Raw genomic sequence first — 114714 nt, 5'->3', positions numbered from 1 at the left:
GACCCGGCCCGCGGCACCGACGCGACGGCGGGGCACGCGCTGATGCTGGGCGGAACCGTGCTGGTGGAGCCATACGACACGCCGTGGGGCCGGATCGCGATCCTCGCCGATCCGGCGGGCGCGGTGTTCTCGATCATCGACCACTCGCGCACGAGCGAGGGCTGGGGCCGCGCCGAGGTGGACGACCCCTACGACGACTGAGCCGTCGCTGCCCGGGCGTGCGATAGGTTCGCCGCCGTGTTCGACGCCTGGCCACCCGTCCCGATCACGACCGAGCGACTCGTCCTCCGCGAGTCCGCGGCCCGGGCGGCGTTCATCGAGCTGTTCGCATCCCCGGAGGTCGGCGGCTCTCGGCCGCGCGACGAGCTGGAGCGCTCGGTGCCCGAAGTGCCCGGACGGCGCCCAGGGCTGTTGGTGGTCGAACTCGACGGCGCGATGATCGGGATGATCACCCTCGACCCGCGAGACGCGGACCGTCCGGGGCACGTGCGTCCGGAGGCCGGGGAGGCCGAGCTCGGCTACCTGTTCCTGCCGCGGGCGTGGGGCTGCGGGTACGGGGGTTCACCGAGGTGGAGCGCTACGAGGAGTACGGCGCCGAGCAGTGGTTCGGCGTGTGGTCCCGCTGACGGCGGTCAGTTCAGGAACGCCGACAGCAGCAGGAACGACACCACGGCGGAGGGCAGGAGCGAGTCGAGCCGGTCCATCAGCCCGCCGTGGCCCGGCAGCAGCGTGCCCATGTCCTTGATGCCGAGGTCCCGCTTCATCAGCGACTCGACCAGGTCGCCCAGGGTCGCGGTCAGCACGATCGCGACCCCGAACACCACGCCCTGCCAGACCTGCCCGTCGAGCAGCAGCGTCAGCGTCAGCGAACCCGCCACGACACCCGCGACGAGCGACCCGCTGAAGCCCTCCCACGTCTTCTTCGGGCTGATCGACGGCGCCATCGGGTGCTTGCCCTTGAGGACACCGGCGATGTAGCCGCCGGTGTCCGACGCGACGACGCCGATCAGGAACGCCAGCACGCGGCCGACGCCGTCGGACGGCGGGACGAGCATCGCCGCGAACGCGCCGAACAACGGCAGGTACGCGGCGGTGAACACGGACCCGCTGATGTCCCGCACGTAGCCAACCGGACCGCCGGGCAACCGCCAGAGCAGGCACGCCAGCACGGTGACCGCGAACGCGATCAGGGCGCCCTCGTACCCGAACGGCCAGGACAGCCACAGCATCGCCTGACCGCCGAGCAGCAGCGGGACCAGCGCGAGGCGGATGTTCGCAGCGCGCCGCAGCGCCTGGGCGAACTCGTACGTGCCGACGGCGATCGCCGCCGCGATGATCCCGATGAACAGGTACCGCACGGTGAGCAGCGACACGAGGATCGCCGCACCCAGTGCCAGCCCGACACCGATCGCCGCGGGGAGGTTGCGTCCGGCCCGCGACGTTTTCTTGGCCGGTTCAGCCGGCTCGGGAGAAGCCACCGGGGCCTTCTCGCGTTCTTCGCTCACCTGTGGCATTCAGACCTCGAGCAGCTCGGCTTCCTTGTGTTTGACGAGCTCGTCGACCTTCGCCACGTAGTTGTCGGTCAGGTGCTGCAGTTCCTTCTCCGCGCGCGCGACCTCGTCCTCACCGGCCTCGCCGTCCTTGGCGATGCGGTCGAGCTCTTCCTTGGACTTGCGGCGCACACCGCGGATGTGGACCTTGGCGTCCTCGCCCTTGGCCTTGACCATCTTCACCATCTCCTTGCGCCGCTCCTCGGTGAGCTGCGGGATGGTGATGCGGATGATCTGACCGTCGTTGGACGGGTTGACGCCCAGGTCGGACTCGCGGATGGCCTTCTCGATGGCGCCGAGCTGCCCCTGGTCGTAGGGCTTGACGATCACCATGCGGGCCTCGGGGATGTTGACGCCGGCCACCTGGTTCAGCGGCATCGTCGACCCGTACGCCTCCACCATGATGCGGGCGAACATGCCCGGGTTGGCCCGGCCGGTCCGCACCGACGACAGATCCTCCTTGGCGAAGGACACCGCTTTTTCCATCTTCTCCTCGGCGTCGAGGAGGGTCTCGTCGATCACGGCTACTCCCGTTGTGTGTGCTGTTGTTCCCGGTCCGTTCGGGGTCAGGCGCTGGGCCCGGCCCCGGAGGTGCTCACCAACGTGCCGATCCTCTCACCACGCACCGCCCTCGCGATGTTCCCCTCGGTGAGCAGGTTGAACACGATGATGGGCATGTTGTTGTCCATGCAGAGGCTGAAGGCGGTGGCGTCGGCGACCTTGAGCCCGCGCTCGAGCACCTCGCGGTGGCTGATCTCGTCGAACATCTTCGCGCTCGGGTCGCTCTTCGGGTCCGCGGTGAAGACCCCGTCGACGGCCTTGGCCATGAGCACGGCCTCGCAGCCGATCTCCAGCGAGCGCTGGGCGGCGGCGGTGTCGGTGGAGAAGTAGGGCATCCCGGTGCCCGCGCCGAAGATCACCACGCGGCCCTTTTCGAGGTGCCGCTCGGCTCGTCGCGGGATGTAGGGCTCGGCGACCTGGCCCATCGTGATGGCGGTCTGCACGCGCGTCGGGACGCCTTCCTTCTCCAGGAAGTCCTGCAGCGCCAGGGAGTTCATGACCGTGCCGAGCATGGCCATGTAGTCGGCGCGGTCGCGGTCCATGCCGCGCTGGGACAGCTCGGCGCCACGGAAGTAGTTGCCACCGCCGATGACGACGGCCATCTGCACGCCGGTGCGAACGACGTCCGCGATCTGCGCGGCCACGGAGTGGACGACGTCGGGGTCGAGGCCGAGCGCTCCCCCGCCGAACATCTCGCCACCCAGTTTCAGCAGCACCCGCCGGTAACCGCCGTCGGCTCGTTTCGCCTCGCCCATATCCGCCTCCGCCCGCTCGGGTGCTCTTGTGGAGCCTGCCTTCACGAGTGTGCCCCGTCCCCGTGATCACGGAGACGGGGCACCCTCACGTCACTGCCGTCGTGTTACGGCTGGCCGACCTCGAACCGGGCGAACCGGGTGACGGTCACGCCGGCCGCGTCGAGCAGCGCCTTGACGGTCTTCTTGTTGTCGAGGACCGACGGCTGCTCCAGCAGCACGGTGTCCTTGTAGAACGCGTTGACCTTGCCCTCGATGATCTTGGGCAGGGCCTGCTCGGGCTTGCCCTCGGCCCGGGCGGTCTCCTCGGCGATGCGGCGCTCGTTGTCGACCAGGTCGGCAGGCACCTCTTCGCGGGTCAGGTACTTCGGCTTGAGGGCCGCGATCTGCAGCGCCGCGTTGCGGGCCGCCTCGGCGGCGCCGTCGCCCTCGCCGTTGTACTCGACCAGCACGCCGACGGCCGGGGGCAGGTCGGTGCCACGGCGGTGCAGGTACGTCGCGACCTGGCCGTCGAAGGCCACCACGCGGCGCAGGACCAGCTTCTCGCCGATCTTGGCGGCCAGCTCCTGCACGGCGTCACCGACGGACTTGCCGCCCTCGAGCTCGGCCGCGGCCAGCTTCTCGACGTCGTCGGTCTTCAGGGTCTGCGCGACCTTGACGATCTTGTTGGCGAGTTCCTGGAACTGCTCGTTCTTGGCGACGAAGTCGGTCTCGGAGTTGATCTCGACCAGCACGCCGCCGTCGCCGGCGACGAGGCCCTCGGCGGTGGCGCGCTCGGCGCGCTTGCCGACGTCCTTGGCGCCCTTGATGCGCAGGAACTCAACGGCCTTGTCGAAGTCGCCGCCGCTCTCCTCGAGCGCCTTCTTGCAGTCCATCATGCCGGAGCCGGTGAGCTCGCGGAGACGCTTGACGTCCGCCGCGGTGTAGTTCGCCATCGTGCGGTGTCCGTTCCTCTCGGAAAGTTTGGGGGCCGCGCCGGTCCGGCGCGGCCGTGCCGGAAAGGTTCAGGAGGCGGTGGTCTGCTCGGCCGGGGCCTCGCTGTTCTTCAGCAGGTCCTGCTCCCACTCCGCGAGCGGCTCGTCGGACACGCCCGGCTCGGGCTTGTCCTGACCCTCGGCGGCGGCGGAGCCGTTGCGGCTGGAGCGGGCCATCAGGCCGGCGGCGGCGGCCTCGGCGACCACCTTGGTGAGCAGCGCGGCCGAGCGGATCGCGTCGTCATTGCCCGGGATCGGGTAGTCGACCTCGTCCGGGTCGCAGTTGGTGTCCAGGACCGCGACGACCGGGATGTTCAGCTTGCGCGCCTCGCCAACGGCGATGTGCTCCTTCTTGGTGTCCACGATCCAGACGGCGCTGGGCACCTTCTGCATGTCGCGGATACCGCCGAGGGTGCGCTCCAGCTTCTCCTTCTCGCGGGTCAGCGTCAGGATCTCGCGCTTGGTCAGCCCCTGGAAACCGCCGGTCTGCTCCTGGGCCTCGAGCTCCTTGAGACGCAGCAGCCGCTTGTGCACGGTCTGGAAGTTGGTCAGCATGCCGCCGAGCCAGCGCTGGTTGACGAAGGGCATGCCCACGCGCTGCGCCTCGCGGGCGATCGCCTCCTGGGCCTGCTTCTTCGTGCCGACGAACATGATGGTGCCGCCGTGCGCGACGGTCTCCTTGATGAACTCGTACGCACGGTCGATGTAGCTCAGCGTCTGCTGCAGGTCGATGATGTAGATGCCGTTGCGCTCGGTGAGGATGTAGCGCTTCATCTTCGGGTTCCAGCGGCGGGTCTGGTGCCCGAAGTGCACACCGGAATCGAGCAGCTGCTTCATGGTGACGACGGCCATGGCCGGATCCGCACCTCTTCTGTGTAGCGCGCGCCCCGCGGGACGCGCTGGTCGGTTTTGTCGCCGTCGGCCGGGTGGCCGGCGACCCTGGTGCAGTGCCGGTGCCCGGACCCCGTGGATGACTCCTCGGGGACCGCCGGGCGCCGTGGGTTCCGTGAGCGGGAACGTGCACGTACACGCGAAGTCGACCTGTCGCGACAGGCCGCGCGAACAGTGTACGCCCTGGCGGCGCGGGGTTCACCACGGGCGGCCTGGTGTTATCGGCTGCGCGGTCCCGGGTGCCGCCGACGGTTCGACCAGCGCCGGTTGTCCACAGGCGAGGCGGAGTTGTCCACAGATTCTATCGCCGCCCGTTCGTGGCGCCCGATGTGCGCCAGGCTGGGCCGATGATGGTGGTGCTTCGCCGGTTGCCCGGGTTCGTGCTGGTCAGTGCCGTGGTGTGGCTCCTGGTCCCGGCTGCACTGGAGGTGCCGTGGGGGCTGGACGCGGCAGGATCATCGGTAGTGGCGGCCAGACCACACGGATCGGCTACCGCGGGACCGGCAGCTGCCTCCGCAGCCCACTCAGCGCGGCCGCCGGCCGGGGCCGGCACATCCCTCAGACCGCCCACCGCAGATCCGGGGGCCGCAGCTACCCCACCGCCGGCGCGGGCCACACATGAGCCAGCGGCCACAGCCGACATGCCCCTCCGAACGGCCACCGCAGGACCAGTGGCCGCGGCAACCCCACCGCCGGTGCGGACCACACCAGAGCCAGCGGCCGCGGCCGTCGCACCCCTCACCCCGGCCACCGCAGGACCGGTGGCTGCAGCCAATTCGCCACACGCGCAAGCCACCACAGAACCAGCCGCTGCGGCCGTCACCAGCTCACCGCGCGGACCGGCAACGAAGCGGCCGGCGGCCGCCGCAGTCAGTTCCCGGCACGGGTCGGCAGCGAAGGGCCCGGCGCCCGTGGCGGGCGCAGCAATCGACCCGCCCGGGACTGGGCCGGCTGCTGTGGCTCGCGCGGTGGCGGGCGAGCTCGATCCCCGGTTCGGGTGGCCGTTGTCCCCGAAACCGGCGGTCGTCCGGCCGTTCCAGGCGCCGTCCGGGCCCTATGGGCCGGGCCACCGCGGCGTCGACCTGGCCGTGGCGCCCGGTCAGCAGGTCCTGGCCGCAGGGCCGGGCGTGGTGGTGTTCGCGGGGCTCGTCGCCGGGCGGCCGGTGGTCTCGATCGACCACGACGGCGGGCTGCGGACCACCTACGAGCCGGTCGTGCCGTCGGTCCCGGTCGGCACGCAGGTGTGGCGGGGACAGCCGGTCGGGGTCGTCGAGGCCGGGCATCCGGGTTGTCCGGTCGAGGCCTGCCTGCACTGGGGCGTCCGGCGGGGCGAGGAATACCTGAACCCGCTCCCCCTGGTCCAAACCGGCTTGGCGATCCGGCTCAAGCCGTGGACCGGCTAGACCCCGGCCTGCTCCGTGAGCCGAGCCCGCAGCCGGAGGACGGCGCGTGTGTGCAGCTGGCTGACCCGCGACTCGGTGACACCAAGGACGCGCCCGATCTCAGCGAGCGTCAGCCGTTCGAAGTAGTAGAGGCTGACCACGATCCGGTCGCGTTCCGTGAGCTGCGCGATGGCCTCGGCGAGCTGGCGGCGGTTGTCCCGGTCGACGAGCACGGCGACGGGGTCGATGGCGTCGTCGTCGGGGAGCGTGTCGACCAGCGAGCCGCTCTCCCGGCCTGCCGCCATGAGGTCCTCGAGCGCGACCACGCTGGTCAGCTGCAGCTGGCTGTAGAGGTCGCGCAGCTCGTCGAGGGTGATGCCCAGCTCGGCGGCGACCTCGGTGTCGGTCGGGGTGCGGCGCAACCTGCCGCCGAGGCGTTCGAGGGCGCGCTCCACCTCACGGGCGCGGCTGCGCACCACTCGGGGCACCCAGTCCTGCGAGCGCAGGTCGTCGAGGATCGCGCCGCGGATGCGCTGCATCGCGTAGGTCTCGAACCGCAGGCCACGCTCGGGTTCGAACTTCTCGATGGCGTCGATCAGGCCGAAGATGCCGGACTGGATCAGGTCGCTGACGTCGACGTGCGTGGGCAGCCCGGTGCCGACCCGCCCGGCGACGTACTTGACCAGCGGCGCGTAGTGCAGGACCAGGCGCTCGCGCAGCCGCTGCTCCGGACGTTCGCGGAACTCGCGCCACACGGCCTGGATCGCGGAGTCACCGTCCCCCGCGCTCCGGGCGGAGGACCCACCCGCTGGAGCGGTGCTGGTGACTGCCGTTTCACTGGCCAGCGGCTCGATGTCCGCAGCTGGGCGAGTGGCCCCAGACGCGTCCGCGCGGCCGGGCGTCCCTTCCGCGGCTTGGGAATCGCCGCTCGCGATGAGCCGGGCCCCGTCCGGTGCCTCGCCACCGGCCGCGAGCGCATCACCGCGAGCTCCGACGCCCGGGACGGGTGCGCCTGTGTGTTCGCTCCGAAGCCCACTGTCCGGTTCGGACCTGGGCTGCATCGGGTGTCCGGCCTGCTCGGGGGCAGGGCGGGCAGGGGTCGCTCGCAAATCGGCCGTCACACGGGAACCGTTCTCGGTAGCGGGCTCAGGTCGTTCTCCGGGCTCGTACGGGACGGGCGGTGTCAACGATCCTGCCTGCCGTCCTCCGAGGTCATCGGGATCGGGGGTGGGCTTGGTCATGGATCGCCTTCAACCGCTCGACGGTCACGTGGGTGTAGAGCTGTGTCGTGGCAAGCGTAGCGTGACCGAGTAGCTCCTGAACGCTGCGAAGGTCGGCACCGCCCTCCAGCAGGTGCGTCGCCGCGGTGTGCCGCAGGCCGTGCGGGCCCATGTCGGCCGCCGAGGGCACCGCGTCGAGAGCCTCGTGCACCACCCGCCGGACCGTTCTCGGGTCCAGCCGACCGCCTCGCACGCCGAGGAACAGCGCGGACGCGTGCGGCTTCGCCACCGCACCCGCCACCGCCGGCCGGCCGTGGTCCAGCCAGCCACGCAAGGCCCGGTCGGCCGGTGCGCCGAACGGGACCATGCGCTCCTTGCCGCCCTTGCCGAGGACCCGGACGAGCCTGCGCCCGAAGTCCACGTCGTCGACATCGAGCCCGCACAGCTCGGACACGCGCATACCCGTCGCGTAGAGCAACTCGAGGACAGCGAGATCACGCAAGGTGACCGGCTCCTGCTGCGCCGCGCCGCTGCCCGCGGCCGTCAGGACGTCCTCGGCCTCGTCCGGCCGCAGCACCGGCGGCAGGGTCCGGTGCACGCGTGGCGCGACCAGCTTCGCGCCCGGGTCGTGGTCGAGCGCGCCCTGGCGGCGGGCCCAGGCGGTGAAGGTCCGAGCCGAGGCCGCCCTCCGTGCCAGGGTGGTCCGGCCGGCTCCCCCGTTGCGCTGATCAGCGAGCCAGGCCCGCAGCGCTCCGATGTCCAGGCCCTCGAGCGCGGCGGCATCCGGCCGCGGCTCCTCACCGTGCAGGAACCCCAGCAGGGACACCACGTCCCCGACGTACGCGCGCACCGTGTGCGGGGACAACCCCCGCTCGAGCCCGAGGTGGCGTTCGTAGGCGTCGACCAGCTCGGCGGCGGCGCGCGGCAGGGCGTCCCGGAGGGCGTGCAGGTCCGTTTTGCGGCCCCGAGATTCCCGTGCGGACATGGTTGTTCACGCTGCGCGAAGGGACGCGCGCGGTCAAGCATCGCCACACCGGCGGCAGATGACGATCGCATCACCTCCTCGTCCTGCGACGCCAGCCGCTCTCGCAGCGCGCGGCGAACTCGTCGAGTTCGAGGGCGGGCAGCAGCGCCCGGACCCGGGCGACCGGCACCCCGGATTCGGTCGCGATCTGCTCGGCGGATTTGCCCTCGCGCCGGTCGAGCGCCTCGTGGACGCGCAGGGCGTCCGGGCCGAGACCGTCCGTCGGCCGTTTCGAGCGGACCTTCTCGGGCCTGGGCGTGCCCAGCCGCCCGACGGTTTCGATCACGTCGTCGACCGAGGCCACGAGCGTGGCGCCGGACTCGCGGATCAGTTCGTGACAGCCGATCGACAACGCGGAGGTGACCGGCCCTGGCACGGCCATCACCACCTTGCCGAGCGCTCCGGCTATGGTCGCGGTGTTGCGGGCGCCACTGCGCCGGCCTGCTTCCACGACGATCGTGCCCTCGCTGAGCGCCGCGATGAGGCGGTTGCGGACGAGGAACCGGTGGCGGGCCGGCGGTGTGCCCGGCGGGTACTCGCTGACGACGAGCCCACCGTGCTCGGCGATCTTGTCGAGCAGGACGACGTGCCCGGCGGGATACCCGGCGTCGAGACCACAGCCGAGCAACGCGACGGTGGTGCCGCCGACGAAGAGAGTCCCGCGGTGCGCCGCGCCATCGACCCCGTAGGCGGCGCCGGAGAAGACCGAGATGCCCTGGCCGGCCAGTGCGGCGGCGAAGTCGCCGGCGACGTGCTCGCCGTACCCGGTGGCGGCTCGCGCGCCGACGATCGCCACGGCCTGCTCGGTGACCTCGTCGAAGCGGACCTGGCCGCGCACCCACAACGCGAGCGGCGGGGCGACGCCCTGCACACCACGGCTGGCGGCGAGTTGAAGGGACAGGAGCGGCCAGCCGGGCCACTCGTCGTCCTCCGGGATGAGCAGCCGCATGCCGAGGCGAGCCCCCTCGTCGAGGTCGCGCTGAGCGTGGTCGTGCGTGCGGCGGGCCTCGGTCTCGTCGCGCACGCGGCTGGGACAGTTGCCGGCGCGAATCGCCTCGGCTGCCGCGACGGGCCCGTGCTGGGCGACGAAGTCGACCACGGCGGGGGCCGGCGGCTCGGCGACGCGAACCAGGTAGGAGCGGGCCAGGCGCACTGCGTCGAGCTTGTCGCTCACGGACTCGGGGGTTGTCATGCTGCCCTCCCCGCGTGGAGTGCCGGTGCGGGAGCGGGGCTGGGCGCCTTGGTGGGTGTGACATATGCCTTGGCCAGCGCCGAGGTGATGCGCTGTGTGAGGTTTGAGGGCTCATGTGGCCGTCCCGATGGGCCGGGGTGGAGCGAAGGTCGATGGCTCATGCGGCCCTCCGGTCTCGAAACTCCAGCGCGGCGGCGACGTGGTCGGCTTGGGGTTCGTCGACGTCGGCGAGGTCGGCCAGGGTCCAGGCGATCCGGAGGCACCTGTCGACGCCTCGGGCGGTCACCGTGCCGCGTTCCAAGCTTCGGTTCAGCAGTGCTGTCGTGGTGGGTGGCAGGGCGAACTCGCGGTGCAGGGCTGGGCCAGGGACCTCCGCATTGGTCTTCCAACCGTGCTCGCTCCAGCGGGCGGCGGCATGGTCGCGGGCAGCCAGGACGCGTTTGCGGACCACCTCCGTCGGCTCGGGCTCGCCGCTCTCGTGGCGGCCCATCGCCGTCATCGGGCGCAGCCGGACACGCAGGTCGACGCGGTCGAGCAACGGGCCGGACAACCTGCTGAGGTAGCGGCGGCGCTCCGTCGGCGAGCACGTGCAGTCGGTTTCGCGGGGTGGCGCGCACGGGCACGGGTTGGTGGCCATCACGAGCTGGAAGCGCGCCGGGTAGCAGACCGAACCGCGGGCGCGGGCGATGCTGACCTCGCCCTCCTCCAGGACCGTGCGCAGGGAGTCCAGGCGCTGCGATCCGAACTCCGCCGCTTCGTCCAAGAAGAGGACCCCCCGGTGGGCGCGGCTGATCAGCCCGGGTGTGGCGATGCCCGCGCCGCCACCGATGAGGGCGGCCTCGGACACCGAGTAGTGCGGCGCGACGAACGGCGGGACTTTGATCAGCGGAGCCTTGGCCGTCAGTTTGCCGTTGATCGAATGCACGGCGGTGACCTCGAGCGACTCCTCCGGCGAGAGCATCGGCAGAAGACCGGGCAGGCGCTTGGCGAGCATGGTCTTCCCGACGCCCGGTGGACCGGTGAGGAGGAGGTGGTGTGCGCCCGCGGCCGCCACTTCGAGCGCCCAGCGGGCCTCGGGCTGTCCGACCACGTCCGCGAGGTCCAGCCCCTTGGGCGGCTCGGTCTCGGTGGGTGGTTCAGGCCGAGCCAGGGCGTTTTCGCCTTCCAGCCAGGCCACGACGTCCCGCAGCCTGGCTGCGCCATAGACCTCAAGGCCGTCGACCAGGGCAGCCTCGAACAGCGTCTGGGACGGCACGATCGCGCGCTTGATGCCTTCCTCGCGGGCCGCGAGCAGACCGGGCAGGACACCGCGGACTTCGCGCACCCGGCCATCGAGCGCCAGCTCGCCCAGCAGGACCGTGCCGAGCAGCCGGGTGGCCGGGACCTTGCCCGCCGACGCGAGGATGGCGACCGCGATCGCGAGGTCGTAGCCCGACCCGAGCTTGGGCAGGTTCGCCGGGAACAGGCCGAGGGTGAGCTTGTCCTCCGGCCAGTGCTGGCCCGAGTTGCGGATGGCCGACCGGACCCTGTCCTTCGCTTCGCGCAGACCGGCGTCGGGCAGGCCGATCATCTTGACCCCGGGCAAACCACCGCCCAGGTCGGCCTCGACCTCGACCAAGCGGCCGTCGAGGCCGACGAGGGCCACCGACCACGCGCGTCCGAGCGGCATCAGAATGCTCCCGGGATGTGCCGGACGCGGGGTTCGCCGTCGCCGTCCGCGTAGACCGCGATGACATCGAAACGGACCCGGCACCAGCCGACGCGGTGGATGCTGAGCCACTGGCCGGCGAGGCGCCGGATACGGGCGATCTTGTCCTCGGTGACCGCCTCCGCGGGATCGCCGAAGCTCTCCCGGGTGCGGGTCTTGACCTCGCAGACAACGAGGGTGCGGCCGTCGGTGGCGATGAGGTCGAGCTCGCCCTGGCGGCAGCGCCAGTTCCTGGCCAGCACGACGAAGCCGAGCTTCTGCAGGTGGCGCGCGGCGATGTCCTCGCCCCGGCGGCCCAGTGTCAGGTGGCGGGCAGGTCTGGCCGCGGTGGTCATGGCTGGTCCCCCAAGGTCGGTGGTCGTTCACTGCCTTCGACGGTGCCATGACCTGCGGTTTCGCCGACAGAGCGAGTTGCCGGACCTGTGGACAAGTGGGGTGTTGTGGACAAGCTGCGGCGGTTGCGGCTCGGTGGGGCGGAAATGTCAGACCCGGGCGGTAAGCGCGGCGGGCGGGCGCGGGAGATGAGCTGGAGTTGGAGACGCGCGGGGCGGCGGGAGCCCCCAGGTGAAGGCGGGAAACGGCCGGGAGTCGGGTCGAGGTGGGAAACGGGCCGCGCAGGCCGGAGACCGGGACAAGGCGCGGGGCCGGAGCAGAGTCGAGAGGTGGGTGACGCCGGGGGGACGGCCGGTAGGTGGCGCCAGGGGCACCCGGTGGGGGTGGAGCCAGGGACGGACGGCCGGTGAGGTGCGTGGGTCAAAAAGAAAAGGGACGTCCCCGCTGGGGGGACGTCCCTCGTCGAGCTTGGGGTGTCAGCTGGAGAACGGGCCCTCTTCGGGGAGTCTCAGCTCTGGCTTTTCCAGCTCCTCCACGTTCACGTCCTTGAACGTGATCACGCGGACGTTCTTGACGAACCGGGCCGGACGGTACATGTCCCACACCCACGCGTCGGACATGCGAACCTCGAAGTAGACGTCTCCCCCGCTGTCCCTGACCTGCACGTCCACCGCGTTGGCCAGGTAGAACCGCCGCTCGGTCTCCACCACGTACGAGAACTGGCTGACGATGTCGCGGTACTCCCGGTACAGCGACAGCTCCATCTCGGTCTCGTACTTTTCGAGATCCTCTGCGCTCATGAAATCCGCGCCCCTCCTCGCGAGTTCGACCGTTCTCCGGCGGCGGAACTCCCATTCTGAACCACGGTGCCCTCCAGAGCACGTGCCGGAGCATCGGACTGCCCCAATGCAGCAGCGGTGAGCATGACCTTCCGCGGCGGTCGCACTCCGTGGGCGGCGGCCGCCGCTGCCACATTGGTGTACGACCACCGGTGTACCTCACACGGCCCGTGTTCGACGAGCGCCGCGCCGTGGTCCGCGGTCGTGTACCCCTTGTGCACATCGAATCCGTACATCGGATACTCCAGGTGCGTCTCGGCCATGATCCGGTCCCGCGTCACCTTGGCCAGCACCGACGCGGCCGCCACGCACGCGACCGCCCGGTCCCCCTTGATCACCGGCACGCTCGGCGCCGGCAGACCCGGCACCTTGAAACCGTCCGTCAGCACGTACCCAGGGCACTCCCGCAACCCCGCCACCGCCCGGCGCATGCCCTCGATGTTGGTGACATGGATGCCGAGCTGATCCACCTCTTCGGGTGAAATGACGACGATCGAATAGTCCAGGGCACGCACCAGGAGCCGCTCGTAGACGCGCTCCCTGGCCAGCGCGGTCAGCAGCTTCGAGTCGTTCAGCTCCGCCAGCCGCGCCGCGTCCCCCGGCCGGAGCACGCACGACGCGACCACCAGCGGACCAGCGCAGGCTCCGCGGCCCGCCTCGTCGACCCCGGCCACCGGGCCGAGGCCACGCCGGTCGAGCGCCGACTGCAGACCCCACGCCGTCTCACCCCGGACGATCGCCCTGGGCGGGCGGAAGGAGGCCAGAACCGCCGAAGACCTACCCAACCTGGTTACCGCTTTCGCTCGACCGCCTCGCGCACCTTCGAGCCCAGTCGCCGTCCACCCCACACCGCGGGCCACGCGGCGACGACCCCGAACCCGAGCGGAACGCCTTCCTGCCACGCCGGAGCGCTCATGCCGAGCGCGGCCGGCTGTGCGGCGGCCTGCGGATTGTGGTCGCTGACCCCGCCCCACCGGCTGGGTGGCAGCACGATGATGCGTGCCTTGCCGATGATGTTGTCCACCGGGACGGCACCGCGGACCCCGCCGCCGCCCTGGCAGCGCGAGTCGCACGAGTCGTTGCGGTTGTCGCCCATCACCCAGACGTAGCCGTCCGGCACCGTCACCGGGTCGAACGGCTCCTGCCGCTGGTTGTCTGGATTCTCCCAGTGGATGTAGGGCTCGTCCAGGGCCTTGCCGTCGACGACGACCCGGTTCTGGGAGTCACAGCACTGGACGGTCTGGCCACCGGTCGCGATGATCCGCTTGACGAAGTCGCGTTCGTCCGGTGGCGCCAGCCCGAACACCGAACCGATGTTCTGGAAGAACCGCACCACCGCGTTGCCCGACCGCTCGGTCGCGACCTCGTTCTCCACCCACGGCTCAGGCCCCTTGAACACCACGACGTCACCCGGTTCAGGGTCGGTGAAGTCGTAGGTGATCTTGTCGACGAGGACCTTGTCGCCGTAGCACCCGGTGCATCCGTGCAGCGTGGTCTCCATCGACCCCGAAGGAATTGTGTAGACCCGCGCCAGGAATTGCTGGAACACGAATGCCAGCGCCAGCGCGACCACGATCAGAATCGGAAGTTCGACCCAGAACGAGCGCTGCTTCTTGGGTTTACGGCGACGCCGTTTCCCATTTGCGCCGGCATCGGCACTGTCGTCCGGATCCGGGCGTTCGGGCTCGTCCTCAGCGGCGCTGGAGGGCACAGGTTCGACCACTTCGCCAGGCTATCGGAGAACGTCCGATCCCTCAGGACGCGGTCGGGGCCTCGCGGCGCTCCTTGATCTTGGCGGCCTTGCCGCGCAGCTCACGCAGGTAGTACAGCTTGGCGCGACGCACGTCACCGCGCTTGTGTACCTCGATCTTCGCGATGTTCGGGCTGTGCACCGGGAAAGTGCGCTCCACGCCGACACCGAACGAAACCTTGCGCACGGTGAAGGTCTCGCGAATACCGCCACCCTGGCGGCGGATCACGACGCCCTGGAAAACCTGAACACGCTCACGGTTTCCCTCGATGACGCGAACGTGCACCTTCAGCGTGTCACCCGGGCGGAAGTTCGGGATGTCGGAACGCAGCGACTGAGCGTCCAGGGCGTCCAGGGTGTTCATCGGGAGTCCGTCCTCGTCCTTCGTCTGTCTGGCAGTCATCCGAGCACGCGCACGCTCACTCACGGCAGGCGACCCGGGGGCTTGTGGCAGGCACGCACCACTGGCACGGCCAACCTGTCAAGTATTGCAGACGCGTCCCCGGCCGGATCACCCGGCCTGCCGCTGCTCGGACCGGACACGGTCGAGTACGGCGAGATCGCGCTGGTCCAGCGTACCTTCCGGCAACCGGTCGAGGAGATCGGGGCGGCGCAGGAGGGTGCGTTCGAGGGCCTGGTCGCGCCGCCAGCGGTCGATCAGCGCGTGGTTGCCCGACCTCAGCACCTCGGGCACGGACAGGTCACGCCACACCTCGGGGCGCGTGTAGCTGGGGCCTTCGAGGAGGCCGTCGGAGAAGGAGTCCTGCTCGGCCGACACGGGGTTGCCCAGCACGCCGGGCAGGAGCCGCACCGTGGCCTCGACCATGACGAGGACCGCGGCTTCGCCACCGACCAGCACGTAGTCGCCGATGGACACCTCATCGACCGGCATCCGGCGCGCGGCGTCGTCGATCACGCGCTGGTCGATGCCCTCGTAGCGGCCGCAGGCGAACACCAGGTGCTTTTCCCGGGCGTACGAGTGCGCCATTTCCTGCGTGAACGGGCGGCCCGCCGGCGTCGGCACGACCAGCCGGGTCTCCGGCCCGCACACCGCGTCCAGCGCGTCGCCCCAGACCTGGGGCTTCATGACCATGCCGGGACCACCGCCGTAGGGCGCATCGTCGACGGCGCGGTGCACGTCGTGCGTCCAGTCCCGCAGATCGTGCACCCCGACCTCGATCAGCCCGCGCTCGATGGCGCGGCCCAGCAACGCGGCCCGCAGCGGGTCCAGGTACTCGGGGAAGATGGTGACGACGTCGATCCGCACGGCGCGAGCGTAACCAGCCCGTCAGCCGGCGTCGTCGAGCAGGCCCTCGGGCGGATCGACCACGACACGGCCGCCCTTGACGTCCACCACGGGGACGATGGCCTGCACGAACGGCACGAGGACGGTGCGCCCGTCGCGGTCGAGCGCGAGCAGCTCGCCGTGCGGGGCGTGCACGACCTCGGTGACGGTGCCGATCACCTCGCCGTCGCTCAGCTCGGCACGCAGACCCTCGAGTTCGTGGTCGTAGAACTCGTCCGGGTCGTCCGATGGCGGTAGATCGGCGGTGTCGGCGAGCAGCAGGGCGCCGCGCAGGGCCTCGGCGGCCTCGCGCGTCACCACCTGCTCGAACGTGACCAGCAGCCGCCCGCTGTGGGGGCGGGCGGCTGCGACGGTCAGCGGGCGCGTGGTGCCGTCGCGGAAACGCGCGGTCACCGTCGCGCCGTCGCGGAAGCGTTCCTCGGGCGAGTCGGTCCGGATGTCCACGGCGAGTTCACCGCGCACACCGTGGGCCTTGGCGACCCGCCCGACGACGACGTCCACGGATGGGTCAGCGGTCGGTGTCGACGACGTCCACGCGGACGCCGCGGCCACCGATGCCGCCCATGACGGTGCGCAGCGCGGTCGCCGTCCGGCCGCCTCGGCCGATGACCTTGCCGAGGTCGTCCGGGTGGACGTGGACCTCGAGCGTGCGACCGCGGCGGGTGGTGATCAGGTCGACCCGGACGTCGTCCGGGTTGTCCACGATCCCGCGCACCAGGTGTTCGAGGGAGTCGGCGAGGAAGCTCACGCCTCGTCCTTCGCCGCCTCGTCGTCGGCCTTCTTGGCCGACTTCTTCTTCGGGGTGGTGGCCTCGTTGGCGGGCTCCTCACCGGCAGCCGCGAGGGCCGCGTTGAACAGCTCCTCCTTGGTCGGCTTCGGCGCGGCGGTCTTCAGCGTGCCCTCGGCGCCCGGCAGGCCCTTGAACTTCTGCCAGTCACCGGTGATCTCCAGGATGCGCTGCACCGGCTCGGTCGGCTGCGCGCCGACACCCAGCCAGTACTGGGCGCGCTCGGAGTCGACCTCGATGAAGCTCGGCTCGGACTTCGGGTGGTACTTGCCGATCGACTCGATCGCCTTGCCGTCCCGGCGGGTGCGGGCGTCCGCGACGATGATGCGGTAGTACGGCGCACGGATCTTGCCGAGGCGCTGGAGCTTGATCTTGACGGCCACGGTGTGTGGGTACTCCTTGGTTCTCTGCGTGCTCGCGGGTGTCGGGTCACGATCCGTGTGGGGACACCGGACGAGTACCCGAAGCTTTCGGTCGCCACGGCACGGTGAGAGGGCCCGGCCGTAGCAGGCAAGCGACTATTCTGCCAGACCCGTTCGCGTGGCCCGCAGGCGGCGTCTAGATCGCCATGACGCCCAGCGCCGTGAGCAGCATCGCCACGGCGGGCAGGAAGTTGTTCATCTGGTGGGCCACGATGCTGCCGAGCAGGCGGCCGGTGAACAGCCGGGCCAGGCCGATCGGGATGGCGATCACCAGCAGCAGCGTGGTGCGCAGCGGCTCCAGGTGGCTGGCCGCGAACACCGCGGTGGACAGCAGGAACGCCGCCAGCCGGGCCCACTTCTCCTGGCCCCAGTGCAACCGCTCGACCGCGCCCCACAGCAGGCCGCGGTAGATGACCTCCTCGCAGATCGGCCCGAGCAGCCACAGGTAGGCGAACATCACGATCGCGGCGCTCACCGACATCGGCTGTTCCTCGACCAGCGCGCTGATCGCCGACCCGGCGTTCGCCTCGCCGACCGCCTGGGTCCAGATGAACACGCTCACGGTGGTCAGGACGAGCCCGAAGGAGCCGAGTTTGAGGCCGAGCTTCACGTCGTCCCAGCGCCAGGACAACCGCAGGTCGGCCAGCGGGCCGTTGCCGCGCACCTTGGTGATCAGGATGGCGACCAGCGCGGCGAGGACGGTCGGGGCCATCGTGCCGATCAGCACGTCCCGCGCCGGCAGCGGCTGACCGGGCGGCGCCGGGCCGAGCAGGACGCTGACGAACGCGGCGGAGGCCAGCAGGACGGCCTCCACGACCAGGAACGCGCCGAACCCCCAGCGGTGCGGCGGCGCGGGCTCGGCGGTGGCCGGCAGATCAGGCGGATCGAGCTCGCCCGGATGTGCCGTCACGGCGCGCCTCCCTCTGATCCTCGCCCAGCACCTACCGAGCCTAGTCGCCATGGTCGTTCCGCTCAGGACCCGGTGAACAGCAGCAACGCGGGGGCGAGGTTGTTCGCCGCGTGCGCGACGAAGCTCGCTCCCACCCGGCCGGTGCGCCACCGGGCCGCGCCGATCACCAGCCCCTGCACGAGCAGCGCCAGCGTCCGGGTCGGCTCGCCGTGAAGGTAAGCGAAGACGACCGCGGTGAGCACGAGGATCACCCACTGCGGGACGCGGTGGTGCTCGAGCGCTCCCCACAGCGAGCCGCGCATCAGCAGCTCCTCGGCCATCGGGGTGGCGACCACGACGACGAGCGCGGCCAGCGCGAGCCACACGAACTCGTCCCGCCCGCCGTCCTCGGCGAGGTCGGTGAGCGGGCTGTCGGAGACGCGGTCGGTGCCGTAGATGCCCAGCAGCACCAGGTTCACCAGGTACCCGGCGAGCAGGGCGAGCGCACCGCAGGCCAGGCCCACCTTGACGTCGCGCAGCGTCGGGAGCCAGCCGAAGTCGCGCCGCGGCCCGCTCCCCCAGCGCCGCGACGCGACCAGCGGGGCGAGGCCGAGCAGGAGGCTGGGCACGAACGCGAGCAGCAGCACCGGACCGACGTCGAGCAGTTCCAGCGGGTCGACGCTCGCGTGCCCGGAACGCAGCGCCGTCATCACGACGGTCACCAGGTGGTACGCGCCGAGGCCGGCGAAGAACGCGGCGAAACCCCAGTGGGCGCCGAAGACCAGCCGGTTCCGCACGTCCCCGCCAACGCCCTGGCCCACCCTCGACGCGCTCATGGAGTTCAGGCTATGTGGCTCGGCGCGATCAATCGACCCCGGGGCGTGAGCGGTGTCACCGGATCCACACCGGCAGCAGGCCGACGGCGACCGGCACCACGGTGGCGAGCGCGGTCGGCAGTGCGGTCCCCGGACCGGGGGCGCTGGGGTGGGGACGGCGCCGGCGACAAGCTGGCCGCGACGCTCGGCGCCGGATCCCCGGCGCGGCCCACGGCGCGGCAGGCGGCGTGGCGGTGCGGCTGTTCGGGGGCGCGGGGCGACGCGGCGGCAGGCGACGTGGCGGGCGGCGGTGGGTCGGGCGGCGCGGCAGCGCGGGGCGGCGTGGCGGTGGGTCTCGGGCTGGGCCTGGGCGGTGGAGCGACGGGATGGCCGGCGCGGTGGGTGCGACAGGACGGTGGAGCGGCGCGGCGGGGGCGGCCGGGCGGCGCGGGGCGCAGCGGGGCGGCAGAGCCGCGGGTGCCGCAGGCCTGCGGCGGGGGCGGCGACTGAGGGTTGGTGCGCGGGGCGGGGGCGGTAAGCGCCGCGGCAAGGCGAGCGGCGCGGCAGGTAGCCCGGCAGATCGACAGCAGCCCGGCGGGCAGCAGCGGCGCGGCGGCCGGAGGCCATCCAGCGGCCGGAGCAGTCGCAGCAGGGTGGCGGGGCGGGCAGGGGCGGCCGGGCAGCGAGGCGGCCGCCCGCCGGCACAGCAGTGCGCCAGCGCAGCGAGCGGGTCACCGCCGCCGCAGTGGGACAGCTGGCGGCGCGGCGACACCTCGCACGAGCAGTTCACCCACCGCGAGGGCAGTATCGGCGAACCGTCAGCGGATGATCGCGCCGCCTAGCAGGATGTGTTTCGGGCCGCGTAGGACGGACAGGTCCTCGCGGGGGTCGGTGTCGTAGATCAGGAAATCCGCTGGGGCGCCTTCGGTGATGCTGGGGTGTCCGAGCCACTCCCGGGCCGCCCAGGAGCCCGCGGCCAGCGCCTGCTCCGCGGTCATCCCCGCGCGGTGCAGGGCTTCCAGCTCGTCCACGAGCCGTCCGTGCGCGATCATGCCTCCCGCGTCGCTGCCTGCGTAGACCGCCACGCCCGCGTCGAGCGCGTTTCCGACCAGCTCGCCGACCCTCGCGTGCAGCGCCCGCATGTGGGCGGCGTACACCGGGTACCTGCCGGCCGAGTCCGCGATGCCCGGGAAGTTCTCGATGTTGATCAGCGTCGGCACCAGCGCCGTCCCCCGGCGGGCCATCTCGGCCAGCAATGACGGGTCCAGGCCGGTGCCGTGCTCCAGGCAGTCGATGCCCGCGTTGATCAGCCCCGGCAACGCGTCCTCGCCAAAGACGTGCGCGGTCACGCGAGCCCCGGCCTCGTGGGCGACCTTGATCGCCTCGGCGAGCACGTCGTCCGGCCACAGCGGCGCCAGATCGCCCACCGACCGGTCGATCCAGTCACCCACCAGCTTGACCCAGCCGTCACCGTCCGCCGCCTGCTCGGCGACCGCCGCGGGCAGCTCGTCCGGGTGCGACAGGTCGATGCCCAGCCCGGGGATGTAGCGCTTGGGCAGCGCGAGGTGCCGCCCGGACCGGATGATCCGCGGCAGGTCCGCGCGCTCCTGCAACGGGCGGGTGTCGATCGGCTGGCCGCAGTCGCGGATCAGCAGCGTCCCCGCGTCCCGGTCGGCCAGCGCGTTCGCCGCCGCGCCGTCGAGGTCCGTCGGCCCGCCCGGCCCGATCGCCGGGTGGCAGTGGGCGTCCACCAGCCCCGGCACCAGGAAACCGTCCGCCACCAGGGTCCGCGCGCCCTCGACCGGGGAGAACGTGACCCGGCCGTCACTGATCCAGACGTCGCGCTGCTCACCGCCGGGCAGCACCACCCCGCGCAGGTGCATCTACTTGTTCTTCGGCAGCTTGAACTTGGACGGGTCGAAGCCGGGCACGTCGTTCATGCCGCCGCCCAGCTGGGACAGGTCGGGCATCCCACCGCCGGCGCCACCGGGCGGGAGCATCGGCATGCCGCCGGGGAACCCGCCGCGCACCTTGGGCTGCGTGGGGCCCTTGCCCTTCTTCCCCTTCTTGCCCTTCTTGCGCTTGGTCGCGCTGCCACCGCCGAAGCCGAAGCGGCCCGCCATCTGCTGCATCATCTTGCGGGCCTCGAAGAACCGGTTCACCAGGTCGTTGACCTCGCGGACCGTCACACCCGACCCCTGCGCGATGCGCTGACGACGCGAACCGTTGATCATCTTCGGATCGGCCCGCTCGGCCGGGGTCATGCCGCGGATGATCGCCTGCAGGCGGTCCAGGTGCTTGTCGTCGACCTGCGCGAGCTGGTCCTTCATCTGCCCCGCGCCGGGCAGCATGCCGAGCAGGTTGCCGATCGGGCCCATCTTGCGGACCGCGAGCATCTGCTCCAGGAAGTCCTCCAGCGTGAGCTGGCCGGTGCCCAGCTTCGCCGCGGCCTTCTCGGCCTGCTCCTGGTCGAAGGCCTGCTCGGCCTGCTCGATCAGGGTGAGCAGGTCGCCCATGCCGAGGATCCGGCTGGCCATCCGGTCCGGGTGGAAGGTGTCGAAATCCTCGAGCTTCTCACCGTTGGAGGCGAACAGGATCGGCTGGCCGGTGACCTGCCGGACGGACAGCGCCGCACCACCGCGGGCGTCACCGTCGAGCTTGGTCAGCACCACGCCGGTGAAGCCGACGCCGTCACGGAACGCCTCGGCCGTGGTGACCGCGTCCTGACCGATCATCGCGTCGACGACGAACAGGATCTCGTCCGGCTGGACCGCGTCGCGGATGTCCGCGGCCTGCTTCATCAGCTCCTCGTCGACGCCCAGCCGTCCGGCGGTGTCGACGATCACGATGTCGTGCTGCGCGTGCTTGGCCTCGTCGATGCCGCGGCGGGCGACGTCCACCGGGTCGCCGACGCCGTTGCCCGGCTCGGGCGCGAAGGTCTGCACCCCGGCGCGCTCGCCGACGACCTGCAGCTGCGTGACCGCGTTGGGGCGCTGGAGGTCGCACGCGACCAGCAGCGGCGCGTGGCCCTGCTTCTTCAGGAACAGCGCGAGCTTGCCTGCCAGCGTCGTCTTACCGGAACCCTGCAGACCGGCGAGCATGATCACCGTCGGCGGGTTCTTGGCCAGGCTCAGCCTGCGGGTCTCGCCACCGAGGATGCCGATGAGCTCCTCGTTGACGATCTTGATGACCTGCTGCGCCGGGTTGAGGGCCTCGGAGACCTCGGCGCCCTTCGCGCGTTCCTTGACGTGCGCGATGAACTCCCGGACGACGGGCAGCGCGACGTCGGCCTCCAGCAGCGCGATGCGGATCTCGCGCGCGGTGGCATCGATGTCGGCGTCGGTCAGCTTCCCCTTGCCCCGCAGGTTCTGCAGGACCGAAGTGAGCCGGTCGGAGAGGGTGTCGAACACGGGTGTGCACGCTCCAGCTGGTCGTGGTTGTCCGCCTGCGGCGTCCCACCAGGGTAGCCGCTCGTGGCGGGTGACCTGTCAGGCCTGCCGTTCGGCGAGCAGGCGCATCCCGCCGGGTTCCAGCAGCACCACGCACGGGACCAGCTCGGTCGTGTCGTACTCGGAGCCAAGCACCTGCTCGTGGATCACCTCGGCCCAGCAGGAGTCCGCGCCCGCCACGAACAACTCGTCCGGGCAGGGCAGGCCGACCACCAGCCGCTCCGAACCGAGGTTGCGGGACATCTGCGCGCCGAAGTCGTCCAGCGCCAGTGCGGACGCGGCCAGCCAGTTCTCCCGGGTCAGGTGCAGCAGGTCGCCGCGCTCGCCGCGGTGGCCGGTGACGCGCAGGCCGCGCTTGAGGTTCGCACCGGCCTCGGCCATCAGCTCGGCGAATGGCGGCGACCCGAGCTCCTGGTAGCCGTGCGTGGTGACGTGGTGCATGCCGACGGTGCCGCGCGGCGTGGGGCCGACGTGGGCGAGGGCGACGGACAGCCGGCCGGGCACCAGCGGGTGGTGCGGGACCGCGCCGAGCACCTCGGCGCGCGGCGACGACGCGCTCCACAACACCGGCAGCAGCTCCGGCTCGGGCGCGGCCTGCTCCGCCAGCACACGCTCGGCCTCGGCGAACGCCTCCGCCCAGCCGTCCGGGCCCGGCCGGTCGAAGCTGTAGGTCTGCCGGATGCCGGGGAACATCAGGGCCACGAACCCGAGGTCCTCGGCGGAGGGCTCCCACTCGCTGTAGACGGCGGTGACGTCCCCGGGCTGGACCTGGCGTTCGGCGCGCACCTGGGCCCACGCCTGCCGCAGGGCGTCGTCCGCCACGGTGGGGGCGCTCGCGACCACCGGTTCGTCCAGGCCGTTGAGCTGGAAGGCGAACAGGTTCTGCGTCACGTCCGTGTTCACGCGGCGCTCACCAGCCAACGGGCGACGTCGATCGTGGTGTGCGCCCCGCTCCTCAGGTCGCGCGGGATCAGCAGATGCAGCATGCGCGACATCCAACCGCGTAAAGGAAAGTGCGGGTGGCCCGCCCCCTCGCCGGGCCACCCGCACACGCACGCCGCGACCGCCGGTCCCCGGTGCTCGCCGTACCCCCAGTACCAGCGAGTCCCTCCGGACATCCGTGGCGTGATGTCCCAAGACTGCCGGTTCCGCGAGGCCCGGGGCAGCGTGAAGACCCCCAAGTAGTGGTAGGTAGATCTACTCAGGAACCGCGTGCGCGCAGAGGTGTGACCCGGGTCGCGCGGGTGCGTGACGCGGGTTCGGGAAAAAAGTTTCAGCGCCGCGTCCTGGGCGCCGACTTCGCCTTCGACGTGGCCTTCCGCGCGCGGCCCTTCGCCTCCGCGGCCTTGTTCGCGGCCGCCTTGGCGTTCGCGACGCGCTGGTCGGCGTGGGTGCGGTCCTGTGCGCTGCTCTGCAGCGCCCGCAGCAGTTCGGTGAGGGACTCGTCCTGGATCGCGGCGGTCGGGGGACCAGCCGGATCGCGACCTTCACCAGCGCGACGCGGCCTGCGGTGAGCAGCGCCTCGGCCAGCAGCACGCGCGGCTTCGTGGGCAGGGACCTCAGGCCGCAGCCACCCGCCGTCGGTCAGGTGGAGCTGGAGCTGGCCGCTGCCGGGCTCCTCGGTGGCGCTGTACGCCTTCACCGGGATGGCAGAGCTGCCCACCCCGATCGTGCCCCTCCAGACCGTCCGCATCCCACCGAGGCTAGTCAGGCAGAACCCCGTGCAACTGCTACAAACGGGTGCTCTCGCCGGCGTCGCTCCGGCTGCCTGGAGTATCTCGACAAGCGCGGCCATTTCGGCCGACGGCATCGCGGCCAGTGCGCCGAACCGCGCTTCGCCGACGCGCTCGGCGAGCCCGGTGAGCGCGCCGGAGAGGTGGCGCTGCCCGGCGACGAGGTGTTTGAGGACGGCGACGATCTCGCCGAGATGGGTTTCCGGCGCCCGGTCCAGCTCCGCCGCGCAGGCCTCCAGGTGCGCGGCGGCGACCGTGAGCGGCAGGATCGTCGACTCTGGCAAGAGCGACATCTTGCCACCCCCGATCAAGAAAACCGTGGCGACACCCCGGAGCGGATCACGCCGCCGCGGCGAGCACCGCCTGCTCGACCCGCTGCCGCCACGCTGGGTCCAGCTTCCCGCCGCGCGGGGACACGGCGAAGGAGTCCACGACAGCCGCGCCGAGCGTCGCGACCTTGGCCCACTTCACCTCCGCGCCGCACGACTGCAGCGCGCCGGCGACCCGGTACAGCAGGCCGATCCGGTCGGTGGCCCGCAGTTCCAGCACGACCGTGTTCGGGCCGCTGGTCTCGTCGTCGAACCACAGCACCTTCGGCTTGGCCGACACCCGGGTCGGCTGGTAGTCCCGTTCCTTCGCCGCGAGCTTCGCCTCCAGCGCGAGCCCGCCTGCGACCGCCCGCGCGAACTGTTCGCGCAGCAGCGCCGGATCGGGCAGCGAACCGAACTTCGGGGACGCGGTGAAGATCCCGGCCCGTCCGGTGTCGTGGCCGCGCAGGACCGCGGTGTGCACCTCCAGCGAGTGCAGCGCGAGCACCCCGGCCGCGGGGGCCAGCAGGTCGGTGCGCGCGGGCGCGGCGACCACCACCGTGGCCATCTTGCCGTCGTGTGTGATCAGCACTTCGCTGCGCCCGGACGCCACCGCCGAGGCGACCAGCTCGCGCCGGCGCGAGTCGAGCGGCTCCGGCGGGCTGAACCCCTTGCCCTGCACGACTTGCCTGCACCGGTTGACCAGGTTGGCGACCAGCCCGGCCTTCCAGTCGGTCCACATGCCGGGCCCGGTGGCCAGCGAATCGGCCTGGGTCAGCGCGTGCAGCAGTTCCAGCAGGACCACGTCGTTGTCGACGGTCTTGGCCACCCGCGCGACGGTGCTCGGCTCCTCGATGTCGCGCCGGGTCGCGGTGTGCACGAGCAGCAGGTGGTGGCGCACCGCGGCCGAGACGAGCGCCGCGTCCGAGTCGGGCAGCCCGATACGACGGGCGACCTGCAACGAGATCGCGGCGCCCAGCTCGGAGTGGTCGGCCTCGCGGCCCTTGCCGATGTCGTGCAGGAGCGCGGCCAGCAGCAGCAGATCCGGCCGGGACACCGTGGTGGTGAGTTTCGCGGCCTCGACCGCGGTCTGCACGAGGTGCCGGTCGACGGTCCACTCGTGCACCGGCTCCCGTGGCGGCAGGTCGCGCACCGCGCCCCACTCCGGGAACAACCGCGCCCACAGGCCGGTGCGGTCCAGCGCCTCGACGGCGTCGATCAGGCCCTCGCCCGCACCGAGCAGTTCGGTGAGCGAGTCCCGCGCGTCGGGCGGCCACGGTGTGCGTAGTTCCGGCGCCGAATCGGCGAGCGTGCGCAGGGTGCCGTGGGAAATCGGGGTGCGGGTGCGGGCGGAGGCGGCCGCGACGCGCAGCAGCAGCGCGGGGTCCTTGGCCGGGACGGCGTCCCTGGCCAGCGCGACCTCGTTCCCGTGCAGCACCACACCGTCGTCCAGCGGGGTGCGGCTGGGACGGCGAGAGAAGCGCCCGCGCGGCACCTCGGCTGTGGCGCGCAAGGCGACGTCGACCGCGTACCCGACCGCGCGCCCGGCGCCGGAGAGCTTGCGCGCCAGCGTGAACCGGTCGCCGAACCCGAGTTCGGCCGCCACCAGCTCGGCGTCCACACCGGACAGTACGTCCCGGTCGCGCCGCAGTTCGCGCCGCATCTCGGTGCGCACGTCCAGCAGCAGTTCCCTGGCCTGGCGCAGTTCCTCGCCCGGCCGGTCGGTGAGCTGGGCGACGGCAAGCGCCTCCAGCACCCCGAGGTCACGCAGACCGCCCCGGCCGTACTTGAGGTCGGGTTCGGCGGACTGGGCGATCTCCCCGCTGCGCTGCCAGCGCTGACGGGTCGACTCGGCCAGCTCGGGCAGGCGTTTGCGCGCGGTGCGGCGCCACTGGTCGCGCGCCGCCGTGGCGAGCCTGCCGGTGAGCTCGGCGTCCCCGGCGATGTGCCGGGCGTCGAGCAGTCCCATCGCGGTCCGCAGGTCTTCCGAGGCGACCTGGAGGGCCTCCCCCGGCGTGCGGACCGAGTGGTCGAGGCCGATGCGCGCGTCCCACAGCGGGTACCACAGCGCGTCGGCGATTTCGGCGATCCCGGGGTGCTGGTTGTGGACGAGGACGAGGTCCAGGTCCGAGAAAGGCACGAGTTCGCGGCGGCCGAGGCCGCCGACGGCGACCAGCGCGACACCGGGTTCGGCGGTGTCCACGCCGGCCGCCGCGGCGGCCTTGCTGAGCCAGAACTCGTACAGGTCCACCAGCGCGGCGCGCAGTGCCGACGCACCGAGCCTGCCGTGCCGGCCTTCCAGCAACCGGTTCGCCGCCTTGGCGAGTTCCCCCCCGACGACCATCCGCTTTCCTAGGTTGTGTTTCGAAGTGGCGGAGCCACTTGCGGTGCGGGACTCAGCCCGCACCGCCGCGGGTTCTGAGGTGGCTCCTGGCGAGGCCAGCGCCGACATGGTGATTGGCATTCATGCGGAGGCGATCCCGGAGCCAGGGGCCGCCTCAGGTTCCGCCACCCGCACCGCCACGCGAATCACTTCGGGACAAGAGCTAGAGCGCGTCCGTGCCGCGCTCGCCGGTACGGACGCGGACGACGGTCTCGACCGGGGTGACCCAGACCTTGCCGTCACCGATCTTGCCGGTGTGGGCGGCGTTGACGATGGCCTCGATGACCTTCTCGACGTTGGCGTCGTCGGTGAGCACCTCGACCCGCAGCTTGGCCACGAAGTCGACGGCGTACTCGGCGCCGCGGTAGACCTCGGTGTGGCCCTTCTGCCTGCCGTAGCCCTGCACTTCGCTGACGGTCATGCCCAGCGTGCCCAGCTGCTCCAGCGCGGCGCGGATGTCGTCCAGCGTGAACGGCTTGACGATGGCGGTGATCAGCTTCATGCCTTGCTTCCTTCCAGTGCCGCCCCGTCCTTCGACGGCAGCGGAGCGGGGGACGATCCACTGTGGCCGCCGATGCTGCCGCCCACGAAGTCGTACGCGCTCTCCGCGTGCTGAGCCTCGTCGATTCCGCTGATCTCGTCCTCCTTGCTGACCCGGAAACCGCCGGCGACCTTGATGATCCCGCCGATGATGAAGGTCAGCACGAACGAGTACACCAGCACGGCGCCGGCCGCGGCGGCCTGCCTGCCCAGCTGCGTGAACCCGCCACCGTAGAAGAGGCCGTCGGCGCCGAGCGAGTTGACGCTGGTGGTGCCGAAGAAGCCGATCAGCAGCGTGCCGACGAGGCCGCCGACCAGGTGCACGCCGACCACGTCGAGCGAGTCGTCGAAGCCCAGCTTGTACTTGAGGCTGACGGCCAGCGCGCAGACGGCGCCCGCGATGACACCGATCGCGATCGAGCCGAGCGGCGTGACGAAACCGGCGGCCGGGGTGATGGCGACCAGACCGGCGATCGCACCGGACGCGGCGCCGAGCGTGGTCGGCTTGCCGAACCGCAGCTGCTCCACGATCAGCCAGCCGAGGACGGCGGCCGCGGTGGCAACGGTCGTGTTGGTGAAGGCGACACCGGCGAGGTCACCGGCGCTCAGCGCGGAACCGGCGTTGAAGCCGTACCAGCCGAACCACAGCAGGCCCGCGCCCAGCAGGACGAACGGCACGTTGTGCGGGCGGCCGGTGTCGCGCGGCCAGCCGCGGCGCTTGCCGAGGACCAGCGCCAGCGCGAGACCCGCCGCACCGGCGTTGATGTGGACCGCGGTGCCACCGGCGAAGTCCAGTGCCTTGAGCTTGTTGGCGATCCAGCCGCCGGCCGCGTCGGGGCTCATGAAGCCGTCGAACGCGAACACCCAGTGCGCCACCGGGAAGTACACGATCGTCACCCACACCACGACGAACAGCGCCCAGCCCCAGAACTTGGCGCGGTCGGCGATGGCGCCGGAGATCAGCGCCGGGGTGATGATGGCGAACATCAGCTGGAACATGGCGAACACGAGCATCGGGATGCCGTCGCCGCCCGGCCAGGGGATCTCCGGCGTCGTGTCGGTAGCCGCGGTGGCGAAGCCGACCAGCTGACCCCAGGTGTCCGCCATGCCCGCGTGGCTGAAGTTGCCCAGCAGCCCGCTGAACGCGTCGTCGCCGAAGGCCATCGTGAACCCGTAGAGGCTCCACAGCACGGCGACGATCGCCAGGCAGATGAAGTTCATCATGAGCATGTTCAGGACGCTCTTCACGCGGACCATGCCGCCGTAGAAGAACGCCAACCCTGGTGTCATGAGCATGACCAGCGCGGCGCTGGCCAACACCCATGCGGTGTCTCCTGCGTTCAGCACATCGTCCTCCCGTACACGAGATATTGACGGGGAGTTTTCGATTCCCGTGTTTCACGACGACACTTCGCACGTTTCCCGTGGGTGAACTGTGCCGCCGCTCTTGTTACGAGCACGTTTCGCGCGACCAGGGCTGATATGTCCGGTCACGAAACGTCGGCGTCGAATACCGGCCGTCACCGGTGACGTTGGATGAGCCCGCCGGTGTGATGAGATGTGGGGCATGACCAGGCCCGCCACGCTGCCCGGCGCCGTCGTCGCGGCGTTGCGGTGCCCGCTGTGCGCGTCCGCCTTCGCCCTCGACGGGCGGTCGCTGCGGTGCCCGTCGCGGCACTCGTTCGACCTGGCGAAACAGGGGTATGTGAACCTGCTGCACGCCGGCATCCCGGCGGGCACGGCCGACACCGCGGAGATGGTCGCCGCGCGGGTGGCATTCCTGGGCGCGGGGCACTACGACGGGTTGCGGGATCTGTTGGCGCAGGTCGCCGCGGGCACCGGCGGTGACGGCCTGGTGGTCGACGCGGGCGCCGGGACGGGTTACTACCTCGCCGGCGTGCTCGATCGGCTGCCGGACGCGGCGGGGCTCGCGCTGGACGTTTCGGCGGTCGCCCTGCGACGGGCCGCGAAGGCGCACGCCCGTCTGGGCGCGGCGGTGTGGAACCTGTGGGAGCCGTGGCCGGTCGCGGCGGAGACGGCTTCGGTGGTGCTGAACGTGTTCGCGCCACGCAACGCCGCCGAGTTCCGGCGGGTACTGCGGCCGGGCGGGACTTTGCTCGTCGTGTCGCCCGAACGGGGGCACCTGGCCGAACTCGCGGCGGTGGCGCCGGTTCTCGACGTGGATCCGCGGAAGGAAGAACGTCTCGACGCCGCGTTGTCGGAGCATTTCGAACTGGTGTCGCGCCAGTCGCTGCGGGACCGGGTGACGCTGGAACCGGACGATGTCCGCAACGCCGTGCGGATGGGGCCCACCGGGCACCACCCGGAGCGCCTCGCCGCGCTCGACGGCGTGACCGGGCCGGCTGCGGTGACGCTCGCGTTTTCGTTGTCGGAGTACCGGAGGACCGCATGACAGCCGTGCCGGCGACCGCGATCACCGACCGGGACTGGCTGTCCGCGCAGCTGCGCCTGGCCGCTGGGCTGTACGGCGACGCGGCACCGGTCGTGCTGGGGACGATCTGGTGGTACTCGGTGTCGGCGGTGCTGGTGACACCCGCGCTGGACCCGCTGGTGGCGACCGGGCGCGCGATGGACCCGGCGCTGGAGGCGGTGACGCTGGACGTGGTGCCCGACGGCCGGGTGCTCGACGCGCGGTCGTCGCGGCCGCTGGGGTCCGATGTGGACGAGATCGGCAAGGCGCTGGCCGGGTCGCTGGACGCCGGGATCGCCGCCGTGGCCGAGGTCAGCGGCGCCGGAACCCGCGCGTTGTGCGCGATCGCGACCGATTCGATCGCGAACGTCCTGCTGTGGGCCGGGAAGGCGGCCGGCGACCCGGCGCGTGGGGTGGCGCTGGCGGAGCCGGTGGTCGCGGCGGTCGGCGACCACCTCCCCCGGCCGAGGTTCGTCGAGGTCGGCGGCGCCCCGGTGGTGCGGCGGGCGTCGTGCTGCCTGATCTACCGGACGGGCGGCGCGCCCAAGTGCGTCAGCTGCCCACGCCAGACGCCGGCGGAGCGGGCGGAGCGGCTGCGCCTCACGTTCGGCTGAGGAACTCGTCCAGCAGCTTGTTGACGGTGTCCGGCACCTCGGCGGCGACGAGGTGGGCCGCGTCCTCGATGACGACCAGTTCGGCGCCCGGGATGGCGGCGGCCATCTCCTCGACCTCGCCGGGCGGGTAGGTCGCGTCCTCCCGGCCGCCGATGACCAGCACGGGCGTGCTGATCGAGGCGAGCAGCCCGCGCTGGTCCGGTCGCCGGGACACGACGCTGGTCACCGCGTGCGCCACGGACCGCGGGTCGTTGCGGCGGGCGAGGTCGAGGACGCGGGCGACGACCTCGGGCCGGGTGCGCAGGGAGGTCGGCCCGAGGAACGCCTTGACCACCGACCGGGTGAGCGGCGGGCGGATGCCGCGCAGGAGCCGCACCGCCGCCACGAGCACCGCGTACTCGGCCTGCTGACGGGCCGGGGCCGCGGAGGCGGTGCCGTTCATCAACGTGCTCGTGAGCACCCGGTCCGGGTGGCGCGCGGCGAAGGTGGCCCCGACCATCGCGCCCCAGGAGTTGCCGACGAAGTGCGTCCGCTCGAACCCGAGTGCGTCGAGGATCGCGAGGACCGCGGTGGCGCACTCGTCGAGTGTGAAGGTCCGGGTGAGCGGGCTGCTCGCCCCGTGCCCCGGTGGGTCGAGCGCGATGGTCGTGTAGCGCCCGTGGCCGGGACTCGCCGAGGCGACCCGCCCGCCGACCTACTTCCCGCTGATCACGATGGCCGAGCGGGACGCGCTGGCCGGCGGGGCCGCCGACCCGGGCCTGCTCGCCCAGCGGGCCGCCGACGGCGTCCGGACCATGGGCGGCGCGCTCGTCGGCCGGCTGCTCGTGGCCGCGCTCGAACGCGAGGTCGACATCGTGGCCGGCACCCCGGTGACCGGGCTCGAACCCGGCTGGACCGTCCGGGCGGGCCGCGAGATCCGCGCGTCGGCCGTGGTCCTCGCCTCCGGCGGGTTCGAGTGGAATCCCACGCTGCGGGAGGCGTTCCTGCCCTTCCCGGTCACCCCGATCAGCGCGCGGAGCAACACCGGTGACAGCCTGGTCCTCGGGTTGCGGGCGGGCGCGGCGGTCGGCGACATGACCGCGGTGTGGGGCGTGCCGGTGCTCACCCCGCCCACCGCGCGCTACGACGGACAGCAGTCCGGCCGGATGGGCAACGTCGAGATGACGCTGCCCGGTTCGCTCACCGTGACCGCCGCCGGACGCCGGTTCGTCAACGAGGCCACCAACTACCACGACCTCAACCGCGCGTTCGGCCCGATCGGCTCGCGCGCGTTCCTCGTGTTCGACCGCGCCTACCTGGACCGCTACCCCGTCGCCGGGTGCTCCGGTCCGCAACCGTGGATGGTCCAGGCGGACACCGTGGCCGGGCTCGCGGCGGCCGCGGGAATCGATCCGGCTCTCGTCGAGACGGTCGAGGCGTTGCGTTCAACGCGGCCGCGCGTCGTGGCGAGGACCCGGAGTTCGGCCGCGGTCAGAGCCCGCGGGACCGCCACCTCGGCGACCCGGCGGTCACCCCGAACCCGTGCCTCGCTCCGGTCGAGACCGCGCCGTTCTTCGCGGTGCCGGTGCACGCCGGAGTGCTCGGGACCGCGGGTGGCCTGGCGACCGACGGGAACGGCCAGGTGGTCGACCACGACGGCGCGCCGCTCCCGGGGCTGTACGCGGTGGGCAACTGCGCGGCGACCCTGTTCCACGACGCCTACCCGGGCGGCGGCGCGACGCTGGGCTCGGCGGTCGTGCGGGCCTACCGGGTCGGACAGCATCTGGGATCGCTGGCCCGGTCCGCGGAACGGGAGGTAGCGTCGGCCGGGTGAGTGAGCGCAGCTGGGGCTTCCGCACCCGCGCCCTGCACGCCGGCGGGTCTCCCGATCCGGTGACCGGGGCGCGGGCGGTGCCGATCTACCAGACCACGAGTTTCGTCTTCGAGGACGCGGCCGACGCGGCGAACCTGTTCGCGTTGCAGAAGTACGGGAACATCTACAGCCGCATCGGCAACCCGACCGTGGCGGCCTTCGAGGAGCGCCTCGCCAGCCTCGAGGGCGGCATCGGCGGCGTCGCGACCAGCAGCGGGCAGGCCGCGGAGTTCCTCACGTTCGCGGCGCTGACCGAGGCGGGCGACCACGTCGTGTCGGCGAGCGGGCTCTACGGCGGCACCGTCACCCAGCTGGACGGGACGCTGCGCCGCTTCGGCGTGGACACGACCTTCGTGACCGGCGACAGCCTCGACGACTACGCGGCCGCGATCACCGACCGCACCCGGCTGATCTTCACCGAGGTCATCGGCAACCCGAGTGGCGGCATCGCGGACCTCGCCGGGCTCGCCGACCTCGCGCACAGTCACGACATCCCGCTGGTGGTCGACGCGACGCTCGCGACGCCGTACCTGTGCCGCCCGATCGAGCACGGCGCGGACATCGTGCTGCACTCGGCGACGAAGTTCCTCGGCGGGCACGGCACCACGCTCGGCGGGATCGTCGTCGAATCGGGCACCTTCGACTGGGGCAACGGGAAGTTCCCGCGCATGACCGAGGTCGTGCCCAGCTACGGCGGCCTCAAGTACTGGGAAAACTTCGGCGAGTACGCGTTCTGCACCCGGCTGCGCGCCGAGCAGCTGCGGGACATCGGCGCGGTGCTGTCGCCGCACTCGGCGTTCCTGCTGCTCCAGGGCGTCGAGACGCTGCCGCAGCGGATGGACGCGCATCTCGCCAACGCCAAGGCGGTCGCGGAGTTCCTGGACGCCGACGACCGCGTGGCGTGGGTGAGTTACGCCGGGCTGCCCGGGCACAAGCACCACGAGCTGGCGAAGAAGTACCTGCCGCTCGGGCCGGGCGCGGTGTTCTCGTTCGGCGTCAAGGGCGGGCGCGCGGCCGGGGAGAAGTTCGTCGAGTCCGTCGAGCTGCTGTCGCACCTGGCGAACGTCGGCGACGCCCGCACACTGGTCATCCACCCCGCCTCCACCACCCACCAGCAGCTTTCCGACGAGCAGCTGAAGGCGGGCGGCGTCGGACCGGACCTGATCCGGCTGTCCGTGGGGCTGGAGGACGCCGAGGACATCCTGTGGGACATCGACCAGGCCCTGACCGCGGCGGTGAAGGCCGCATGAGCCTGGAGACGACCGTGCCAGCCGGAGCCGTCCGGTCGGAATCGCCCCTGTCCTGGTCCCCACCGACGGCGCGCGAGCGGCTCGCGCTGCTGTCGCGGACGAAGTCGGTGACGATCGTGGGCGCGTCGGACAACCCGGCGCGGCCGAGCTACTTCGTCGCGACCTACCTGCTGTCCTCCAGCGAGTACGAGGTGCACTTCGTCAACCCGCGGCTGTCGTCGCTGCTGGGCCGTCCGGTGTACCCGTCGCTGGCCGACGTGCCGGGCGAGCCGGACCTGGTCAGCGTGTTCCGCAAGCACTCCGACCTGCCCGAAGTGGCCGAGGAAGTGATCAAGGTGGGCGCTCGGACGCTGTGGCTGCAGCTCGGCCTGTGGCACGAGCCGGTAGCGCGGCGGGCGAGCGAGGCGGGGCTCGACGTGGTGATGAACCGGTGCGTGAAGATCGAGCACGCGCGCTTCGCGGGCGGGTTGCACCTGGCCGGTTTCAACACCGGGGTGATCTCCTCGCGGCGGCGGTTGAAACCCTGATCCCTCGCCCACGGAAGCGATCCGGCGCGACTAACCCGCCACCGCGGACGGCCGTTCGTGTCAGACTCGGTGGTGTGGCGGGAAGTTCCCCGTGCGGAGGTGGGTGCTGGTGATGGCGAACGGTGTGCAGGTGACCTACGTCGGCGGCCCGACACTGCTGCTGGAGGTGGGTGGCAAGCGGTTCCTGACGGACCCGACGTTCAGCCCGGCCGGCGTGCACGAGCCGACGCCGGGGCGGCCGCTGACGAAGACGGAGGGCCCCGGCCTGTCCGCGGCCGAGATCGGCCCGGTCGACGCGGTGCTGCTGTCGCACGACCAGCACGCGGACAACCTCGACCCGGACGGCCGCCGGTACGTCGAGGAGGCCCTGCTGACGCTCACCACACCGAGCGGCGCGCGCCGTCTGGGCGGCACCGCGCAGGGGCTCGCGCCGTGGCACCAGCTGCACATCGGGCCGGTCGCGGTGACCGCCGTGCCTGCCCAGCACGGGCCGAAGGGCAGCGAGGAGCTGACCGGTGAGGTCATCGGTTTCGTGCTGACCGGCCAGGACCTGCCGACGGTGTACGTCAGCGGGGACAACGCGTCGCTCGACGTGGTGCGGGACATCTCCCGCCGACTGCGGCGCCTGGACCTGGCGGTGCTGTTCGCCGGCGCCGCGCGCACGTCCCTGTTCGACGGCGCCCCGCTGACCCTGACCAGCGAGGACGCCGCCGAGGCCGCCCATGCGCTGCGAGCGCGCAACATCGTGCCCGTGCACACCCGCGGGTGGGCCCACTTCAGCGAGGGCCCCGACGAGGTGCGGAAGGCGTTCGCCGGGGCGGGGTTGAGCGACCGGCTGCACGTGCTGGAACCGGGCGAAAGCACGCATATCAGCTGATGCGTTCGGGATCGCCTACGACACGGTGGTGTTCTCGCTGCACGGCCACTGGCTCAGCGGACACGTGCTCCAGGGGCGGGCGGGGCACGCATGGTGACGCCCCTGTCCCGCCGCCCGGAGGACCGCGCGCCAGGCGCGCCGTCAGCCGGCGCTCTCGGTGAACCTCCGCTCGAAGTCCGTCCGGCCCCGCTCGGTCAGCGCGCCCCACAGGCGCAGCCGCGCCATGCCGCCGTCCGGGTAGATGTCCAGGCGCACCTCGCTCAGCTCGCGTGGCTCCGGGACCAGGAACCGGTGCCGCGTGTCGGGCTGGAGGCGGGTCCTCGGCAGCACCTCGAACCACGAACCGTCCAGCCGTCCGCTCAACGACGCCCAGCCCGGCGCGTTGCCCTTGAAGTGCGTCGTGTCCAGCTCGGCCAGCCGCGGCACGCCCGCGCCGGCCAGTGCGACCGACACCCAGTCGTTGCCGTCGCCGCGGCGGCGGGCCGTCTCCCAGCCCTCCCCCATCACGGCGGCGGAGCCGGGCGAGATCAGGTTCGACGGCGACGAGTAGAACATGTTCGAGCAGCCCACGACGCGCGCGCCGTTCTCCAGCGCCGCCAGGTCCAGGGACGCCGGGTCGACCAGCCGCGGGTCCGCCACCGGCGCGCCGTGCACGCGGAACCGCGCGACTCCGCCGTCCGGGTGGATCGACAGCCGCACGTGCGTCCAGCGCCGCCGCGACGACACGGCGAAGAAGTTCTCCGAGTCCCCCGCCAGCGGCGACTTCGGCACCAGCGGCGTCCACTCCAGTTCCGCCAGCTCCGCCGGGCTCGGGTACCCGTCGACGGCGACCGCCTCCACCGACGCGAACGGCGGGTAGTTGCCGGTGAAGAACGCGGTGTCGACGACCACCCCGGTCACCACCCCGGGCAACCCGAGCCGCACGATCGCCTGGTCCACGCCCGGCTCCCGGCGCCGCCGCGTCTCCCAGCCGTCGTAGATCTGCCCCTTGTGCCCGAAGTTCCACGGCCGGAACTCCGCGGGCCCTGGCTTGATCAGGTTCTCCCGCTCGGCGAAGGCCTCGTCGTTGGCCCACACCACGCTGCCGCCGACCCGGCGCGACGCCAGATCCGGCTCATGAGTCCACTCCGGACGCTCGGTCAACACTATCCTCGATTCAGCAACTCGCCCCGCGGATCGTCCCCGGTGACTTCCTGGCCCCGCAACCACGTCTGCCGCACGACACCGCGCAGCGGGCTGCCGTCGTAGGCGCTCACCGGGTTCCGGTGGCGCAGCTTCGAGACGTCCACGACGAACTCCTCGTCCGGCGCGAACGCGCAGAAATCCGCGTCGTAGCCGACGGCGATGCGTCCCTTGCGCGTCATCCCCGCCAGTTCCGCCGGTCGCGTCGCCATCCAGCGCACCACGTCCGCCAGCGTGTGCCCGCGCCGCGCGGCCCCGCTCCACACCGCGGGCAGCCCGACCTGCAGCCCGGCGATCCCGCCCCACGCCTCGCCGAAGTCGCCGCTGTCGAACCGCTTCAGCTCCGGCGTGCACGGCGAGTGGTCGCTCACCACGCAGTCGATCACGCCGTCGGCCAGCCCCTGCCACAGCCGCTCGCGGTTGCCTGCCTCGCGGATCGGCGGGCAGCACTTGAACTGCGTCGCGCCGTCGCGGATCTCCTCCGCGGTGAAACTGAGGTAGTGCGGGCACGTCTCGACCGTCAGCGCGACCCCCTCGGCGCGGGCCGCCGCGATCATCGGCAGGGCGTCCGAAGAGGACAGGTGCAGGATGTGCGCCCGCGCCCCGGTGCGCCGCGCCAGCTCGATGACCCGCGCGATCGCCCGGTTCTCGGCCTCGGGCGGCCGCGACGCCAGGAACCCCGCGTAATGCGGGCCGTGCGGTCGCGGCGCCGCCTCGATCGTCGGCGCGTCCTCGGCGTGCACGATCATCGGCGCGCCCAGCCCGGCGAGGATCCGCAGGTCCGCCTCCAGTTCGGCGTCGTCGAGCGGCGGGAACTCGTCGACGCCCGAGTGCAGCAGGAAGCACTTGAACCCGAACACCCCGGCCTCGTGCAGGGCCGCCAGTCGCCCGCCGTTGCCGGGGATCGCGCCGCCCCAGAAGCCGACGTCGACGTGCACCCGCCCGGCCGCGGTCTTCCGCTTCACGTCCAGCGCGTCCGGGTCGACCGTCGGCGGCAGGCTGTTCAGCGGCATGTCCACGATCGTGGTGACCCCGCCCGCCGCGGCTGCGCGGGTGGCCGTCTCGAAGCCCTCCCACTCGGCGCGGCCGGGGTCGTTGACGTGCACGTGCGTGTCGACGAGCCCGGGCATCAGGACGACGTCCTCCCCCAGCTCGACGACCCGGTCACCGGACAACGCGCGGCCAGGTTCGACGGCCGTGATCCGTCCTCTGTCGACACCGACCGAGCACGGCCCGTCGCCCGCGGCCGTGATCGCGCGCCGCGCCCGGAAGACCAGTTCCACCCGGCACTCCTTTCGTCCGCTTCCAGTCTCCCCGCCCGTACGGTTACCGTGCGGACGTGGAACTGCAAGCCGAGTTCACCACCGAACCGTTCCGCGGCGAGGGCGAGCCGCCCGAGCACGCCGTCCTGGCCAGGGCCGCCGCCGAAGAGGCCGGCCTGTCCGTGGACTTCGGCCCGCTCGGCACCACCGCCCGCGGCGACGCGGACGCCCTGCTCGGCGCGCTCCCGGCCATCGCGCGCGCGGCGCTGGACGGCGGCGCGAACCGCCTGACCCTGCAGCTGTCCACGCCGACCGCCGGCCGTGAACCGGCCGGCGCGCCGCCCACCACGCTGGAGCGGCTGATCGCGGACGTCGAGCGGGAGCTCGGCTGCAGCCTGGCCGACCTGGACCGGCCCGGCAAGCAACGAGCCGTGCGCCTGCTGGAGGAGCGCGGCGCGTTCGCCATGCGCAGGGCCGCACCCACCATCGCCGAAGCACTCGGCGTCACCCGGTTCACGGTCTACAACTATCTCAACCGCGAGCCATGATTTCAACAAATTGTTGACGCTCGTCGAACACGACCGTAACGTCCATTTCCCAGAATCGGCAGCACCGTGATCCGGAGGAACACTTGACTGTCACGCTCGCCGAGTTCAACACCGCGCCTCCCGGCGGGGCCGGGGAACTGCTCACCGCGTGCCTGGACGTGCCGCGCTGGGTGGACGCGGTGCTGGCCGGACGGCCCTACCCCGACCTCGCCGCGCTGACCGGCGCCGCCCGCCTCACCCTGACCGGGGACGAGACCCGGCAGGCCATCGCGGCGCACCCGCGGATCGGCGAGAAACCGTCCGGCGGCTGGTCCCGGGACGAGCAGTCCGGTGTGGACGATGCCGCGGCCGCGGAGTTCCGCGCCGCCAACGCCGAGTACGAGGAACGGTTCGGGCACGTGTTCCTGGTCTGCGCGGCCGGCCGCAGCGGCGACGAACTGCTGGCGAACCTGCGGAAGCGCATGCACAACGACCCGGACACCGAGCTGGCCGTCGCCGGACGAGAGCTGGTCGAGATCGCGGTGCTGCGACTGGGAAAGGCGGTGACGGCATGAGCCTGGTGACCACCCACGTGCTGGACACCGCCGCTGGACGCCCCGCCGCGGGCGTTGCCGTGCGGCTGGAAGCGAGCGACGGAACGGTGATCGCACGCGGCCGCACCGACGACGACGGCCGCGTCCGCGACCTCGGCCCCGCGGAACTCGACCCCGGCGTCTACCGGCTGGTGTTCGACACCGGCGCCTACCTCGGCCCGGACGCGTTCTTCCCCGAGGTCACGGTGGCCTTCCGGATCACCGACGGCACGCAGCACCACCACGTGCCGGTGCTGCTGAGCCCGTTCTCCTACTCCACCTACCGAGGGAGCTGACGATGGCGATCAAGCTGGGGCCGAACCAGTACGGCAAGGCCGGGGTCCGCCTCGTCACGGTGACTCGCGCCGGGGACGTGCACCACCTCAAGGACCTCACGGTCTCCACCGCGCTGCGCGGCGACCTCGCCAAGACCCACCTCACCGGCGACAACTCCGACGTGGTCGCCACCGACACGCAGAAGAACACCGTCTACGCGTTCGCCAAGGAGAGCCCGGTCGGCGAGATCGAGGACTTCGGGCTGCGGCTGGCCAGGCACTTCGTCGGCCGGTTCGGCCAGATCACCGGCGCGCGCGTCACGATCGACGAGCACGCCTGGGACCGCATCACCGTCGGCGGCCGCCCGCACGACCACGCCTTTTCCCGGTCGAGCGAGGAGAAGCGGACCACCGTCGTCACGGTCGAGAACGACCGCGCCTGGGTAGTGTCCGGCCTGCGCGACCTGGTCGTGCTGAAGTCCACCGGCTCGGAGTTCCACGGCTTCCCGCGCGACGAGTACACGACGCTGGCCGAGACCGACGACCGCATCCTGGCCACCGCCGTCACCGCGCAGTGGCGGTACCAAGGCAGCGCCATCGACTGGCGCAAGAGCTTCGCGGAGATCCGGCGGATTCTGCTGGAGACGTTCGCGACGAAACATAGCCTTTCGCTGCAGCAGACCCTGTACGCGATGGGCGAGGCGGTTCTCGAAGCACGCGGCGAGGTGGCCGAGATCCGGCTGTCGATGCCGAACAAGCACCATTTAGTGGTCGACCTCAGCCCGTTCGGGCTCACCAACGACAACGAGGTCTTCCACGCCACGGACCGTCCGTACGGCCTGATCGAAGGAACCGTCCTGCGCGACGACGCGGAGGACCCGGGCCCCGCCTGGCAGTAGCGCCGGGCGAGTTGGGAGAACCCGCGTGACCACGACCGCCGCGCCCACAGCGTCCAATTCGGACATCCACTCGATCGACCGCAAACCACCGGCGCTCCAACTCGTCGTCGGTGGCGTCCAGCACGTCGCCGCGATGTACGCCGGGGTCGTCGCCCCGCCGCTGATCATCGGCAGCGCCGTCGGCCTGTCCGGCGGACAGCTGAGCCTGCTGATCAGCGCGAGCCTGTTCACCGCGGGGCTGGCGACCCTGCTGCAGACCCTCGGCGTGTGGCGGTTCGGCGCCCGGTTGCCGCTGGTCAACGGCGTCACGTTCGCGAACGTGGCCCCGGTGATGGCGATCGTGCAGCAGCACGGGCCGCAGAACGCGCTCGGCGTCGTCTACGGCGCCACGCTCGTCGGCGCCGCGCTGATGGTGCTCGCCGCGCCGTTCTTCTCCCGGCTAACGCGGTTCTTCCCGCCGCTGGTGACCGGCACGGTCATCACGCTCATCGGGGTCTCGCTGCTGCCGGTGGCGGTCAACTGGATCTCCGAACAGCAGGACTCCGCCGAACCGCACGGCATCCTGCTCGCCGCGATCACGCTGCTCGCGGTGCTGGCGTTCAACCGGTTCCTGCCCGGCTTCTGGAGCCGGATCGCGTTGCTGCTGGGTTTGGTGGTGGGCACGCTGATCGCGTGGCCGCTCGGCGAGGTCGACACGTCGACCTTCCGCGGGGCGCCGGCGTTCGGCGTCGCGAGCCCGTTCCACTTCGGCAGCCCCGCCTTCGACATCGCGGCCATCGTCTCCATGGCGATCGTGATGATCGTGATCATGGCGGAGAGCACCGCGGACATGCTGGCGCTCGGCGAGGTGGTCGGCCGCCCGACGGAACAGCGGACGCTCGCCGACGGCCTGCGCGCGGACGGGGTGGCGACCGCGGTGTCCACGGTGTTCGGCGGGTTCGCCTGCACCGCCTTCGCGCAGAACGTCGGGCTGGTCGCGCTGACCCGCATGTTCAGCCGGTACGTGGTGGCCGCGTGCGGCGCGATCCTGGTGCTGCTGGGCCTGTTCCCGGTCGCCGGTGGCGTGGTCGCGCTGGTGCCGCAACCGGTGCTCGGTGGCGCCGGGCTGGTGCTGTTCGGCAGCGTCGCGGTCTCCGGCATCCGCACCCTGGCCACGGCCGCGTTCGACCGCCCGGCGAACGTGACGATCGTGGCGGCCGCGCTGGGCGTCGGGATCATCCCGATCGCCGCGCCCGAGTTCTACGCGCACTTCCCGTCGGCCGTGCGGACCGTGCTGGACTCCGGGATCAGCGCCGGCTGCGTGGTCGCCGTGGTGCTCAACCTCGTTTTCGGGACGCGACGGGAACGAACTCCCGCAACAGGTTCGTGAGCAGTTCCGGCTGGTCCTCCGGCACGAGCGTGTAGCTGTCCGGCACCTCGGCCAGCCGCGCGTCCGGGAACAACGCCGCCAGCCGCGGCCTGTGCTCGCGGGGCATGAGCTTGTCCTCCTTCGCCCACACCACGAGCACGGGCCCGGTGAACTCCCCGAGCCTGCCGGACCACTCCAGCAGCGTCTCCTTCGGCGGCGTGTGCAGGCCGTACTTCAGCACGTCCCGCATGATCGCCGGGTTCTCGCGGGCCGGGCGGAACCAGCTGTCCATGACCTCCGCGGGCACCGGCGTCTTGCTCATCCACCCCGACGACCCCGGCGCGCGCTGGACGAACCGGAACTTCAACAGGTGCAGCATCGCCTTCAGGCCGCCGGGGATCCGCGCGACGCGGACGCCTCGCACGCCACCAGCGCCAGCCTGCCGACGCGGCCGGCCAGCCGTTCGGAGATCAGGAACTGGCCGCCGCCCCAGTCGTTGAGGACCAGCGTCACGTCCCGCAGGTCGAGCGCCTCCAGGAATTCGGCCAGCAGCCGCACGTGACCGCGCAGCGACAGGTCGGCGTCCGGTTTCATCGGCTTCCGGTGCGAGCTCTGCTTCAGGCCCGCCCCGGTATAGCCGTTGCGCCGGAGCAACTCCGCGCTCGCGGCGAGGAACAGCTGGCCGAGGAGGTGATCCGTAGCTCCGGCATGGAGTACGGGAAGCTGTTCGACCTGCTGATCGCGCCGGCGCCGGACCTGGTCACCGGACTGGAGCAGGCCTTCGCCGCCGCCGCGGTGACGCTGCGGGAGACCGACTACGCCGACGCCTGCCCGATCGCCACCGTGGCGCTGGAGGTGGCGAGCACGAACGAGACGCTGCGCCGGGCGACGGCGGAGGTGTTCGAGGCCTGGATCGTCACCGGGACGGGTGTTTTCACGCGTTTGGGCCTCAGTGAGGACGACGCCCGGCGGCTGGCGATCGCCGTGATCAGCTCACTGGAAGGGGCCTTCGTGCTCAGCCGTTCGCTGCGGGACGTGGAGCCGCTGGCCGTCGCCGGGGAGGCTGCGGTGGCGACCGCTCGTGAAATGCTCACCGGGAGGGCCCGCGGGTAGTGTCGGGTTCATGAGTTCTGCCATCGATCTGCACGGCCAGCCGCACGTCGACCGCTATCTGGAGACCGACGGCGAGGACGGCTACCACTGGCGCAACGGGACGACGATCCTGATCCTGTTCACTAAGGGCCGCAAGTCCGGGCAGGAGCGCAAGCACGCCCTGATCTTCCGCGAGCACGAGGGCGCCTACCTGGTGGTGGCGTCCAAGGGCGGCACCGACGCGCCGCCGGCGTGGTTCGTCAACCTGCAGGCCGACCCGAACGTCGAGGTCCAGATCAAGGGCGAGCGCTTCAAGGCGGTCGCGAGGGTGGCCACGCCCGACGAGAAGCCCGCGATGTGGGCGAAGATGGCCGAGGTGTGGCCGGACTACGACGAGTACCAGAAGAAGACCTCGCGGGAAATCCCCGTCGTGGTACTGGAACGCGCCTGATCCGCCGCCGCGGTTTCCGGTGCCGCTGATGGTGTGCGCCGGGAACCCGCGGCGATTTCCTTCCCGGGCCGAGGTGGTCGTGAACCCGGCGCCGTCACGGGCGCCTCAGCTGACGATGTGCTCCGGGCGCACCGGGACCCGCGGCAGTTCCTTGCCCGTCGCGGCGCGGATGGCTGCCACGATCGCCGGGGTGGCGGAGATCGTCGGGGGCTCGCCGACTCCGCGCAGGCCGTAGGGCGCGTTCGGGTCGGCCCGTTCCAGCACGTCGATGTCCATCGGTGGCATGTCGAGCACCGTCGGGATCAGGTAGTCCGTGAACGACGGGTTGCGGATCTTCCCGTCCCACGTCTGGATCTCCTCCATCACCGCCAGTCCGAGCCCCTGCGCCGAACCGCCCTGGATCTGGCCCAGCACGGCCTGCGGGTTGAGCGCCCGCCCGACGTCCTGCGCGCAGTCCAGCGCGACCACCTTTACCAGCCCCAGCTCGGTGTCCACGTCCACCACCGCCCGGTGCGCGGCGAACCCGTACTGCACGTGCGCGTTGCCCGCGCCGGTCTCCGGGTCGAGCACCTCGGTCGGCCGGTGCCGCCACTCCACCGTCTCGTCGTAGACGTCTTCGCCGAGCGCGTCGGCAAGGTCGGCGACCACGCCGTCCCGGGTGGACACCAGCTTGCCGCCGACGAGTTCCAGGTCGGGCGATCCGATCCGCTTGGCCAGCGCCGTCCGCACCGCGACGCACGCGGCCCGCACCGCTCCCCCGGTCACGTACGTCTGCCGGGACGCCGAGGTCGAACCTGCGTCGCCGATCGAGGTGTCCGCCGGCAGGATCGTCACCTGCTCCACTCCCAGCTCGGTGCGCACGATCTGCTGCAGCACAGTGACCAGGCCCTGCCCGACCTCGCACGCCGCGGTCTGCACCGTCGCGGCCGCCTCGCCGCCGACGACCCGCAGCTGCACGCGCGCGGTCGAGTAGTCGTCGAAGCCCTCGGAGAAGCAGATGTTCTTGATCCCGACGGCGTACCCGACGCCACGCACGACCCCCTCGCCGTGGGTGGTGTTCGAGACGCCACCGGGCAACGTCCGCAGGTCCCGCTCGCCGGTCGGCGCAGGCGGCAGCGGTTTGGCGGCCACCCGCCGCAGCAGCTCGGCGACCGGCGCGGCCGAGTCCACGACCTGCCCGGTCGGCATGCGGGAGCCCTCGCTCATCGCGTTGCGGACCCGCACCTCGACCGGGTCCAGCCCGCACGCCTGCGCGAGTTTGTCCATTTGGGACTCGTACGCGAACGCCGCCTGCACCGCGCCGAAGCCGCGCATCGCCCCGCACGGCGGGTTGTTCGTGTACGCGCCCCAGCAGTCGACCCGCACGTTGTCCACGTCGTACGGCCCCACGCCGAGGGTCGCGGCGTTGGCGACGACCGCGCCGGTGGACGACGCGTACGCGCCGCCGTCGAGGAAGAGCTTCGCCTTGACGTAGACCAGCTTCCCGTCCCGGTCGGCGCCGTGCTCGTAGTACATCTTCGCCGGGTGCCGGTGCACGTGACCGTAGAACGATTCCTCGCGGTTGTAGACCATCTTCACCGGCTTGCCGGTGCGCAGCGCGAGCAGGCACGCGTGGATCTGGATGGACAGGTCCTCGCGCCCGCCGAACGCGCCGCCGACCCCGCCGAGCGTGAGCCGCACCTTGTCCTCGGGCAACCCGAGCGCCGCGACGATCTGCCGCTGGTCGACGTGCAGCCACTGCGTCGCGACGTACAGGTCGACGCCGCCGTCCTCGGCCGGGACCGCGAGCCCGGACTCCGGGCCGAGGAACGCCTGGTCCTGCATGCCCACCTCGTACACGCCCGACACCACCACGTCGGCGGTCGCGGCCAGGTCGCCGCGGCGGATCGGCACGTGCCGCACGACGTTGCCGTTCGGGTGCACCTTCGGCCCGTCGCCACGCACCGCGCGCTCGGCGTCGGTGACCGGTTCCAGCACCTCGTAGCCGACCCGGATGCGCTGCATCGCCCGGCGCGCGGTCTCCGGGTGGTCGGCGGCCACGAGCGCGACCGGTTCGCCCTGGTAGCGCACCACGTCGACGGCCAGCACCGGCTGGTCCGGGTGCTCCAGGCCGTACCGGTTGGCGCCCGGCAGGTCCTCGTGGGTGAGCACGGCCTCCACACCCGGCACCTTCAGCGCCTCGGTGATGTCGATGCCGGTGATGCGGGCCGACGGGTGCGGGCTGCGCAGGGTCACGCCCCACACCATGTCCTCGTGCCACAGGTCCGAGGAGTACGCGAACTCGCCGCGCACCTTCACGATCCCGTCCGGGCGGCGCGGGCTGGCGCCGATGCCGTCGGCCGTGCCGGTGCGCTCGACTGACGTGGTCATCGCAACCTCCTGCTCGCGGCCGCCAGCTCGCCCGCGATCGCGGTCTCGTCGTCCGTGCGCAGCTCGCCGTCGGCGACCACCGGCCGGCCCCCGACGAGCAGCAGCTTCAGCGGCGGGGTCGCGCCGAGCACGAGCGCGGCCAGCGGGTCCTCGATCCCGGCGTAGCGCAGGCCGTTCAGGTTCCACACGGCGAGGTCGGCGAGCTTGCCGGGCTCGATGGAGCCGAGCTCGCCGTCCCGGCCGAGGCAGCGCGCGCCGCCCATGGTGCCCATCCACAACGCCTCGCGGACGGCCAGCGCGGTCGGGCCGCCGCGTTGCCGCGCCTGCAGCAACGCCTGGTGCAGCTCCTCGCCGAGCCCGCCGGACTCGTTGGACGCGGCGCCGTCGACCCCGAGGCCGACCGGGGCGCCGGCGTCGAGCAGGTCCCGCACCGGCGCGATCCCGGTGCCGAGGCGGCCGTTCGACGTCGGGCAGTGCGCCGAACCGGTGCGGGTGGCGCCCATGCGGCGGATCGCCGGGCCGTTGAGGTGGACCGTGTGCGCGAGCCACACGTCGTCGCCGAGCCAGCCCAGCTTGTCGGCGTACTCGGCGGGCGTGCAGCCGTTCTCGGCGACGCACTGCTCTTCCTCGTCCAGCGTCTCGGCGAGGTGGGTGTGCAGCCGGACTCCCTTGCGCCGCGCCAGATCCGCGGCCTGCCGCATCAGATCCTCGCTGACCGAGAACGGCGAGCACGGCCCGGCGGCGATCCGGATGCGCGAGTTCCGCGCCGGGTCGTGGTGGGCGTCGATCGCGGCTTCGGTGCCCAGCAACGCGGCTTCGGTGGTTTCCACCAGGTTGTCCGGCGGCAGGCCGCCGTCGGACTCGCCGCGGTCCATCGACCCGCGCACGAGGTGCGCGCGCACGCCGATCCGGTTCGTCGCCGCGACGAGCGCCTCGATCTGGTCGCTATCCTGTGGGAATACGTAGTGGTGATCGGCGACCGTGGTGCAGCCGGTCATCGCCAGGTGCGCCATCCCGGCGGTCGCGGCGGCGTGCGTGATGCCGGCGTCCAGCCGCTTCCAGACCGGGTACAGGTGGACCAGCCACTCGAACAACGTGGCGTCGGCCGCGAGCCCGCGGGTGGCCCACTGGTACAGGTGGTGGTGCGTGTTGACCAGGCCGGGCGTGACCAGGCAGCCTGCGGCGTCGAGCCGCTCCCCCGGCACGCCCGCCGGACCGGGGCCGACGGCGGTGATCGTGTCGCCGTCGATGACGACGTGCCCGCTGCGGTGCTCGGCGCCGTCGGCGTCGACCGTCGCGATGGCGGCGTTCTCCAGGATCAGGGTCATTTCGCCGCCGCCCGCACCGCGTCGAGGATCTTTTCGTAGCCCGTGCAGCGGCAGAGGTTCCCGGCGAGCGCCTCCCGGATCTCCTCGTCGCTCGGGTTCGGTACCCGGTTCAGCAGGTCGTGCGCGGCGACCACCAGACCGGGCGTGCAGAAGCCGCACTGCACGGCGCCCGCGTCCACAAAGGACTGCTGCACCGGATCGAGCCGGTCGCCGTCGGCCAGCCCTTCGACGGTGCGCACCTCGCGTCCCTCGGCCTGCCCCGCGGCGACCAGGCACGCACAGACCGGCGTGCCGTCCAGGTAGACCGTGCAGGAACCGCATTCGCCCTGCTCACAGGCGTTCTTCGAGCCGGGCAGGCCGAGCCGCTCGCGCAGCAGGTAGAGCAGGCTCTCGCCCTCCCACACGTCGTCGGCCTGCCGGGCTTCGCCGTTGACCGTCACGTTCACGCGCATGTCCGCTCACTTCCCAGGTAGTCCTGCCAGGCCCAGCCGAGTGTCCGGCGGGCGAGCACCGCCAGCGCGTGCTTGCGGTACTCCGCGGTGCCGCGCACGTCGTCGATCGGCGCGGCCGCCGACGCGACCAGCTCGCCGAAGCGCCGTTTGACCGAGTCGCGGAGCGGCGCGGGCGCGTCCCACGGCAGCTCGGCGGCCAGGAACTCCTCGGCTTCGGCGGCTCGGCGGGGAGTGGGCGCCGCGGAGCCGATCGCCGCGCCCGCGCACCGGTGCTCCGGATCGAGCGCGACGGCGAACGAGCACACCGCGATCACCATGGCGTTGCGTGTGCCGACCTTCGCGAACTGCTGGGGCGCGCTCGCGACCGGCAGGTGCACGGCCACGATCAGCTCGTCGGGCGCGAGGCTGTGCTTCTTGACGCCGACGTAGAAGTCGTCCGCATCGATCATCCGGGTGCCCCGCGTGGAGGCGACCTCGACCCGCGCGCCGGTGGCGAGCAGCACCGGGTGCGTGTCCCCCGCGGGCGAGGCGGCGCCGAGGTTGCCGCCGACCGTGCCGCGGTTGCGGATCTGCGGCGAGCCGACCGTGCGCGAAGCCATCGCCAGCGCGGGCAGCTTTTCACCCAGCTCGGTGATCAGCCGCGTGTAGGAAACGCCCGCGCCGAGCCGGACCACGCCGTCCTCGACGGTCCACCCGGCCAGTTCCGCGACGCGGGTCAGGTCGAGCAGCGCCTCCGGACGGCGGTGGTCGAAGTTCAGCTCGACCATGACATCCGTGCCGCCCGCCAGTGGCACGGCGTCCGGGCGCTCGGCCTTCGCGGCGAGCGCCTCGGCCAGGTTCGCCGGTCGCAGGAATTCCATGCCAAGAAGTAGACGCCGGAGGCACGGGCACCGGCAACGGCGGCTCAGTACGAACCGACAGCAGCGTGCGGGCCCGCGTTTGTGCTTTCCTACAACCCTGATGACGACCGTGAAAACTCTGCTGGAGATCCCGGAACTGCGCCTGCGGTTGCGCACCGGCGCCGGGCAGCTCGGCCGCGCGGTCAGCCGGATCTACGTCACCGAGCTGCCCGACCCGAGCCGGTACGTCTTGGCGGGCGAGGTCGTCCTCAGCGGGCTGCTGTGGTGGCGCGAGCCGGGCGACGCCGCGCCGTTCGTCGCCGCGCTGGCCCGGGCCGGGGTCGCCGCGCTGGCCGCGTCCGGCGCGGACACCGGCGGGATCCCGCCGGACGTCGTGCAGGCGTGCGCGCAGCACCGCATCCCGCTGCTGGAGGTGCCCGCCGACCTGTCGTTCGCGGTGATCACCGAGCGCGTGGTGCTGGAGCTGGCCGCGGCGCGGGGCCGGGAGCCGAGCGGCGCCCGCAAACGCTTGCTGGCCGCGGCGACCGAGGACATCTCGCTGCCCGCGTTGCTGAGGCAGGGCGCGATCGAGCTGGGCGCGCCGTGCTGGGTGCTGTCCGGGACGGGCCGGGTGGTCGCGGGCACGGCCGAGCCGCCCGAGGACCTCGTGGCGCATTTCGTGCCCGGCCGGGAGGTCACGGTCCACGACGGGTACGCGCTGATGCCGGTCGGCGGGAGCTTCGCGGTGCCGTGGCTGCTGGCGGTCGCGCAGCCGGATCCGGATGAGCTGGCCGCGGAGCTGGCCGAGCTGGTGCGGCTGGCCCGGGCGCGGGCCGACCAGGTGCGGCGCATGTCGGGCCGGGCGGCCGAGCCGTTGCTCCAAGCGCTGGCCGACGGCGGGCCGGTCGGGGACTCCTTCGCCGCGTCCGGACTGCCCGTCGAGGCGGAGATCCGCGTGCTGCTCGCGCGGGCGCCGGACGACGGCCCGGCCCTGGCGGCGGAGGTGCTGGCCGAACTGCTCGCCGACGCGCGGCCGCTGGTCGGCGTCGTCGGCGCGGACGCCTACGCGCTGGTCGCCGGACCGGGCAACTGGATGCGCGCGGCGGGCGAAGCGCTGACGCGGCTGGACCGGCTGATGTCGTTGTCGCGGTTCCACCTGGGTTCCGGCGGCCCGGCGTCGGTGGACGGCCTGCACGGCGCGACGCAGGAGGCGCGGCACGCGGTCGAACTGGCGGCCCGCCGCGGCGGGCGGATCGAGCTGGTGGCCGGCGAGGACATCGCCGTGCACCAGTTGCTGGCCGCCGGCGCGCCGGACGAGCTGCGCCGGTCGGTGCGGGCGCGGGTGCTCGGGCCGTTGCTCGCCTACGACGCGGCGCAGGGCACGGATCTGGTGCACACCGTGCGGGTCTACCTCGAGTGCTCCAGCTCGCCGACCGCGGCGGCGCGAGCGCTGCACGTCCACGTCAACACGCTGCGGTACCGCATCGCGCGGGCGTCGGAGTTACTCGGCGTGGACCTCAACGACTTCGTCACCCAGGTGGACGTGTATCTCGCGCTTCTGGTTACCGTCTAAGCAGGTTAACTGGTAACGTCCGGCTCTTGGAGGAATTCGAGACACCGGGCGGGACCGTGCGCTGGGCTTCTTCGGGTTCCAGCCCGCCGGTCGTGTTGCTTCACGGCACGCCGTTCTCGTCGTCCGTGTGGCGCGACATGGCGTCCGCGTTGAGCGAGCGGCACCAGGTGTTCGTCTGGGACATGCCGGGCTACGGGCGATCCGGGAAGCGAGACGGCCAGGACGTGTCGCTGGGGACGCAGGCGGAGATCTTCGCGTCGCTGCTGGAGCACTGGGGGCTGGAGTCGCCGCCGGTCGTGGCGCACGACTTCGGCGGCGTCGTCTCGCTGCGGGCGCACCTGCTGCACGGCGCGCGGTACGACCAGCTCGCACTGGTGGACGTCGTGGCGATCGCGCCGTGGGGGACGCCGTTCTTCCACCTGGTGCGGGACAACCCGTGGGTCTTCGAGCAGCTGCCATCGCACCTGCACGAAGTGATCGTGCGCACGCAAACCGCGACCGCGTCCGCTGCCGGTCTGCGCGACGGCGTGCTGGACGAGCTGGTCGCGCCGTGGCTCGGCGCCGCGGGGCAGGCCGCGTACTACCGGCAGATCGCGCAGGCGGATCAGCGGCTCACCGACGAGATCGAGCCGCTGCTGGGCACGCTGGACCTGCCGGTGCTGGTCGGCTGGGGCGAGGCCGACGAGTGGATCCCGGTCGAGCAGGGCAAGGAACTGGCGTCCCGCATCCCGGGCGCGCGGCTGCGCCTGTTCCCCGGCGCCGGGCACCTGGTGCAGGAGGACGCGCCGGCCGCGCTCACCGCCACCCTGCTGGAATTCCTCGGTCAGCCGCGGAAGGACGCGTAGCTTTCCAAGCACGCGCGGGTCAGTCCGGTCGACTCGGTCACCTCAGCAGCGTCGATGGCGCCGCAATCCAAGCCGCGCAACAGGAAACCGGACAACGCCCGTGCCGTGGCCGGCTCGTCGAGCACGCCGCTGTCCAGCTGCGCGGCGTAGTCCCGCAACCTCGCCGCCGCCGCGGGCAGGCCCTCGCGGAAGAAGGCGTACGTCGCGGCGAAGCGGGTGGGCAACTGGTGCGGGTGCAAGTCCCAGCCCTGGTAGAAGCCGCGCTCCAGCGAGCGTCGCACGAGCCGCAGGTGCTCGCGCCAGCCCGGCAGCAGCGCGTCGCCAACCGGAAGTTTGTTCGTCGACCCGTCAGACAGGCGCACACCCGTTCCCGCGACGCTGACCTGCATGAACGCCTTCGCGAAGTCCGCGGCCGGATGGTCCATGCTCTGGTGCTCCGCGGCGATGCCCAGCCCGGCGCTGTAGTCGTAGGTGCCGTAGTGCAGCCCACTGCATCGGCCGTCCGCGGCCTGCACGATCCGGGCCACCGCAACGCGCCCTTCCCCGTCCACGATGGACTGCGCGGTCTCGACCTGCACCTCGAACCGCAGCTCGCCGTCCGGGAGACCGTAGGCCGCCTCCAGGTGGCCGAGCACCTCGGCGGCGGCGCCGACCTGCTCGACCGCCGTCACCTTCGGCAACGTCACCACGAACCCGGCCGGAAGCTCGCCGTGCTCCAGTAACCCGGACAGGAACAGGTCGAGCGTCCGGATGCCGCGACGGCGGGTCGCGCGTTCGAAGCTCTTGAACCGGATTCCGCAGAACGGCGTGGCCGGGTTCGCCGCCAGCACCCGGCCCGCCGTGACCGCGGCGTCGTCCTCGGCGTCGTCGCCGGGGCGGCCATAGCCGTCCTCGAAGTCGATGCGCAGGTCCTCGACCGGCTCGGTCACCAGCTTGCGCCGCACCCGCTCGGCGACGGCCGGGTCGAGCCCGAGCGCGTCGCCGTCGGAGTCGAACACCGCCCGCGCCTGTTCGCCCCAGCGCGCGACCAGTTCGGCGGAGTACCGGTGCGCCGGCACGTAGACCGTGTGCACCGGTTGCCGCCCGGACGGCTCACCGGGGTAGCGCGCCTCGACCCGCGCGTCCACTTCGGACAGCCGGGCGTCGATGCCCGCGTACACGTCCCCGGTGAGCCGTCCGGCCACGGTTACTTGATCCGCTCGTAGGCGGGCAGGGTCAGGAAGTCGACGAACTCGTCGGCGAGCGCGACCTCCTCGAAGATCTCGACCGCCGGGGCGAGCAGGTCGGCCGGGACCTGGCCGTCGAGCTCCTTGCGCACGTCGTCCAGCACCGACTTGACCAGGTCGCGGGTGACCGTCTGGCCGTTGTCGAGCTGGGTGCCGTTCTGCACCCACTGCCAGATCTGCGAGCGCGAGATCTCCGCGGTCGCGGCGTCCTCCATCAGGTTGTGGATGCCCGCCGCGCCATTGCCGCCCAGCCAGGAGGCGATGTAGCGGACGCCCACGTCGACCGCGCCACGCAGGCCGGCCTCGGTGGCGCCGCCCTCGGTGCTCGCGACGTCGAGCAGCTGGTCGGCGGTCACCGACACGTCCTCACGCAGCCGGTCGAGCTGGTTCGGCTTGTCGCCGAGGACCTTGTCGAACTCCTCCTTGCACAGCTCGACCATACCGGGGTGCGCGACCCACGAGCCGTCGAAGCCGTCGTTGGCCTCGCGGGCCTTGTCGGCGTGGACCTTCTTCGAGGCGTTCTCGTTGACCTCGGGGTCCTTGCTCGGGATGAACGCGGCCATGCCGCCGATCGCGAACGCGCCGCGCTTGTGGCAGGTGCGCACCAGCAGCTCGGTGTAGGCGCGCATGAACGGCGCGGTCATGGTGACGCTGTTGCGGTCCGGCAGCACGAACTTCTCGCCCGCGTCGCGGAAGTACTTGATGACGCTGAACAGGTAGTCCCAGCGACCGGCGTTGAGGCCGGAGGCGTGCTCGCGCAGCTCGTAGAGGATCTCCTCCATCTCGAACGCGGCCGGGATGGTCTCGATCAGGACGGTGGCGCGGACGGTGCCGTGCTCGATGCCCAGCGTCTTCTCGGCGTGGGTGAACACGTCGTTCCACAGGCGGGCCTCGAGGTGGCTCTCCATCTTCGGCAGGTAGAAGTACGGGCCCTTGCCGCGCTCGAGCAGCTCCTTCGCGTTGTGGAAGAAGTAGAGCCCGAAGTCGACCAGCGCGCCGACGCCCTTGCGGCCGCCGAAGGTCAGGTTGTGCTCGTCGAGGTGCCAGCCGCGCGGGCGGACCACGATGGTCGCCAGCTCGATGTCGTTGCGCAGCTCGTAGTGCTTGCCGTTGGAGTCGAGCTCGATGGTGCCGCGGATCGCGTCGTACAGGTTGACCTGGCCGCCGACGACGTTGTGCCAGTGCGGGGTGTTGGCGTCCTCGAAGTCGGCCAGCCACACCTTGGCGCCCGAGTTGAGGGCGTTGATCGTCATCTTGCGGTCGGTCGGGCCGGTGATCTCCACGCGGCGGTCACGCAGGGCAGGCGGCGCCTCGGCCACCCGCCAGTCGCCCTCGCGGATCTCCTTGGTCTCGGGGAGGAAGTCCAGGCGCCCGGTGCGCTTGGCCTCCTCGCGCCGCTTCGCGCGGGCGGCGAGCAGCTCGTCACGGCGAGCCGCGAAGTTCTCGTGCAGCCCGGCCAGGAAGTCCAGCGCTTCCCGGGTCAGGATCTCGTCGCCTCGCTCGACGGAGCCACCGAGCACCTGGACGTCAGCCATGCGGAACACTCCCAAGAAGACTTGCGGTTCGGTTTTTTACATCCCGGACTATAGTTTCTACATAGCGGAAGCTCAATGTGAGGAGTCGCGGTGGCCGAGGAGAAGGCAGGACGAGACGGCGGGGTCCAGTCGCTGCGTCGCGCGTTCGAGCTACTCGAGCGGCTGGCGGACACCGGCGGCGAGGCCAGCCTGTCCGAGCTGGCGGCCACCTCGGGCCTGCCGATGCCGACGATCCACCGCCTGATCCGCACGCTCGTGCAGCTCGGCTACGTGAGGCAGAACACGAACCGGAAGTACGCGCTGGGGGCGCGGCTGATCCGGCTCGGCGAGAACGCGAGCATGCAGTTCGGCACGTGGGCGCGCCCGCTGCTGGCGGAACTGGTGGAGGCGACCGGCGAGACGGCGAACCTGGCGGTGCTGGAGCGCGACGAGGTGGTGTACGTGTCGCAGGTGCCGTCGAAGCACTCGATGCGGATGTTCACCGAGGTCGGACGGCGGGTGCTGCCCCACGGGACGGGCGTCGGGAAGGCCATCCTGTCGCAGCTGCCCGCCGAGGACGTCCGCGCGCTGCTGGACCGCACAGGCATGCCCGCATACACCGACCACACCTTCACGGACCCCGACGAGCTCCTGGCGCACCTCGCCCAGGTGGCCGCGCAGGGTTACGCCGTCGACGAGAGCGAGCAGGAACTGGGAGTGCGGTGCATCGCGGTCCCGCTCACCGGGACACCGGCCCCCGCGGCGGTCTCGGTGTCGGGCCCGTCCGGGCGGCTGACACGTGAGGCGGTCTCGCGGATCGCTCCGCTGGTTCAGGCGACGGCGGCGACGTTGTCGACGCACTTGGCGGAAAGCGCCTGATCAGCCGAACCAGGGGTTTTCGAGGGGCTGGTCGTCGACCTGGATGTGGTAGTCGGCGCCGCCGTTCGCGACTGCGTGACAGTCGCGGTGACCCCGTAGCGCTTGCCCCCGACGGTGAGCACGCAGCGAGCGCTGTTACCCGGCTGCGCGGTCAGCGGATCCGGGCAATCGACCGCCTCGGGCGGGTGCCCGACCATGCTGAGGACCGTGTCGGAAATCCCCTGCTCGACGGTCTCCTGACTGAGCGAACGGGTCGTCCCGACGGTGACCGTGCAGGCGGCGAGCAGCAGGGCAGAGCAGACGACGAGCGCGGCGCGGAACATTGCGAGAACCCCAGGAAGTGAAAGCGCGCGCCGCCTCCCCAGCGACGCGCCCTCACATCCTGCACTGCTCTGACCTGGCTTGTACAGCGTTCCCGATCTTCTCACCCGATCAGGGGGATGCGGTCGAGGATGTCGCAGCGGAGGTCAAGCGCCGCGACCAGTTCGGCGGGATCACGGTGGTCGCGGATCCGGTCGAGGGCGTCGGCGCGGTCGGCGAACAGCGTGAACCCGCGGAACCGGCGTTCATCGGTGAGCAGGAACTCCGCCAGCGCCGGGGTGATCACGTGGGCGAGGAACCGCTCGTCCGGCCCGTTGACCTCGAACCGGTCGTCGAAGGCCGGGTGGCCGGTGCGGAAGTCGCCCTGCCCGACGGCCGCGTTGATCTTGCTGACCATCCCCACCGTCTGCCGCACGTACACCGGCGGGCACGGCGCGGGCGTGCGCACCCAGATGCAGAGTTCGGTGGTGATCTGGTGCATGTAGAAGATTTCGAGCGTCGCGGCGACGAACGGGCGGCCGGGGCGGGTGCCGGTGATGATGTCGTGAGCGCTTCGCGCGTGCGGCGGCCGGATGAAGTGCTGCTCCAGCGGCCCCGGCGCCTTGACCTGGAAGCCGGACCGCCATACCGGCTGGTTCGGGCGCCAGAACTGGCTCTGCTCCGGGCTCCAGAACTGCTCGTACTGCCGGTTGTAGGCCTCGGCCAACGAATCGTCGCGCTCGACGTACGTCCACCCCCGCCGCGGCAACTCCTCCCGCAACTTGGCGAGCGTGACCGCCGCGGCGGCACCCTGCCTGCGGTTGAACCACACGATCAGCCAGGTGATCAGCCCCATGAAGACCACTGACCCGCGACCGCCATCGCGACGACCGCTCCCGCGCTCACCGGCCCGAACCGTCCGCGAACAGGTCGGTCTCCTCGAACGGCTCGTCGTCCTGCACGGGCGGCCGCCGGTGCGCCGCGGGCACTCGAGGCGGCACCGGCATCGGGGCGGGAGGCGGTGGCGGCGGAACAGCCGGGCACTCCTCGAAGAGCTGGTCGGCGCTCGCCAGCGGTTCCTGTTCGCGAGGCGGGACGAACACGGGAGCCGGACCGGGGTGCTTCGGCCGCTGGTCGCCGAACGTGTTCTCGTCCGCGTCGAGCACGCGGTCCAGGAGCTCGGTGTCGCCGAGGCCCCGGCGCACGACCTCGGCCTGCTGCCTGGCCGCGGCGGCCCGCGCGACCGCGAGGGTGTGCATCACCACTGCGGACAGCGCGGCCGGCGGCAGGTCGCGGACGCGTTCGCCGAAGGTCACCGCCTTGACCTCGCCACCCGCGCCCGCGACGACCCGGACGGCACCGTCCGGCGAGACCGCCTCCGCGGTCACGTCCTTCAGTTTCCCGGCCATCTGCTTGTAGGTCTGGACGCGACGGCGGTTGTCGGCCGCCGCGGTGTCGATGGCCTCGATCCGGCGCAGCAACCCGGCCTCCTTGCGCCTGCCGAGCTGGGCGTCGGGCGCGCCGCAACCGGTCCAGCGCCGCGTCGGCGAGTTCGGTAAGCGACACATCGCGGGGGTGCAGCTCGCCGCTGATCGTGATGTTCGGGGTGAACCCCTTGAGCGCCGGCGGGCGCAGGGCCACGAACGCGGCCTCGTCGGCCTTGACCTCGGCCGGTCGCACCGACTGCCAGCCCTCGGGCAGCGAGAACTGGATCGGCACCGGAATGGTGCCTACCACGATTTCTCCGTCTCCGTCCTAGAACAGGAAGTCCGCGACCGCGTCCGCGGCGTTGGCCAGCCCGTGCCCGACGTCCGTCGCGATGTCGGCAACGTCGTCGGCCACGTCCGTCACAGTGTCCACGACCTCCTGCGGGTCGATCGCGATGTCGAACCCGACGTCCGCGCCGATGCCCAAAGTCAGGCCGCGCGACGCGCTCAGGTGGAACTTGCCGTCGTCGCCCATCCCGATCTGGCCGTCCGCGTGCGCACCGACTCCGGCCGAGAGCCCGCCGTGAACGCCCGCGCCGAGACCAGCCCCCTCGGCACTCGCCGCGACACCGGCTCGGACGCCGGCAGAGCCTCCCAGGCTGCCCCGGACACCGGTCAGGCTCGCGCTTCCCTCGGCCTCGGCCCGCACTCCAACGGAGGCTTCCGCGTGCCCGGAAGCGCCGGCGTGCGCCCCGAGCTTGACCTGTCCCTCTGCCGCCCCCTTGGCCAGCCACGCCTCGGCGTTCGCCGCTGCGGTCACACGAGGGCGTTGGCGCTTCCGGACACGCCGGCGCTGGCGCCGAAGAGCGAGCCTTCGAGCTTCCCCGATCCCGACAGCGCACCGGCGCCGAAGGAGCCGTCCAGGCTCCCGCCCAGCAGCTCCCCGCTCGCGGAGGCGCTGAAGGTCTCGTCCGAGAGGTCGAAGCCGAGCGCTTCGAGGGTCGCGTCGATCCGGTCGCTGAGCATCCCGTCGGACTGGGAGCCCCACTCGAACCCCTTCTGCCTCCCGGGTTCGTGGCTCTTCTCGCCGAGCTCCTTGCGGTACCCGCCGTCGCCGTCGGGCTCGAATCCGACGGCCGCCGCGACGGAATCGCCGATCTGGCTCACGTGGGCGCGGGCGAAGTCGAGCACCGACTGGGCTTCCCTCGCCAGGGTCCTGGAACGGAGCGAGAGCCTGACCGACGGCCTGGGCCCGCGCGGCCTGGCGTTGTACTGCGCGGCTGCCGCGCGGGAGGCGGCCTGCGCCTCGGTGTACATCTCGATGGCGCGCTGCGCTTCGGACTGCGCCCAGGTCAGCGCGTCACCGAAGTCCGCGAGCGACTGACCGCCCTGGCCCAGGAGGGCCGCGGTCTCGATCCACTTGGGCGGCTCCGCGCCGACGCCTCCCGGAAGGCGTCGGCGGCCGCACCGCTCCACTGCGCGGGGACGATCCCGGCGAGCCCGTCGCCGGTGGTGCCGATCTGCTGGATGCCGGCGACCAGATCACGCAGGTCGCCTGCGATCAGCTCCGGCTCGCCCGGGATCAGCTCCCTGGGGCTGGTCGTCTCACCGAGTCCGGCGGCCATCAGTAGGTCCGCTCGTCGGCGTCGAATTCGGCGGGGTTCAGCCGGCTGGAGATGCTGCCGCCGTCCGGGAACAGCTCGCGCGCGCGTTCCGGGCTCATGATCCCGGCCTGCTCGACCGGACCACTGGCGGCGCCCTGGAGACCGGCGGCGCTCGCGGTGGCGCTGCCCGTCACGCGAGCACCGGCGAAGCCGCCGCCGACCATGCCGCCGAGCGGGTCACCGGTCTCGCCCATGCCGGCCAGGGACCGGCCGGCGTCGTCGTCCGACTCCAGGTACACGCCTGCCGCCACACGCAGGCTCTCGCCGTGCTCCTCGGCCTTGGCGCGCAGCTTCTTCAGCTGCGCCTCCATCTCGCGGAGGAAATCAGTCCAGCCCGCCTGCCGGTGCGCGGAAGGCCAGGCCGGCGACGCCGGACACTACGTCGCCGATGGTGCTCGCCGTCTGCCGCAGTTCGTCCGGGACCGCGTCGAAGCCGGTCATCGCCCACCCAGTCAAGGACAAGGCGCGCCGCTCCCCGCGGCGCGCCTTCACAGACTGGCGAACTCCAGCCGACCTTGTACGGCGTTTATGATCATCTCACCCGGACGGGCGACAGCTCATCCGAGCAGGGCGTCCACGAAGGCGGCCGGCTCGAAGGGCGCCAGGTCGTCCGGCCCTTCGCCCAGTCCGACGAGCTTCACGGGCACCCCGAGCTCCCGCTGGACCTGGAACACGATGCCGCCCTTGGCGGTGCCGTCGAGCTTGGTCAGCACGATCCCGGTGACGTCCACGACCTCCCGGAACACGCGGGCCTGCATCAGCCCGTTCTGGCCAGTCGTCGCGTCGAGGACCAGCAGCACCTCGTCCACCTTGGCCTGCTTCTCGACCACCCGCTTGACCTTGCCGAGCTCGTCCATCAGGCCGGTCTTCGTGTGCAGGCGGCCGGCCGTGTCGATCAGCACCGCGTCGACCCCGGCGTCCACGCCCCGCTTGACCGCGTCGAACGCCACGGACGCCGGGTCGGCGCCCTCCTTGCCGCGCACGACCTCGGCCCCGACCCGCTCCGACCAGGTCTGCAGCTGCTCGGCCGCGGCGGCGCGGAAGGTGTCCGCGGCGCCCAGCAGCACCTCGCTGCCCTGCGCGACCAGCACCCGCGCGAGCTTGCCCGTCGTCGTGGTCTTCCCGGTGCCGTTGACACCCGCGACCAGCACGACGGCCGGCTGCTTCGTCTCGTCCACGGTGTGCGCGAGCGCCCGCACCGAGCGGTCCCAGTCCGGGTGCAGCGCGTTGGTCAGCACGGTCTTGAGCACCGTGCGCGCCTCCGCGGACGTCCGCACCGCCCGCGCGGTCAGCTCGGTCCGCAGCGTCTCCACGATCTCCGTCGTCGTGGCCGCGCCGAGGTCCGCCATCAGCAGGGTGTCCTCGACGTCCTGCCACGAATCCTCGTCCAGGTCACCCGCGCCGAGCAGGCCGAGCAGGCTCTGGCCGAACATCGACCGGGACTTCGACAGCCGCCCGCGCAGCCGCTCAATCCGCCCGGAGACCGGCTCCGGCTCCTCGACCGCGACCGCGGCCTTCTCCGGCTCACGCGCGGCAGGCACCTCGGGCGTCGTCGGCACCTCGGGGGCGGCCGGGACCTGCGTCGGCGGCACGGGCGCCTCGGCCTCCGGGAGACCGACGTCGACGATGCCCCGGCGCGGCGAGTCGCGGGGCACGGAGGCGTCGTCGCCGACACCCGGCTGCCCGTCCACCTCGGTGCGCTCACCGGCAGGGTGCTCGGGCGGTTCGGCCGTCTCCGTCTTCCGACCACCAGGCGCCAGGGCGATGCCGCCGCCGGCCTGGTAGTTCCCGCCTCTCGGGGGCTTGGTCTCCCGCTCCGGCTCCGCCTCGGTCAGGCTGATCCGCCGCCTGCGGGCGAAGACCAGACCGGTGATGAGGAGGATCGCCAGCAGGACGACGACCACCAGGATGATCCAGAACCAGAGGTTTTCCGCCACGTGGCCATCCTCGCATCTGCTGGTCGACCGGGCAGGACACCCCTCGCGGACAAAAACTCACCGGATGCCTTGCGCTCCGGTCAAAAAAGGACTAGACCACTCGGTCATGCGCGTCGTCGGGCTCATCTCCGGCACGTCGGTCGACGGGATCGACGTGGCACTGGCCGAGTTGACCGCGTCCGGCGACGAGGTCGTGCTCGTCCCGCTCGGGCACTCCGCGGTCCCCTACCCCGGCGACCTGCGGCGGGAGCTGCTCGCGGCGCTCCCGCCGTCCGGAACCACCCTCGAGCAGGTCACGCGCCTGGACACCAGGGTGGGGCAGGCCTTCGCCGAAGCCGCGAGCACCCTGTCCGGCACCGCGGACCTGGTCGCTTCCCTCGGCCAGACCGTCTTCCACTGGGTCGACGGCGGCCGCGCCCGCGGCTCCCTGCAGCTGGGGCAACCGGCCTGGATCGCGGAACGGACCGGGCTGCCGGTGGTCGCCGACCTGCGCGTCCGGGACATCGCGGCGGGCGGGCACGGCGCTCCCCTGGCCAGTACGCTCGACGCGTTGTGGCTGCGGGACCTGGCCCCGGCCGTCGCGTTGAACATCGGCGGCATCTCGAACGTCACCGTCGTGCGGGCGGGCGGCGTGCAGGCCTTCGACACCGGCCCGGGCAACGCACTGCTCGACCTCGCCGCGCACCAGGTGACCGGCGGCGCGCAGAGCAGCGACCTGGACGGCGCCATCGCCGCCCGCGGACGCGTGCACGACGAACTGCTCCGCCGCCTCCTCGACGAGCCCTTCTACACGGCCCCGCCACCGAAGTCGACCGGCAAGGAACTGTTCCACGGCGGCTACCTGCGTGCCGCGACCGACGGGCTCGACGTCCGCGACGAGGACCTGCTCGCCACCCTCACCGAGCTGACCGCCGTCACCATCGCCCGCGCCTGCGCGGACGCGACCACCGTGATCGTCTCCGGCGGCGGCGCCGACAACCCGTCGCTGATGCGCGCGCTGGCGCGGCACCTGCCCGGCGCCCGGCTGGCGACGAGCGACGAGTTCGGCCTGCCCCGCGACGCGAAGGAGGCGTACCTGACCGCGTTGCTCGGCTGGCTCACCTGGCACGGTGTCCCGGCGAACCTGCCGGAGGCGACCGGCGCACGCGGACCCCGGCTGCTCGGCAGCATCACCCCGGGCGCGCACCCGCTGTCGATGCCCGCTCCACATCCGGTGACCGTCACCCGTCTGCGGGTAGCGGCCCACCCGGACCAACCGATAGGAGTGCCTGATGCACCCAGTTGACCTGGCGATCATCGTGGTCTACCTGGCCGCGATGCCCGCGATCGGCGTGCTCGTGGGGCGGCGCCAGCGCTCGGCGGCGGACTACTTCATCGGCGAACGCAGCCTGCCGTGGTGGGCGGTGTGCTTCTCGATCGTCGCCACCGAGACCTCCACGCTCACCGTGATCAGCACGCCGGGCCTGATCTGGGCGGCATCCGGCAACTACAACGGCCTCACCTACCTGCAGCTGCCGTTCGGCTACATCATCGGGCGCACCCTGGTGTCGTTCGTGCTGCTGCCGCGCTACTTCAAAGGGCAGCAGACCACCGCGTACGCGTTCCTCGGCGAGCGGTTCGGCTCGGCCATGCAGGGTGTGTCGTCGGTGGCGTTCATCGTGACGCGGCTGCTGGCCGAGGGCGTGCGGCTGTTCGCCGGCGCGATCCCGATCCAGGTCATCCTCAAGCACTTCGGGCTGAACACGTCGTACTGGCAGATCGTGGTGGTGCTGACGGCACTCACCGTGATCTACGCCCTGGTGGGCGGCATCAAGGCCGTCGTGTGGGTGGACGTGATCCAGCTGTCGGTCTACGTCGGCGGCGCGATCATCGCGATGATCGTGCTGGCCGGGAAACTGCCCGACGGGTGGACCTCGCGCGCCGCGGACGCCGGGATCTTCCGGTTGTTCGACTTCAACTTCGACTTCCTGCACCTGCTGACCAGCCAGTACGCGTTCGTCACGGCCGTGGTCGGCGGCGCGATCTTCACCATGGCCTCGCACGGCACGGACCAGCTGATCGTGCAGCGGTTCCTCGCCTGCCGCAGCGTCGCCGACGGCCGCAAGGCACTGATCGGCAGCGGCGTCGCGGTGACCGTCCAGTTCGCGTTGTTCCTGTTCGTCGGCGCGATGCTGTGGGCGCACAACAGGTTCCGCACCCTGCCCGAGCTGGGTGTGAAGGGTGACGACGTGTTCACCAACTTCATCACCAGCGAGCTGCCGGTCGGCGTCGCGGGACTGCTGATCGCCGCGATCCTCGCCTCCACGATGGGCGCCCTGGCTTCGGCGCTCAACGCGTTGTCCAACTCCACGGTCGCCGACCTCTACCAGCGGTTCACCAAGCGGCAGCCAGAGGATTCGAAGCTGCTGCGGCACGGCCGGATGTGGACGCTGGTGTGGGCGGTGGTGTTCGCGGTGTTCGGTTCGCTGTTCAGCAACCGGAACAACCCGGTGATCGAGCAGGGCCTGTCGATCACCGGCTACACCTACGGCGCGATGCTGGGTGCGTTCTTCCTCGGCATGTGGGTCAAGCGGGCGCGGCAGCTGGACGCGATCATCGCGTTCGTGGTGACGGTCGCCGTGATGGCGGTCGTGGTGCTCGCGGTGAAGATCCCGCCCGCGCCTGGAGCGAAGCCGGTCGTGCTGGCGTTCCCGTGGTATACGCTGCTCGGCGTACTGATCACGCTCGTCGTGGGCGGCGCGCTGTCCCTGCGGCACCGCACTCCGGAAACCACGGCCGCGAAGGAACCGGAGCCGGTCTAGATGGATGCGAACGCCCTGCTGTCCACCGCGCAGGAGTGCGCGGAGTTCCTGTCGGGGCAACTGCACCGCGACTGGTCGGCGGCGATTCCGGAGATGGACATGACGGTCGCGCAGGTCGTCGCCCACATCGCGGACTGCGTGCACTGGTACTCCTACGACCTCGCCGCCGGGCCGGTCGAGCTGTCGACCATGGAGGCGAAGGTGCGGCCGGAGTCCGAGCCGGCCGAGCTGGTGGTCACGCTGGGCACGACGGCGAAGGTGCTGGCCGCGATGGTCGCGACCAGCTCGCCCGACGCCCGCGGCTGGCACCCGTGGGGCATCGCCGACGCGTCCGGTTTCGCGGCCATGGCGTGCGACGAGTTGCTGGTGCACACCTCCGACGCGGCGCGCGGTCTGGGCGTGGAGTTCTCGCCGACGCCCCGCCTGGCGGCCGCCGCGCTGTACCGGTTGTTCCCGTGGACGCCGATGGACACCGACCCGTGGCCCACCTTGCTGTGGGCCAACGGGAGGGCGTCCCTGCCGGGCCACCCGAGGCTGACGAAGTGGCGGTGGCACTGCGCGCCACTGTCCGAATGGGACGGTTCAGCGCCGATCAGCTAGGGGCCTGCCGTGGGCTAGTCCTGCGCACGCCGGCGAGCAGCCAGCGACCGTGCCGAGCGGCCTCGCGACGCGAGACTGCCACCCCGGCGCACCCGCTGGACCACGAACCACCCGCGCAGCCACAAGCCGGCCCCGCGCACCGGAGCAGCGCTCGTGCCGCTAGTCCTGCGCGGGCTGGGGCGGCGCGCCCTGCGAGAAGACCGTATAGCGCGACGCCGACCAGGCCGGCGCGCCCGCGACCGGTTCCAGCCGCACCTGCACCGAGGTCTGGCCTGTCGTCGCCGAGGCCGGGATGTCGAAACTGTCCTCCAGCCACCGCGAATGCGTGTTGCCCAGCGGCTGGTACCAGTCGCCGACGAGCCGGTCGTTCACGAACACCCGCGCGTGCTGGAACGCCTGGGCCTGGTCGGAAACCCGGTGCAACCGCAAGCCGCCGTTGGACTGGTCCACCCGCGCGGTGAACGTCACCGGCTGGGTGGTGGCCGTCGTGGTCCCGGTGACCGGTGTGCGGTCCCCCTTGCCCTCGAACGCCGACGTCAGCGACTCGCGTGTTTCGCCGGGCGCCGAATACCCGTGCTGCGACCGGCTCGCGTCGTCGCCGACCTCGACCACGTCGCTCTGGCTCATCGACGGCGTGCTCTGCCCGTACCAGTACGCGGTCGAGCTGTAGTCGGCAGGCATCGACGACCGGTCGCCGTGCTCGATGTCGAACTCGATGCCGTTGCCGAACGGCACGCCGTCGCCGATCATCAGCCGGTAGGCGTTGAGGCACACGTACCGGCAGCCGTCGCTCGCGTCTTCCCGGCTGACCAGCCCCGCCTGCGGCATCGCGTACGGCACGCCCTCGACCCCGCCGTCGCGGCCGTCCTGGAAGTACCAGCCGGACTCGTAGAAGTCCTCGGACCCGGTGCCATGGATCGCCGGGCTGGCCGAGCCGTTCGGGTACATCCGCTCGTCGCCTTCGAGGTGGTTCAGCTGGTTCTGCCCCGGCGGGATGCCGCCGCGCATGCTGGAGGTGACCCCGTAGAACACGCCCCGCCCTTGCGCGGTGAGGAAGTTCCAGTCCTGACCGGACACCGTCGCGGCCCGGTGGTGGGTCGCGTGGAAGTAGCCGAGGGTGCCGTCCCGCAGGCCCGCGGTCACGCCCGAGTCCGGCGCGGAGGTCACCTCCAGGCTGCCGCCGGTGACCGGCGCGCCCGAGGTGTTGACCAGTTCCGCCACCGCGCTGCGGGCGTAGGGCATCGGCCACCACGCCGTGAACGCACCGTTCTCGGTGGTGTCGATGGCGTGCAGCAGGGTCCGCGACGCGTACTTGCCGAGCCCGGAGCCGAAGAACTCGCCGACCGGGGCGTCGACCGTGGTCTGCCCGTCGAAGGTCAGCCGCAGCCGCAGACCCTCCAGCGCGGCCTCGGACGCCGTGGCCTGTCCGGGGTCGGCCGGGTAGCGGAAGCGCCGCAGTCCGGCCCACCGCTCACCGTCCACCCGGTACCCGTGCACGGCCTCCTCGTTGGGGTGGTTGTGGCCGAGGTCGAGCACGTCGGTGCGCTCCCACCGCCCGCCAACCTTGCTGTGCACCTCGTAGCGGAACTCGTTGACGTCTTCGGCGGAGGACACGAACCTGGTCGCGACCTGCACCTGGGACCGGTTGCGGGTGAGGTCCGCGGGCACCTCGACGACCTGGTCCAGCCAGCCGCCGCCGGCGCGGGCCGGCCCGCTGTAGAACTGGCCTGCCGGGCGCCCGCCGACCAGCAGGTCCGCGCGTTGTTCGCCGATGCCGGCGTCGACGCGGCGGGTGATCCGCACGCCGTCGTTCTCCGGGGCCACGGTCGCGGTGAACGAACTACCGCCCGCGCCGTACGCGCGGCCGTCGTCGGACAGCCCGGGGGCCGCGATGACCTGCGGCAACCGGAGGTAGAGCTGCGTGATGCGCCGCGCGCCGGATGGCAGCGGGATCGAGGCCGCGGACCCGCCCGGGACGTCGACCGCGGCCGACTGGACCCGCGCTCCTGGCGCCACCGGTTTCGGGTCGCGCACGCCGAACCCGCGCAGGCGCTGGATGACGTCCGTGGCCTTGTCGGCCGGGTTGAACGTGCGCACCCCCGCGGCGTCGGCGAACTGCCGGTAGGTGACGTGGTAGAAGTGCGGGTTGTTCTCGGTGGTGATCCGCATCGACGTCGTGTACGGCATCGGCACCTTGATCGCCGCGCCGCCCATGGTGTCGGCCGAGTTCCCCACCAGCGGCCACACGAACGGCGCACCCTTCGCGCCGTTCACGATGTCCTGCAACGAACCCTGCAGCACGACCTTGCCGTCCAGCTCGATCTTGATCCGCCCGATCGCGGCGACCGACGTCGACTCGTAGGTGAACCAGATCGAGGACACCTCGCCCGCCCCGCGCGCGTCGGCGAGCAGGCAGTCCCCGTTGGCCTCATCGCGCAGGCACGAGTAGGTGCCGGCGAAACCGTCGTCGTTGTTGCCCGCGCGGTCGAAACTGGAGAACTGCTTGACCTGCTCACCGGGCCGCATCCGGGCGAGCCCGTCGATCGATCGGTAGACGTCCCAGCCCACGGGTCCCTTGTCGCTCGCCCCGGGAGCAGGCGCCGCACCGGCGGGAACACCGACGACGAGTGCGAGAACCAGCCCGACCACGACGATCACGGAGCGGTTTTTGGGCGCGACAAAGGAACTTTCGGGCACAGTGGGGACCCCCAGCCTGGACGGACCGCCGCGCCGCAGCGCGAGTAATCGTTTTCTGAACTTAGCGCTTGGTGGCTTCAGTGTGTCTAGCGCCACATGGGTGGTTACGGATCGAACACTGAGGGTTATTGCCGGGCAGGAGTGATCGAAACGGACACTTTCGAGGGAAGCGGGTGTCAAACGTCCGACAGATCGCCTTGGGGTTAACCTCCGCCGCCCGACCAAAGATCGGCTGGGGATCGGGGGCGGGGGAGGCCTGGGGCGCGGTCGGTCCGCTTCCGTTGCCGGCTTGCGGTTGAGCAGGGTCCGCGGCGCGGTCTAGGCCTCCTGGCGCAGGCGCTGGCTGATCACCTTCGTGATGCCGTCGCCCTGCATGCTGACTCCGTAGAGGGCGTCCGCGATCTCCATCGTCGGCTTCTGGTGCGTGATGATGATCAGCTGCGAGGACTCCCGCAGCTGCTCCAGCAGGCCGATCAGGCGCCGCATGTTGGTGTCGTCCAGCGCGGCCTCGACCTCGTCCATCACGTAGAACGGCGAGGGGCGCGCGCGGAAGATCGCGACCAGCATCGCGACCGCGACCAGCGACTTCTCCCCACCGGACAGCAGCGACAGACGCTTGACCTTCTTGCCCGGCGGGCGGGCCTCGACGTCCACACCGGTCGCGAGCATGTCGTCCGGCTCGGTCAGCACCATCCGGCCGTCGCCGCCGGGGAAGAGCACCGAGAACACCGTCTCGAACTCGCGGGCGACGTCGTGGTAGGCGGACGTGAAGACCTCGAGGATCTTGTCGTCGACCTCCTTGATGACCGTGAGCAGGTCCTTGCGGGTCGCCTTCAGGTCTTCCAGCTGGGTGGACAGGAACTTGTACCGTTCCTCCAGCGCGGCGAACTCCTCGAGCGCCAGCGGGTTGACCTTGCCCAGCGTCGCGAGGTCCCGTTCGGCCCGCTTCGCACGCCGCTCCTGGGTGCTGCGGTCGTACGGAATCGACGGCGGGGCGCTGACCTGCTCGCCGTTCGCCTTGGCCTCCTCGTACTCGGCCATCTCCTGCGCGCTCGGCGGCACCGGCACGTCCGGGCCGTACTCGGCGACCAGGTCCTCCAGGCCGATGCCGAAGTCCTCGGCGATCTTCGTTTCCAGCTGCTCCAGCCGCAGGCGCTGCTCGGCGCGCAACACCTCGTCCCGGTGCACCGCGTCGGTCAGCTTCTCCAGCTCGTGGGTCAGCTCACGAACCTTGTTACGCACCTGGGTGAGCGCGGCCTCGCGCTGCTGGCGCACGGCCTGCGCCTCGTCGCGCTCGGCGGCGGCCCGCTGCACCGACAGCTCGATCCGCTCCAGCGCCAGCTCACCCGCGTCGACCACGGCCGCGGCGATCTCCGCGCCACGGGCCCGCGCCGCCCGCGCCTTCTCGGCCCGCTCCCGCGCCGCGCGCTCCGCGTGCGCGGCCCGCCGCAACGAGTCCGCGCGGCCGGCGATGCTGCGTGCCCGCTCCTCGGAGGTCCGCAGCGCCAGCCGCGACTCGACCTCCTCCTGGCGCACCGCCGCCAGCCGCTCCGCGGCCTCGTCGCGCGCGCTGGTGTCCGGGTCCTCGTCCACCGGCTGCTCGGCGACCGCGGCCAGCCGCTCCTCCAGCTCCGCCAGGCTGGCCAGCGCCTGCTCGCGGCTGGCCTCGACCTTCGCGCGCTGGTCCCGCAGCCGCGTCACCTCGGCCTCGGCGGACCGCGCGGCCTGCTGCAGCCGGTTCAGCCGCTCCGACGACCTGGCCTTGCGGACCTTCGCCTCGGACAGCGCTTCCTTCGCCTGGGCCACCTCTTCACGCCGGGCCTGCTGCTCGGCGCGGGCGCCCTCCAGCTCGGCGGCCGTCTGCTCCAGGCGGCGTTCCGCGGCCATCAGCCGGTCGCGCGCCTCGTCGACCGCGGCCTGCACCTCGATGACACTCTCGCTTCGGCCCGAACCACCGACGGCCCAGTGCGAGCCGAACACGTCGCCCTCGGCGGTCACGGCGCTGACCTCCGGGTGCGCCGCGACCAGCTGCCGCGCCGTCTCCAGAGTGTCCACCACCGCGATCCGGTCCAGCGCGCGCTCCACCGCCGGACGCAGCGGCTCCGGCGCGGTGACGACGTCCCGGGCCCAGCGCGCGCCGTCCGGCAGCGACGGCCAGGACGAGGTGTCCACTGTGTACGGAGCGCCGCCGAGCAGCACGCCGGCACGGCCGGAGTCGTTGTCCTTCAAGAACTTCAGCGCCGCGATCGCCTCGTCGCCACCCTGCACCGCGACCGCGTCGGCGACCGGGCCGAGCGCCGCGGCGAGCGCGACCTCGTAACCGGTCTCGACCGACAACAGTGCGGCGACCGACCCGAGCAGCCCGGGCAGCTGATCGCTCGCACCGAGCAGCTCACCGGCGCCGTCCTTGCGCCGCAGCCCCATCGACAGCGCGTCCACCCGCGCCTTCTCCGACGCGATCTCGCGCTCGGCCTGCCGCTCGGCCTTGACCAGCTCCTCAACGCGGGCCTTGGCGGCCTGGTTGGCCTGCACCGCGCGGTCGTGCCGGTCCTGCAGGTCGGCGTCGTCGGACTCCTCGACCCCGCCCTCGGCCCTGGCCTCCTCCAGCTCCTCGACCGCCAGCTCGGCACGCGCCGCGGCCTCGTCGATGGCCGCGGTGAGGCGGTCGATCTCGTCGGAGGTCGCGCTGTTCTTGCTGCGCAGCGCTTCGACCTGGCCGGTGAGCTTCGCCAGGCCCTCGCGCCGGTCGGCGATCGCGCGCACCGCGGCCATGTGGGCCTTCTCCGCGGCCTGGACCTCGTGCTCCAGTTCCTCGCGGCGCAGCACGGCCTCGGCGAGCGTCTCGCGGGCGATCATCACCGCTTCGTTCAGCTCGGCCTCGCGCTCGGCGACCTGCTCGGCCTCGGCCAGCAGCTCCTCCGGATCGCGGCCACCCGACGAGGTCTCGACGTCGGCGGACAGGTGCCGCTGCCGCTCCACCGCCAGCCGCACCGTGCCACGCAGCCGCTCGCCGAGGGCGGACAGCTTGAACCAGGTGTCCTGCGCGGCGTTGAGGCGCGGCGCGTCCTCCGCGACCATCGCCTCCAGCTGGGCCTCTTCGGCGCCGGCGAGTTCGAGCGCCTGCTCGACCTCGGCGCGGCGGGCGCGGGCGGCGTTCTCGTCCGCCTCCTCGCGCGCGATCGCCTCGCGCTGGGTGACCAGGTCGTCGGCCAGCAGGCGCAGCCGTGAGTCCCGCAGCTCGGCCTGCACGGCCTGCGCCTTCCGAGCGATCTCGGCCTGCTTGCCCAGCGGCTTGAGCTGGCGCCGCAGCTCGGCGGTCAGGTCGTTCAGGCGGTCCAGGTTCGCCTGCATCGCGGTGAGCTTGCGCAGCGCCTTTTCCTTGCGCTTGCGGTGCTTGAGCACACCCGCGGCCTCCTCGATGAAGGCGCGGCGCTCCTCCGGCTTGGATTCCAGGATCTGCGCCAGCTGCCCCTGGCCGACGATGACGTGCATCTCGCGGCCGATGCCGGAGTCCGACAGCAGCTCCTGGATGTCCAGCAGACGGCACGAGCTGCCGTTGATCTCGTACTCGCTGGCGCCGTCGCGGAACATCCGGCGCGTGATCGAGACCTCGCTGTACTCGATCGGCAAGGCGCCGTCGGCGTTGTCGATGGTCAGCGTGACCTCGGCGCGGCCGAGCGGGGCGCGGCCGGAGGTGCCGGCGAAGATGACGTCCTCCATCTTGCCGCCGCGCAGGTCCTTCGCGCCCTGCGTGCCCATCACCCAGCGCAGCGCGTCGAGCACGTTCGACTTCCCCGACCCGTTCGGGCCGACGACGCAGGTGATGCCCGGTTCGAACCGCAAGGTGGTAGCCGAGGCGAAGGACTTGAAGCCCTTCAGCGTCAAGCTCTTGAGATGCACGTGGCGGGACCCTTCAACGCCTGGGTGATCCGCAGAGTCTATCGGGGGCGGGTGGGCGTCCCGGTCATGCCCGTGGGCGTGTTGTCCCCGGGAGCCCCACTGTGCTCACCGGCCCCAGGTGTCACTCCTCGACGAAGCCGTCCAGTCCGCCCTGCGCCGGCGACCAGTGCTCGACGACTTGATCCACACGACCGGGTGATGATGTTGAGCGAAGGGAGTCAAGTAGCTGCTGACAGTTGTCCCGACTACCCTCCGCCAATACCCGAACACGCCCGTCGTCGAGGTTGCGCGCGCTGCCGACCAAGCCGAGCTCGAGCGCCCGGCACCTGGTCCACCAGCGGAAACCCACTCCCTGAACCCGTCCGCCGACCCACGCCGTGAGCCGGACGGCGTCCTTTTCACCCGTCACGTCCCCTATCCTGCCGGAAGCTTTCCGAATGCGGAGGGTGATCATGCCGGTGCTCCTGGACAGATCGGTATTCACTCCCAGTGCTAATCTCCCCGGCAGGCGCCACCATTCGGGCTCACCCGTCCGGATGTGCTCAAGCCGGTTTCCCCGCCAGTCAAGGAGCGTCAAATGGCCCACATGGGTCGTCGGACCGAGGTGTCCCCGCCACGCGACTCCGCCTCGCGCAGCCAGCGCAGCGGCTACGTGCTGCTCGCGGTCAGCGGCGTCGTGCTCGCCACCGCGTTCGGCGGACTGGCCACGATCATCGCACCGGGCGGCTCGCCGAAGGTCGCGGTGCCGGGCGGCACCAACTCGACGTCGGGGGCGCAGCTCATCCCCGGCGACGCGGCGCCCGGCCAGACGCCGGTGACCGTCGACGGCGTGGCGATCCCCGCGGGCACCCGCACGGCCGTGGTGACCACCAACCCGGACGGGACGCAGGTCGTGACGCTGGTGCCGGCCGAGGGCTCCGGGGAGGCGCCGATCGTGCTGCCGCCCGGCACGCCGCTGCCGCCCGGCACGGTCATCCCGCCCGGCACCACGCTCCCGCCGGGCACCACGACCACTCCCCCGCGCAGCGACACCACCACGAAGCCGACCAGCACGAAGCCAACGACCACCCCGCCGGACACGACTTCGCCGACCAGCGACCCGACGACGTCCACCAGCAGCAGCACCAGCACGACCACCGACAGCAGCACTCCCGAGGACCCGTCGTCGTCAAACGGTAGCGGCAGCTCGAACCCGTCGACCTCCTCGTGATCGGCTGACCAGCCGCGTCACCAGCGCGATCACCGACAGCAGCGGTATCGCAAAGCCCAGTACCAGGCCGATCCCGGCATCGGCGGGCGGGGCGCACACCGCGGCGGCGAACACCCACACCGGCCCGGTCTGCGGCTTCGCGGTACCGGCGGAAGGCGTGCGCTTCCAGGGTTTCGCGACCGACAGCCAGGCCTGGAACGCGATCGCGCTCACCATGAGCGCCGTGCCGGCGACGAGCCCCCACGGCGCGGGCGACGGATCCCCCGCCAGGGCAGCCTGTTCGGCGTCCGCCAGGGCCGGGGACAGCACGATGATGGCGACGTTGAACTGCACGAGGGTGATCGTGAACTTGCCGAACACCCACCAGTGCCGGAAGAAACCCCACGGCGTCGCCGCCGCGAGCAGGAACCCGGTGAACGCGGACGCGTTGGCCAGCGGGGCGAGCAGGTGCAGGTCGATGGCGTGGGCCATGGACATCGCGCTCGCCCGGCGGGCGGGATCCCCGCCCGAGCCGATCAACATGAGCACGAACAACGTGAGAGCCTCGGCCATCCAGCCGACGGACGTGATGATGTGCGACCAGACGGCCGCATGCCGCCAACTCTTGAGCATGCTTCCGAGCCTGCCGCCCGGGAAAGCCGCCCACGTCGGGCGACGCCCGGATCTCTGCCCTGGTACGGAAGTCGCCGGATGTTGACATGGCCGATCGCCCGGAGGCGACCGCTCCGGGCGGCGACTTGGCCACCCCAAGGCGGCAGGACCGCGCAGCCCGGCCGGGCTCAAGCCTCGAAGCGGTACCCCATGCCGGGCTCGGTGATCAGGTGCCTCGGCCGGGACGGCTCCCGCTCCAGTTTCCGCCGCAGCTGCGCCAGGTAGACCCGCAGGTAGTGCGACTCGTTCTCGTACCCCGGCCCCCACACCTCCCGCAGCAGCTGCTTCTGCGCCACCAAGCGGCCCCGGTTGCGCACCAACAGCTCCAGCACCCCCCACTCGGTCTTCGTCAAGTGCACCTCGACCCCGTCGCGGTGCACCTTCTTCGCCAGCAGGTCCAGCGTGAACGACTCGGTCTCGATCAGCGCCTCGCCCTCCGCGGACGGCACCGTGGAGCGCCGCACGGCCGCGCGCAGCCTGGCGAGCAGCTCGTCCATCCCGAACGGCTTCGTCACGTAATCATCCGCGCCCAGGTCAAGCGCCTTGACCTTGTCGGGCGACTCGCCGCGCGCGGACAACACGATGATCGGCACCGTGGTCCACCCGCGCAGCCCGGTGATCACGTCCGTGCCGTCGATGTCCGGCAACCCCAGGTCCAGCACCACGACGTCCGGTTTCGTCTCGGCCACGGCCCGCAGCGCCGCGGCCCCGTCGTGCGCGGTCACCACCTTGTACCCGCGCGCGGTCAGGTTGATCCGCAGCGCGCGCACGATCTGCGGCTCGTCGTCGACCACCAGCACCGTGCCGGTCTGCTCGGTCACGGAGCCACCTCCTTCAGCACCACCGGCACCACGTCGGGAGCCTGGCACGCCTTGAGCGCCACCACCACCGTGAGCCCTCCACCAGGCGTGTCCTCCGCCCGGATCGTGCCGCCCATGGCCTCGGTGAATCCTTTCGCGACGGACAACCCGAGCCCGACCCCGGGCGTCGCGTCCCGGTCCCCGAGCCTTTGAAATGGCGCGAACGCCGCCTCCGCCATCCCCTTCTTCAAGCCGCGCCCGTGATCCACGATCCGCAGCTCGACCCACTCCGCGTACGCCGAACCCCGCACCGCCACCGGACCGCCGCCGTGCCGCAACGCGTTGTCCAGCACGTTCGCGATCACCCGCTCCAGCAGCCCCGGATCGGCCATAACCGCCGGCAGCCGCTCGTCCACCTCGACCGACACCGACTCCGAACCGTCCACATTCGACAGCGCGTGCGCCACCACTTCGTCGTAGCCGACCGGCCGCAGGTGCGTCCGCACCGCCCCGGTCGCCAGCCGCGACGAGTCGAGCAGGTTGTTCACCAGCCGAGCGAGCCGGTCGGTCGACTCCTCCGCCGCCTCCAGCAGCTCCTCGGTGTCCTCCGGCGACAGGTCGATGTCCTGCGCGCGCAGGCTGCCGATCGCGGCCTTGATCGAGGTCAGCGGCGTGCGCAGGTCGTGGCCCAGCGCGGACAGCAACGCCGTGCGCAGCTGGGTCGCCTCGGCCTGGCGCTCGGCCTCCGCCTGTGCCGCCGCCATCCGCTGCTGCCGCAACGCGAGCAGCGCCTGCCCGGCCGCCGCCTCCAGCGCCCGCCGGTCCGCCGCCGGCAACGCCCGGCCCCGCAACGTCAGGTGCACGTCCGCGGTGACCGGGATGTCCACATCGGCCTCGTCCGGCTTGCCGCACGGGTTGACGCCGGCGTGCTCGACCGCCTGCCACTTCCCGTCGCGCTTTTCCAGCAGCACCACGCATTCCATACCGAAGTTCTCGCGCACCTTCTCCAGCAGCCGCGGCAACGGCTCGGCGTTCGTCAGCACCGTGCGCGCGTAGGACGCCAGCAACGCCGCCTCCGTGCGCGCCTGCGCCGCCTGGGTGGCCCGCCGCGCCGCCCGGTCCACGACCAGCGCGACCAGCACCCCGACCAGGACCATCGCGACCAGGGTGATCACGTTGCTCTGCGCGTGCACGGTCAGGGTGTAGAGCGGTTCGGTGAAGAAGAAGTTCAGCAGCCCGGCCGACAGCAGCGCCGCGACCAACGCCGGACCCAGCCCGCCGACCAGCGCGACCACCACCGTGGCGAGGAAGTAGCCGACCACGTCGGTGGAGAAGTCCAGCTCCCGGCGCAGCAGCACGCCGGTCAGCGTGGCCAGGGCGGGCGCGAGGAACGCCAGCACCCAGCCGGCCAGCAGCCGCGACGGCGCCAGCGGGCTGCGCCTGCCCAGCCACGACCGCAGCCGCCCGCCCGCCTCGTCGTGGGTGACCATGTGCACGTCGATCTGCCCGGACCGCTGCACCACCGTCGCGCCGATGCCCTCGTCGAACAGCCGCGCGACGCGCGACCGCCGGGACGTGCCCAGCACGAGCTGCGTCGCGTTGACGCCGCGTGCGAAGTCCAGCAGCGCGGTCGGCACGTCGTCGCCGACGACGGTGTGGAACGTGCCGCCCAGCTGGTCGGTGAGCTTGCGGTACCGGCCGGTTTCGACGTGCCCGAGCGCGGACAGGCCGTCGCCGCGCAGGACGTGCAGCACCAGCAGTTCCGCCCCGGCCCTGGTGGCGATGCGGCTGCCGCGCCGGATCAGCGTCTCGCTCTCCCGGCCGCCGGTGATCGCGACAACCACCCGCTCCCGCGTCTCCCACGTGTCGGTGATGCGCTGCTCGGCGCGGTAGCGCTGCAACGCCACGTCCACCTGGTCGGCCACCCACAGCAGCGCCAGCTCGCGCAGGGCGGTGAGGTTGCCGGTGCGGAAGTAGTTGCCCAGCGCGGCGTCGATCCGCTCCGCCGGGTAGACGTTGCCGTGCGCGAGCCGCCGCCGCAACGCCTCCGGCGTGATGTCGACCAGCTCCACCTGCTCCGCCCGGCGCACGACGTCGTCGGGCACGGTCTCCTGCTGCGCGACGCCGGTGATGCGCTCCACGACGTCGCTCAGGCTCTCCAGGTGCTGCACGTTCACGGTCGACAGCACGTCGATCCCCGCGGCGAGCAGCTCCTCGATGTCCTGCCAGCGCTTCTCATTGCGCGAGCCGGGCACGTTGGTGTGCGCCAGCTCGTCCACAATGGCCACCTCGGGGGCGCGGGCGAGCACCGCGTCCACGTCCAGCTCCTCGAAGTCGCGGCCACGGTAGGTCATCCGCCGCCGCGGCACCGCCTCGATGCCCTCCAGCAGCGCCGCTGTCTTCGCCCGGCCGTGGGTCTCGACCAGCCCGGCGACCACGTCGGTGCCGCGGTCGAGGCGGCGCCGCGCCTCGCCCAGCATGGCGTAGGTCTTGCCGACGCCGGGCGCCGCGCCGAGGTAGATGCGCAGCTCGCCCCGGCGCGGCGGTTCCTTCTCCACGTCCACGCTTTCAGTGTGCTCCTGCCGACTGGACGGCGAGGTTGAGTTCGAGCACGTTCACCCCCGGGACGCCGATGCCGTGACCGGTCGTGTTCGCCTCGACCAGCTGCCGGACCCGGTCCTCGGTCAGCCCTGTGTTGCGCGCCACCCGCGGCACCTGCAGGTCGGCGTAGGCGACGCTGATGGTCGGGTCGAGACCCGACCCCGAGGCCGTGACCGCGTCCGTGGGCACCGCGTCCGGCGAGACGCCCTCGCGCTGCGCGATGGCCGCTTTGCGCTCCTCGACGGCGGCGACCAGGTCGGGGTTGAACCCGCCCTTGTTCGACCCGCCGGACACCGACGGGTCGCCGGTGGCGGACGGCCGGGTGTGGAAGTACGGGTCGCGCGCCGGATCGGCCGGGACCGGGTCGATCCCGATCAGCGACGAGCCCACGACCTGCCCGTTCGCCGTCACCAGCGCCCCCTCGGCGTTGTCGTGCAGCCCCGGGATCCGGGACACCGCCCACACGCCGAGCGGGTAGACCACCCCGAGCAGCACCGTGAACACCAGCAGCACCCGCAGGCCGGCGCCGGTCTGCTTCACCAGATTCTTGATCATGACTACCCGATTCCAGGGATGAAACGGACGACGAGGTCGATGAGCCAGATGCCGAGGAACGGCGTCACGATGCCGCCGACCCCGTAGACCAGCAGGTTGCGCCGCAGCAGCGCCGACGCGCTGGACGGCTTGTACCGCACGCCCCGCAGCGCGAGCGGGATCAGCACCACGATGATCAGCGCGTTGAAGATCACCGCGGACAGGATCGCCGAGCGCGGGGTCGCCAGATGCAGGATGTTCAGCGCGGCCAGCTGCGGGAAGATCGCGACGAACATGGCGGGCAGGATCGCGAAGTACTTCGCGAGGTCGTTGGCGATGCTGAACGTCGTCAGCGCGCCGCGGGTGATCAGCAGCTGCTTGCCGATCTCCACGATCTCGATCAGCTTCGTCGGGTCCGAGTCGAGGTCGACCATGTTGCCGGCCTCCTTCGCGGCCGACGTGCCGGTGTTCATCGCGACCCCGACATCGGACGTGGCCAGCGCGGGCGCGTCGTTGGTGCCGTCGCCGGTCATCGCGACCAGGCGGCCGCCCTCCTGTTCGCGGTGGATGAGCGCCATCTTGTCCTCGGGCTTGGCCTCGGCGAGGTAGTCGTCGACGCCGGCGTCCTCGGCGATGGCCTTCGCCGTGCGCGGGTTGTCCCCGGTGATCATCACCGTCCTGATGCCCATCCGGCGCAGCTCGGCGAACCGTTCCCGCATGCCCGGCTTGACCACGTCGGACAGCCGGATCACGCCACGCACGAACGCGCGCCCGCCAGTCAGCTCGGCGACCACCAGCGGGGTGCCGCCCTGTTCGCTGATCTCGTCGACGATCCGCTCGGTCTCGTCCGGGAAGTCGCCGCCGTGCTCCCGCACCCACTCGCCGACCGCGCTCGCCGCGCCCTTGCGGACCTGACGGCCGGGCAGGTCGACGCCGCTCATCCGGGTCTGCGCGGTGAACGGGACGAACTCGCCGCCGCTGGGGACCGTGGTGCCCTCGGTCAGCTCGACGACGCTGCGGCCCTCCGGGGTGCCGTCCGCGAGGCTGGACAGCCGGGCGGCCTCGGCCAGCTGGTGCGGGTCCGTCGGGCCGACCGGGATCAGCTCGGTCGCCCGCCGGTTGCCGAAGGTGATCGTGCCGGTCTTGTCCAGCAGCAGCGTCGACACGTCACCGGCGGCCTCGACCGCGCGGCCGGAGGTGGCGAGCACGTTGCGCTGCACGAGCCGGTCCATCCCGGCGATACCGATCGCCGACAGCAGCGCCCCGATCGTCGTCGGGATCAGGCACACCAGCAGCGCGGTCAGCACGATCACCGACTGCTCACTGCCGGAGTAGGCAGCCATCGGCTGCAGCGCCACGACCGCGAGCAAGAAGATGATCGTCAGCGTGGACAACAGGATCGTCAGCGCGACCTCATTCGGGGTCTTCTGCCGCGAGGCGCCCTCCACCAGCGCGATCATCCGGTCCACGAAGGACTCGCCTGGCTTGGTGGTGATCCGGACGACGATCCGGTCGCTCAGCACCGTGGTGCCGCCGGTGACGGCGCTGCGGTCGCCGCCGGATTCGCGGATCACCGGCGCGGACTCCCCGGTGATGGCCGATTCGTCGACCGTCGCGATGCCCTCGACCACGTCACCGTCGCCGGGGATGGTCTCGCCCGCCTCGACGACCACCAGGTCGCCCACCCGCAGTTCGACGCCCGCCACGCGCTCCTCGTCATCCGGGGTGAGCCGCCGCGCGACGGTCTCCTTCTTGGTGCGGCGCAACGACTCCGCCTGTGCCTTGCCGCGCCCCTCGGCGACGGCTTCGGCCAGGTTCGCGAACACGACCGTGAACCACAGCCACACCGCGATCAGGATCGTGAACACGCTCGGGTCGGTGACCGCGAAGAACGTGGTGAGCACCGAGCCCACCCACACCACGAACATGACCGGGTTGCGGACCTGGTGCCGCGGGTGGAGTTTGCGCAGCGCGTCGGGCAGCGAGGTCAGCAGCTGCCGTCCGTTGAACACGCCCGCGCCGACGCGAGCCGGCGTTTCGACGGGCCGTTCCTGGGTGATGGTCATGCCATGGCCTCCGCGATGGGACCGAGCGCGAGCGCCGGGACGAACGTCAGCGCCGCGACGAGCAGGACGGTTCCGGCGAGCACGGAGCCGAACAGCGGCCCGGTCGTCGGCAGGGTGCCCGCGGTCTCCGGCACCTTCTTCTGCGCGGCCAGCGAACCGGCCAGGCACAGGACCGCGATGATCGGCACGAACCGGCCGATCAGCATCGCCACCGACAGCGAGGACTGGAACCAGCCGTCCGTCACCGTGATGCCGGCGAAGGCGCTGCCGTTGTTGTTGCCGGTGGAGGCGTACGCGTAGAGCACTTCGGACAGTCCGTGCGCCCCGCTGTTGCCCAGCGCGCCCGTGGTGCCCGGCATGAGCAGGGCCGCGCCGGCGCCGAGCAGGACGACCGCGGGCATCGCCAGCATCGCGATCGCGGCGGCGGTGACCTCGCGCTTGCCGAGCTTCTTGCCCAGGTACTCCGGGGTGCGGCCGACCATCAGGCCGGCCAGGAACATCGCGATGATCGCCAACACCAGGATGCCGTACAGACCGGTGCCGACACCGCCCGGCGAGACCTCGCCGAACAGCATGTGCAGCAGGGTCATGCCGCCGCCGAGACCGCTGTAGCTGTCGTGCAGCGAGTTCACCGCGCCCGTCGAGGTGCCGGTGGTGCTGGTCGCGAACAGCGTCGACGCGCCGATGCCGAACCGCTGCTCCTTGCCCTCCAGGTTCGCGCCTGCCAGCAGCGCCGCGGGCCCGTTCGGATGCGACTCGGCCCACCAGGTCACCGCGAGCACGAACGTCCACAGCAGACCCATCACCGACAGCAGGACGTACCCCTGCTTCGGGTTGCCGACGAGCCTGCCGAAGGTCCGGGTCAGCGACACCGGGATCACCAGGATCAGGAAGATCTCGATCAGGTTGGTCCAGACGTTCGGGTTCTCGAACGGGTGCGCGGAGTTGGCGTTGAAGATGCCGCCGCCGTTGGTGCCGAGTTCCTTGATGACCTCCTGGCTCGCCGTGGGCGCCATCGAGATGGCGCTCAGCGTGCCGTCCAGGCCGGTGACCGGGACGCCGGCGCGGAGGCTCTGGGTGACCCCGAACGCGATCAGCACGATCGCGAACACGACCGACAACGGCAGCAGGATCCGCACGGTGCCGCGGGTCAGGTCGACCCAGAAGTTGCCCAGCCGGTCGGTCCTGGACCGGGTGAAACCGCGGACCAGCGCCATCGCGACGGACAGGCCGACCGCGGCGGACAGGAAGTTCTGCACCGTCAGCCCGGCCATCTGGACGAGGTGGCCCATCGTCGTCTCGGGCACGTAGGACTGCCAGTTCGTGTTGGTCACGAAGCTGACCGCCGTGTTGAATGCGACGCCGGGGTCGACCGCGCCGCGGCCGAGGCTCAGCGGCAGGACGGACTGCAGGCGCTGCAGCAGGTACAGGAAGACGATGGACACCAGCGAGAACCCGAGCACGCCCAGCGCGTAGGTGGTCCAGCGCTGCTGGGAGGACGGGTCCACCCGGAACGCGCGGTACAGGCCGCGCTCCAGCTTGAGGTGCTTCTCGCTGGTGAACACGCGCGCCATGTAGTCGCCCAGCGGCTTGTGGACCAGGGCGAGCGCGGCGACGAGGATGCCGACCGTGACCAGGCCGGAGGCGAGGTCGGACACTAGAACCTCTCCGGCTTGGTCAACGCGATGAACAGGTAGACGATCAGGCCCAGCGCCAGCACCCCGCCGACGACATTGGCCACCACCCCGGCGCCGCTCACAGCTTCTCCAGCCCGCGCAACGTCAGCGCCAGCACCGCGAACACCGCGATCAGCAGCACGGCGTACAGCAGATCCGCCACTTCACACCTTCCAGCACGGGTCACCCGATCGGTGACCGCTCCGGTGACAGCGTGCGCTGGGACGTCCCGTCTCCTCGTCCGGATGACGGCGCCTTGACGCCGCTTCAGCGCGGATTTACGCGTTCTTGAGGTGCGTGTGCAACCGGCCACACTGCGTGAAACCCATCCCGTCAGAGCGGACGAATCGAGCAGACAGTTACCGGCGAGTTGTGTTACCACGGTGTTACGCATAGTTGTACTTGCTAAGCATCGGGAGGGTAGTACGCATGTGCGGCATCACCGGCTGGGTCTCCTTCGAGACCGACCTCACCCAGCGGCGCGAAGTGCTCGACGCCATGACCGGGACCATGGCCTGCCGTGGCCCGGACGACTCCGGGACATGGCTCGCCCCGCACGCTGCCCTCGGCCACCGCCGGCTCGCGATCATCGACCTGCCCGGCGGACGGCAGCCGATGTCGGTGACCACGCCGGCCGGCGAGGTGGCCATGGTCTACAGCGGTGAGGCCTACAACTTCACCGAGCTGCGCCGCGAACTGGAGGGCAAGGGGCACACCTTCCGCACCGACAGCGACACCGAAGTCGTGCTGCACGGGTACCTGGAGTGGGGCGAGTCCGTCGCCGACCACCTCAACGGCATGTACGCCTTCGCCATCTGGGACGCGCGCGACGAGAAGCTCGTGATGATCCGCGACCGGATGGGCATCAAGCCCTTCTACTACTACCCGACGCGCGACGGCGTGCTGTTCGGGTCCGAGCCGAAAGCGATCCTCGCCAACCCCGCGGCCAAGCGGATCGTGGACGCGGACGGGTTGCGGGAGCTGTTCTCCTTCACCAAGCAGCCCGGCTGGTCGCTGTGGTTCGGGATGTCCGAAGTGGAGCCTGGCACGATCGTCCGGGTGGATCGGGACGGCGCGCACACCCGGACCTACTGGAAGCTGGAGGCGCGCGAGCACACCGACGACCAGGAGACCACGGTCGCGCGCGTGCGCGAGCTGATGACCGACATCGTGCACCGGCAGCTGGTCGCCGACGTGCCGCGCTGCGTGCTGCTGTCCGGTGGCCTGGACTCCAGCGCGATCACCGGCCTTGCCGCCGCGCGGCTGCGTGAGGAGGGTGAGCAGCTGCGCACCTTCTCGGTCGACTTCGTGGGGCAGGAGGAAAACTTCAAGCCCGACGAGATGCGCGACACCCCGGACTCGCCGTTCATCCGGGACGTGGCGAAGCTGGTCGGGTCGGCGCACCAGGACGTCGTGCTCGACCCGGCGGCACTGACCGATCCGGCGGTGCGGCGGGCCGTGCTGACCGCACGGGACATCCCGGCCGGCTTGGGCGACATGGACACCTCGCTGTACCTGCTGTTCAAGGCCATCCGGGCGGAGTCGACGGTGGCGCTGTCCGGCGAGTCGGCCGACGAGGTGTTCGGCGGGTACCGGTGGTTCCACGACGACACCGCCCGCAACGCCGGCACGTTCCCGTGGCTGGCGTTCCGCACCGGGGTCCAGGACGGTGGCAACCTGCTGCGCCCGGACGTGTCGCGGAAGCTGGACCTGGACGGTTACATCGCGGACCAGTACCGCACCGCGCTGGCGCAGGTCGAGCACCTGGACGGGGTCTCCGCGGACGAGCGCCGGATGCGCGAGGTGTGCCACCTGCACCTGACGCGGATGGTGCGGGCACTGCTGGACCGCAAGGACCGCGCGTCGATGGCGGTGGGCCTGGAGGTGCGGGTGCCGTTCTGCGACCACCGGCTCGTCGAGTACGTCTACAACACGCCGTGGTCGCTGAAGACGTTCGACGGCAGGGAAAAGAGCCTGCTGCGGCACGCGACCAAGCACGTGCTGCCGCAGTCCGTTGTGGACCGGGTGAAGAGCCCGTACCCGTCCACGCAGGACCCCGGGTACGCGGCGGCGTTGCAGCAGCAGGCGAAGGAGGTGCTCGCCACGCCCGGGGACCCGGTGTTCGAACTGGCCTCCCGCGAGTGGGTGACGGACGCGGTGAGCCAGGACCCGGCCACGATGACGTCCCTCACACGCCACGGCCTGGACCGGCTGCTCGACCTGCACCACTGGTTCGACATCTACCGGCCCGAGCTGCGAGTCTGAGGATTCCCTGTGAGGTTCGGACATGGGGCACAAGTGGGTATGCGGGAGCGTTGAACAGGTCAGGAGAGGTGAGGAAGATGACCCAAGCATTCACGCAGACCGCTTTCACCAACGCCCGGACGAGCCCGCAGCTCCCGACCCTGCCGACCGGCTGGCCGATCGGGTCCTACGAGTCCTACGAAGAGGCCCAGCGGGCGGTCGACCACCTCGCCGACAACGACTTCCCCGTGGCGGACGTCACGATCGTCGGAGTCGAGCCGATGCTGGTCGAGCGGGTCGCCGGCAAGCTCAGCTGGGGCCGCGTGCTCGGCGGCGCCGCGACGTCGGGTGCCTGGTTCGGTGTCTTCGTCGGCCTGTTGCTGACGCTGTTCACGCCGGGCGCCGGGCTGCTGCCGATCCTGTTCGGTCTGGTCGCTGGTGTCGCGTTCAGCATGGTGTTCGCGGCGATCAGCTACGGCGCCACCCGCGGCAAGCGTGACTTCGTGTCGCAGACGCAGCTGGTCGCACGCCGCTACGACGTGCTGAGCCAGCCGCGCACCGCCGAGAAGGGCCGCGAGCTGCTGGCGAACCTCGCCGCGCGGACGCACGTGTTCAACTGAGTCACCCCGACCAGAGCCCCGAGCCCCACCCCCTGGGTTCGGGGCTCTTCCCCGTTCAGGTGCCGCTCGACACGCCCAGTTCCGGGCCGGGGTTTGTTCTCCGGCCCGTGCGCAGCAGGTGCCGCCACCGGCGCACGTCGTGCTGAGCTGGCGCGGTCGTGGTGAGGAAGTCGCGCGGGACGGCCAGGAAACGCTGCGGCTCGGTGTGGTGCGGAAAATGCCCCGCCCCCTCGAAGATCTCCAGCCTGTTGCCCGGCATCGCGCCGTGGGCGACCAGCGCGTGCGCGCTCGGCACGACGTGGTCCCGCGTCCCCCACACGAGCAACGTCGGAATGCCCTCGGTGAGGTAGCAGCGGTCGAGCATGTTCACCACCTGCCCGCGCCAGTCCACGACCGCGCGCAGTGTGCGCAGGAACGCCTGCCTGCTGGTCGATTCCGCGAGCCGCACGTACTTGCCGACGACGTAGTCGAGGTCCTCGCCCAGCCCGAACCCGCCGCCGCCCTTGAGCACGCTTTGGAAGCGCCGCAACGCTTCCCGCACCGGCAGGGTGCCGAGCAGGGGCAGCACCAGCTCGGCGCCCGGCGCGGCCGCGAGCCGCAGCAGCGGGTGCACGCCCGCGCCGACGCCGCCGGAGCTGACCAGGGCCAGCCGCTCGCAGCGTTCCGGGAACTGGTAGGCGAACTGCATCGCCACGCCACCGCCAAGCGAGTGGCCGATCACGGTCACCCGGTCGACGTCGAGCGTGGCCAGCAGGTCCCGCATCCCGCACGCGTAGGCGGCCACCGAGTAGTCGGCGCGCGGCTTGTCCGAGCCGCCGTGGCCGAGCAGGTCCGGCGCGATCACCGTGTAGTCCCTGGTCAGTGACGCGAGCACGTCCAGCCAGGTGGACGAGTCGTCGCCGATGCCGTGGACGAACAGCAACGCGGGACCGCTGCCTGCCATGCGGTATGCGCGCCGGTAGCCGTGGATGGTGCGGTGGCGCAGGTCGAACGTGTCCGGGCCGATCCCGGTGAGCGCGGTGTCCGGGGAACGCACCCGGCAAGCCCACCAGCCAGCTGTTACCGCTGTGTTGCCCCCGCCGAAAGAGTTTCCGCGAGCCGCGGGACCTGCAGCTGCGACCACGGGCTGAACACGAACGGCGTGCGGCTCATGCTCTCCACCAGGTCGGTCCAGGCCGACCAACGCCACTCGCACACCTCGTCCGGCTCGGGCAGCGGGTCGGCGTCGGCCTCGGCCACCCACACGGGGCAGAACTCGTTCTCCACCACGCCGCCCGCGTCCATCGCCGTGTAGCGGAAGTCCGGCAGCACCTTCCGCAGACCGGTGACCTCCAGGCCCAGCTCCTGCTTCGCGCGCCGCGCGATGGCCTCCGCCATGTCCTCGCCAGGGCCGGGGTGGCCGCAGAACGAGTTGGTCCAGACCCCCGGCCACGTCTTCTTGCCGATCGCGCGCCGGGTCAGCAGCACGCGGCCGGCGCGGTCGAAGACGTAGCAGGAAAACGCCAGGTGCAGCGGGGTGTGCGCGTCGTGCACCGTGCGCTTCGGCGCTGTGCCGACGGGGTCGAAGCGCTCGTCGAGCAGCACCACGAGTTCTTCCTGGGCCACGTGACCTGCCTTCCGGTGTCAGGAGGAGCGGCGCGGCCGGGGCTGGCAGCGCGGGCAGAAGTAGGACGACCGGTTCATGAACGGCTCACGGCGGATGGGCGTGCCGCAGCGGCGGCAGGGGCGGTCGCCCTGGCCGTAGACGTTCAGCGAGCGGTCGAAGTAGCCGGACTGGCCGTTGACGTTGACGTACAGCGCGTCGAACGACGTGCCACCGGCCTGGAGCGCCTCGGTCATCACCTCGGTGGCTGCTTCGAGGACGGCCGCGCCCTGGGCGCGGGTGAGCTTCTCGGTGGAGCGGGCCCAGTGCAGCCGGGCGCGCCAGAGCGACTCGTCGGCGTAGATGTTGCCGACCCCGGACACCAGGGTCTGGTCGAGCAGCGCGCGCTTGATCTCGGTGCGGCGGGAGCGCAGGGCCTTGACCGCCTGGGCCGGGTCGAACGCCGGGTCCATCGGATCGCGGGCGATATGCGCGATCGGGGCGGGCAGGAGCGTCCCGTCGGAGGTGACGAGGTCGGCCAGCGCGAGGCCGCCGAAGGTCCGCTGGTCGACGAACCGCAGCTCGGGGCCGCCGTCGTCGAACCGGATGCGGACGCGCAGGTGCTTTTCGTCGGGGGCGCCCTCGGGCTGCACGAGCATCTGGCCGCTCATGCCCAGGTGCGCGAGGATCGCTTCCTTGTCCGACAGCTCCAGCCACAGGTACTTGCCACGGCGCCGCGCCGCCTCGACGCGCGCCCCGGCGAGCCGGCCGGTGAAGTCCTCGGGGCCCAGCTCGTGGCGGCGGATCGCGCGGGGGTGCAGCACCTCGACGCGGGCGATCCCGCGGCCCGCCACGTGGGCCTGCAGCCCGCGGCGCACCACTTCTACTTCGGGAAGCTCCGGCACCACACCACCCTATCCACGCCCCCCGACAGTTCCCGACGTCCGTCCGGGTCGCACTCCGACGACGGACCGTGACTTCCGGTGCCTTGGCCACTCGACGCCCGGCACGGGCGCGGCGGACACAACGCCCGGAAGCGCAAACACACCGGCCGGCACTTCTATGCCCACCCGGCTCGGCGAGTCGCCCGCTCCCGGTCGCGGGTGGCTACTTCCGGCAGCGAGATGGCCACTCCCGGCGGCCAATTTTCTGTTCCGGGCAGCAGATCAGCCGCCCCGCGCGGCGAGCCTGCCGAAGCGGCTGCCCCGGGCGTGGCGCGCCTGGTCGGTGAGGGCCCGGAAATGACGAAAGCCGGGCCACCGCATCATGACGGCGACCCGGCTTTCGTGCCGAGAGCTACTCGGAGCCCTCGGGCTTCAGCTCCTCCGAGAGGGCACGCCAAGCGGTCTCGGCGGCCTTCTGCTCAGCTTCCTTCTTCGTGGTGCCGTTGCCGTTGCCGAAGTCACGGCCGGCGACCAGCACCGTGGCGCTGAACTCCTTGCGGTGGTCCGGCCCGGTGTCCTCCACCTTGTACTCCGGCACACCCAGCCCGGCCGACGCCGTCAGCTCCTGCAGGCTCGTCTTCCAGTCCAGCCCGGCCCCGCGCAGCGGCGCCTCCGCCAGCAGCGCGTCGAACAGCCGGTGCACCAGCGCGCGGGCCGCATCGATGCCGTGCGCCAGGTACGCCGCACCGATCACGGCCTCCAGACCATCGGCGAGGATGCTCGCCTTGTCACGGCCACCGGTGAGCTCCTCGCCCTTGCCGAGGAGCAGGTGCGCGCCGAGCCCGCCGGGGCCCAGCCCCCGCGCGACCCCGGCCAGGGCGTGCATGTTGACCACACTGGCCCGCAGCTTCGCGAGCTGCCCCTCCGGCAGCTCGGGGTGCGCGCGGTACAGGTGGTCGGTGACGACCAGACCGAGCACGGCGTCACCGAGGAACTCGAGCCGCTCGTTCGGCGGCAACCCACCGTTCTCGTAGGCGTACGAGCGGTGGGTGAGCGCCAGCGTGAGCAGCTCGGCGTCGAGTTCGACGCCGAGCGCTTCGAGCAACGGTTTCGGGTCGGCGGCCGGCCCTCCCGATCTCGACCTGCCCCCCATACTGGTCAGCGACCTCAGGCGGGCTCGACGACCTGACGACCGTCGTACTGGCCGCAGGTCGGGCAGGCCACGTGCTGCGGCTTCGGCTGACGGCAGGCCCGGTTCTGGCAGGGCACCAGCTGCACGGGCGTCGCCTTCCACTGCGCACGACGGTGGCGCGTGTTGGAGCGCGACATCTTCCGCTTCGGGACGGCCACGACTGAATCTCCTCATCCACGGTTCGCTCACGCGGGCGCGAGCGTGCTTACTCAGGTGCTTACGAGCTGATGCCCGTCAGGCTTGCCGGCCGGGCCCGCCGGAGGACGAGTCGTCGAAACGCTCGACCAGCGCGGCCCACCGAGGGTCTATCGTCTCATGCCCGTGTCCGGGCTCGAGATCGGCCCACTTCCCGCCGCAATCGGGGCACAGCCCCTGGCAGTCCTCGCGGCAGAGCGGGACCTGCGGCAGCGCCAGCACGACGGCGTCGCGGACCAGCGGTTCGAGGTCGATCCGGTCGTCGACGAGGCGCATGACCTCGTCCTCGTCGGTCGTCTCGTCCGTGGTCGAGTCGGGGTAGGCGAACAGCTCGGTGAGCTCGACCTCGGCCTCGTCGTCGATCGGGTCGAGGCAACGGGAGCACGCGCCGGTGGTCCGCACCGCGGCGGAGCCGGTGACCAGCACGCCCTCGACCACCGACTCGAGCAGCAGGTCCAGCTCGACCTCGGCGCCCTTCGGCACCACGATCACATCGGGCACGCCCCACTCGACGGCGGTGGGCGCCGTGCGCTGGATGGTCCGGCTCAGGCCGGCGCGCCGGCCCAGCTCACGGGTGTCGACGATCCACGGGTTGCGGACGTCGGGGGTGTCATTCTGCTGAGACATCGGTCCGTTGAGTAGAGGGGCGGAAGGCAACCCCACCACTCTACGCCTCCACCCGATCAGGGCTGGAAGTCGTACAGCGGTGTGGGGCGCTGACCGAGGCCGGACGGGGCGCGCAGGTGGTTGCGGCCGGAGTCGACCGTCCGCAGCGTGGTGGACAGCAGCTCGGAGAACTCGGCGAGCTTGCCGTCGACGTAGGCGTCGCAGTCGGCGCGCTGCCGGTCGGCCTCGGCGTGGGCCTCGTCCACGATGCGCGCGGACTCAGCGTGCGCGGCCTGCACGACCTCGGTCTGGGACACCAGCCTGGACTGCTCGTGGCGGCCGTCCTCGACGGCGCGCTCGTAGGCGTCGCGGCCGGCCTGCATCATGCGCTCGGCCTCGGCGCGGGCCCGCTCGGTGAGGTTGTGGTACTCGGCCTGGCCCGCGGCGATCATCCGCTCGGCCTCGGCGCGCGCGTCGGCCAGGACCTGCTCGGCGCGCGCCTGCGCGTCGGCGATCATCCGCTCGGCCTCGGCGGCGGCCTCGGAGGTGACCCGCTCGGCCTCGGCGTTGGCGTCGCCGACCGTCGTCTCGGCCTGGTGACGCGCCTTGTTGATCAGCTCGTCCCGCTGGTCGAGCACGTCCTGCGCGTCGTCGACCTCGCGGGGCAGCGCGTCGCGCACGTCGTCGAGCAGTTCGAGGACATCCCCGCGGGGAACCACGCAGCTGGACGTCATCGGCACCCCACGTGCCTCTTCCACGATCGTGACGAGCTCGTCCAGCGCCTCGAACACCCGGTACACAGCGACTCCCTAGGTGGCCTTTCCCATCCGGCTTGACCACAAGTCTGCCCGCTTCTCGCGTGAAACGGCGGGAGCGCTGAGTTACCGGGCGTGTCAAGGGGAACTGTCAGGAATTCACGTCCACCAGGTCGAAGCTCGCGTAGTGGTCGCCGGTGTAGAAGTACTCCCCCGCCGAGCCGGTGACGATTCGCCGCGCGCCGCGGTCGTCGCTGCCGGGCGTCTCCACGGTGTACTCGTGGTAGTAGCCGCTCGCGCAGTCCGGCAGCAGGCCCTCGCGGTTCTGGAAGACCGTCCCGTCCTGCTCGTACGGGTACGGGCCGCCCCGCTGGATCAGCTCGTAGGTGTCGGTGGCCTCGGCGGGCAGCGACGACAGCGCGACCACCGTGAAGCCGGAGGTGTCGCCGCACTCGGCCTGCGTGGCGGACACCGGCGCGGCCGAGGCGGGAGTGGCCAGGCCGAACCCGGTGAACAACGTGAGGACGACCGCGAGCAGCGCACCGGCGACCCGGGACTTCGTGATGTTGGTCATTTTCGGACCGTAACCCGGACGCGTTACCTGAAGGGGGCCGTCAGGTGAACGCGCCCGAAGTCCCGACGAAAGTCGTCGCCCGATCAGGCGCGTTCGGCCAGTTTCGCGGTGAGCCGCTCGAAGACCACGTCCGGCACCAGGTTCTTCACGTCGCCGCCGTAGGTGGCGACCTCCTTGACCAGCGAGCTGGACACGAAGCCGTAGGCCGGGTTGTTCGACATCAGCAGGGTCTCGACCCCGGAGAGCTCGCGGTTCATCTGCGCCATCTGCAGCTCGTAGTCGAAGTCGCTGACCGAGCGCAGGCCCTTGGCGATCGCCGCGATGTCGTGCTGCCTGCAGTAGTCCACCAGCAGCCCGTGCCACGAATCGACGCGCACGTTCGGCAGGTGCGCGGTGATCTCCCGCAGCATCTCCAGCCGCTCGTCGATGGTGAACATGCCCTTCTTGGACTTGTTGATCATGACCGCGACCACGACCTCGTCGAACAGCTTCGCCGCCCGCTCGATGATGTCGAGGTGGCCGTTGGTCACCGGGTCGTAGGAGCCTGGACACACCGCACGCCGCATGTGGCGGACGCTATCAAGCTCTACTCGCCGTGGCGCGGTAAAGTGACGTACTCCGCCCAGTACAAGGCCGTGTCGCCGTAGCGCGAGGTACGCACCGGCGCGAACCCGGCGGGCCAGCCCGGTTCGCCGTCGCGCAGCGCCCGCTCGACGATCACCAGCCCGTCCTCGGCGATCCACCCGCCCGCGGCCAGCACGGCCAGCACCGCGCCGATCTTCTCCGCGCCCACCGAGTAAGGCGGATCGGCCAGTACGAGGTGGAACGGCTCGTCGGCGGGCTGTGCCAGCACCGTCTCGACCGGACCGGAACGCACCGAACCGCCCAGCCCGAGCGCGGTCACGTTGGCCTTGAGGACCTGCACTGCGCGACGGTCGGACTCGACGAACACCGCGTCCGCCGCGCCCCGCGAGAGCGCCTCCAGCCCCAGCGCGCCGGAACCGGCGTAGAGGTCCAGCACCCGCGCGTCGGTCAGCTCGCCCGCCGCCTCCAGCGCGTTGAACAACGCCTCCCGCACGCGCTCGGACGTCGGCCGCGTGCCCTGCGCCGGCACCTTGAGCCGCCGCCCGCTCGCCGCCCCGGCCACGATCCTCGTCACAGCCCCATCATCGCGCTGTGTTCTGCGCGGTGTTTTGCCCAGGACCCGGTGAACGGCCCGCGGGGCACGCGTAGAGTCAATCTTCCTGTTGCCGGCGAGTGAGCTGTAGGAGCGCTGCGTGTCGGAACCTCGGGTCAGACGGGCCGAGATCGCCATCGAACAACACCACGTGGACCGCGTCTACACCCGGCTCGCCGAACTCCGGGCGCAGGCGGAGGCGATGCGTGCCAAGGGCTACGAGATCGGCCACGGCGCCCAGCGCGAAGCCGTTTTCGAGCAGGCCTCGATGCTGTTCGAGCGGGACATGATGGTCCACCACGCGACCCAGACGCTGCAGACCCTGGACGCCGAGTACGAGGGCCTGGTCTTCGGACGGCTCGACCACACCACCGGGGAGAAGATCTACGTCGGCCGCCTCGGCATCCGCGACGCCGAGTTCGACAACCTCGTGACCGACTGGCGCGCCCCGGCGGCCGCCGCGTTCTACCAGGCCACCGCCGAGGAGCCGATGGACGTGGTGCGCCGCCGCGTCATCCGCTGCTCCGGGCAGACCGTGCTCGACGTGGACGACGACGTGCTGATCCCGGACGCGGTCGGCGACGACATGCAGGTGGTCGGCGAGGGCGCGCTGATGGCCGAGCTCGGCCGGTCGCGCGGCGACAAGATGCGCGACATCGTCGCGACCATCCAGAAGGAACAGGACGAGGTCATCCGGGCGCCGTGGCGCGGTGTCACGGAGATCACCGGCGGCCCCGGCACCGGCAAGACCGCCGTGGCGCTGCACCGCGCCGCCTACCTGCTGTACCGGTACCGCCGCCAGCTCGGCGGGGCCGGAGTGCTGGTGGTCGGTCCGTCCGGGGTCTTCACGAACTACATCTCGCGCGTGCTGCCGTCGATGGGCGAGACGAACGTCGAGCTGCGCGCGCTGGGCGCCGTGCTCGACGGCATCAGCACCGACCGGCAGGACCCGGCGCCGCTCGCCGCGATCAAGGGCTCGCTGCGGATGCGCAAGGTTCTCACGAAGGCGATGCGCGACACCCCGCCGGACGTGCCCGACGAGATGCGGATCGTCTACAAGGGCGACGTCCTCAAGCTCAACCGCAAGGAGCTGGAGAAGGTCCGCCGCAAGGTGCACGGCCACGGCGGGCCGCCGAACCGCTCGCGCGTGCGGGCGGCCGAGGCGCTGCTGGAGGCGCTGGCCGATCGCGCCGAGGAGAACGCGCGCGCCGACGGCCGCACGATCGAGCGCGCCGAGCTGATCCACGACCTCGGCGAGCGGATCGACTTCCACCGCTTCCTGGTGGTGTGGTGGCCGGTGCTGTACCCGGCCGAGATCCTGCGGTGGCTGGGCGATCCGCGGCGCCTGACGAAGGCCGCGCGCGGCGTGCTGACCCCGGCCGAGGTCGACCTGCTGGCCGCGTCATTCGCCGACCGCGAGCGCGAGTGGACGGTCGCCGACGTGGCGTTGCTGGACGAGCTGCGCGTGCTGGTCGGCCCGCCGCCCAAGCGCCGCCGCCGGGCGCAGCAGATCGAGCTGGACGCGGCGCCACCGGAGCGCGGCTCGCAGGGCAAGCCGCACCGGCCGGAGCACTACGACGAGTACTCGCACATCGTGGTCGACGAGTCGCAGGACCTCTCGCCGATGCAGTGGCGGATGGTCGGCAGGCGCGGCAAGTACGCCAGCTGGACGGTGGTCGGCGACCCGGTGCAGAGCTCGTGGCCGGATCCGGACGAGGCGGCGCAGGCCCGGACGCAGGTGTTCGGCGCGCGCACCCCGGTTCGCCGCTACACGCTGCGCACCAACTACCGGAACTCGGCGGAGATCTTCGACCTGGCCGCCCGCGTGGTCGCCGGGCACGCCGCCGAGGGCGAGCTGCCGCGCGCGGTCCGGACCACCGGGATCGAGCCGGAGGTGCGGCTGGTCGAGCGCGGCAGCGTGGAGAGCGCGGTGCAGGCGGCGGCGAAGGAGCTGCTGGACGCGGTCGAGGGCACGGTCGGTGTGGTGTGCGCCATGGACCGCGTCGCCGAGGTCGGCGCGTGGGTGCGGGGGCAGGCGGACGAGCGGCTCAAGGTCGTCGGCAGCCTGGACGCCAAGGGCCTGGAGTACGACGCCGTTGTGCTGGTCGAGCCGACCGAGCTGATCACCGAGTCGCTCACCGGGCGGCGCGTGCTCTACGTCGCACTGACGCGCGCGACGCAGCAGCTGACGGTCGTGGCGTCCGACGACGAGTGGCTGCCTGCGGAATAAATCACGAAAAAAGCGGCGCCGAGGTCAACCTCCGTCATTTCCCGGGCATTTACCATGCACGGCGAGACCGATCGTCTCTTCGTGGTGTCACGGGACTGTGGATGGAGCACCAAATGGCGGGTTGGGTGCGTGCTGCGCGCCGTACGGCGGCCTCGATCGGCCTCGCCGCGGCGCTGCTCACAACGGCCGTCGCCTGTACCGGCGACGACAACGCGAGCAGCGGCGGCGAGGTTTCGGCTGGTCAGGGCGTCATCGGTGAAGCACCGGTGGCCGGCGAAGCGGATCTGGCGGCCAGCCCGACGGCGCAGGCCATCAAGGCCCGCGGGACCCTGGTCATCGGCGGCGACGAGAACCTGCCCCTGCTGTCGCAACGGAATCCGATCACCGGGAGCACCGACGGATTCGACGCGACGCTTGGAAAAATGCTCGCGAAATACATCATCGGTCGGCCAAACGTCAACATCGTGACGACCACACCGGAAACCCGGGAAGCGATGTTGAAAACGGGCACGGTGGACGCGGTGATCCGGATCTACACGATCACCGCGGAGCGGGCGCAGCGGGTCGCGTTCGCCGGGCCGTACCTGCTGTCCGGGCAGGCGATCGCCACCCTCAAGGGCACCACCGGCATCGACGACCCCGGCGACCTCAACGGCAAGACCGTGCTCGCGGTCACCGGGACGACCAGCGTCGCGGCGATCCAGCAGCAGGCGCCCGGCGCGAAGATCACCACGTTCGGCACCGCCGAGGAGTGCGTGCAGGCGCTGGAGCAGGGCAAGGGCGACGCGTACGTGCACGACCTGACCGTGCTGGCCGGCGAGGCGCAACTGGACTCGAAGCTGCAGATCAGCGGGCAGCCGTTCACCAGCGAGCCGTACGGCATCGGCCTCAAGCTCGACGACGACTCGTTCAAGCGGTTCGTCAACGAGTGGCTGCGCAAGATCGAGACGGCCGGGCTGTGGCAGCGGGCCTGGCAGGAGACGCTGGGCACGGTCGTGACCGGCGGCGTGCCGTCCCCGCCCGCGATCGGCTCGGTCCCCGGCTCGTAACCGTCACACCCGCATCGGGACCACCACGCAGGTCATCGCCGCGCCGCCCTCCGGCGGGGCGGTGAACACCGTCGGGCGCAGCCCCTCCTGGTGCTCGATCCGTACCGTCCGCCCGGCGAACGGCCGCAGCGCGTCGAGCAGGTAGCGCGCCTGGTAGGTGGCGCTCATCCGGCCGCCGGAGACGCTCGCCTTGACCACCTGCTCCGATTCCCCGCTGTGCGGATCACTGCTGATCACCCGCAGCTCGCCGTCCCAGCCGGCGAGGGTCACGGTGCCGCGCGGCCCGGCGTAGGGCGAGGCCCGGCGCAGGGCCGCGACGAGGGCCTCGGCGTCCAGCTCGACCGCGCCTGACGGCTGGGCCCGGACGAGCTCGCGCGCCCGCTCGTCCGGGAACGGCACCCCCAGTAGCGCGGTGGCGAACGAGTCCGGCCCCCAGCTAAGGCCGAGCCGGTCGGAATCGGCGCCGAGCCCGACCGACGGCGCCGCCCCGAGCCCGCGCGCCAAAGCGGACAGCGCGGCCGCGGGCGCCAAGGCGTCCAGCCGGCCGCCGGTCCAGTCCAGGGTGGCCAGCGCCATCCGGTAGCGGTCGGTGGCCAGCAGGGTCAGCACGCCGCCTTCGGTCCACATGCGCACACCAGTGAAGATCGGCAACGCGGCCTCCCGCGACGCCGCGCTCGCCACCGCCTCCAGCGCCCCGCGCAGGGTGGGACCCGCCACCGAACCCGCGGCCTGCGGTGGGGCCGCGATCCCGGGGTGCAGCCCGCGGTCCAGCAGCGGCAATGCGAACCGGCCGCCGGGCGCGCGCACGACCAGCCTGGTCTCCTCGACCGACACCCGCAGCTCCTCGGCGTCCAGCGCCCGCACCGTCTCGGCCAGCGGACGGAGCGGCACGAGCGCCTCGCCGCCGGTGTGGACCAGTGCCGGACGTTCAAGCCGGAGCGCGTGGTCCGGGGCCACCGCGGCGACCCCGAGACCGTCTGCCCCCGCCGTGAGCAGAACGCCGCCGAGCGCGGGCGCGGGGAGCAGCCGCACCGCCTCCGCCGTCGAGGCTGCCAGGACGGCGGTGGAGACGGTGAGATCCATGGGCGCACGGTAACGGCGGGGTACGACAAAACCGGGAAGAGCCGAGGCCGGGGCCGCGTTGGACGTTGCCGTGAAGCCTCTGTCCGATGTCGCGTTGTCCGTGCTGGACCTGTCCCCCATCCCGAGCGGCGCGGACGCGCGCACCGCGCTCCGCGGCTCCGTCGAGCTGGCCCGGCACGCCGAGCGGCTCGGCTACCGCCGGTTCTGGGTGGCCGAGCACCACAACATGCCGGGCGTGGCGAGCTCGGCCACGACCGTCCTGATGAGCCACGTCGCGGGGGCCACCGAGACCATCCGCGTCGGTTCCGGCGGCATCATGCTGCCCAACCACGCGCCGCTCGTGGTGGCCGAGCAGTTCGGGATGCTGGAGGCCTTCCACCCCGGCCGCATCGACCTCGGCATCGGCCGCGCCCCCGGCACCGACCAGCGCACGGCGCTCGCGCTGCGCCGGTCCCCGCAGGCGCTGGGCGCGGACGACTTCCCGCAACAGCTGACCGAGCTGATGGGCTACTTCGACGGCGAGGGCACGGTGCGCGCGGTGCCGAGGTACAAGCCGCCGGTGTGGCTGCTCGGGTCGAGCGGCTTCAGCGCGCGGCTGGCCGGCTCGCTCGGGTTGCCGTTCGCGTTCGCCCACCACTTCAGCGCCCGCAACACGATCCCGGCGGTCGAGCTGTACCGCGAGTCGTTCCGGCCTTCAGAGGCGCTGTCCGAGCCGTACGTGATGCTCGGCGCGGCGGTGATCTGCGCCGACACCGACGAGCAGGCGCGGTGGCTGGCCGGGCCCAGCGGCCTGCAGTTCCTCCAGTTGCGCCGCGGCAACCCGATTCCGCTGCCGTCACCCGAGGAGGCCGCCGAGTACCCGTACTCGGACATCGACCGGCACTTCGTGGACGAGCGCCTCGGCACGACGATCCACGGCTCCCCGTCGACCGTCCGGAAAGGTCTGGAGACCCTGGTCGCCGACACCGGCGCCGACGAGATCATGATCACCACGATGGTCCACGGCGAGGCCGACCGCCTGCGCTCCTACGAGCTGGTGGCCGGCCTCGCCCGCGACTAGGACAACCAGGCGGTGCGCACCGGCGGCATCCCGCTGCCGCCGCGTGCCGTCGGCTTCACGGCGAGGACCTGGTTCACCCCGATCGCGCCGCTTTCGAAGCTCAGCGCGCACGCGGCCATGTACAGCCGCCACACGCGGGCCCGTCCGGCGCCGCTCAGGCGAACGGCTTCGTCCCAGTTCGCCTCCAGGTTCGCGACCCACGCGCGCAACGTGCGCCCGTAGTGCTCGCGCAGCGCCTCGACGTCACGCACCTCGAACCCGGCCTCTTCGAGCGCGCCCGCCATCACGCTGACCGGCTCCAGCTCGCCGTCCGGGAAGACGTACCGGTCGATGAACGACGTCTTCTGGTTGCGCGGCGGCACCGACGGGTGCCGCGAGATGGCGTGGTTGAGCAGCCGCCCTTCCGGGCGCAGCAGCTCGAACAGCGACTTCGCGTACACCGGCAGCATCGACGCGCCCACGTGCTCGGCCATCCCGATGCTGGAGATCGCGTCGAACGGGCCGTCGGACACCTCGCGGTAGTCCTGCACCCGGATCTCCACGAGGTCCGACAAGCCCTCCTCGGCGACCCGCTTGCGCGCGAAGTCGGCCTGCGCCTGCGACAGCGTGACGCCGACCGCGTGCGCGCCGTACTCCTTGGCCGCGTGGATGACGAACGTGCCCCAGCCGCAACCGACGTCGAGCACCCGCATGCCCTCACGCAGCCCGAGCTTGCGCGCCACCAGGTCGACCTTCGCGGTCTGCGCCTCCTCCAGCGTGGTCTCCGGCTTCGCCCACACCGCGCACGAGTACGTCATCGACGGCCCGAGCACCAGTGCGTAGAAGTCGTTGCCCACGTCGTAGTGGTGCGAGACGGCGGCCGCGTCGCGACGGCGGGAGTGCATGCGCCCGGCGAGCTTGATCTCCTCGGGCGGCGGCTTCGGCGGGAACCCCACGATGCCCAGCTTCAGCGCCGTCTTCGCGAGATCCCGGCGCACCGACCACGTCAGGTCCACGTCGAAGTCGACGTCGTAGACCAGGTCATGCAGCCGTTCCAGGGCTGCCACGAACGGCCCCTCGACATCGAGCTCGCCCGCGACGTGCGCCCGTGCGACGCCCACCTCGTTGGGCGCCCACAGCAGGCGGCGCAGCGCCCGGCGGTGCCTGATGTGCAGCACCGGCGCGTCCGGCGGGCCGGTTTCACTGCCGTCCCAGCAACGAATCCGGATCGGGACAACCTGGCCGAGCGCCGTGTGCAGGAGTTCACCAACGGCGCCGGCGACTCCGCCTGCGCTACCCACGAACCTCATTCAAGCACGCGCCGGGCGAAATCGCTTGTATTAGCGAAGTAATTCGCCAATGGTGTGCAGCACGGGTGACAGAATCGCCAGTTCCTCCCGTTTGCCGGTAACGCATTCGGTGAGGCCCGCGCCGACGACCTCGAACTCCGCGAGCGCACGCAGCCCAAGGACGAGCTGCGTCACGCTCATCCCATCGGGTTCCGGGTAGTCCATTCCGGCGAACTCGGACGGGTCCAGCACGTCGAGATCAACATGCACGTACAGCCGTTCGATACCGGCATCGCGGACTTCGGCGACAATCCGCGACGGTTCTCCCGTAACCAGCCGGGCCCGGCCCGCCTCGATTTCGTCCCGTTCCGCCGGATCGAAAGCCCGGGCGCCGACGAGCACCGCGCGGCCCGGCTCCAGCGCGGGCGCGGCCGCGAACGCAGGGTCGCCGTCGCCCAGCAGTGACCGCAGGACCATCCCGTGGAACGCGCCCGACGGTGAACTGGCCGGTGTGTTGAGGTCGGCGTGCGCGTCGAACCACAGCACGCCGAACCGCTTACCGTGCCGGGCGCGGGCGGCGGCGACCGGCACCAGGCCGGCCGCGCAGTCCCCGCCGACCGTGAGCACCGGCCCGTCCGCCAGCGCGTCGGCGTGCCGCTTCTTGTTGTCCAGCAACGCTTCCCGGTTCGCGATCCCGTCCGCGACGGGCGTCCCGCCCGTCGCCAGCCGGACCTCACGCACCGGCACGTCGAGCACCTCCGCCGCGAACGCGGAAAGGGCCCGGCACCCCGCGGGCAGATCGCCCGCCCGGGAGGTCCGGGCCCCTTGCCACTGCGGCACCGCCTGAATCAGCACGGCGCCGACCCTAACGACGGCCGGCGGGCCGCCGCACGCGGTTTTACTCCAGCACGATCAGCAGGTCGCCGCCCTCGACCTGCTGGACCGAGTTGATCGCCAGGCGGGCGACCTTCCCGGACTCGGACGCGGTGATCGCGGCCTCCATCTTCATCGCCTCGATGGTCGCCACCGTGGCGCCCGCGGCGACCTCGTCGCCCTCGGCCACCGACAGCGTGACCACACCCGCGAACGGCGCGGCGACCTGCTTCGGGTCGGACTTGTCGGCCTTCTCCGCGGCGGGCAGGTCCGCGGCCACCGACCGGTCGCGCACCTGGATCGGGCGCAGCTGGCCGTTCAGCGTGGCCATCACGGTCCGCATGCCGCGCTCGTCGGCCTCACCGATGGCCTCCAGCTCGAACAGCAGGCGCACGCCGGGTTCCAGGTCGACGGCGTACTCCTCGCCCGGGCGCAGACCGTAGAAGAAGTCCTTGCTGGGCAGCACGCTGGTGTCGCCGTAGGCGCGGCGGTGCTCCTCGAACTCCTTGGCGGGCCCGGGGAACAGCAGGCGGTTCAGCGTCGCGCGGCGGTCCTTGGCCAGTCCCTCGCGGTCCTCGGCGGACAGCTCCGCGACCGGCTTCGGCTCGGCGCGGCCCTCCAGCGCCTTGGTGCGGAACGGCTCCGGCCAGCCGCCGGGCGGGTCGCCCAGCTCGCCGCGCAGGAACCCGATCACCGAGTCCGGGATGTCGTAGCGGTTCGGCTCGGCCTCGAACTTCTCCGGCTCGACACCCGCACCGACCAGGTGCAGCGCGAGGTCGCCGACCACCTTGGACGACGGCGTGACCTTGACCAGGTGGCCCAGGATCTTGTCGGCCGCCGCGTACATCGCCTCGATCTCCTCGAAGCGGTCGCCCAGGCCCAGCGCCTTGGCCTGCGTGCGCAGGTTGGACAGCTGGCCGCCGGGGATCTCGTGGTCGTACACGCGGCCGGTCGGCGAGGCCAGGCCCGCCTCGAACGGCGCGTAGATCTTGCGCACGATCTCCCAGTACGGCTCCAGGTCGCCGACCGCGCGCAGGCTCAGCCCGGACGGCCGTGCCGAGTGGTCGGTGGCCGCGACTATCGCCGAGAGCGACGGCTGCGAGGTCGTCCCGGCCATCGACGCGACCGCGCCGTCCACCGCGTCCGCACCCGCGCCGATCGCGGCGAGGTAGGTGCCCAGCTGACCACCCGCGGTGTCGTGGGTGTGGATGTGCACCGGGAGGTCGAACTCCTTGCGCAGCGCGGAAACCAGCTTCTCCGCGGCGGGCGCGCGCAGCAGGCCGGCCATGTCCTTGATCGCCAGCACGTGCGCCCCGGCGCCGACGATCTGCTCGGCCAGCTTGAGGTAGTAGTCCAGCGTGTAGAGCTTCTCCCCGGGGTCGGACAGGTCCGAGGTGTAGCAGAGCGCCACCTCGGCGACGGCCTTCCCGGTCTCCCGCACGGCCTCGATGGCCGGGCGCATCTGCTCGACGTCGTTGAAGGCGTCGAAGATGCGGAAGATGTCGATGCCGGTGTTGGTGGCCTCCTCGACGAAAGCGTTGGTCACCTCGGTCGGGTACGGCGTGTAGCCGACGGTATTCCGGCCACGCAGCAGCATCTGCAGGCAGATGTTCGGCACCGCTTCCCGCAGCTGCGCCAGCCGCTCCCACGGGTCCTCGGCGAGAAACCGCAGCGCCACGTCGTAGGTCGCGCCGCCCCAGCACTCCAGCGACAGCAGCTGCGGCAGCGTGTGCGCCACGACCGGCGCGACGGCCAGCAGGTCCTTGGTGCGCACGCGGGTCGCGAGCAGGGACTGGTGCGCGTCGCGGAACGTCGTGTCCGTGACACCCAGCGTCGGCGACTCCCGCAGCCAGCGGGCGAACCCCTCCGGGCCCAGCTCGGTCAGCTTCTGCTTCGACCCGGCGGCGGCCTCACCCGAGGGCAGCGACGGCAGCTTCGTGGTCGGGTCGATCAGCCGCGGGCGTTCGCCGTGCGGCTTGTTGACCGTGACGTCGGCGAGGTAGGTCAGCAGGCGGGTGCCGCGGTCGGCCGAGTGCCGCGCGGTCAGCAGGTGCGGGCGCTCCTCGATGAACGAGGTGGTGACGCGCCCGGCCGCGAAGTCCGGGTCGTCGAGCACGGCCTGCAGGAACGGGATGTTCGTGGAAACGCCGCGGATGCGGAACTCTGCGAGGGCACGGCGGGCGCGGCCCACCGCGGTCTTGAAGTCACGGCCGCGGCAGGTGAGCTTCACCAGCATCGAGTCGAAGTGCGCGCTGATCTCGGTGCCCGCGAACGCGGTGCCGCCGTCGAGGCGGATGCCGGAGCCGCCGGGCGAGCGGTAGGCGCTGATCATGCCGGTGTCCGGGCGGAACCCGTTGGCCGGGTCCTCGGTGGTGATGCGGCACTGCATCGCGGCGCCGCGCAGGTAGACCTTCTCCTGCGACAGGCCGAGGTCCGCCAGCGTCTCGCCGGCGGCGATGCGCAGCTGCGACTGCACCAGGTCGACGTCGGTGACCTCCTCGGTCACCGTGTGCTCGACCTGGATGCGCGGGTTCATCTCGATGAAGACGTGGTTGCCGTCCCGGTCGAGCAGGAACTCGACGGTGCCCGCGTTGCGGTAGCCGATCTTGCGGGCGAACGCGACGGCGTCATTGCAGATGCGGTCGCGCAGCTCGGGGTCGAGGTTCGGCGCCGGGGCCAGCTCGATGACCTTCTGGTGCCGCCGCTGCACCGAGCAGTCGCGCTCGAAGAGGTGGATGACGTTGCCCGCGCCGTCGGCGAGGATCTGGACCTCGATGTGCCGCGGGTCGACGACGGCCTTTTCCAGGAACACGGTGGGGTCGCCGAAAGCCGATTCGGCCTCGCGCATCGCGGCCTCGACCGACTCGCGCAGGTGGGCGGGGTCGTTGACGCGGCGCATTCCGCGGCCGCCACCACCGGCGACGGCCTTGACGAACACGGGGAAACCGATTTCCTCGGCGGCCGCGGTCAGCTCGTCGATGTCCGTCGACGGCTGGGACGAGCCGAGCACCGGCACGCCGGCGTCGCGGGCGGCCGCGACCGCGCGCGCCTTGTTGCCCGTCAGTTCCAGGATTTCCGCGCTCGGGCCGACGAAGGTGATGCCGGCTTCCTCGCACGCGCGCGCGAGATCGGGGTTCTCGGACAGGAATCCGTAACCGGGGTAGACCGCGTCCGCGCCGGCTTTCCGCGCGGCGCCGACGATCTCCTCGACGTCGAGGTAGGCGCGGACCGGGTGTCCCGGCTCGCCGATCTCGTAGGCTTCGTCGGCCTTCAGACGGTGCAGCGAGTTGCGGTCCTCGTGGGGGAACACCGCCACTGTGCCCGCGCCCAGCTCGTAGCCCGCGCGGAACGCCCGGATGGCGATCTCCCCGCGGTTGGCGACCAGCACCTTGCGAAACATGCCCGGTCCTTCCCTGTTCACGGATCGGTAGTGCTGTGACGTTACCCTGCCGATCCCGCTCGTCGGGAGTTCTGTCCCGGGTGATGGACATCATCCGGGACGTGCGCATGCCGCACAGAAGTGCGGGGGTAATTGGAGATTCTCAGGCTAACTCAGCTTTCCGGGGCGGGCTCCTCGAACAACGTGTACAGCAGCCGGTTCGGGGTGCCTTGCGGCAGGCCCGTCAGCACGTCCGGCGTGGAGTTGTTGATCAGTGCGTTAACGACCTGCTCAGGTGTGTCGTCGGGGTGTTCTTCCCGGTAGAGCGCGGCCGCGCCGGCGACGAACGCGGCGGCCATCGAGGTGCCCGAGAAGGGCGTGGCCGAAGTGCTCCCGGGCGCCGTCGAGGGCACGTCCACCCCGGGCGCGAGCAGGTCGACCCCCAGCCCGAAGTTGGACTTCGGCGCGAAGGCGTCCGTCCGGTCGACCGCTCCGACGGTCAGCAGCTCCGGGATCCGCGCCGGCGACGAGAACGACGAGTCCACTCCCGACCAGCCCGCCGCCGCGACCACCGGCATCACGCCGATCAACCGCCGCACCGCGTTGTCCAGGCCGTCGGACGCCGGGCCGCCGAAGCCGATCACCGCGACCGCCGGCTGCTTCGCGTTCTGGGTGACCCAGTCGATGCCCGAGATGATGTTGTTGAGCCGCCCGTTGCCCTTGTCGTCGAGCACCTTGACCGGCACGATCCGCGCGGCCTTCGCGACGCCGAACTCCTTGCCCGCGACTACCCCGGCCATCCGCGTCCCGTCACCGTTGCCGTCGGCCGGGTTGTCGGTGCCGCCCACGAAGTCCTTGCCCGGGTCGACCCGCCCGGCGAGATCGGGCTGCGCCGCGTCGACACCGGTGTCGATCACGTACACCGTGACGCCCTCGCCGGTGCTGTCGTAGTGGTACGTCTGGTCAACGGCCTTGTCGCGCTGGTCGATCCGGTCCAGGGCCCAGCTCGGCGGGTTCTGCAGCGCGCCAGGCGCGGCCGAAGCCGGCGCCACGGCGCCGAGGACGAGCAGTGCCGAACCGATGACCGCGCGTAATCCAGTCTTGAGCACGCCTCAGCGTTGCTCCGCTGTGGATCAGGCACAACTCGGGCCGTCGCCCGATCGTGCGTCAGGACTTCTCCAGGTACTCCGCACGATCCTCGTCGACCAGGTCGGACACCATGTGCGCCAGGCCGGGATGCCGCTCCAGCGCCGGGTCGCCGCTCACGATCTCCTGCGCCCGCTCCCGCGCGGCCGCGATCACGTCCTCGTCCCGCAGCAGCGACAGCAGCTTCAGCCCGGACCGCTTGCCGGACTGGGCCGCACCCAGGATGTCGCCTTCGCGCCGCAGCTCCAGGTCCAACCGGGACAGTTCGAAGCCGTCCGTTGTGGACTCCACCGCGGCCAGCCGCTCCCGCGTCGCCGTGCCGTCCAGCGTCTCGGTGACCAGCAGGCACAACCCGGGCACACTGCCCCGGCCGACCCGGCCGCGCAGCTGGTGCAGCTGGCTCACCCCGAACCGGTCGGCGTCCATGATCACCATCATCGTCGCGTTCGGCACGTTCACGCCGACCTCGATCACCGTGGTCGCGACCAGCACGTCCAGCTTGCCCGCGGCGAACGCGCGCATCACGGCGTCCTTCTCGTCGGGCGGCATCCGGCCGTGCAGGATCCCGAGCCGCAGCTCGGACAGCGGCCCGTTCTCCAGTTCGGCGGCGACGTCGAGCACCGCCAGCGGCGGGCGGCGGTCGCTGTTGTTCGACGCGGGCTCGTCGCCGATCCGCGGGCACACCACGTAGGCCTGGTGCCCCTTGCGGACCTCCTCGACCAGCCGCTGCCACGCGCGGTCCAGCCACGCCGGCTTCTCGGCCACCGGCACGACGCTCGTCTTGATCGGCGACCGCCCGACCGGCATGTGCCGCAGCGCGGAGGTCTCCAGGTCGCCGTACACCGTCATCGCGACCGTGCGCGGGATCGGCGTCGCGGTCATGACCAGTACGTGCGGGCTGCCGCCGTTGGCCGCGCGGGACCGCAGCGCGTCCCGCTGCTCGACGCCGAACCGGTGCTGCTCGTCCACCACGACGAGCCCGAGGTCCGCGAACGACACCGTGTCCTGGATCAGCGCGTGCGTGCCGACGACGATCCCCGCCGCGCCGCTCGCGGTGTCCAGCAGCGCCTGCTTGCGTTCCTTCGTCGACATCGACCCGGTCAGCAACGTCACCTTCGTCGCGTTCTCCGCGGCGCCCAGCTCCCCCGCCTGCCCGAGGTCGCCGAGCATCTCGCGCAACGACCGGGCGTGCTGCGCGGCGAGCACCTCTGTCGGCGCGAGCATCGCGGCCTGGCGACCGGAGTCGACCACCTGCAGCATCGCCCGCAGCGCCACGACCGTCTTGCCGCTGCCAACCTCGCCCTGCAGCAACCGGTTCATCGGGTGCTCGCCGGACAGGTCGGCGGCGATGTCCTCGCCCACCGCGCGCTGGCCTTCGGTCAGCTCGAACGGCAGCCGCTGGTCGAACGCGTCGAGCAGGCCGTCCTTCGTGCGCGCGCAGGCGGGCGCGGGCCGCGACACCGTGGAGAACCGGCGCTGCGCGAAGATCAGCTGCACCGCCATGGCCTCGTCCCACTTCAGCCGATCCCGCGCGGCCTCCAGCGCGTCGTGGTCCTTGGGGCGGTGGATGTTGTGCAGCGCGTCGAACAGGTCCATGAGCTGGTAGCCGTCGAGCAACTCACGCGGCATCGGGTCCTCTTCGCGCTCCAGCGTGTCGAGCACCTGGCGGACGCACCGCGCGATCGACCACGACGGCATCCCGGCCGCCGCCGGGTAGACCGGGATGATCGCGCCGACGAAGTCGTCCATCGCGCTGTCGTCGTCGCCGTCGAGCATCTGGTACTCGGGGTTGGCCAGCTGCAGCGTGTTGCGGAACGCGGTGACCTTGCCCGCGAACAACCCGGTGCGGCCCAGCCGCAGCTGCCGCTCGTGCTGGTGCGGGCGGCCGAAGAACGCGCACGAGAGCCGCCGCTGGCCGTCGGTGATGACCAGCTCCAGGATGTGCCCCGGCTTGTTGCGCATGCGGCGCATGTTGACCTTCTCGACGCGCGCCATCACGGTCGCGTGCTCACCGATCTCCAGTCCCGCGATGTTCGTCAGCTCGCCGCGTTCGGCGTACCGGCGCGGGTAGTGCCGCAGCAGGTCGGCGACAGTGTGGATGTCCAGCGACTCGGCGAGCGCCTTCGCGGTCTTGGCGCCGAGCAGCGGGGGCAGCTTGTCACGCAGTCCGGTCACGCGTTCACTCCACACCGATCAGCAGCACGGCGTCGGCCTGGCCGCCGGGGTAATCCACGAACTCCACCTCCGGTCGCTCGGCCCGCAACCGCTCCCGCAGCTCGTCCGTCAGGCCGGACGGCGCCGCGGTGCCGGTCAGCACGGTGACCAGCTCGCCGCCGACGGCCAGCATCCGGTTCAGCACGCCCATCGCGGCCTCGGCAGGCTCGGCGCCTGCCGGTTCGACGAGCACGACCTCGCCGTCGACGAAGCCGATCAGGTCACCGGCGTGGGCCAGTCCCACCCAGGTTATCGACTCCTCGGCGGCGACCACGAGCTCGCCCCGCCGGGTCGCGGCGGCGGCCTCGGCCATCGCCACCACGTCGTCGTTCGCGCGCCGCCCGGCGTCGTGCACGGCCAGCGCGGACAGCACCTGGACCGGGGACGCGCACGGGATGACCACCACGTCGCGGTCGCCGATCATCGGGTGGCCCGCGGCGTCGTCGGCGGCCCTGGTCAGGCTCTCTCCGCCGGCGAGGACGGTGATGTGGCCGGCCGCGCGCTCGGTGATCAAGCCGAGCATCTCCTCGACGCTCGGGGTGGCGTGGTCCGGGACCGCGAGCACCGCGAAGCCCTCCTCACGCAGCAGCTCCGCCAGCTCCTCGCCGTGCACGACGGCGACCACGGCGCGGTCCGGCCCGGACGGCGGCTCGATCGGGGTCGGCGTGATGAGCGGTTCGACGCGGATGCCGCTGGGGCGGCCGGCGCGGAGACCGGCCTCGATGGCAGCGCCGATGTCCGCGCAATGCACGTGGACGGCGTGTCCCCCGCTGCCGTCCCCGGCCACGGTGACACTGTCACCGAGGCCGGACAGCGTGCGGCGCAGGACCGGGACGTCCGCGTCGGCGACGCCGTCCAGCAGGTACATGACCTCCCACGCGTACGGGGCCCGCTCCGCGTCCGGTTCGGCGTGCGGGTGGGCTTCGCAGGAGTGCGAGATCTGGGTCTCGGTGCCGGTGACCACGCCGGCCAGGGCGTCGAAGACCGCGACCAGTCCGCGCGCGCCCGCGTCCACGACCCCGGCCGCGGCCAGGACCGGCAGCTGGTGCGGGGTCTGCTCGAGGGCCTCGGAGGCTGCCTTCGCGGCGACGGCGACGACGTCCGGCAGCTCGCCGGGCTGCGTGGCGACCGCGGCGGCGACCGCCTGCAGGACGCTGAGCATCGTGCCCTGCACCGGGCGCGCGACCGCGTCGGTGGCGGTGCGGTGCGCGTTCGCGAGAGCCTTCGCCAGCGACGGCCCGTCCAGCTCGGGGACGGTGCCCGCGGTTTCGGCGAGACCGCGGAGGACCTGGGAGAGGATGACGCCGGAGTTGCCGCGCGCGGCGAGGACGGCGCCACGGGCGAGCACGGACAGTGCCTTCACCGCACTGTCCGTGTCCGGTTCGGCGGCCAGGCGGGCGTGCGCGCCGGACATCGTGTGCAGCAGGTTGGAGCCGGTGTCGGAGTCGGCGACCGGGTAGACGTTGATGCCGTTGATGGCCGGGCACAGCACCTCCAGGCTGTGCACGCAGGCCGCCGCCCACGCTGTGATGGCATGCTCGTCCAGAGCCCGCACCGCCGACCTCCTCCCTGGTCAGGCCAGGGTAGCGACCCGGTCGCCGGAGGGCGAAGGACCGTCGTTTACTATGATCCGAGTGTCCGGCCCGCGCCGGGCGTGTTTTGTCTTCCCTGATCGTCAAAGGAGTTCGACGTGGCTGCCGTGTGCGACGTCTGTGGCAAGGGACCGGGCTTCGGCAAGTCCGTCTCGCACTCCCACCGGCGTACCAACCGCCGCTGGAACCCGAACATCCAGACTGTGCACGCCAAGATCGGCGTGTCCCAGCGCAAGCGGCTGAACGTCTGCACCTCGTGCCTGAAGGCCGGCAAGGTCGTTCGCGGCTGAGGCGCGAAGCCCGGGACGGCGAGTGCTCGCGGAGAGCGCTCGCCGTTTTTTCGCGCCTCGGTGCCTTTCGGGGGTCGAACCCCCGCACCCCCGCCGGGGGCAAGCCCCCTGGCCCCCCCGGGGTGCCGCTAAAGTACGCCGCCGTGGCTGCGAAACCCTTGCACGAGATCGTCGAAGCGGGATGGGCCAAGGCGCTGGCCCCGGTGGCGGACCGCATCGCCGCGATGGGCGAGTTCCTGCGTGCGGAGATCGTCGCGGGCCGCCGGTACCTGCCAGCGGGCGAGCACGTGCTGCGGGCCTTCCAGCAGCCCTTCGACGAGGTCAAGGTGCTCATCGTCGGCCAGGACCCGTACCCGACGCCCGGCCACCCGATCGGCCTGTGCTTCGCGGTGGCGCCGGACGTGCGGCCGCTGCCGAAGAGTCTTATCAACATCTACCAGGAGTACTGCGACGACCTGGGCTACCCCACGCCGTCCAACGGTGACCTCACGCCGTGGACCGAGCAGGGCGTGCTGCTGCTCAACAGGTCGCTGACCGTGCGGCCCGGTTCTCCCAACTCGCACAAGGGCAAGGGCTGGGAAGAGGTCACCGAGCAGGCGATCAAGGCGCTGGCCGCCCGCGGCAAGCCGATGGTGGCGATCCTGTGGGGCAGCAACGCGCGCAGCCTGAAGCCGCTGCTCGGGGGCGTGCCGTGCATCGAGTCGGTGCACCCGAGCCCGCTGTCCGCGCGCAACGGCTTCTTCGGCTCGAAGCCGTTCAGCCGCGCGAACGAACTGCTCCAGCGGCAGGGCGCCGAGCCGGTCGACTGGAAGCTGCCCTAGCCGCAGACGGCCTATGCCTGGCAGCCGCAGCTCCCGCGCTGCCCCGCGGAACTTCCTAGTCGATCCTGCGCAGCGCGCCGCGGAACCACTGCGCCCGCTCGACGTACCCGTCCACCACGCGCTGGATCTTCTCCGGCCCGAAGGACTTGTTCTCCCGCACCTTGGCGGGCACCCCGAGCGCGATGTGCCCGGACGGCACGTGCGACGAGTACGACAGCACTGCCCCGGCGCCGACCATCGCGCCGTCCTCGATGACGCTTCCGTTGAGCACCACCGAACCCGACGCGATCAGGCACCCGCTGCCGATCCGCGCGCCCTCGACGTGCACCGCGTGCCCGATCGCCGACGACGGGCCGAGGACCGTCGGGTCCTGGGCGGTGCAGTGCAGCACGCACCCGTCCTGCACGTTGGACCGCTCGCCGATCTCGATGTAGCCGTTGTCGCCGCGCAGCACGGTCTGCGGCCACACCGACGCGTTCGGCCCGATCCGCACGTCGCCGATCACCGTGGCGTCCGGGTGCACGAACGCCGTGGGGTGGATCGACGGGGTCAGTTCACCGAGCGCGTAGATCGCCACGCGAAGCCTCCAAGTCCTTGCCCAGGTACACCGAGAGCGGATCGTCCCGGTAGTGGCCGAACGCAGGCACGTCCGTGTAGCCCGCCGACCGGTACAACGCGATCGCCTCCGGCTGCTTCAGACCGGTCTCCAGCACCAGCCGCCTGCGCCCGGCGTCGAGCGCCGTCCGCTCCAGCTCCGCCAGCACGGCACGAGCGAAACCCTTGCCCCGCGCGGCATCCACGACGTACATCCGCTTCAGCTCGGCCTCGGCGTCACCGCGAACGCGCCAGCCACCGCAGGCGACCGGCTCCCCGTCCAGGTAGCCGACGACGAACAACCCCAGCGGTGGCGCGAACTCGGCCGGATCGACCGGGGTGGCGTCGGTTTCGCCGTAGCGCACGACGTACTCCTGCTGCACGGCGTCGATCAGCTTGACCGCGTCCGGATCGTCGTAGGCAACCACGCGAAGGTCCACAACGGGTCACCGTAACGGGCTCAGCGCCAGTGCTCCCAGCCACTTTCGCCGTGGTACTCCTCACCGTCGACCGTCACGCCGGAGTCGGCCATCGTGACCGCGCCGATCCGCCGCCAACCCTCGGGCAGGTCGGCGAACGACGGGAACGTCGCGACCAGCGCGTGGTCCTCGCCGCCGGTCAGCACCCAGGTCATGGGGTCCGCGCCCAGCGCGGTGCCGATGTCGACGAGTTTCCGGTCGACCTCCAGGTGCTCGGTCCGGACGTCGATGCCCACGCCCGAGGCCTCGGCGATGTGCCCGAGGTCGGCGAGCAGGCCGTCCGAGACGTCGATCATCGACGTGGCGCCGGCGATCGCGGCCGCGGGCCCGGCGGCGTAGTCCGGTTCCGGCGCGCGCTGGGCGTTGACGACCGCGACCGGCGAGCGGAACCCGCGGCCGAGCGTGGCCAGGCCGGCCGCGGCCCAGCCCAGCCGCCCGGACACCGCGACGATGTCGCCCGGCCGCGCGCCGGAGCGCGTCACCGGTTCACGTCCCTGCAGGTCGCCCAGTGCCGTGATGCTCACCACCAGCTGGTCCGCCCGCACCATGTCGCCGCCGACGACCCCCGCCCCGGCGCGTTGCGCTTCCGCCCACAGGCCGTCGCTGAGTTCCCGGACCACCTTCGCGGGGGTGTCCGGCGGGCAGGCGAGCCCGACGAGGACGGCTGTGGGCACCGCGCCCATCGCGGCCACGTCGGCGAAGTTCTCCGCCACCGCCTTGCGCCCGACCTGGTCCGGAGTGGACCAGTCCAGGCGGAAGTGCACGCCCTGCACCAGGACGTCGGTGGTGGCGACGACCCGCCCGTCCGGCGCGGCGACGACGGCGGCGTCGTCACCGGGGCCGAGGAGGGTTGCCGCGGGCTGTCTCCGGTTCTCGGTGACGGCGCGGATGAGGCCGAACTCACCCATTCCGGCGACCGTGCCGGAGTCGGATGCCTGGTGGGTTGACATGCGTCACCTCGGTCGCTCGATAGTCGGATGACCTAAATTCGTGGTCTGTGCGGTAGGTTCTGACCACGTTCCTACCTTGAGTTAGACGCCGGAGACGAAGGGGCGCGCCGTGGTCCACGCATACATCCTCATCCAGACCGAAGTCGGCAAGGCCGCCGCGGTCGCCGCGGAGATCGCCGGGATCCCCGGCGTCACCAGCTCCGAGGATGTCACCGGTCCCTACGACGTCATCGTCCGCGCCGAGGCGGACAACGTCGACCAGCTCGGGCAGCTCGTCGTCGCGAAGGTGCAGGGCGTCGAGGGCATCACCCGCACGCTGACCTGCCCCGTGGTGCACCTGTAAGCGATGCCGGACACCGAGACCGGGGCGCCGCCGCGGGCACGGCTCGTGGTCGCGGCCGTGCTGGTGGTCGTACTGGCCGCCGGGGTCGCGGTCATCGGGCTGATGATGCGTGATTCCGGTGACGGCGACGGGCCGCTGGCGCTCGTGCCGGTGGACGCGCCGCAGGCCGGATCGGCCGAGTGCGCGCAGCTCATCCCGGCGATGCCCGCGCAGCTGGACTCGAAGGGCACCGCGCTGCCGCGCCGGACGATCGCGGAACCCGCCCCAGAGGCGACGGTCGCGTGGGGTTCGCCGGAGTCGATCGTGTTGCGCTGCGGGCTGGGCAAGCCGCCGGAGCTGACGCCGACCAGCCAGCTGCGCGTGGTCAGCGGCGTGCAGTGGCTGCCGGTCGAGGGGCCGGGCTCGTCGACGTGGTACGTGGTGGACCGGCCGGTGTACGTCGCGCTGACGGTGCCGGACTCCGCGGGGACCGGCCCGCTGCAGCAGATCTCGGACGCCGTGGCGGTCACACTGCCCGCCGTGCCGCTGCGGTTCTGAGCAGCCGCAGCCTCTGACTGCGCCGGGAAAATTGGCCTGTGCTTCCGGCGCAGCCGCCCAGCGCGGCGCCGGCCCCGCCACGACCAGCGCCCCAGTAGGCCGGTCCCCCCGCTGGGCGGATCAGCGCAGCCCGGTGCCCCTTGCCAGCGCGGTGTCGATCAGCGTCGTCAGCAGCGTGCGGTAGTCAACGCCGGTGACCTGCCACATCTTCGGGTACGCCGAGGTCGACGTGAAGCCAGGCATCGTGTTGACCTCGTTGACCGTAAGCTCGCCGTTCGGGCCCACGAAGAAGTCCACCCGCGCCAGGCCCTGGCAGTCGAGCGCCTCGAACGCCTTCACCGCCTGCGCGCGCAGCTTCTCGGTGACCGAATCGTCCAGCTTCGCGGGGATGTCCAGCTCCGCGTCCTCGCCGATGTACTTCGTTTCGAAGTCGTACCAGGCGGACTCGTCGTCGGAGAGCACGCGCACCTCGGCGGGCAGCGACGCCTCCACCCGGCCGTCCGGGAACTCCAGCACGCCGCACTCGACCTCGCGCCCGGGCACGGCCGCCTCGACCAGCACTTTCGGGTCGGTCTCGCGCGCCAGGGCGATCGCCGCGTCCAGGTCGGCCCAGTCGGTCACCTTGCTGATGCCGATCGACGACCCGGCCCGCGACGGCTTCACGAACACCGGCAAGCCCAGCCGCTCCCGGTCGGCGGCGTCCAGAGTGGACTGACCACGGCGCAGCTCGACGTAGCGGCCGACCGGCAGCCCCTCCGCGGCGAGCAGCTTCTTCGCGTAGCCCTTGTCCATCGCCGCGGCGCTGGCGAGCACGCCCGGCCCGACGTACGGGATCCCGGCCATCTCCAGCAGCCCCTGCAGCGTGCCGTCCTCGCCGAAGGCGCCGTGCAGCACGGGAAAGACGACGTCGACCCCGCCGAGCGCCTCGGCGCCCGGCTCGGTGACGACCAGCTCGCGCCGCGTCGGGTCGCCTGCCAGCACCAGCGACTGGCCGCCGTCGACCGAGGGCAGCTGCCGGTCCTGGATGGTGAGGGTCTTCGGATCGGCGGTGCCCAGCACCCAGCCGCCCTCGCGGGTGATCCCGATGGGCACGACCTCGAATCGGTCGCTGTCCAGGTTCGCCAGCACGCTGCCCGCCGACAGGCACGAGATGGTGTGCTCGGTGCTCCGGCCGCCGAACACCACGGCCACCCGCGTCTTCCTCATGGGCCGTCACCCTACCGGGCTCTTGCCCCGATCCGATCAGCGCAGTAAGCCCACCAGCGTGTCCAGCGCGCCACTGAGCGCCTCGCGCGAACAGCCCGCGTAACCGATCGCCACGCCGAAGGCCGTCGGCATGCCGGCGAAGTGCCGCGCCAGCCCGTCCAGGCGGATCCCCCGCACCCGGCCTGCCGCCAGGCGCTCCCGCTCCACCTCCGGCGACGGGAACGGCACCACCAGGTGCGCGCCCGCGTCGTCGCCCAGCACCGTGATCCCGGCCTCCCGCAGCGCTGACACCAGCAGCACCCGCCGCTCGGACAGCTCCCGCCGAAGTTTCCGCAGGTGACGACCCAGGTCGCCGTGCCGCGCGAGTTCGACCAGCACCCGCTGGCCCGCCGGTGACGGGCGCGTTCCGGTGCGGTCGCGGTGCCCGAGCACAGCTGACGTGACCGCACCCGGCGCGACCATCCACCCCGCGCCGAGGGTGGGCGTGAGGATCTTGCTGGTGGTGCCGAGGTGCACCACGACATCCGGCGCGAGCGCGGCGAGCAGCGGCAGCGGCGCGACGTCGAACCGCAGCTCGCCGTCGTAGTCGTCCTCGATGATCAGCATGTTCTCGGCGCGCGCCCGCTCGACGAGTTCCACCCGGCGGGCCGCGTTCAGCCGCGACCCCATCGGGTACTGGTGCGCGGGTGAGCAGTAGACCCCGCGCACGCCGGCCGGGATCGCATCCGTACGCAGGCCCTCGCCGTCGACCGGCACGCCGACCACCTTCAGCCCGGCGCTCAGCAACGCCTCGACCGCCCGCTGGTAGCCGGGCTCCTCGACGGCGACCGTGTCCCCGGCGCGGAAGACGGCCCCGGCCAGCTCGAACACCGCGGCCGTGGTGCCGCCGGTCGCCAGCACCGAGTCGGTGCCGACCGCCAGCCCGCGGTGGCGCAGCAGGTGCTCGGCGATCGCCGCCCGGTACTCCGGCAGCCCGGCCCGGTGCGCGCTGGTCAGCGGTGGCGCGTCGGCGGCGGCGCGCCAGGCCCGGCGCCACGCGGCGCGGTCGATGCCCGCCGCCCACGGCGTGCCTGGGGTGAGGTCGAGCAACTCCTCCGGCTCGGCGACCTCACCGGGCACAACCCGTTGGACGGGTCGGTCGCTGGGTGGTGAAGTGGTGACGTACGTGCCGGAACCGTGCCGCCCGGTGATCCACCCTTCGGCGTGCAGTTGCTCGTAGGCGGCGGAGGTGACGGTGCGGCTGACGCCGAGCCGGGCGGCGAGGGCCCGGGTGGACGGCAGGCGGTCGCCGCCGCGCAGGTGCCCGGTCGCCGCCGCGTCGCGCAGGGCGTCGGCGAGCTGCACGGCCAGCGGCGTCGCGGCCTCGCGGTCGAGGGTGACGGGCAGCGCGGTCGCGGACTGGGGCACCAGAAGTGGCCTTTCGTTCTGCCTTGAAAGTGGATCTACCAGGAGTCCACTATACCTTCGAGACTGAAGGCATGACCACGCTCTCGCCCACCCCGCGCAGCACCCTGACGCGCAAGAAGGACCGCGCGGCCACCGATCGCGAGCGCCTGTACGAGGTGCTCGACGACGGCCTGATCTGCCACCTCGGGCTCGTGCTGAACGGCTCCCCCGTCGTGCTGCCCACCGGATACGGTCGCGACGGCGACACCCTGTACTTCCACGGCTCGACGGGCGCCGGGAACCTGCGCGCGGCGGCGACCGGCATCGACGTGTGCGTCACGGTCACGCTGCTCGACGGCCTGGTCTACGCGCGCTCACTCAACAACCACTCCATGAACTACCGCAGCGCGGTCGTGCACGGAAGCGCGCGCCTGGTGACGGGGGAGGAGAAGATGCACGGGCTGCACGTCGTGACCGAGCACCTCACGCCGGGCTCGTGGGACCACGCGCGGGCGGTCAACGCGAAGGAGCTGGCGTCGGTTTCGGTGCTGGCGCTGGATCTCGCGGAGGCGTCGGTGAAGATCCGCGCCGGCGAGCCGATCGACGAGCCGGAGGACATGGACAGCCACGAGATCTGGGCCGGGGTGGTGCCGGTCCAGACCACCTTCGGCGAGCCCATCCCGGCCGCCTACATGCCCGCGGGTGCGCCGATCCCGCCGCACGTGCGTGCGCGTGGGTAGCGTCGGGGTGTGCTGACCACCCTCGCGGTCGAGAACTACCGCTCGTTGCGGGACCTGGTGCTGCCGTTGTCCCGGCTGACGGTCGTCACCGGCGTCAACGGCACCGGAAAGTCCAGCCTGTACCGCGCGCTGCGGTTGCTCGCCGACGCCGGGCGGAACGGCGCGGTCGCCGCACTGGCCCGGGAAGGCGGGTTGCCGTCGACGCTGTGGGCAGGGCCGGAGTCGGTCGGGCGCGCGGTCCGGGAGGGCCGCGTGCCGGTGCGGGGGACGGTGCGCACCAAGGCGGTGGGGCTGCGGCTCGGGTTCTCCGGCGACGAATTCGGTTACGCGCTCGACTTCGGGTTGCCGGTGCCGTCGTCGGATCGGCTGCGGCCCACCCTGTTCAACCTCGACCCGGAGTTCAAACGGGGGTGTCTGTGGCGCGGGCCCGGCGGTGCGTGTGCGGGACGACTCGGGCGCGTGGGCGGGGAGTTCGCGCATCGGGCTCACCGACAGCATGCTGAGCGAACTGGCCGATCCGCGGGCCTGCCCCGAGCTGCTGGTGGTGCGGGAACGGTTGCGGTCGTGGCGGTTCTACGACCAGTTCCGCACCGACGCGGCCGTGCCCGCCCGCCAGGACCGGATCGGCACCCGCACACCGGTGCTGGACCATGACGGCGGCGACCTGGCCGCGGCGCTGCGGACGATCCAGGAGTTCGGTGACGACGAAGCACTGGCCGAGGCGGTGTCCGACGCGTTCCCGCGGTCGCGAGCGGAGGTCAGGGCGGCCGACGGGTTGCTGCGGCTGCGGTTCCACCAGCACGGGTTGCTGCGCCCGCTGGGGGCGGCGGAGTTGTCGGACGGGACGTTGCGTTACCTGTTGTGGGTGGCGGCGTTGCTGAGCCCGCGGCCGCCGGAACTGCTGGTGCTGAACGAACCCGAGACGAGCCTGCACCCGGACCTGTTGCCGGCGCTGGCCGCGCTGATCGCCAAGCCTCGCGCGCAGCTCATCGTGGTGTCGCACGCGCGGCCGTTGGTGCACGCGTTGTCGGCGATCGCGCCGGAGGCTGCGGTGCTGGAACCGGAGAAGGAGTTCGGCGCGACGGTCCTCGCCGGGCAGGGCAGGCTGGACCGGCCCGCCTGGCACTGGCCGAAGCGGTGAGCCCCGCGCTCCGCCGGGTGCGGAGCGCGGGGCCGCCGGTCATTCGTCGTCGCCGCCGGTGACGTTGCCGACGCTCGCCGGGACGCCCTTGATCATGTCGATGATCGTCTTGCCTGCCAGGCCGCGGTAGCCGAACCACGGGTCCGTCATGTACTTGATGGCCTGCTCGAACTTCGCGGCGCCCTCCTCGCCGAACAGCTTGCCCAGCTGGGCGACCGAGAAGTTGCTGATCTTGTCGAACTTGGCCAGCGTCTCGGGCGTGACGCCCTCGATCTTGGCCAGCTCGTTCTTGATGGCCTGCGACATCTGTTCGGACAACCGGTGGTGCGTGGGATCCGGGGTCGCCTGGTTGCCGCCCGGTGTGCTGTTGCCGGGCTGGTTGTTGCCCGCTTGGTTACCACCGGGCTGACTGTTGCCGGGCTGGTTGTTGGCCGCCTGGTTCGAGCCGCCGGGATGGTTGTTACCGCCGGGCTGGTTCGAGCCGCCCGCCTGACTCGAGCCCCCGGTGTGGGACTGATCCGTGGGCTTCGGCGAGCCGGACGCGTTGTCGGTTGGCTTGGGCGAACCGGGCGCGTTGTCGGTTGGCTTCGGCGAAGCCGTGGCCGAGGTGTCCAGCTTCGGCGGCACGGGCACCGGTTGCACATCCGCGGGCTTGGGCGCCGGAGCCGGGTCGTTGGGCTTCGGCCCACCCGGCACCGGCGACGGTGGTGGGTCAGCAGGCTTCGGTGCGGCGGACGCAGTCGTCACCGCATCGTCCAGCTTGGGCCCACTCGACACCGGCGGCGCATCCGCGGGCTTGGGCGCCGCAACCGGAGCAGGCGGCGGGTCATTCAGCTTCGGCCCACTCGACACGGGCGCCGCATCCGCAGGCTTCGGCGCGGGAGCCGGGGTCGGCGGCGGATCGTTCAACTTCGGCCCACTCGACACGGGCGCCGCATCCGCAGGCTTCGGTCCCGCAACCGGAGTCGGCGGCGGATCGTTCAACTTCGGCCCACTCGACACGGGCGCCGCATCCGCAGGCTTCGGCCCCGCAACCGGAGCAGGCAGCGGATCGTTCAACTTCGGCCCACTCGACACCGGCGCCGCATCCACAGGCTTCGGCCCCGCAACCGGAGTCGGCGGCGGATCGTTCAACTTCGGCCCACTCGACACCGGCGCCGCATCCACAGGCTTCGGCCCCGCAACCGGAGTCGGCGGCGGATCGTTCAACTTCGGCCCACTCGACACCGGCGCCGCATCCACAGGCTTCGGCCCCGCAACCGGAGTCGGCGGCGGATCGTTCAGCTTGGGGCCACTCGACACCGGCGCACCGGAGTTCGCCGGCGCCGGGCCGCTCGAACCGGGCTTCACCGACGGCGGCTTGGCTCCGGCGAGGTCGTCACCGGCCTTGCCGAGCTTGCTCAGCGACGCGCCCAGGTCGACCAGCTTCCTGGTCAGCTCGGCGATCTTCGCGCCGATCTTGCCCAGCGCGGTGGCCACCATGCCGATCGTCGTGCCGATGAAGATCGCGATCGACGCGCCGAACGTCACCGGCGCCAGCGCCGCCGCGATCAGCGCGCCCTTGATGATCGTCGCGAGCAGCATCGCGATCAGGTCGCGCGCGATGCCGCGGAAGGCGCCGACCAGACCACCGGCGACCTTCATCGACTTCCCGGCGTTCTCCAGGTAACCGCCGATCGCGTTGAGCTGGTCGGTCACCGCCTCCATGCTCTTGCGGAACTGGTCGGCGCCCTCACCGGTCCAGCTCTCCATCAGAGTCGCGAGCTTGGTCTGGTGGTCCTGCGCCCACTGCTCGAGCTTCGCCTTCTCGGCCTTGACCGCTTCCTCGGCCGCCGCGATGCCCTCGGGGTCGCCCCACATGATGTCCAGCGGCCACCGCAGCACCGAGATGTGCTCGATGAGCCAGCCGATCCCTGCGGTCAGCAGGCTGCCGATCGGGTCGAGCGCGAGCCCCAGCGTCTCCAGCGCGAGACCGGCCGAGCCGATGCCGATCGCGACCTTGTCGTTCTCCTTGACGGCCTCGTTCAGGCTGACCGCGGCGTCGAAGAACCCGGCGCCGGTCTGCCACTTGTCGGCCATGTGCAGCCCGACGTCCCCGGGCTTGTACTCGCTCATGCCTTGAACCCCAGCAGTCCGGCAGCGGTTTCGGCGTCGTGCGCGTCGTAGGCCTTCGCGGCCTCGCGCACGTTGTCGGCGAACTCGGTGATCGTGCCCGAGTACTTGTTGAGCTGATCCTCGGCCTTGCCGCACCACAAGGTGACGCCGGCGCCGAAGATCTGCCCGACCATCCCGAAGATGCCGATGTCGCCGACGCAACCGCCGACCACCCCGGCCGTGCCCTTCAGGTTCTCCGTCAACTGGTCGAGGTGCTGGCCGAACGAGACCAACGGCGCCGAATCGACCTCGAAACCGGAACCGCTCACCACGGCCTCATCTCATCGTCGTCATCAGCCGGGGACGCCGGGCGCGGCCGCCGCGGCACGGGACGCTGCGCCGGAGGCGACGGCGAAACCGGCGGCGGAGGCGACGGTGTCGCTTCCGCCTCGGGCTCGGCGAAGTCCTCCGGCTCGTCCTCGACCGGCGGCAGGAAACTCCTGATCACCTCAGCGGACTCGCCGTCGCCCGC

General features: G+C 71.7%; 111 protein-coding genes and 4 pseudogenes (2 of these 115 running past the window's edge). 35 read left to right on the top strand and 80 right to left on the bottom strand.

The features are described from left to right. A protein-coding gene (locus AMETH_RS08250; RefSeq protein ID WP_017987597.1) for a VOC family protein crosses the window boundary here: on the top strand, positions 1-201 show its final stretch. It extends 642 nt beyond the left edge of the window; 201 of the gene's 843 nt are visible here — the last part of the coding sequence; the start codon falls outside the window, past its left edge; it ends in the stop codon at positions 199-201. 431 nt (positions 202-632) lie between these two features. On the opposite strand, the gene AMETH_RS08240 is transcribed toward AMETH_RS08250, so the two are convergent. From AMETH_RS08240 to rpsB, 5 genes are all read right to left on the bottom strand, one after another. Then, on the bottom strand, positions 633-1514 hold the full coding sequence (locus AMETH_RS08240) for a phosphatidate cytidylyltransferase (RefSeq protein WP_017987596.1): 882 nt from the start codon (positions 1512-1514) through the stop codon (positions 633-635). Beyond that, entirely contained in the window at positions 1515-2072 is a 558-nt protein-coding gene (frr, locus tag AMETH_RS08235; protein ID WP_017987595.1) for a ribosome recycling factor, read from the bottom strand. A gap of 44 nt (positions 2073-2116) precedes the next feature. Continuing rightward, on the bottom strand, positions 2117-2866 hold the full coding sequence (gene pyrH / locus AMETH_RS08230) for a UMP kinase (RefSeq protein ID WP_017987594.1): 750 nt from the start codon (positions 2864-2866) through the stop codon (positions 2117-2119). A 104-nt stretch (positions 2867-2970) separates the two neighbouring features. Further along, positions 2971-3798 carry a translation elongation factor Ts gene (gene tsf / locus AMETH_RS08225; RefSeq protein WP_017987593.1) on the bottom strand — a complete coding sequence of 276 codons (828 nt, stop codon included), beginning with the start codon at positions 3796-3798 and terminating at the stop codon, positions 2971-2973. 69 nt (positions 3799-3867) lie between these two features. Next, positions 3868-4689 carry a 30S ribosomal protein S2 gene (gene rpsB / locus AMETH_RS08220; protein WP_017987592.1) on the bottom strand — a complete coding sequence of 274 codons (822 nt, stop codon included), beginning with the start codon at positions 4687-4689 and terminating at the stop codon, positions 3868-3870. A gap of 995 nt (positions 4690-5684) precedes the next feature. On the opposite strand from rpsB, the gene AMETH_RS08215 reads away from it, so the two are divergent. Further along, entirely contained in the window at positions 5685-6131 is a 447-nt protein-coding gene (locus tag AMETH_RS08215) for a murein hydrolase activator EnvC family protein (RefSeq protein WP_038531970.1), read from the top strand. On the opposite strand, the gene AMETH_RS08210 is transcribed toward AMETH_RS08215, so the two are convergent. The 22 genes from AMETH_RS08210 to AMETH_RS08105 form a co-directional block, all read right to left on the bottom strand. Continuing rightward, positions 6128-7171, bottom strand: a complete 1044-nt coding sequence (locus tag AMETH_RS08210; protein WP_410468230.1) for a FliA/WhiG family RNA polymerase sigma factor — start codon at positions 7169-7171, stop codon at positions 6128-6130. The genes AMETH_RS08215 and AMETH_RS08210 overlap by 4 nt on opposite strands. Positions 7172-7322: 151 nt before the next feature. Beyond that, on the bottom strand, positions 7323-8315 hold the full coding sequence (locus AMETH_RS08205; RefSeq protein WP_017987589.1) for a tyrosine recombinase XerC: 993 nt from the start codon (positions 8313-8315) through the stop codon (positions 7323-7325). A gap of 70 nt (positions 8316-8385) precedes the next feature. Further along, positions 8386-9546, bottom strand: coding sequence for a DNA-processing protein DprA (dprA, locus tag AMETH_RS08200; RefSeq protein ID WP_017987588.1), 1161 nt, complete (start codon positions 9544-9546; stop codon positions 8386-8388). Between the two features lie 157 nt (positions 9547-9703). Then, positions 9704-11215: a YifB family Mg chelatase-like AAA ATPase gene (locus AMETH_RS08195; RefSeq protein ID WP_017987587.1), complete on the bottom strand. Its 1512-nt coding sequence runs from the start codon at positions 11213-11215 to the stop codon at positions 9704-9706. After that, a complete protein-coding gene (locus AMETH_RS08190; RefSeq protein WP_017987586.1) occupies positions 11215-11589 on the bottom strand; it encodes a YraN family protein in 375 nt (124 codons plus the stop codon). Before AMETH_RS08190 ends, AMETH_RS08195 begins: the two co-directional genes overlap by 1 nt. A gap of 474 nt (positions 11590-12063) precedes the next feature. Beyond that, on the bottom strand, positions 12064-12387 hold the full coding sequence (locus AMETH_RS08185) for a DUF2469 domain-containing protein (RefSeq protein WP_017987585.1): 324 nt from the start codon (positions 12385-12387) through the stop codon (positions 12064-12066). Continuing rightward, positions 12384-13163 (bottom strand): ribonuclease HII, encoded by a 780-nt coding sequence (locus AMETH_RS08180; RefSeq protein ID WP_026153922.1) that lies wholly within the window; start codon positions 13161-13163, stop codon positions 12384-12386. The genes AMETH_RS08185 and AMETH_RS08180 overlap by 4 nt, the downstream gene beginning before the upstream one ends. 53 nt (positions 13164-13216) lie before the next feature. Then, a complete protein-coding gene (gene lepB, locus AMETH_RS08175) occupies positions 13217-14149 on the bottom strand; it encodes a signal peptidase I (RefSeq protein WP_026153921.1) in 933 nt (310 codons plus the stop codon). Between the two features lie 31 nt (positions 14150-14180). Next, a complete protein-coding gene (gene rplS, locus AMETH_RS08170; RefSeq protein ID WP_017987582.1) occupies positions 14181-14540 on the bottom strand; it encodes a 50S ribosomal protein L19 in 360 nt (119 codons plus the stop codon). 147 nt (positions 14541-14687) lie between these two features. Then, positions 14688-15443 (bottom strand): tRNA (guanosine(37)-N1)-methyltransferase TrmD, encoded by a 756-nt coding sequence (gene trmD, locus AMETH_RS08165; RefSeq protein ID WP_017987581.1) that lies wholly within the window; start codon positions 15441-15443, stop codon positions 14688-14690. Between the two features lie 21 nt (positions 15444-15464). Further along, positions 15465-15983: a ribosome maturation factor RimM gene (gene rimM / locus AMETH_RS08160; RefSeq protein ID WP_017987580.1), complete on the bottom strand. Its 519-nt coding sequence runs from the start codon at positions 15981-15983 to the stop codon at positions 15465-15467. A 7-nt stretch (positions 15984-15990) separates the two neighbouring features. Next, positions 15991-16230 (bottom strand): RNA-binding protein, encoded by a 240-nt coding sequence (locus AMETH_RS08155; protein WP_017987579.1) that lies wholly within the window; start codon positions 16228-16230, stop codon positions 15991-15993. Next, entirely contained in the window at positions 16227-16652 is a 426-nt protein-coding gene (gene rpsP, locus AMETH_RS08150; protein WP_017987578.1) for a 30S ribosomal protein S16, read from the bottom strand. The genes AMETH_RS08155 and rpsP overlap by 4 nt, the downstream gene beginning before the upstream one ends. Positions 16653-16827: 175 nt before the next feature. Beyond that, complete coding sequence (locus AMETH_RS08145; protein WP_017987577.1) at positions 16828-17601, bottom strand: CPBP family intramembrane glutamic endopeptidase; 774 nt, start codon at positions 17599-17601, stop codon at positions 16828-16830. A gap of 62 nt (positions 17602-17663) precedes the next feature. After that, positions 17664-18416, bottom strand: coding sequence for a CPBP family intramembrane glutamic endopeptidase (locus tag AMETH_RS08140; RefSeq protein ID WP_051079509.1), 753 nt, complete (start codon positions 18414-18416; stop codon positions 17664-17666). Positions 18417-19213: 797 nt separating this feature from the next. Further along, positions 19214-20278 (bottom strand): amidohydrolase family protein, encoded by a 1065-nt coding sequence (locus AMETH_RS08135; RefSeq protein WP_017987575.1) that lies wholly within the window; start codon positions 20276-20278, stop codon positions 19214-19216. Beyond that, positions 20279-21805, bottom strand: coding sequence for a signal recognition particle protein (ffh, locus tag AMETH_RS08130; protein WP_017987574.1), 1527 nt, complete (start codon positions 21803-21805; stop codon positions 20279-20281). A 78-nt stretch (positions 21806-21883) separates the two neighbouring features. Then, the gene (locus AMETH_RS08125) at positions 21884-22747 is read right to left on the bottom strand and encodes a hypothetical protein (RefSeq protein WP_017987573.1); all 864 of its coding nucleotides are present in this window, start codon (positions 22745-22747) and stop codon (positions 21884-21886) included. Between the two features lie 370 nt (positions 22748-23117). Beyond that, positions 23118-23870 carry a hypothetical protein gene (locus AMETH_RS39745; RefSeq protein ID WP_017987572.1) on the bottom strand — a complete coding sequence of 251 codons (753 nt, stop codon included), beginning with the start codon at positions 23868-23870 and terminating at the stop codon, positions 23118-23120. A gap of 46 nt (positions 23871-23916) precedes the next feature. Then, positions 23917-26229 (bottom strand): [protein-PII] uridylyltransferase, encoded by a 2313-nt coding sequence (locus AMETH_RS08115; RefSeq protein ID WP_017987571.1) that lies wholly within the window; start codon positions 26227-26229, stop codon positions 23917-23919. 202 nt (positions 26230-26431) lie between these two features. Further along, positions 26432-26770 carry a P-II family nitrogen regulator gene (locus AMETH_RS08110; protein WP_017987570.1) on the bottom strand — a complete coding sequence of 113 codons (339 nt, stop codon included), beginning with the start codon at positions 26768-26770 and terminating at the stop codon, positions 26432-26434. Further along, entirely contained in the window at positions 26767-28155 is a 1389-nt protein-coding gene (locus AMETH_RS08105) for an ammonium transporter (protein WP_051079508.1), read from the bottom strand. Before AMETH_RS08105 ends, AMETH_RS08110 begins: the two co-directional genes overlap by 4 nt. Before the next feature lie 220 nt (positions 28156-28375). Between AMETH_RS08105 and AMETH_RS08100 the strand changes: the two genes are divergently transcribed. Continuing rightward, positions 28376-29221: a putative RNA methyltransferase gene (locus AMETH_RS08100; protein WP_017987568.1), complete on the top strand. Its 846-nt coding sequence runs from the start codon at positions 28376-28378 to the stop codon at positions 29219-29221. Beyond that, on the top strand, positions 29218-29853 hold the full coding sequence (locus AMETH_RS08095; RefSeq protein WP_017987567.1) for a (2Fe-2S)-binding protein: 636 nt from the start codon (positions 29218-29220) through the stop codon (positions 29851-29853). The genes AMETH_RS08100 and AMETH_RS08095 overlap by 4 nt, the downstream gene beginning before the upstream one ends. Here the strand turns inward: AMETH_RS08095 and AMETH_RS08090 are convergent. Beyond that, a pseudogene (locus tag AMETH_RS08090) lies at positions 29840-30502 on the bottom strand (alpha/beta fold hydrolase); the annotation flags it as partial. The gene AMETH_RS08095 and the pseudogene AMETH_RS08090 sit on opposite strands and share 14 nt — an antisense overlap. A gap of 64 nt (positions 30503-30566) precedes the next feature. On the opposite strand from AMETH_RS08090, the pseudogene AMETH_RS42425 reads away from it, so the two are divergent. The 5 genes and pseudogenes from AMETH_RS42425 to AMETH_RS08070 form a co-directional block, all read left to right on the top strand. Beyond that, positions 30567-31226, top strand: a pseudogene (locus tag AMETH_RS42425) (FAD-binding protein); the annotation flags it as partial. Then, positions 31172-31666, top strand: a complete 495-nt coding sequence (locus tag AMETH_RS42420; RefSeq protein ID WP_410468247.1) for an FAD-binding protein — start codon at positions 31172-31174, stop codon at positions 31664-31666. The pseudogene AMETH_RS42425 and the gene AMETH_RS42420, both read left to right, overlap by 55 nt. Then, positions 31663-32955: an O-acetylhomoserine aminocarboxypropyltransferase/cysteine synthase family protein gene (locus AMETH_RS08080; protein ID WP_017987564.1), complete on the top strand. Its 1293-nt coding sequence runs from the start codon at positions 31663-31665 to the stop codon at positions 32953-32955. Before AMETH_RS42420 ends, AMETH_RS08080 begins: the two co-directional genes overlap by 4 nt. Next, positions 32952-33482 (top strand): CoA-binding protein, encoded by a 531-nt coding sequence (locus AMETH_RS08075; RefSeq protein WP_017987563.1) that lies wholly within the window; start codon positions 32952-32954, stop codon positions 33480-33482. Before AMETH_RS08080 ends, AMETH_RS08075 begins: the two co-directional genes overlap by 4 nt. Before the next feature lie 103 nt (positions 33483-33585). Continuing rightward, a complete protein-coding gene (locus AMETH_RS08070; RefSeq protein WP_017987562.1) occupies positions 33586-34359 on the top strand; it encodes an MBL fold metallo-hydrolase in 774 nt (257 codons plus the stop codon). Between the two features lie 141 nt (positions 34360-34500). On the opposite strand, the gene alc is transcribed toward AMETH_RS08070, so the two are convergent. Both alc and allB read right to left on the bottom strand, forming a co-directional pair. Then, positions 34501-35505 (bottom strand): allantoicase, encoded by a 1005-nt coding sequence (gene alc, locus AMETH_RS08065; RefSeq protein ID WP_017987561.1) that lies wholly within the window; start codon positions 35503-35505, stop codon positions 34501-34503. Then, positions 35505-36824 carry an allantoinase AllB gene (gene allB, locus AMETH_RS08060; RefSeq protein ID WP_017987560.1) on the bottom strand — a complete coding sequence of 440 codons (1320 nt, stop codon included), beginning with the start codon at positions 36822-36824 and terminating at the stop codon, positions 35505-35507. The genes alc and allB overlap by 1 nt, the downstream gene beginning before the upstream one ends. Positions 36825-36880: 56 nt before the next feature. Between allB and AMETH_RS08055 the strand changes: the two genes are divergently transcribed. The 5 genes from AMETH_RS08055 to AMETH_RS08035 all read left to right on the top strand — a co-directional run bounded on the left by AMETH_RS08055 (position 36881) and on the right by AMETH_RS08035 (position 40466). Continuing rightward, positions 36881-37351 carry a helix-turn-helix domain-containing protein gene (locus AMETH_RS08055; protein WP_017987559.1) on the top strand — a complete coding sequence of 157 codons (471 nt, stop codon included), beginning with the start codon at positions 36881-36883 and terminating at the stop codon, positions 37349-37351. Between the two features lie 83 nt (positions 37352-37434). Beyond that, positions 37435-37905, top strand: coding sequence for a 2-oxo-4-hydroxy-4-carboxy-5-ureidoimidazoline decarboxylase (uraD, locus tag AMETH_RS08050; protein WP_017987558.1), 471 nt, complete (start codon positions 37435-37437; stop codon positions 37903-37905). Next, on the top strand, positions 37902-38219 hold the full coding sequence (uraH, locus tag AMETH_RS08045; RefSeq protein ID WP_017987557.1) for a hydroxyisourate hydrolase: 318 nt from the start codon (positions 37902-37904) through the stop codon (positions 38217-38219). The genes uraD and uraH overlap by 4 nt, the downstream gene beginning before the upstream one ends. Positions 38220-38221: 2 nt before the next feature. Beyond that, positions 38222-39097: a factor-independent urate hydroxylase gene (pucL, locus tag AMETH_RS08040; RefSeq protein ID WP_017987556.1), complete on the top strand. Its 876-nt coding sequence runs from the start codon at positions 38222-38224 to the stop codon at positions 39095-39097. 25 nt (positions 39098-39122) lie between these two features. Further along, complete coding sequence (locus AMETH_RS08035) at positions 39123-40466, top strand: nucleobase:cation symporter-2 family protein (protein ID WP_017987555.1); 1344 nt, start codon at positions 39123-39125, stop codon at positions 40464-40466. Here AMETH_RS08035 and AMETH_RS08030 read toward each other — a convergent pair. Together AMETH_RS08030 and AMETH_RS35570 are read right to left on the bottom strand one after the other, a co-directional pair. Continuing rightward, a complete protein-coding gene (locus AMETH_RS08030) occupies positions 40414-40869 on the bottom strand; it encodes an alpha/beta fold hydrolase (protein ID WP_051079505.1) in 456 nt (151 codons plus the stop codon). The two genes, AMETH_RS08035 and AMETH_RS08030, sit on opposite strands and share 53 nt — an antisense overlap. Beyond that, positions 40830-41039 (bottom strand): hypothetical protein, encoded by a 210-nt coding sequence (locus tag AMETH_RS35570; protein WP_051079504.1) that lies wholly within the window; start codon positions 41037-41039, stop codon positions 40830-40832. Before AMETH_RS35570 ends, AMETH_RS08030 begins: the two co-directional genes overlap by 40 nt. 9 nt (positions 41040-41048) lie before the next feature. Here AMETH_RS35570 and AMETH_RS08025 point away from each other — a divergent pair, with 9 nt between their 5' ends. Next, on the top strand, positions 41049-41558 hold the full coding sequence (locus tag AMETH_RS08025; protein ID WP_209436855.1) for an LmrA/YxaF family transcription factor: 510 nt from the start codon (positions 41049-41051) through the stop codon (positions 41556-41558). 10 nt (positions 41559-41568) lie between these two features. Next, complete coding sequence (locus AMETH_RS08020) at positions 41569-41988, top strand: nitroreductase family deazaflavin-dependent oxidoreductase (protein WP_017987553.1); 420 nt, start codon at positions 41569-41571, stop codon at positions 41986-41988. 105 nt (positions 41989-42093) lie between these two features. Here the strand turns inward: AMETH_RS08020 and pucD are convergent, their stop codons facing one another. From pucD to AMETH_RS08000, 4 genes are read right to left on the bottom strand one after another with little or no spacing between them, the layout of a single operon-like run. Continuing rightward, entirely contained in the window at positions 42094-44358 is a 2265-nt protein-coding gene (gene pucD / locus AMETH_RS08015; protein WP_017987552.1) for a xanthine dehydrogenase subunit D, read from the bottom strand. Next, a complete protein-coding gene (locus AMETH_RS08010) occupies positions 44355-45686 on the bottom strand; it encodes an 8-oxoguanine deaminase (protein WP_017987551.1) in 1332 nt (443 codons plus the stop codon). The genes pucD and AMETH_RS08010 overlap by 4 nt, the downstream gene beginning before the upstream one ends. After that, the gene (locus AMETH_RS08005; RefSeq protein WP_017987550.1) at positions 45683-46138 is read right to left on the bottom strand and encodes a (2Fe-2S)-binding protein; all 456 of its coding nucleotides are present in this window, start codon (positions 46136-46138) and stop codon (positions 45683-45685) included. The genes AMETH_RS08010 and AMETH_RS08005 overlap by 4 nt, the downstream gene beginning before the upstream one ends. Continuing rightward, positions 46129-46998, bottom strand: a complete 870-nt coding sequence (locus AMETH_RS08000; protein ID WP_017987549.1) for an FAD binding domain-containing protein — start codon at positions 46996-46998, stop codon at positions 46129-46131. Before AMETH_RS08000 ends, AMETH_RS08005 begins: the two co-directional genes overlap by 10 nt. A gap of 100 nt (positions 46999-47098) precedes the next feature. Between AMETH_RS08000 and AMETH_RS07995 the strand changes: the two genes are divergently transcribed. Continuing rightward, positions 47099-48550 (top strand): PucR family transcriptional regulator, encoded by a 1452-nt coding sequence (locus AMETH_RS07995; protein WP_017987548.1) that lies wholly within the window; start codon positions 47099-47101, stop codon positions 48548-48550. Positions 48551-48576: 26 nt separating this feature from the next. Beyond that, positions 48577-49395, top strand: coding sequence for an alpha/beta fold hydrolase (locus tag AMETH_RS07990; RefSeq protein ID WP_017987547.1), 819 nt, complete (start codon positions 48577-48579; stop codon positions 49393-49395). On the opposite strand, the gene AMETH_RS07985 is transcribed toward AMETH_RS07990, so the two are convergent. Next, on the bottom strand, positions 49374-50579 hold the full coding sequence (locus AMETH_RS07985) for a DUF6986 family protein (protein ID WP_017987546.1): 1206 nt from the start codon (positions 50577-50579) through the stop codon (positions 49374-49376). The genes AMETH_RS07990 and AMETH_RS07985 overlap by 22 nt on opposite strands. 2 nt (positions 50580-50581) lie before the next feature. Further along, positions 50582-52156 carry a malate synthase A gene (gene aceB, locus AMETH_RS07980; RefSeq protein WP_026153918.1) on the bottom strand — a complete coding sequence of 525 codons (1575 nt, stop codon included), beginning with the start codon at positions 52154-52156 and terminating at the stop codon, positions 50582-50584. 90 nt (positions 52157-52246) lie between these two features. On the opposite strand from aceB, the gene AMETH_RS07975 reads away from it, so the two are divergent. After that, the gene (locus AMETH_RS07975) at positions 52247-53014 is read left to right on the top strand and encodes an IclR family transcriptional regulator (RefSeq protein WP_017987544.1); all 768 of its coding nucleotides are present in this window, start codon (positions 52247-52249) and stop codon (positions 53012-53014) included. Here AMETH_RS07975 and AMETH_RS07970 read toward each other — a convergent pair. The 8 genes and pseudogenes from AMETH_RS07970 to ftsY form a co-directional block, all read right to left on the bottom strand. Continuing rightward, complete coding sequence (locus AMETH_RS07970; RefSeq protein ID WP_017987543.1) at positions 52966-53337, bottom strand: DUF4333 domain-containing protein; 372 nt, start codon at positions 53335-53337, stop codon at positions 52966-52968. The genes AMETH_RS07975 and AMETH_RS07970 overlap by 49 nt on opposite strands. A 101-nt stretch (positions 53338-53438) precedes the next feature. Continuing rightward, positions 53439-54170 carry a hypothetical protein gene (locus AMETH_RS07965; RefSeq protein WP_156131626.1) on the bottom strand — a complete coding sequence of 244 codons (732 nt, stop codon included), beginning with the start codon at positions 54168-54170 and terminating at the stop codon, positions 53439-53441. A 46-nt stretch (positions 54171-54216) separates the two neighbouring features. After that, on the bottom strand, positions 54217-54882 hold the full coding sequence (locus tag AMETH_RS07960) for a YbaB/EbfC family nucleoid-associated protein (RefSeq protein WP_081617685.1): 666 nt from the start codon (positions 54880-54882) through the stop codon (positions 54217-54219). A 187-nt stretch (positions 54883-55069) separates the two neighbouring features. Next, positions 55070-55561 carry a hypothetical protein gene (locus AMETH_RS07955; RefSeq protein ID WP_017987540.1) on the bottom strand — a complete coding sequence of 164 codons (492 nt, stop codon included), beginning with the start codon at positions 55559-55561 and terminating at the stop codon, positions 55070-55072. Continuing rightward, a complete protein-coding gene (locus AMETH_RS37780; protein WP_156131625.1) occupies positions 55558-55932 on the bottom strand; it encodes a hypothetical protein in 375 nt (124 codons plus the stop codon). Before AMETH_RS37780 ends, AMETH_RS07955 begins: the two co-directional genes overlap by 4 nt. A 129-nt stretch (positions 55933-56061) precedes the next feature. Beyond that, positions 56062-56366: pseudogene (locus AMETH_RS37775) on the bottom strand (putative T7SS-secreted protein); the annotation flags it as partial. Then, positions 56366-56716, bottom strand: coding sequence for a hypothetical protein (locus AMETH_RS35565; protein WP_017987539.1), 351 nt, complete (start codon positions 56714-56716; stop codon positions 56366-56368). The pseudogene AMETH_RS37775 and the gene AMETH_RS35565, both read right to left, overlap by 1 nt. A gap of 246 nt (positions 56717-56962) precedes the next feature. Beyond that, positions 56963-58342, bottom strand: coding sequence for a signal recognition particle-docking protein FtsY (ftsY, locus tag AMETH_RS07940; protein WP_017987537.1), 1380 nt, complete (start codon positions 58340-58342; stop codon positions 56963-56965). Between the two features lie 106 nt (positions 58343-58448). On the opposite strand from ftsY, the gene AMETH_RS07935 reads away from it, so the two are divergent. From AMETH_RS07935 to AMETH_RS07925, 3 genes are read left to right on the top strand one after another with little or no spacing between them, the layout of a single operon-like run. Continuing rightward, a complete protein-coding gene (locus tag AMETH_RS07935) occupies positions 58449-59627 on the top strand; it encodes an anhydro-N-acetylmuramic acid kinase (protein ID WP_017987536.1) in 1179 nt (392 codons plus the stop codon). After that, positions 59614-61143: a sodium:solute symporter gene (locus AMETH_RS07930; RefSeq protein ID WP_017987535.1), complete on the top strand. Its 1530-nt coding sequence runs from the start codon at positions 59614-59616 to the stop codon at positions 61141-61143. The genes AMETH_RS07935 and AMETH_RS07930 overlap by 14 nt, the downstream gene beginning before the upstream one ends. After that, on the top strand, positions 61144-61743 hold the full coding sequence (locus AMETH_RS07925; protein WP_017987534.1) for a maleylpyruvate isomerase N-terminal domain-containing protein: 600 nt from the start codon (positions 61144-61146) through the stop codon (positions 61741-61743). Positions 61744-61902: 159 nt separating this feature from the next. Here AMETH_RS07925 and AMETH_RS07920 read toward each other — a convergent pair whose 3' ends face one another. From AMETH_RS07920 to AMETH_RS07910, 3 genes are all read right to left on the bottom strand, one after another. Beyond that, positions 61903-64401, bottom strand: coding sequence for a glycoside hydrolase family 172 protein (locus AMETH_RS07920; protein WP_017987533.1), 2499 nt, complete (start codon positions 64399-64401; stop codon positions 61903-61905). 357 nt (positions 64402-64758) lie between these two features. Next, complete coding sequence (gene smc / locus AMETH_RS07915) at positions 64759-68340, bottom strand: chromosome segregation protein SMC (protein ID WP_017987532.1); 3582 nt, start codon at positions 68338-68340, stop codon at positions 64759-64761. Positions 68341-68461: 121 nt separating this feature from the next. After that, positions 68462-68794 carry an acylphosphatase gene (locus tag AMETH_RS07910; RefSeq protein ID WP_017987531.1) on the bottom strand — a complete coding sequence of 111 codons (333 nt, stop codon included), beginning with the start codon at positions 68792-68794 and terminating at the stop codon, positions 68462-68464. A 123-nt stretch (positions 68795-68917) separates the two neighbouring features. Between AMETH_RS07910 and AMETH_RS37770 the strand changes: the two genes are divergently transcribed. After that, a complete protein-coding gene (locus tag AMETH_RS37770) occupies positions 68918-69550 on the top strand; it encodes a hypothetical protein (RefSeq protein ID WP_156131623.1) in 633 nt (210 codons plus the stop codon). Here AMETH_RS37770 and AMETH_RS07900 read toward each other — a convergent pair. From AMETH_RS07900 to kdpF, 7 genes are all read right to left on the bottom strand, one after another. After that, on the bottom strand, positions 69509-70162 hold the full coding sequence (locus AMETH_RS07900) for a hypothetical protein (protein ID WP_017987530.1): 654 nt from the start codon (positions 70160-70162) through the stop codon (positions 69509-69511). The genes AMETH_RS37770 and AMETH_RS07900 overlap by 42 nt on opposite strands. Positions 70163-70329: 167 nt before the next feature. Further along, complete coding sequence (locus tag AMETH_RS07895) at positions 70330-71022, bottom strand: response regulator (RefSeq protein WP_017987529.1); 693 nt, start codon at positions 71020-71022, stop codon at positions 70330-70332. Further along, positions 71019-73565, bottom strand: coding sequence for a DUF4118 domain-containing protein (locus AMETH_RS07890; protein WP_017987528.1), 2547 nt, complete (start codon positions 73563-73565; stop codon positions 71019-71021). Before AMETH_RS07890 ends, AMETH_RS07895 begins: the two co-directional genes overlap by 4 nt. A 4-nt stretch (positions 73566-73569) precedes the next feature. Then, positions 73570-74157, bottom strand: a complete 588-nt coding sequence (locus tag AMETH_RS07885; RefSeq protein WP_017987527.1) for a potassium-transporting ATPase subunit C — start codon at positions 74155-74157, stop codon at positions 73570-73572. 2 nt (positions 74158-74159) lie between these two features. Further along, positions 74160-76202: a potassium-transporting ATPase subunit KdpB gene (gene kdpB, locus AMETH_RS07880; protein ID WP_017987526.1), complete on the bottom strand. Its 2043-nt coding sequence runs from the start codon at positions 76200-76202 to the stop codon at positions 74160-74162. Further along, a complete protein-coding gene (gene kdpA / locus AMETH_RS07875; protein WP_017987525.1) occupies positions 76199-77860 on the bottom strand; it encodes a potassium-transporting ATPase subunit KdpA in 1662 nt (553 codons plus the stop codon). The genes kdpB and kdpA overlap by 4 nt, the downstream gene beginning before the upstream one ends. Beyond that, positions 77860-77961 (bottom strand): K(+)-transporting ATPase subunit F, encoded by a 102-nt coding sequence (gene kdpF / locus AMETH_RS07870; protein ID WP_017987524.1) that lies wholly within the window; start codon positions 77959-77961, stop codon positions 77860-77862. Before kdpF ends, kdpA begins: the two co-directional genes overlap by 1 nt. 346 nt (positions 77962-78307) lie before the next feature. On the opposite strand from kdpF, the gene asnB reads away from it, so the two are divergent. Next, positions 78308-80143, top strand: coding sequence for an asparagine synthase (glutamine-hydrolyzing) (gene asnB / locus AMETH_RS07865; protein ID WP_017987523.1), 1836 nt, complete (start codon positions 78308-78310; stop codon positions 80141-80143). A gap of 77 nt (positions 80144-80220) precedes the next feature. Continuing rightward, positions 80221-80742, top strand: coding sequence for a YflT domain-containing protein (locus AMETH_RS07860; RefSeq protein WP_017987522.1), 522 nt, complete (start codon positions 80221-80223; stop codon positions 80740-80742). A 55-nt stretch (positions 80743-80797) separates the two neighbouring features. On the opposite strand, the gene AMETH_RS07855 is transcribed toward AMETH_RS07860, so the two are convergent. From AMETH_RS07855 to rsmD, 10 genes are all read right to left on the bottom strand, one after another. Further along, positions 80798-81778 (bottom strand): alpha/beta fold hydrolase, encoded by a 981-nt coding sequence (locus tag AMETH_RS07855; protein WP_017987521.1) that lies wholly within the window; start codon positions 81776-81778, stop codon positions 80798-80800. Between the two features lie 23 nt (positions 81779-81801). Beyond that, positions 81802-82347 (bottom strand): isopentenyl-diphosphate Delta-isomerase, encoded by a 546-nt coding sequence (gene idi, locus AMETH_RS07850; protein WP_017987520.1) that lies wholly within the window; start codon positions 82345-82347, stop codon positions 81802-81804. Positions 82348-82365: 18 nt separating this feature from the next. Continuing rightward, on the bottom strand, positions 82366-83229 hold the full coding sequence (gene mutM, locus AMETH_RS07845; RefSeq protein WP_026153915.1) for a bifunctional DNA-formamidopyrimidine glycosylase/DNA-(apurinic or apyrimidinic site) lyase: 864 nt from the start codon (positions 83227-83229) through the stop codon (positions 82366-82368). A gap of 391 nt (positions 83230-83620) precedes the next feature. Next, the gene (rnc, locus tag AMETH_RS07840) at positions 83621-84361 is read right to left on the bottom strand and encodes a ribonuclease III (RefSeq protein WP_026153914.1); all 741 of its coding nucleotides are present in this window, start codon (positions 84359-84361) and stop codon (positions 83621-83623) included. Between the two features lie 14 nt (positions 84362-84375). Beyond that, positions 84376-84558: a 50S ribosomal protein L32 gene (rpmF, locus tag AMETH_RS07835; RefSeq protein WP_017987516.1), complete on the bottom strand. Its 183-nt coding sequence runs from the start codon at positions 84556-84558 to the stop codon at positions 84376-84378. A 76-nt stretch (positions 84559-84634) separates the two neighbouring features. Next, positions 84635-85222, bottom strand: a complete 588-nt coding sequence (locus AMETH_RS07830) for a YceD family protein (RefSeq protein WP_017987515.1) — start codon at positions 85220-85222, stop codon at positions 84635-84637. Between the two features lie 56 nt (positions 85223-85278). Next, positions 85279-86001: an SPFH domain-containing protein gene (locus tag AMETH_RS07825; protein ID WP_017987514.1), complete on the bottom strand. Its 723-nt coding sequence runs from the start codon at positions 85999-86001 to the stop codon at positions 85279-85281. Between the two features lie 106 nt (positions 86002-86107). Beyond that, the gene (locus AMETH_RS07820; RefSeq protein ID WP_017987513.1) at positions 86108-86530 is read right to left on the bottom strand and encodes a guanyl-specific ribonuclease; all 423 of its coding nucleotides are present in this window, start codon (positions 86528-86530) and stop codon (positions 86108-86110) included. An 83-nt stretch (positions 86531-86613) separates the two neighbouring features. Next, positions 86614-87096, bottom strand: a complete 483-nt coding sequence (gene coaD, locus AMETH_RS07815; RefSeq protein WP_020486774.1) for a pantetheine-phosphate adenylyltransferase — start codon at positions 87094-87096, stop codon at positions 86614-86616. 20 nt (positions 87097-87116) lie between these two features. Then, positions 87117-87689: a 16S rRNA (guanine(966)-N(2))-methyltransferase RsmD gene (rsmD, locus tag AMETH_RS07810; RefSeq protein ID WP_017987511.1), complete on the bottom strand. Its 573-nt coding sequence runs from the start codon at positions 87687-87689 to the stop codon at positions 87117-87119. Positions 87690-87807: 118 nt separating this feature from the next. Between rsmD and AMETH_RS07805 the strand changes: the two genes are divergently transcribed. Continuing rightward, a complete protein-coding gene (locus AMETH_RS07805) occupies positions 87808-89937 on the top strand; it encodes a HelD family protein (RefSeq protein WP_017987510.1) in 2130 nt (709 codons plus the stop codon). 113 nt (positions 89938-90050) lie between these two features. After that, positions 90051-90986: a glutamate ABC transporter substrate-binding protein gene (locus AMETH_RS07800; protein ID WP_017987509.1), complete on the top strand. Its 936-nt coding sequence runs from the start codon at positions 90051-90053 to the stop codon at positions 90984-90986. A gap of 3 nt (positions 90987-90989) precedes the next feature. Here AMETH_RS07800 and AMETH_RS07795 read toward each other — a convergent pair whose 3' ends face one another. Then, on the bottom strand, positions 90990-92069 hold the full coding sequence (locus AMETH_RS07795) for a DNA polymerase III subunit beta (protein ID WP_017987508.1): 1080 nt from the start codon (positions 92067-92069) through the stop codon (positions 90990-90992). Between the two features lie 70 nt (positions 92070-92139). On the opposite strand from AMETH_RS07795, the gene AMETH_RS07790 reads away from it, so the two are divergent. Next, positions 92140-93129, top strand: a complete 990-nt coding sequence (locus AMETH_RS07790; protein ID WP_017987507.1) for an LLM class flavin-dependent oxidoreductase — start codon at positions 92140-92142, stop codon at positions 93127-93129. Here AMETH_RS07790 and AMETH_RS07785 read toward each other — a convergent pair. From AMETH_RS07785 to AMETH_RS07760, 6 genes are all read right to left on the bottom strand, one after another. After that, positions 93126-94409, bottom strand: coding sequence for an SAM-dependent methyltransferase (locus AMETH_RS07785; protein ID WP_026153912.1), 1284 nt, complete (start codon positions 94407-94409; stop codon positions 93126-93128). The two genes, AMETH_RS07790 and AMETH_RS07785, sit on opposite strands and share 4 nt — an antisense overlap. 39 nt (positions 94410-94448) lie before the next feature. Next, positions 94449-95252 carry an arginase family protein gene (locus AMETH_RS07780; RefSeq protein ID WP_017987505.1) on the bottom strand — a complete coding sequence of 268 codons (804 nt, stop codon included), beginning with the start codon at positions 95250-95252 and terminating at the stop codon, positions 94449-94451. A 43-nt stretch (positions 95253-95295) separates the two neighbouring features. Then, positions 95296-98670 (bottom strand): pyruvate carboxylase, encoded by a 3375-nt coding sequence (locus AMETH_RS07775; protein WP_017987504.1) that lies wholly within the window; start codon positions 98668-98670, stop codon positions 95296-95298. A gap of 152 nt (positions 98671-98822) precedes the next feature. Continuing rightward, entirely contained in the window at positions 98823-99758 is a 936-nt protein-coding gene (locus AMETH_RS07770) for a S8 family peptidase (RefSeq protein WP_017987503.1), read from the bottom strand. Between the two features lie 58 nt (positions 99759-99816). Next, positions 99817-101970 (bottom strand): ATP-dependent DNA helicase RecG, encoded by a 2154-nt coding sequence (recG, locus tag AMETH_RS07765; RefSeq protein WP_017987502.1) that lies wholly within the window; start codon positions 101968-101970, stop codon positions 99817-99819. Positions 101971-101974: 4 nt separating this feature from the next. Next, complete coding sequence (locus tag AMETH_RS07760) at positions 101975-103564, bottom strand: DAK2 domain-containing protein (RefSeq protein ID WP_017987501.1); 1590 nt, start codon at positions 103562-103564, stop codon at positions 101975-101977. 135 nt (positions 103565-103699) lie between these two features. On the opposite strand from AMETH_RS07760, the gene rpmB reads away from it, so the two are divergent. Beyond that, positions 103700-103891 carry a 50S ribosomal protein L28 gene (gene rpmB, locus AMETH_RS07755; RefSeq protein ID WP_017987500.1) on the top strand — a complete coding sequence of 64 codons (192 nt, stop codon included), beginning with the start codon at positions 103700-103702 and terminating at the stop codon, positions 103889-103891. A 143-nt stretch (positions 103892-104034) separates the two neighbouring features. Next, complete coding sequence (locus AMETH_RS07750; RefSeq protein ID WP_026153911.1) at positions 104035-104712, top strand: uracil-DNA glycosylase; 678 nt, start codon at positions 104035-104037, stop codon at positions 104710-104712. A gap of 55 nt (positions 104713-104767) precedes the next feature. Here AMETH_RS07750 and AMETH_RS07745 read toward each other — a convergent pair whose 3' ends face one another. Genes AMETH_RS07745 through AMETH_RS07735 form a run of 3 tightly spaced genes read right to left on the bottom strand, consistent with a single transcriptional unit; the run spans position 104768 to position 106735 of the window. Beyond that, positions 104768-105289, bottom strand: coding sequence for a gamma carbonic anhydrase family protein (locus AMETH_RS07745; protein WP_017987498.1), 522 nt, complete (start codon positions 105287-105289; stop codon positions 104768-104770). Beyond that, positions 105267-105746: a GNAT family N-acetyltransferase gene (locus tag AMETH_RS07740; RefSeq protein WP_017987497.1), complete on the bottom strand. Its 480-nt coding sequence runs from the start codon at positions 105744-105746 to the stop codon at positions 105267-105269. Before AMETH_RS07740 ends, AMETH_RS07745 begins: the two co-directional genes overlap by 23 nt. A gap of 20 nt (positions 105747-105766) precedes the next feature. Continuing rightward, positions 105767-106735 (bottom strand): thiamine-phosphate kinase, encoded by a 969-nt coding sequence (locus AMETH_RS07735; protein ID WP_017987496.1) that lies wholly within the window; start codon positions 106733-106735, stop codon positions 105767-105769. Positions 106736-106844: 109 nt separating this feature from the next. Here AMETH_RS07735 and AMETH_RS07730 point away from each other — a divergent pair, with 109 nt between their 5' ends. Both AMETH_RS07730 and AMETH_RS07725 read left to right on the top strand, forming a co-directional pair. Continuing rightward, positions 106845-107078, top strand: coding sequence for an Lrp/AsnC ligand binding domain-containing protein (locus tag AMETH_RS07730; RefSeq protein WP_017987495.1), 234 nt, complete (start codon positions 106845-106847; stop codon positions 107076-107078). A gap of 3 nt (positions 107079-107081) precedes the next feature. Continuing rightward, positions 107082-107615, top strand: a complete 534-nt coding sequence (locus AMETH_RS07725; protein ID WP_017987494.1) for a DUF3515 domain-containing protein — start codon at positions 107082-107084, stop codon at positions 107613-107615. Positions 107616-107735: 120 nt separating this feature from the next. Here AMETH_RS07725 and AMETH_RS07720 read toward each other — a convergent pair whose 3' ends face one another. Next, positions 107736-108821 (bottom strand): D-alanine--D-alanine ligase family protein, encoded by a 1086-nt coding sequence (locus tag AMETH_RS07720; protein WP_038531956.1) that lies wholly within the window; start codon positions 108819-108821, stop codon positions 107736-107738. Between the two features lie 36 nt (positions 108822-108857). Further along, entirely contained in the window at positions 108858-110228 is a 1371-nt protein-coding gene (pdxR, locus tag AMETH_RS07715; RefSeq protein WP_017987492.1) for a MocR-like pyridoxine biosynthesis transcription factor PdxR, read from the bottom strand. A 71-nt stretch (positions 110229-110299) separates the two neighbouring features. Between pdxR and AMETH_RS07710 the strand changes: the two genes are divergently transcribed. The 3 genes and pseudogenes from AMETH_RS07710 (at position 110300) to AMETH_RS39725 (ending at position 112088) form a co-directional block, all read left to right on the top strand. Then, complete coding sequence (locus AMETH_RS07710; protein WP_017987491.1) at positions 110300-110947, top strand: pyridoxamine 5'-phosphate oxidase family protein; 648 nt, start codon at positions 110300-110302, stop codon at positions 110945-110947. Positions 110948-110956: 9 nt separating this feature from the next. Beyond that, positions 110957-111139, top strand: a pseudogene (locus AMETH_RS42415) (AAA family ATPase); the annotation flags it as partial. Between the two features lie 247 nt (positions 111140-111386). Then, positions 111387-112088, top strand: a complete 702-nt coding sequence (locus tag AMETH_RS39725; RefSeq protein ID WP_223843080.1) for an AAA family ATPase — start codon at positions 111387-111389, stop codon at positions 112086-112088. Between the two features lie 2111 nt (positions 112089-114199). Here AMETH_RS39725 and AMETH_RS07695 read toward each other — a convergent pair. Both AMETH_RS07695 and AMETH_RS07690 read right to left on the bottom strand, forming a co-directional pair. Further along, positions 114200-114511, bottom strand: coding sequence for a type VII secretion target (locus AMETH_RS07695; protein WP_156131622.1), 312 nt, complete (start codon positions 114509-114511; stop codon positions 114200-114202). Next, a protein-coding gene (locus AMETH_RS07690) for a YbaB/EbfC family nucleoid-associated protein (RefSeq protein ID WP_017987487.1) crosses the window boundary here: on the bottom strand, positions 114508-114714 show its final stretch. 300 nt of this gene lie beyond the right edge of the window; only the last 207 of its 507 coding nucleotides appear in the window; its start codon lies beyond the right edge, outside the window; its stop codon occupies positions 114508-114510. The genes AMETH_RS07695 and AMETH_RS07690 overlap by 4 nt, the downstream gene beginning before the upstream one ends.

Origin of the sequence: Amycolatopsis methanolica 239, assembly GCF_000739085.1 — a bacterium.
GTDB lineage: Bacteria > Actinomycetota > Actinomycetes > Mycobacteriales > Pseudonocardiaceae > Amycolatopsis_E > Amycolatopsis_E methanolica.
The sequence above is the reverse complement of the archived record's forward strand: the minus strand, read 5'-3'. Positions and strand labels throughout refer to the sequence as shown.

Coding starts and splice junctions, on each gene's coding strand:
- AMETH_RS08075 (WP_017987563.1), top strand. CDS start 32,952: ATGAGCCTGGAGACGACCGTGCCAGCCGGAGCCGTCCGGTCGGAATCG.
- rnc (WP_026153914.1), bottom strand. CDS start 84,361: ATGGGGGGCAGGTCGAGATCGGGAGGGCCGGCCGCCGACCCGAAACCG.
- AMETH_RS07820 (WP_017987513.1), bottom strand. CDS start 86,530: ATGACCAACATCACGAAGTCCCGGGTCGCCGGTGCGCTGCTCGCGGTC.
- AMETH_RS07800 (WP_017987509.1), top strand. CDS start 90,051: ATGGCGGGTTGGGTGCGTGCTGCGCGCCGTACGGCGGCCTCGATCGGC.
- coaD (WP_020486774.1), bottom strand. CDS start 87,096: ATGCGGCGTGCGGTGTGTCCAGGCTCCTACGACCCGGTGACCAACGGC.
- AMETH_RS08190 (WP_017987586.1), bottom strand. CDS start 11,589: ATGACCACCGCGGCCAGACCTGCCCGCCACCTGACACTGGGCCGCCGG.
- asnB (WP_017987523.1), top strand. CDS start 78,308: ATGTGCGGCATCACCGGCTGGGTCTCCTTCGAGACCGACCTCACCCAG.
- AMETH_RS39745 (WP_017987572.1), bottom strand. CDS start 23,870: ATGTCGCTCTTGCCAGAGTCGACGATCCTGCCGCTCACGGTCGCCGCC.
- AMETH_RS07970 (WP_017987543.1), bottom strand. CDS start 53,337: ATGTTCCGCGCCGCGCTCGTCGTCTGCTCTGCCCTGCTGCTCGCCGCC.
- AMETH_RS08135 (WP_017987575.1), bottom strand. CDS start 20,278: ATGCACCTGCGCGGGGTGGTGCTGCCCGGCGGTGAGCAGCGCGACGTC.
- AMETH_RS08210 (WP_410468230.1), bottom strand. CDS start 7,171: ATGCAGCCCAGGTCCGAACCGGACAGTGGGCTTCGGAGCGAACACACA.
- AMETH_RS37770 (WP_156131623.1), top strand. CDS start 68,918: ATGGCCCACATGGGTCGTCGGACCGAGGTGTCCCCGCCACGCGACTCC.
- pucL (WP_017987556.1), top strand. CDS start 38,222: ATGGCGATCAAGCTGGGGCCGAACCAGTACGGCAAGGCCGGGGTCCGC.
- AMETH_RS07830 (WP_017987515.1), bottom strand. CDS start 85,222: ATGTCTCAGCAGAATGACACCCCCGACGTCCGCAACCCGTGGATCGTC.
- AMETH_RS08005 (WP_017987550.1), bottom strand. CDS start 46,138: ATGCGCGTGAACGTGACGGTCAACGGCGAAGCCCGGCAGGCCGACGAC.
- AMETH_RS07735 (WP_017987496.1), bottom strand. CDS start 106,735: ATGTCAACCCACCAGGCATCCGACTCCGGCACGGTCGCCGGAATGGGT.
- AMETH_RS08115 (WP_017987571.1), bottom strand. CDS start 26,229: ATGGTCGTCGGGGGGGAACTCGCCAAGGCGGCGAACCGGTTGCTGGAA.
- AMETH_RS07935 (WP_017987536.1), top strand. CDS start 58,449: ATGCGCGTCGTCGGGCTCATCTCCGGCACGTCGGTCGACGGGATCGAC.
- kdpB (WP_017987526.1), bottom strand. CDS start 76,202: ATGACCATCACCCAGGAACGGCCCGTCGAAACGCCGGCTCGCGTCGGC.
- AMETH_RS08195 (WP_017987587.1), bottom strand. CDS start 11,215: ATGCCGCTCGGACGCGCGTGGTCGGTGGCCCTCGTCGGCCTCGACGGC.
- AMETH_RS08010 (WP_017987551.1), bottom strand. CDS start 45,686: ATGACCCTGATCCTGGAGAACGCCGCCATCGCGACGGTCGACGCCGAC.
- AMETH_RS07900 (WP_017987530.1), bottom strand. CDS start 70,162: ATGCTCAAGAGTTGGCGGCATGCGGCCGTCTGGTCGCACATCATCACG.
- AMETH_RS07775 (WP_017987504.1), bottom strand. CDS start 98,670: ATGTTTCGCAAGGTGCTGGTCGCCAACCGCGGGGAGATCGCCATCCGG.
- AMETH_RS08000 (WP_017987549.1), bottom strand. CDS start 46,998: ATGGAATTCCTGCGACCGGCGAACCTGGCCGAGGCGCTCGCCGCGAAG.
- AMETH_RS08205 (WP_017987589.1), bottom strand. CDS start 8,315: ATGTCCGCACGGGAATCTCGGGGCCGCAAAACGGACCTGCACGCCCTC.
- AMETH_RS08110 (WP_017987570.1), bottom strand. CDS start 26,770: ATGAAGCTGATCACCGCCATCGTCAAGCCGTTCACGCTGGACGACATC.
- AMETH_RS07925 (WP_017987534.1), top strand. CDS start 61,144: ATGGATGCGAACGCCCTGCTGTCCACCGCGCAGGAGTGCGCGGAGTTC.
- AMETH_RS07965 (WP_156131626.1), bottom strand. CDS start 54,170: ATGGGGCTGATCACCTGGCTGATCGTGTGGTTCAACCGCAGGCAGGGT.
- AMETH_RS07795 (WP_017987508.1), bottom strand. CDS start 92,069: ATGGATCTCACCGTCTCCACCGCCGTCCTGGCAGCCTCGACGGCGGAG.
- AMETH_RS08095 (WP_017987567.1), top strand. CDS start 29,218: ATGACAGCCGTGCCGGCGACCGCGATCACCGACCGGGACTGGCTGTCC.
- AMETH_RS08100 (WP_017987568.1), top strand. CDS start 28,376: ATGACCAGGCCCGCCACGCTGCCCGGCGCCGTCGTCGCGGCGTTGCGG.
- tsf (WP_017987593.1), bottom strand. CDS start 3,798: ATGGCGAACTACACCGCGGCGGACGTCAAGCGTCTCCGCGAGCTCACC.
- AMETH_RS08140 (WP_051079509.1), bottom strand. CDS start 18,416: ATGAGCGCGTCGAGGGTGGGCCAGGGCGTTGGCGGGGACGTGCGGAAC.
- AMETH_RS08185 (WP_017987585.1), bottom strand. CDS start 12,387: ATGAGCGCAGAGGATCTCGAAAAGTACGAGACCGAGATGGAGCTGTCG.
- AMETH_RS07930 (WP_017987535.1), top strand. CDS start 59,614: ATGCACCCAGTTGACCTGGCGATCATCGTGGTCTACCTGGCCGCGATG.
- pucD (WP_017987552.1), bottom strand. CDS start 44,358: ATGACCACGTCAGTCGAGCGCACCGGCACGGCCGACGGCATCGGCGCC.
- uraH (WP_017987557.1), top strand. CDS start 37,902: ATGAGCCTGGTGACCACCCACGTGCTGGACACCGCCGCTGGACGCCCC.
- AMETH_RS35565 (WP_017987539.1), bottom strand. CDS start 56,716: ATGGAGGCGCAGCTGAAGAAGCTGCGCGCCAAGGCCGAGGAGCACGGC.
- AMETH_RS07720 (WP_038531956.1), bottom strand. CDS start 108,821: ATGAGGAAGACGCGGGTGGCCGTGGTGTTCGGCGGCCGGAGCACCGAG.
- AMETH_RS07885 (WP_017987527.1), bottom strand. CDS start 74,157: ATGATCAAGAATCTGGTGAAGCAGACCGGCGCCGGCCTGCGGGTGCTG.
- dprA (WP_017987588.1), bottom strand. CDS start 9,546: ATGACAACCCCCGAGTCCGTGAGCGACAAGCTCGACGCAGTGCGCCTG.
- AMETH_RS07910 (WP_017987531.1), bottom strand. CDS start 68,794: ATGATCACCCTCCGCATTCGGAAAGCTTCCGGCAGGATAGGGGACGTG.
- AMETH_RS07995 (WP_017987548.1), top strand. CDS start 47,099: ATGACGACCGTGAAAACTCTGCTGGAGATCCCGGAACTGCGCCTGCGG.
- AMETH_RS07860 (WP_017987522.1), top strand. CDS start 80,221: ATGACCCAAGCATTCACGCAGACCGCTTTCACCAACGCCCGGACGAGC.
- pyrH (WP_017987594.1), bottom strand. CDS start 2,866: ATGGGCGAGGCGAAACGAGCCGACGGCGGTTACCGGCGGGTGCTGCTG.
- AMETH_RS35570 (WP_051079504.1), bottom strand. CDS start 41,039: ATGAAACCGGACGCCGACCTGTCGCTGCGCGGTCACGTGCGGCTGCTG.
- rplS (WP_017987582.1), bottom strand. CDS start 14,540: ATGAACACCCTGGACGCCCTGGACGCTCAGTCGCTGCGTTCCGACATC.
- AMETH_RS07960 (WP_081617685.1), bottom strand. CDS start 54,882: ATGTGTCGCTTACCGAACTCGCCGACGCGGCGCTGGACCGGTTGCGGC.
- AMETH_RS08020 (WP_017987553.1), top strand. CDS start 41,569: ATGAGTTCTGCCATCGATCTGCACGGCCAGCCGCACGTCGACCGCTAT.
- AMETH_RS07710 (WP_017987491.1), top strand. CDS start 110,300: ATGACCACGCTCTCGCCCACCCCGCGCAGCACCCTGACGCGCAAGAAG.
- AMETH_RS08240 (WP_017987596.1), bottom strand. CDS start 1,514: ATGCCACAGGTGAGCGAAGAACGCGAGAAGGCCCCGGTGGCTTCTCCC.
- AMETH_RS07725 (WP_017987494.1), top strand. CDS start 107,082: ATGCCGGACACCGAGACCGGGGCGCCGCCGCGGGCACGGCTCGTGGTC.
- aceB (WP_026153918.1), bottom strand. CDS start 52,156: ATGGCTGACGTCCAGGTGCTCGGTGGCTCCGTCGAGCGAGGCGACGAG.
- rpsB (WP_017987592.1), bottom strand. CDS start 4,689: ATGGCCGTCGTCACCATGAAGCAGCTGCTCGATTCCGGTGTGCACTTC.